Annotated in this window: 127 protein-coding genes, 5 tRNA genes, 2 riboswitches and 2 other annotated features (2 of these 136 cut by a window edge); of the genes, 112 read left to right on the top strand and 20 right to left on the bottom strand. The window is 47.4% G+C overall.

Annotated features, from left to right (window positions below; all coding sequences use genetic code 11):
* From ACFPTP_RS01130 to ACFPTP_RS01140, 3 genes are all read left to right on the top strand, one after another.
* Positions 1–886, top strand: the 3' portion of a protein-coding gene (locus ACFPTP_RS01130; protein WP_381441537.1) for a MutS-related protein. It extends 785 nt beyond the left edge of the window; only the last 886 of its 1,671 coding nucleotides appear in the window; its start codon lies off the left edge, out of view; its stop codon occupies positions 884–886.
* A 126-nt stretch (positions 887–1,012) separates the two neighbouring features.
* The gene (locus ACFPTP_RS01135) at positions 1,013–1,531 is read left to right on the top strand and encodes a sigma-70 family RNA polymerase sigma factor (protein ID WP_381441539.1); all 519 of its coding nucleotides are present in this window, start codon (positions 1,013–1,015) and stop codon (positions 1,529–1,531) included.
* Entirely contained in the window at positions 1,524–2,837 is a 1,314-nt protein-coding gene (locus tag ACFPTP_RS01140) for a DUF4179 domain-containing protein (RefSeq protein ID WP_381441540.1), read from the top strand. Before ACFPTP_RS01135 ends, ACFPTP_RS01140 begins: the two co-directional genes overlap by 8 nt.
* 229 nt (positions 2,838–3,066) lie before the next feature.
* Here ACFPTP_RS01140 and ACFPTP_RS01145 read toward each other — a convergent pair whose 3' ends face one another.
* Both ACFPTP_RS01145 and ACFPTP_RS01150 read right to left on the bottom strand, forming a co-directional pair.
* Complete coding sequence (locus ACFPTP_RS01145) at positions 3,067–3,516, bottom strand: ImmA/IrrE family metallo-endopeptidase (RefSeq protein ID WP_381441541.1); 450 nt, start codon at positions 3,514–3,516, stop codon at positions 3,067–3,069.
* A 9-nt stretch (positions 3,517–3,525) separates the two neighbouring features.
* Positions 3,526–3,861 (bottom strand): helix-turn-helix domain-containing protein, encoded by a 336-nt coding sequence (locus ACFPTP_RS01150; RefSeq protein WP_381441542.1) that lies wholly within the window; start codon positions 3,859–3,861, stop codon positions 3,526–3,528.
* A 139-nt stretch (positions 3,862–4,000) separates the two neighbouring features.
* Here ACFPTP_RS01150 and ACFPTP_RS01155 point away from each other — a divergent pair, with 139 nt between their 5' ends.
* The 3 genes from ACFPTP_RS01155 to ACFPTP_RS01165 all read left to right on the top strand — a co-directional run bounded on the left by ACFPTP_RS01155 (position 4,001) and on the right by ACFPTP_RS01165 (position 5,839).
* Positions 4,001–4,423, top strand: coding sequence for a LuxR C-terminal-related transcriptional regulator (locus ACFPTP_RS01155; RefSeq protein ID WP_381441543.1), 423 nt, complete (start codon positions 4,001–4,003; stop codon positions 4,421–4,423).
* Between the two features lie 139 nt (positions 4,424–4,562).
* Positions 4,563–4,763, top strand: a complete 201-nt coding sequence (locus ACFPTP_RS01160; RefSeq protein WP_381441544.1) for a BhlA/UviB family holin-like peptide — start codon at positions 4,563–4,565, stop codon at positions 4,761–4,763.
* Positions 4,764–5,035: 272 nt separating this feature from the next.
* Positions 5,036–5,839, top strand: a complete 804-nt coding sequence (locus ACFPTP_RS01165) for an N-acetylmuramoyl-L-alanine amidase (RefSeq protein WP_381441545.1) — start codon at positions 5,036–5,038, stop codon at positions 5,837–5,839.
* A 48-nt stretch (positions 5,840–5,887) separates the two neighbouring features.
* On the opposite strand, the gene ACFPTP_RS01170 is transcribed toward ACFPTP_RS01165, so the two are convergent.
* Positions 5,888–6,793: an NAD(P)/FAD-dependent oxidoreductase gene (locus ACFPTP_RS01170; RefSeq protein ID WP_381441546.1), complete on the bottom strand. Its 906-nt coding sequence runs from the start codon at positions 6,791–6,793 to the stop codon at positions 5,888–5,890.
* 119 nt (positions 6,794–6,912) lie between these two features.
* On the opposite strand from ACFPTP_RS01170, the gene ACFPTP_RS01175 reads away from it, so the two are divergent.
* The 5 genes from ACFPTP_RS01175 to ACFPTP_RS01195 all read left to right on the top strand — a co-directional run bounded on the left by ACFPTP_RS01175 (position 6,913) and on the right by ACFPTP_RS01195 (position 9,817).
* Positions 6,913–7,062: a hypothetical protein gene (locus ACFPTP_RS01175; RefSeq protein WP_239430333.1), complete on the top strand. Its 150-nt coding sequence runs from the start codon at positions 6,913–6,915 to the stop codon at positions 7,060–7,062.
* Positions 7,063–7,129: 67 nt separating this feature from the next.
* Positions 7,130–7,285, top strand: coding sequence for a hypothetical protein (locus ACFPTP_RS01180; protein WP_381441547.1), 156 nt, complete (start codon positions 7,130–7,132; stop codon positions 7,283–7,285).
* Positions 7,286–7,587: 302 nt separating this feature from the next.
* A complete protein-coding gene (locus ACFPTP_RS01185; RefSeq protein WP_381441548.1) occupies positions 7,588–8,484 on the top strand; it encodes a carbon-nitrogen hydrolase family protein in 897 nt (298 codons plus the stop codon).
* A gap of 4 nt (positions 8,485–8,488) precedes the next feature.
* The gene (locus ACFPTP_RS01190; protein ID WP_381441918.1) at positions 8,489–9,133 is read left to right on the top strand and encodes a GNAT family N-acetyltransferase; all 645 of its coding nucleotides are present in this window, start codon (positions 8,489–8,491) and stop codon (positions 9,131–9,133) included.
* Between the two features lie 12 nt (positions 9,134–9,145).
* Positions 9,146–9,817: a GNAT family N-acetyltransferase gene (locus ACFPTP_RS01195; RefSeq protein WP_381441549.1), complete on the top strand. Its 672-nt coding sequence runs from the start codon at positions 9,146–9,148 to the stop codon at positions 9,815–9,817.
* A 47-nt stretch (positions 9,818–9,864) separates the two neighbouring features.
* On the opposite strand, the gene ACFPTP_RS01200 is transcribed toward ACFPTP_RS01195, so the two are convergent.
* Positions 9,865–10,953 (bottom strand): CotH kinase family protein, encoded by a 1,089-nt coding sequence (locus tag ACFPTP_RS01200; RefSeq protein ID WP_381441550.1) that lies wholly within the window; start codon positions 10,951–10,953, stop codon positions 9,865–9,867.
* A gap of 1,195 nt (positions 10,954–12,148) precedes the next feature.
* Positions 12,149–12,913 (bottom strand): peptidoglycan editing factor PgeF, encoded by a 765-nt coding sequence (pgeF, locus tag ACFPTP_RS01205; RefSeq protein ID WP_381441551.1) that lies wholly within the window; start codon positions 12,911–12,913, stop codon positions 12,149–12,151.
* A 172-nt stretch (positions 12,914–13,085) separates the two neighbouring features.
* Here pgeF and ACFPTP_RS01210 point away from each other — a divergent pair, with 172 nt between their 5' ends.
* Together ACFPTP_RS01210 and ACFPTP_RS01215 are read left to right on the top strand one after the other, a co-directional pair.
* Positions 13,086–13,235, top strand: coding sequence for a YfhE family protein (locus tag ACFPTP_RS01210; RefSeq protein WP_381441552.1), 150 nt, complete (start codon positions 13,086–13,088; stop codon positions 13,233–13,235).
* A 377-nt stretch (positions 13,236–13,612) separates the two neighbouring features.
* Positions 13,613–14,545, top strand: coding sequence for an alpha/beta hydrolase (locus tag ACFPTP_RS01215; protein WP_381441553.1), 933 nt, complete (start codon positions 13,613–13,615; stop codon positions 14,543–14,545).
* Positions 14,546–14,830: 285 nt separating this feature from the next.
* Here ACFPTP_RS01215 and ACFPTP_RS01220 read toward each other — a convergent pair whose 3' ends face one another.
* Positions 14,831–15,019 carry a gamma-type small acid-soluble spore protein gene (locus ACFPTP_RS01220; protein WP_381441554.1) on the bottom strand — a complete coding sequence of 63 codons (189 nt, stop codon included), beginning with the start codon at positions 15,017–15,019 and terminating at the stop codon, positions 14,831–14,833.
* A gap of 113 nt (positions 15,020–15,132) precedes the next feature.
* Here ACFPTP_RS01220 and ACFPTP_RS01225 point away from each other — a divergent pair, with 113 nt between their 5' ends.
* The 4 genes from ACFPTP_RS01225 to ACFPTP_RS01240 all read left to right on the top strand — a co-directional run bounded on the left by ACFPTP_RS01225 (position 15,133) and on the right by ACFPTP_RS01240 (position 19,871).
* Complete coding sequence (locus ACFPTP_RS01225; protein ID WP_381441555.1) at positions 15,133–15,684, top strand: histidine phosphatase family protein; 552 nt, start codon at positions 15,133–15,135, stop codon at positions 15,682–15,684.
* Positions 15,685–15,991: 307 nt separating this feature from the next.
* Positions 15,992–17,650, top strand: coding sequence for a ribosomal protection-like ABC-F family protein (gene abc-f / locus ACFPTP_RS01230; protein WP_381441557.1), 1,659 nt, complete (start codon positions 15,992–15,994; stop codon positions 17,648–17,650).
* A 325-nt stretch (positions 17,651–17,975) separates the two neighbouring features.
* Positions 17,976–19,172 carry a DUF3238 domain-containing protein gene (locus tag ACFPTP_RS01235; RefSeq protein WP_381441558.1) on the top strand — a complete coding sequence of 399 codons (1,197 nt, stop codon included), beginning with the start codon at positions 17,976–17,978 and terminating at the stop codon, positions 19,170–19,172.
* A gap of 93 nt (positions 19,173–19,265) precedes the next feature.
* The gene (locus ACFPTP_RS01240; RefSeq protein ID WP_381441560.1) at positions 19,266–19,871 is read left to right on the top strand and encodes an alpha/beta hydrolase; all 606 of its coding nucleotides are present in this window, start codon (positions 19,266–19,268) and stop codon (positions 19,869–19,871) included.
* 53 nt (positions 19,872–19,924) lie between these two features.
* On the opposite strand, the gene ACFPTP_RS01245 is transcribed toward ACFPTP_RS01240, so the two are convergent.
* From ACFPTP_RS01245 to ACFPTP_RS01270, 6 genes are all read right to left on the bottom strand, one after another.
* On the bottom strand, positions 19,925–20,467 hold the full coding sequence (locus ACFPTP_RS01245; protein WP_381441561.1) for a hypothetical protein: 543 nt from the start codon (positions 20,465–20,467) through the stop codon (positions 19,925–19,927).
* 185 nt (positions 20,468–20,652) lie between these two features.
* Positions 20,653–22,074: a sensor histidine kinase gene (locus tag ACFPTP_RS01250; RefSeq protein ID WP_381441563.1), complete on the bottom strand. Its 1,422-nt coding sequence runs from the start codon at positions 22,072–22,074 to the stop codon at positions 20,653–20,655.
* A complete protein-coding gene (locus ACFPTP_RS01255) occupies positions 22,071–22,772 on the bottom strand; it encodes a winged helix-turn-helix domain-containing protein (protein ID WP_381441564.1) in 702 nt (233 codons plus the stop codon). The genes ACFPTP_RS01250 and ACFPTP_RS01255 overlap by 4 nt, the downstream gene beginning before the upstream one ends.
* 92 nt (positions 22,773–22,864) lie before the next feature.
* Positions 22,865–24,514, bottom strand: coding sequence for a peptide ABC transporter substrate-binding protein (locus ACFPTP_RS01260; protein WP_381441566.1), 1,650 nt, complete (start codon positions 24,512–24,514; stop codon positions 22,865–22,867).
* A 24-nt stretch (positions 24,515–24,538) separates the two neighbouring features.
* Positions 24,539–25,504, bottom strand: coding sequence for a dipeptidase (locus ACFPTP_RS01265; RefSeq protein ID WP_381441567.1), 966 nt, complete (start codon positions 25,502–25,504; stop codon positions 24,539–24,541).
* A complete protein-coding gene (locus ACFPTP_RS01270; RefSeq protein ID WP_381441568.1) occupies positions 25,491–26,216 on the bottom strand; it encodes a gamma-glutamyl-gamma-aminobutyrate hydrolase family protein in 726 nt (241 codons plus the stop codon). Before ACFPTP_RS01270 ends, ACFPTP_RS01265 begins: the two co-directional genes overlap by 14 nt.
* A gap of 266 nt (positions 26,217–26,482) precedes the next feature.
* On the opposite strand from ACFPTP_RS01270, the gene ACFPTP_RS01275 reads away from it, so the two are divergent.
* The 5 genes from ACFPTP_RS01275 to ACFPTP_RS01295 all read left to right on the top strand — a co-directional run bounded on the left by ACFPTP_RS01275 (position 26,483) and on the right by ACFPTP_RS01295 (position 32,526).
* Positions 26,483–27,493 (top strand): asparaginase, encoded by a 1,011-nt coding sequence (locus ACFPTP_RS01275; RefSeq protein WP_381441570.1) that lies wholly within the window; start codon positions 26,483–26,485, stop codon positions 27,491–27,493.
* A 43-nt stretch (positions 27,494–27,536) separates the two neighbouring features.
* Positions 27,537–28,472: an ABC transporter permease gene (locus tag ACFPTP_RS01280; RefSeq protein ID WP_381441571.1), complete on the top strand. Its 936-nt coding sequence runs from the start codon at positions 27,537–27,539 to the stop codon at positions 28,470–28,472.
* A gap of 56 nt (positions 28,473–28,528) precedes the next feature.
* On the top strand, positions 28,529–29,443 hold the full coding sequence (locus tag ACFPTP_RS01285; RefSeq protein ID WP_381441919.1) for an ABC transporter permease: 915 nt from the start codon (positions 28,529–28,531) through the stop codon (positions 29,441–29,443).
* A gap of 32 nt (positions 29,444–29,475) precedes the next feature.
* Positions 29,476–31,482: an ABC transporter ATP-binding protein gene (locus ACFPTP_RS01290; RefSeq protein WP_381441573.1), complete on the top strand. Its 2,007-nt coding sequence runs from the start codon at positions 29,476–29,478 to the stop codon at positions 31,480–31,482.
* 90 nt (positions 31,483–31,572) lie between these two features.
* Entirely contained in the window at positions 31,573–32,526 is a 954-nt protein-coding gene (locus ACFPTP_RS01295; protein ID WP_381441575.1) for a winged-helix domain-containing protein, read from the top strand.
* A 45-nt stretch (positions 32,527–32,571) separates the two neighbouring features.
* On the opposite strand, the gene ACFPTP_RS01300 is transcribed toward ACFPTP_RS01295, so the two are convergent.
* Positions 32,572–33,735: a S1C family serine protease gene (locus tag ACFPTP_RS01300; protein ID WP_381441576.1), complete on the bottom strand. Its 1,164-nt coding sequence runs from the start codon at positions 33,733–33,735 to the stop codon at positions 32,572–32,574.
* A 275-nt stretch (positions 33,736–34,010) separates the two neighbouring features.
* Between ACFPTP_RS01300 and adh the strand changes: the two genes are divergently transcribed.
* Together adh and ACFPTP_RS01310 are read left to right on the top strand one after the other, a co-directional pair.
* Entirely contained in the window at positions 34,011–35,552 is a 1,542-nt protein-coding gene (gene adh / locus ACFPTP_RS01305; RefSeq protein WP_381441578.1) for an aldehyde dehydrogenase, read from the top strand.
* Between the two features lie 40 nt (positions 35,553–35,592).
* Entirely contained in the window at positions 35,593–35,955 is a 363-nt protein-coding gene (locus ACFPTP_RS01310) for a DUF779 domain-containing protein (RefSeq protein WP_381441579.1), read from the top strand.
* Positions 35,956–36,060: 105 nt separating this feature from the next.
* On the opposite strand, the gene ACFPTP_RS01315 is transcribed toward ACFPTP_RS01310, so the two are convergent.
* Positions 36,061–36,453: a thiol-disulfide oxidoreductase DCC family protein gene (locus ACFPTP_RS01315; RefSeq protein ID WP_381441581.1), complete on the bottom strand. Its 393-nt coding sequence runs from the start codon at positions 36,451–36,453 to the stop codon at positions 36,061–36,063.
* Between the two features lie 202 nt (positions 36,454–36,655).
* On the opposite strand from ACFPTP_RS01315, the gene ACFPTP_RS01320 reads away from it, so the two are divergent.
* The gene (locus ACFPTP_RS01320) at positions 36,656–36,829 is read left to right on the top strand and encodes a hypothetical protein (RefSeq protein WP_381441582.1); all 174 of its coding nucleotides are present in this window, start codon (positions 36,656–36,658) and stop codon (positions 36,827–36,829) included.
* A gap of 166 nt (positions 36,830–36,995) precedes the next feature.
* Entirely contained in the window at positions 36,996–38,249 is a 1,254-nt protein-coding gene (locus ACFPTP_RS01325; protein ID WP_381441584.1) for a dicarboxylate/amino acid:cation symporter, read from the top strand.
* A gap of 105 nt (positions 38,250–38,354) precedes the next feature.
* Here ACFPTP_RS01325 and ACFPTP_RS01330 read toward each other — a convergent pair whose 3' ends face one another.
* Entirely contained in the window at positions 38,355–39,272 is a 918-nt protein-coding gene (locus tag ACFPTP_RS01330) for a MerR family transcriptional regulator (protein WP_381441585.1), read from the bottom strand.
* Between the two features lie 214 nt (positions 39,273–39,486).
* On the opposite strand from ACFPTP_RS01330, the gene ACFPTP_RS01335 reads away from it, so the two are divergent.
* The 4 genes from ACFPTP_RS01335 (at position 39,487) to ACFPTP_RS01350 (ending at position 43,133) form a co-directional block, all read left to right on the top strand.
* On the top strand, positions 39,487–40,551 hold the full coding sequence (locus ACFPTP_RS01335) for an ABC transporter permease (protein ID WP_381441587.1): 1,065 nt from the start codon (positions 39,487–39,489) through the stop codon (positions 40,549–40,551).
* 3 nt (positions 40,552–40,554) lie between these two features.
* Positions 40,555–41,280: an ABC transporter ATP-binding protein gene (locus ACFPTP_RS01340; RefSeq protein WP_381441588.1), complete on the top strand. Its 726-nt coding sequence runs from the start codon at positions 40,555–40,557 to the stop codon at positions 41,278–41,280.
* A complete protein-coding gene (locus ACFPTP_RS01345) occupies positions 41,255–42,688 on the top strand; it encodes a cryptochrome/photolyase family protein (RefSeq protein ID WP_381441589.1) in 1,434 nt (477 codons plus the stop codon). The genes ACFPTP_RS01340 and ACFPTP_RS01345 overlap by 26 nt, the downstream gene beginning before the upstream one ends.
* 118 nt (positions 42,689–42,806) lie before the next feature.
* Positions 42,807–43,133, top strand: a complete 327-nt coding sequence (locus tag ACFPTP_RS01350; RefSeq protein WP_381441591.1) for a hypothetical protein — start codon at positions 42,807–42,809, stop codon at positions 43,131–43,133.
* 117 nt (positions 43,134–43,250) lie between these two features.
* On the opposite strand, the gene metH is transcribed toward ACFPTP_RS01350, so the two are convergent.
* Together metH and ACFPTP_RS01360 are read right to left on the bottom strand one after the other, a co-directional pair.
* Positions 43,251–46,688: a methionine synthase gene (gene metH, locus ACFPTP_RS01355; RefSeq protein WP_381441593.1), complete on the bottom strand. Its 3,438-nt coding sequence runs from the start codon at positions 46,686–46,688 to the stop codon at positions 43,251–43,253.
* Positions 46,681–48,528, bottom strand: coding sequence for a bifunctional homocysteine S-methyltransferase/methylenetetrahydrofolate reductase (locus ACFPTP_RS01360; RefSeq protein ID WP_381441595.1), 1,848 nt, complete (start codon positions 48,526–48,528; stop codon positions 46,681–46,683). The genes metH and ACFPTP_RS01360 overlap by 8 nt, the downstream gene beginning before the upstream one ends.
* 119 nt (positions 48,529–48,647) lie before the next feature.
* Positions 48,648–48,754: riboswitch (SAM riboswitch) on the bottom strand.
* Between the two features lie 114 nt (positions 48,755–48,868).
* Here ACFPTP_RS01360 and ACFPTP_RS01365 point away from each other — a divergent pair.
* Complete coding sequence (locus ACFPTP_RS01365) at positions 48,869–49,048, top strand: histidine kinase (RefSeq protein WP_381441596.1); 180 nt, start codon at positions 48,869–48,871, stop codon at positions 49,046–49,048.
* Positions 49,049–49,188: 140 nt separating this feature from the next.
* Positions 49,189–49,785, top strand: coding sequence for a biotin transporter BioY (locus tag ACFPTP_RS01370; RefSeq protein WP_381441598.1), 597 nt, complete (start codon positions 49,189–49,191; stop codon positions 49,783–49,785).
* A 34-nt stretch (positions 49,786–49,819) separates the two neighbouring features.
* Here ACFPTP_RS01370 and ACFPTP_RS01375 read toward each other — a convergent pair whose 3' ends face one another.
* On the bottom strand, positions 49,820–50,521 hold the full coding sequence (locus ACFPTP_RS01375; protein ID WP_381441600.1) for a hypothetical protein: 702 nt from the start codon (positions 50,519–50,521) through the stop codon (positions 49,820–49,822).
* A gap of 139 nt (positions 50,522–50,660) precedes the next feature.
* Here ACFPTP_RS01375 and ACFPTP_RS01380 point away from each other — a divergent pair, with 139 nt between their 5' ends.
* The 73 genes from ACFPTP_RS01380 (at position 50,661) to ACFPTP_RS01740 (ending at position 109,213) form a co-directional block, all read left to right on the top strand.
* Positions 50,661–52,337 (top strand): hypothetical protein, encoded by a 1,677-nt coding sequence (locus ACFPTP_RS01380; protein WP_381441601.1) that lies wholly within the window; start codon positions 50,661–50,663, stop codon positions 52,335–52,337.
* Complete coding sequence (locus ACFPTP_RS01385) at positions 52,330–52,677, top strand: hypothetical protein (RefSeq protein ID WP_381441603.1); 348 nt, start codon at positions 52,330–52,332, stop codon at positions 52,675–52,677. The genes ACFPTP_RS01380 and ACFPTP_RS01385 overlap by 8 nt, the downstream gene beginning before the upstream one ends.
* Positions 52,678–52,775: 98 nt before the next feature.
* Positions 52,776–53,246 (top strand): CtsR family transcriptional regulator, encoded by a 471-nt coding sequence (locus tag ACFPTP_RS01390; protein ID WP_381441604.1) that lies wholly within the window; start codon positions 52,776–52,778, stop codon positions 53,244–53,246.
* A 26-nt stretch (positions 53,247–53,272) separates the two neighbouring features.
* Entirely contained in the window at positions 53,273–53,839 is a 567-nt protein-coding gene (locus ACFPTP_RS01395) for a nucleotide excision repair protein (RefSeq protein WP_381441606.1), read from the top strand.
* Entirely contained in the window at positions 53,826–54,908 is a 1,083-nt protein-coding gene (locus tag ACFPTP_RS01400) for a protein arginine kinase (protein WP_381441607.1), read from the top strand. The genes ACFPTP_RS01395 and ACFPTP_RS01400 overlap by 14 nt, the downstream gene beginning before the upstream one ends.
* A gap of 178 nt (positions 54,909–55,086) precedes the next feature.
* A complete protein-coding gene (gene clpC, locus ACFPTP_RS01405; RefSeq protein WP_381441921.1) occupies positions 55,087–57,534 on the top strand; it encodes an ATP-dependent protease ATP-binding subunit ClpC in 2,448 nt (815 codons plus the stop codon).
* Positions 57,535–57,603: 69 nt separating this feature from the next.
* Positions 57,604–58,974, top strand: a complete 1,371-nt coding sequence (gene radA, locus ACFPTP_RS01410; RefSeq protein ID WP_381441608.1) for a DNA repair protein RadA — start codon at positions 57,604–57,606, stop codon at positions 58,972–58,974.
* 182 nt (positions 58,975–59,156) lie between these two features.
* The gene (locus ACFPTP_RS01415; RefSeq protein ID WP_381441610.1) at positions 59,157–60,260 is read left to right on the top strand and encodes a PIN/TRAM domain-containing protein; all 1,104 of its coding nucleotides are present in this window, start codon (positions 59,157–59,159) and stop codon (positions 60,258–60,260) included.
* A gap of 19 nt (positions 60,261–60,279) precedes the next feature.
* Positions 60,280–60,978, top strand: coding sequence for a 2-C-methyl-D-erythritol 4-phosphate cytidylyltransferase (gene ispD / locus ACFPTP_RS01420; RefSeq protein ID WP_381441611.1), 699 nt, complete (start codon positions 60,280–60,282; stop codon positions 60,976–60,978).
* Entirely contained in the window at positions 60,975–61,451 is a 477-nt protein-coding gene (gene ispF, locus ACFPTP_RS01425; RefSeq protein WP_381441613.1) for a 2-C-methyl-D-erythritol 2,4-cyclodiphosphate synthase, read from the top strand. Before ispD ends, ispF begins: the two co-directional genes overlap by 4 nt.
* Before the next feature lie 69 nt (positions 61,452–61,520).
* Positions 61,521–62,984 (top strand): glutamate--tRNA ligase, encoded by a 1,464-nt coding sequence (gene gltX / locus ACFPTP_RS01430; protein WP_381441615.1) that lies wholly within the window; start codon positions 61,521–61,523, stop codon positions 62,982–62,984.
* A gap of 62 nt (positions 62,985–63,046) precedes the next feature.
* Positions 63,047–63,267, top strand: a binding site (T-box leader).
* Positions 63,268–63,329: 62 nt separating this feature from the next.
* On the top strand, positions 63,330–63,998 hold the full coding sequence (gene cysE / locus ACFPTP_RS01435) for a serine O-acetyltransferase (protein WP_381441616.1): 669 nt from the start codon (positions 63,330–63,332) through the stop codon (positions 63,996–63,998).
* The gene (cysS, locus tag ACFPTP_RS01440) at positions 63,979–65,376 is read left to right on the top strand and encodes a cysteine--tRNA ligase (RefSeq protein WP_381441618.1); all 1,398 of its coding nucleotides are present in this window, start codon (positions 63,979–63,981) and stop codon (positions 65,374–65,376) included. The genes cysE and cysS overlap by 20 nt, the downstream gene beginning before the upstream one ends.
* A gap of 5 nt (positions 65,377–65,381) precedes the next feature.
* Complete coding sequence (locus ACFPTP_RS01445; RefSeq protein ID WP_408020207.1) at positions 65,382–65,804, top strand: Mini-ribonuclease 3; 423 nt, start codon at positions 65,382–65,384, stop codon at positions 65,802–65,804.
* Positions 65,801–66,559 carry a 23S rRNA (guanosine(2251)-2'-O)-methyltransferase RlmB gene (gene rlmB / locus ACFPTP_RS01450; protein WP_381441620.1) on the top strand — a complete coding sequence of 253 codons (759 nt, stop codon included), beginning with the start codon at positions 65,801–65,803 and terminating at the stop codon, positions 66,557–66,559. The genes ACFPTP_RS01445 and rlmB overlap by 4 nt, the downstream gene beginning before the upstream one ends.
* Positions 66,556–67,071, top strand: coding sequence for an NYN domain-containing protein (locus ACFPTP_RS01455; RefSeq protein ID WP_381441622.1), 516 nt, complete (start codon positions 66,556–66,558; stop codon positions 67,069–67,071). The genes rlmB and ACFPTP_RS01455 overlap by 4 nt, the downstream gene beginning before the upstream one ends.
* A gap of 69 nt (positions 67,072–67,140) precedes the next feature.
* Positions 67,141–67,791: an RNA polymerase sporulation sigma factor SigH gene (gene sigH, locus ACFPTP_RS01460; RefSeq protein ID WP_381441623.1), complete on the top strand. Its 651-nt coding sequence runs from the start codon at positions 67,141–67,143 to the stop codon at positions 67,789–67,791.
* 137 nt (positions 67,792–67,928) lie between these two features.
* Positions 67,929–68,078 carry a 50S ribosomal protein L33 gene (gene rpmG / locus ACFPTP_RS01465; RefSeq protein ID WP_251695529.1) on the top strand — a complete coding sequence of 50 codons (150 nt, stop codon included), beginning with the start codon at positions 67,929–67,931 and terminating at the stop codon, positions 68,076–68,078.
* Between the two features lie 39 nt (positions 68,079–68,117).
* Positions 68,118–68,303 (top strand): preprotein translocase subunit SecE, encoded by a 186-nt coding sequence (gene secE, locus ACFPTP_RS01470; RefSeq protein ID WP_381441624.1) that lies wholly within the window; start codon positions 68,118–68,120, stop codon positions 68,301–68,303.
* A 163-nt stretch (positions 68,304–68,466) separates the two neighbouring features.
* The gene (gene nusG, locus ACFPTP_RS01475) at positions 68,467–69,000 is read left to right on the top strand and encodes a transcription termination/antitermination protein NusG (protein ID WP_381441626.1); all 534 of its coding nucleotides are present in this window, start codon (positions 68,467–68,469) and stop codon (positions 68,998–69,000) included.
* A 173-nt stretch (positions 69,001–69,173) separates the two neighbouring features.
* Positions 69,174–69,599, top strand: a complete 426-nt coding sequence (gene rplK / locus ACFPTP_RS01480; RefSeq protein ID WP_191693394.1) for a 50S ribosomal protein L11 — start codon at positions 69,174–69,176, stop codon at positions 69,597–69,599.
* A 119-nt stretch (positions 69,600–69,718) separates the two neighbouring features.
* Positions 69,719–70,417: a 50S ribosomal protein L1 gene (rplA, locus tag ACFPTP_RS01485; protein WP_381441628.1), complete on the top strand. Its 699-nt coding sequence runs from the start codon at positions 69,719–69,721 to the stop codon at positions 70,415–70,417.
* A 45-nt stretch (positions 70,418–70,462) separates the two neighbouring features.
* Positions 70,463–70,612: a sequence feature (ribosomal protein L10 leader region), on the top strand.
* Between the two features lie 32 nt (positions 70,613–70,644).
* A complete protein-coding gene (gene rplJ, locus ACFPTP_RS01490) occupies positions 70,645–71,145 on the top strand; it encodes a 50S ribosomal protein L10 (RefSeq protein ID WP_381441629.1) in 501 nt (166 codons plus the stop codon).
* A 76-nt stretch (positions 71,146–71,221) separates the two neighbouring features.
* Positions 71,222–71,587, top strand: a complete 366-nt coding sequence (gene rplL, locus ACFPTP_RS01495) for a 50S ribosomal protein L7/L12 (RefSeq protein ID WP_060203392.1) — start codon at positions 71,222–71,224, stop codon at positions 71,585–71,587.
* A gap of 103 nt (positions 71,588–71,690) precedes the next feature.
* Positions 71,691–72,299, top strand: coding sequence for a class I SAM-dependent methyltransferase (locus tag ACFPTP_RS01500; RefSeq protein WP_381441631.1), 609 nt, complete (start codon positions 71,691–71,693; stop codon positions 72,297–72,299).
* A gap of 213 nt (positions 72,300–72,512) precedes the next feature.
* Positions 72,513–76,055 carry a DNA-directed RNA polymerase subunit beta gene (gene rpoB, locus ACFPTP_RS01505; protein ID WP_381441633.1) on the top strand — a complete coding sequence of 1,181 codons (3,543 nt, stop codon included), beginning with the start codon at positions 72,513–72,515 and terminating at the stop codon, positions 76,053–76,055.
* A gap of 106 nt (positions 76,056–76,161) precedes the next feature.
* A complete protein-coding gene (rpoC, locus tag ACFPTP_RS01510; protein WP_381441634.1) occupies positions 76,162–79,755 on the top strand; it encodes a DNA-directed RNA polymerase subunit beta' in 3,594 nt (1,197 codons plus the stop codon).
* 126 nt (positions 79,756–79,881) lie between these two features.
* Positions 79,882–80,130: a 50S ribosomal protein L7ae-like protein gene (locus ACFPTP_RS01515; protein ID WP_381441636.1), complete on the top strand. Its 249-nt coding sequence runs from the start codon at positions 79,882–79,884 to the stop codon at positions 80,128–80,130.
* Positions 80,131–80,234: 104 nt separating this feature from the next.
* Positions 80,235–80,657 (top strand): 30S ribosomal protein S12, encoded by a 423-nt coding sequence (gene rpsL / locus ACFPTP_RS01520; protein ID WP_251627860.1) that lies wholly within the window; start codon positions 80,235–80,237, stop codon positions 80,655–80,657.
* 35 nt (positions 80,658–80,692) lie between these two features.
* Positions 80,693–81,163: a 30S ribosomal protein S7 gene (gene rpsG, locus ACFPTP_RS01525; RefSeq protein WP_060203405.1), complete on the top strand. Its 471-nt coding sequence runs from the start codon at positions 80,693–80,695 to the stop codon at positions 81,161–81,163.
* Positions 81,164–81,207: 44 nt separating this feature from the next.
* A complete protein-coding gene (gene fusA / locus ACFPTP_RS01530) occupies positions 81,208–83,286 on the top strand; it encodes an elongation factor G (RefSeq protein WP_381441637.1) in 2,079 nt (692 codons plus the stop codon).
* Between the two features lie 125 nt (positions 83,287–83,411).
* Positions 83,412–84,599: an elongation factor Tu gene (gene tuf / locus ACFPTP_RS01535; protein WP_252504715.1), complete on the top strand. Its 1,188-nt coding sequence runs from the start codon at positions 83,412–83,414 to the stop codon at positions 84,597–84,599.
* 556 nt (positions 84,600–85,155) lie between these two features.
* A complete protein-coding gene (rpsJ, locus tag ACFPTP_RS01540) occupies positions 85,156–85,464 on the top strand; it encodes a 30S ribosomal protein S10 (RefSeq protein WP_042478628.1) in 309 nt (102 codons plus the stop codon).
* A gap of 41 nt (positions 85,465–85,505) precedes the next feature.
* Entirely contained in the window at positions 85,506–86,135 is a 630-nt protein-coding gene (gene rplC / locus ACFPTP_RS01545; protein WP_381441639.1) for a 50S ribosomal protein L3, read from the top strand.
* Positions 86,136–86,160: 25 nt separating this feature from the next.
* Complete coding sequence (gene rplD / locus ACFPTP_RS01550) at positions 86,161–86,784, top strand: 50S ribosomal protein L4 (RefSeq protein ID WP_060203416.1); 624 nt, start codon at positions 86,161–86,163, stop codon at positions 86,782–86,784.
* Positions 86,784–87,068 carry a 50S ribosomal protein L23 gene (rplW, locus tag ACFPTP_RS01555; protein WP_381441640.1) on the top strand — a complete coding sequence of 95 codons (285 nt, stop codon included), beginning with the start codon at positions 86,784–86,786 and terminating at the stop codon, positions 87,066–87,068. Before rplD ends, rplW begins: the two co-directional genes overlap by 1 nt.
* 33 nt (positions 87,069–87,101) lie before the next feature.
* On the top strand, positions 87,102–87,932 hold the full coding sequence (rplB, locus tag ACFPTP_RS01560) for a 50S ribosomal protein L2 (protein ID WP_381441642.1): 831 nt from the start codon (positions 87,102–87,104) through the stop codon (positions 87,930–87,932).
* A gap of 63 nt (positions 87,933–87,995) precedes the next feature.
* On the top strand, positions 87,996–88,274 hold the full coding sequence (rpsS, locus tag ACFPTP_RS01565) for a 30S ribosomal protein S19 (RefSeq protein WP_060203421.1): 279 nt from the start codon (positions 87,996–87,998) through the stop codon (positions 88,272–88,274).
* A 19-nt stretch (positions 88,275–88,293) separates the two neighbouring features.
* Positions 88,294–88,638: a 50S ribosomal protein L22 gene (gene rplV / locus ACFPTP_RS01570; RefSeq protein WP_060203423.1), complete on the top strand. Its 345-nt coding sequence runs from the start codon at positions 88,294–88,296 to the stop codon at positions 88,636–88,638.
* A 3-nt stretch (positions 88,639–88,641) separates the two neighbouring features.
* Positions 88,642–89,298, top strand: a complete 657-nt coding sequence (gene rpsC / locus ACFPTP_RS01575; protein ID WP_252504710.1) for a 30S ribosomal protein S3 — start codon at positions 88,642–88,644, stop codon at positions 89,296–89,298.
* 2 nt (positions 89,299–89,300) lie between these two features.
* Positions 89,301–89,735, top strand: a complete 435-nt coding sequence (gene rplP, locus ACFPTP_RS01580) for a 50S ribosomal protein L16 (RefSeq protein ID WP_060203427.1) — start codon at positions 89,301–89,303, stop codon at positions 89,733–89,735.
* On the top strand, positions 89,725–89,925 hold the full coding sequence (rpmC, locus tag ACFPTP_RS01585) for a 50S ribosomal protein L29 (protein ID WP_009499049.1): 201 nt from the start codon (positions 89,725–89,727) through the stop codon (positions 89,923–89,925). Before rplP ends, rpmC begins: the two co-directional genes overlap by 11 nt.
* Positions 89,926–89,942: 17 nt before the next feature.
* Positions 89,943–90,206, top strand: coding sequence for a 30S ribosomal protein S17 (gene rpsQ / locus ACFPTP_RS01590; protein WP_147057446.1), 264 nt, complete (start codon positions 89,943–89,945; stop codon positions 90,204–90,206).
* A gap of 39 nt (positions 90,207–90,245) precedes the next feature.
* Positions 90,246–90,614, top strand: coding sequence for a 50S ribosomal protein L14 (gene rplN, locus ACFPTP_RS01595; protein ID WP_251695511.1), 369 nt, complete (start codon positions 90,246–90,248; stop codon positions 90,612–90,614).
* A gap of 35 nt (positions 90,615–90,649) precedes the next feature.
* Complete coding sequence (gene rplX, locus ACFPTP_RS01600; RefSeq protein WP_381441645.1) at positions 90,650–90,961, top strand: 50S ribosomal protein L24; 312 nt, start codon at positions 90,650–90,652, stop codon at positions 90,959–90,961.
* Positions 90,962–90,987: 26 nt separating this feature from the next.
* A complete protein-coding gene (gene rplE, locus ACFPTP_RS01605; protein WP_381441646.1) occupies positions 90,988–91,527 on the top strand; it encodes a 50S ribosomal protein L5 in 540 nt (179 codons plus the stop codon).
* Positions 91,528–91,546: 19 nt separating this feature from the next.
* The gene (gene rpsN, locus ACFPTP_RS01610) at positions 91,547–91,732 is read left to right on the top strand and encodes a 30S ribosomal protein S14 (protein WP_066366377.1); all 186 of its coding nucleotides are present in this window, start codon (positions 91,547–91,549) and stop codon (positions 91,730–91,732) included.
* A 29-nt stretch (positions 91,733–91,761) separates the two neighbouring features.
* A complete protein-coding gene (rpsH, locus tag ACFPTP_RS01615) occupies positions 91,762–92,160 on the top strand; it encodes a 30S ribosomal protein S8 (RefSeq protein ID WP_060203437.1) in 399 nt (132 codons plus the stop codon).
* Positions 92,161–92,190: 30 nt separating this feature from the next.
* Entirely contained in the window at positions 92,191–92,730 is a 540-nt protein-coding gene (rplF, locus tag ACFPTP_RS01620; protein ID WP_381441648.1) for a 50S ribosomal protein L6, read from the top strand.
* Positions 92,731–92,764: 34 nt separating this feature from the next.
* Positions 92,765–93,127 carry a 50S ribosomal protein L18 gene (gene rplR / locus ACFPTP_RS01625; protein ID WP_381441650.1) on the top strand — a complete coding sequence of 121 codons (363 nt, stop codon included), beginning with the start codon at positions 92,765–92,767 and terminating at the stop codon, positions 93,125–93,127.
* A 22-nt stretch (positions 93,128–93,149) separates the two neighbouring features.
* Complete coding sequence (rpsE, locus tag ACFPTP_RS01630) at positions 93,150–93,650, top strand: 30S ribosomal protein S5 (protein ID WP_060203444.1); 501 nt, start codon at positions 93,150–93,152, stop codon at positions 93,648–93,650.
* 13 nt (positions 93,651–93,663) lie between these two features.
* Positions 93,664–93,846, top strand: coding sequence for a 50S ribosomal protein L30 (rpmD, locus tag ACFPTP_RS01635; RefSeq protein WP_224654333.1), 183 nt, complete (start codon positions 93,664–93,666; stop codon positions 93,844–93,846).
* A gap of 33 nt (positions 93,847–93,879) precedes the next feature.
* Entirely contained in the window at positions 93,880–94,320 is a 441-nt protein-coding gene (gene rplO / locus ACFPTP_RS01640) for a 50S ribosomal protein L15 (RefSeq protein ID WP_060203448.1), read from the top strand.
* A complete protein-coding gene (gene secY, locus ACFPTP_RS01645; RefSeq protein ID WP_381441652.1) occupies positions 94,320–95,612 on the top strand; it encodes a preprotein translocase subunit SecY in 1,293 nt (430 codons plus the stop codon). Before rplO ends, secY begins: the two co-directional genes overlap by 1 nt.
* Before the next feature lie 61 nt (positions 95,613–95,673).
* On the top strand, positions 95,674–96,327 hold the full coding sequence (locus ACFPTP_RS01650) for an adenylate kinase (RefSeq protein WP_381441654.1): 654 nt from the start codon (positions 95,674–95,676) through the stop codon (positions 96,325–96,327).
* Complete coding sequence (locus ACFPTP_RS01655) at positions 96,324–96,755, top strand: hypothetical protein (protein ID WP_381441655.1); 432 nt, start codon at positions 96,324–96,326, stop codon at positions 96,753–96,755. Before ACFPTP_RS01650 ends, ACFPTP_RS01655 begins: the two co-directional genes overlap by 4 nt.
* Positions 96,755–96,973 carry a translation initiation factor IF-1 gene (gene infA, locus ACFPTP_RS01660; RefSeq protein ID WP_060203457.1) on the top strand — a complete coding sequence of 73 codons (219 nt, stop codon included), beginning with the start codon at positions 96,755–96,757 and terminating at the stop codon, positions 96,971–96,973. The genes ACFPTP_RS01655 and infA overlap by 1 nt, the downstream gene beginning before the upstream one ends.
* 40 nt (positions 96,974–97,013) lie before the next feature.
* Positions 97,014–97,127 carry a 50S ribosomal protein L36 gene (gene rpmJ / locus ACFPTP_RS01665; RefSeq protein WP_076758849.1) on the top strand — a complete coding sequence of 38 codons (114 nt, stop codon included), beginning with the start codon at positions 97,014–97,016 and terminating at the stop codon, positions 97,125–97,127.
* A gap of 24 nt (positions 97,128–97,151) precedes the next feature.
* Positions 97,152–97,517: a 30S ribosomal protein S13 gene (gene rpsM / locus ACFPTP_RS01670; protein ID WP_381441657.1), complete on the top strand. Its 366-nt coding sequence runs from the start codon at positions 97,152–97,154 to the stop codon at positions 97,515–97,517.
* 25 nt (positions 97,518–97,542) lie between these two features.
* On the top strand, positions 97,543–97,932 hold the full coding sequence (gene rpsK / locus ACFPTP_RS01675) for a 30S ribosomal protein S11 (RefSeq protein ID WP_009499031.1): 390 nt from the start codon (positions 97,543–97,545) through the stop codon (positions 97,930–97,932).
* Positions 97,933–98,068: 136 nt separating this feature from the next.
* The gene (locus ACFPTP_RS01680) at positions 98,069–99,013 is read left to right on the top strand and encodes a DNA-directed RNA polymerase subunit alpha (RefSeq protein ID WP_381441658.1); all 945 of its coding nucleotides are present in this window, start codon (positions 98,069–98,071) and stop codon (positions 99,011–99,013) included.
* 28 nt (positions 99,014–99,041) lie between these two features.
* Complete coding sequence (rplQ, locus tag ACFPTP_RS01685) at positions 99,042–99,422, top strand: 50S ribosomal protein L17 (RefSeq protein ID WP_060203464.1); 381 nt, start codon at positions 99,042–99,044, stop codon at positions 99,420–99,422.
* Positions 99,423–99,707: 285 nt separating this feature from the next.
* Complete coding sequence (locus ACFPTP_RS01690; protein ID WP_381441660.1) at positions 99,708–100,553, top strand: energy-coupling factor ABC transporter ATP-binding protein; 846 nt, start codon at positions 99,708–99,710, stop codon at positions 100,551–100,553.
* Positions 100,529–101,398 carry an energy-coupling factor ABC transporter ATP-binding protein gene (locus ACFPTP_RS01695; RefSeq protein ID WP_381441662.1) on the top strand — a complete coding sequence of 290 codons (870 nt, stop codon included), beginning with the start codon at positions 100,529–100,531 and terminating at the stop codon, positions 101,396–101,398. Before ACFPTP_RS01690 ends, ACFPTP_RS01695 begins: the two co-directional genes overlap by 25 nt.
* On the top strand, positions 101,398–102,201 hold the full coding sequence (locus ACFPTP_RS01700; protein ID WP_381441663.1) for an energy-coupling factor transporter transmembrane component T family protein: 804 nt from the start codon (positions 101,398–101,400) through the stop codon (positions 102,199–102,201). The genes ACFPTP_RS01695 and ACFPTP_RS01700 overlap by 1 nt, the downstream gene beginning before the upstream one ends.
* 1 nt (position 102,202) lies before the next feature.
* Positions 102,203–102,943, top strand: a complete 741-nt coding sequence (gene truA, locus ACFPTP_RS01705; protein ID WP_381441665.1) for a tRNA pseudouridine(38-40) synthase TruA — start codon at positions 102,203–102,205, stop codon at positions 102,941–102,943.
* Between the two features lie 174 nt (positions 102,944–103,117).
* The gene (gene rplM, locus ACFPTP_RS01710) at positions 103,118–103,555 is read left to right on the top strand and encodes a 50S ribosomal protein L13 (RefSeq protein ID WP_381441667.1); all 438 of its coding nucleotides are present in this window, start codon (positions 103,118–103,120) and stop codon (positions 103,553–103,555) included.
* 19 nt (positions 103,556–103,574) lie between these two features.
* Entirely contained in the window at positions 103,575–103,967 is a 393-nt protein-coding gene (gene rpsI / locus ACFPTP_RS01715) for a 30S ribosomal protein S9 (RefSeq protein WP_147057408.1), read from the top strand.
* Between the two features lie 230 nt (positions 103,968–104,197).
* Positions 104,198–104,299: riboswitch (purine riboswitch) on the top strand.
* A 161-nt stretch (positions 104,300–104,460) separates the two neighbouring features.
* The gene (locus tag ACFPTP_RS01720) at positions 104,461–105,420 is read left to right on the top strand and encodes a nucleoside hydrolase (protein ID WP_381441668.1); all 960 of its coding nucleotides are present in this window, start codon (positions 104,461–104,463) and stop codon (positions 105,418–105,420) included.
* Between the two features lie 43 nt (positions 105,421–105,463).
* The gene (locus tag ACFPTP_RS01725; protein ID WP_381441670.1) at positions 105,464–106,678 is read left to right on the top strand and encodes a NupC/NupG family nucleoside CNT transporter; all 1,215 of its coding nucleotides are present in this window, start codon (positions 105,464–105,466) and stop codon (positions 106,676–106,678) included.
* A gap of 81 nt (positions 106,679–106,759) precedes the next feature.
* Positions 106,760–107,056, top strand: a complete 297-nt coding sequence (locus tag ACFPTP_RS01730; RefSeq protein ID WP_381441671.1) for a rhodanese-like domain-containing protein — start codon at positions 106,760–106,762, stop codon at positions 107,054–107,056.
* Positions 107,057–107,362: 306 nt separating this feature from the next.
* Positions 107,363–108,076, top strand: a complete 714-nt coding sequence (locus ACFPTP_RS01735; protein WP_381441672.1) for an N-acetylmuramoyl-L-alanine amidase — start codon at positions 107,363–107,365, stop codon at positions 108,074–108,076.
* A 78-nt stretch (positions 108,077–108,154) separates the two neighbouring features.
* Entirely contained in the window at positions 108,155–109,213 is a 1,059-nt protein-coding gene (locus ACFPTP_RS01740; RefSeq protein ID WP_381441673.1) for an Mrp/NBP35 family ATP-binding protein, read from the top strand.
* Between the two features lie 17 nt (positions 109,214–109,230).
* Here the strand turns inward: ACFPTP_RS01740 and gerD are convergent, their stop codons facing one another.
* On the bottom strand, positions 109,231–109,866 hold the full coding sequence (gerD, locus tag ACFPTP_RS01745) for a spore germination lipoprotein GerD (protein WP_381441675.1): 636 nt from the start codon (positions 109,864–109,866) through the stop codon (positions 109,231–109,233).
* A gap of 142 nt (positions 109,867–110,008) precedes the next feature.
* Between gerD and ACFPTP_RS01750 the strand changes: the two genes are divergently transcribed.
* Positions 110,009–110,686, top strand: a complete 678-nt coding sequence (locus tag ACFPTP_RS01750; protein ID WP_381441676.1) for a KinB-signaling pathway activation protein — start codon at positions 110,009–110,011, stop codon at positions 110,684–110,686.
* Positions 110,687–110,803: 117 nt separating this feature from the next.
* On the opposite strand, the gene ACFPTP_RS01755 is transcribed toward ACFPTP_RS01750, so the two are convergent.
* Entirely contained in the window at positions 110,804–111,469 is a 666-nt protein-coding gene (locus tag ACFPTP_RS01755) for a polysaccharide deacetylase family protein (protein WP_381441677.1), read from the bottom strand.
* A 171-nt stretch (positions 111,470–111,640) separates the two neighbouring features.
* On the opposite strand from ACFPTP_RS01755, the gene ACFPTP_RS01760 reads away from it, so the two are divergent.
* The 6 genes from ACFPTP_RS01760 to ACFPTP_RS01785 form a co-directional block, all read left to right on the top strand.
* Positions 111,641–111,715 (top strand) — tRNA-Asn (locus ACFPTP_RS01760).
* A 7-nt stretch (positions 111,716–111,722) separates the two neighbouring features.
* Positions 111,723–111,798 (top strand) — tRNA-Thr (locus tag ACFPTP_RS01765).
* Positions 111,799–111,951: 153 nt separating this feature from the next.
* A tRNA-Glu gene (locus ACFPTP_RS01770) sits at positions 111,952–112,026 on the top strand.
* A 34-nt stretch (positions 112,027–112,060) separates the two neighbouring features.
* A tRNA-Tyr gene (locus ACFPTP_RS01775) sits at positions 112,061–112,145 on the top strand.
* An 87-nt stretch (positions 112,146–112,232) separates the two neighbouring features.
* Positions 112,233–112,307, top strand: a tRNA-Gln gene (locus ACFPTP_RS01780).
* 380 nt (positions 112,308–112,687) lie between these two features.
* A protein-coding gene (locus tag ACFPTP_RS01785; RefSeq protein WP_381441678.1) for a putative bifunctional diguanylate cyclase/phosphodiesterase crosses the window boundary here: on the top strand, positions 112,688–113,140 show its 5' portion. It continues 1,323 nt past the right edge of the window; 453 of the gene's 1,776 nt are visible here — the first part of the coding sequence; its start codon is at positions 112,688–112,690; its stop codon lies off the right edge, out of view.

The following is a 113,140-nucleotide window of genomic DNA, read 5'->3' on the forward strand; positions in this document are numbered from 1 at the left end:
TAAAGGCGGGGGAGAATTCGACGTCATATTTGAGTATATCCGGATTTTATTCCTCATTGATTTTATCTCTTATAACAAAATCATCGGCACGGTGACAAAGCACGCGGATAATTACCGGGAAGTTTGGCAAGTGATCGGTAAGCTGGATGCTGCCGTGGCGGTCGCCTTTTATCGGCATTCGCTCACTTCCTATTGCAAGCCTGAATTTACCGATTCAGAAGAAATTTCCTTCGTGAACATGGCGCACCCATTGCTTGATAAACCGGTGACTAACAGTTCCCGCCTAGGAAAATGCACGCTTATTACAGGATCGAACGCTTCGGGGAAATCGACGTACAGCAAGGCTGTCGCCATCAACGCCATTTTAGCGCAAACGATTCATACGGCATTGGCCGATCATTGGTCCATGAAACCGAGCTTTGTCGCGACTTCAATGGCTGTGCAGGATAATGTGCTGGATGGGGACAGTTATTTCATTGCTGAAATAAAATCATTAAAGCGCATTATCAAGTTGCTGGAAGAGGGGAAACCGTGTATTTCGGTTATTGACGAGCTTCTGAAGGGCACTAACACTGCGGAGAGAATTGCTGCTTCCGGCGCTATAATGGAATGGCTGTCGAAAGGAAAAGGAATCAATATTACAGCATCCCATGATATTGAATTGACCGAAATGATGAAGCGCTCCTATGAGAATTATCATTTCACGGAAACGTTCATTGATGGAGATATTCATTTTGATTATAAAATCCGTTCTGGTCCGTCCACATCGAGAAACGCGATCAAGCTTCTCGAAGTATTATCCTACCCAGAGGAAATTACTGAGCAGGCAAACCGATTGGCGGAGGATTTCATGAATGAACGAGAGTGGAAAGTGCTGATGAATTAATAGATGATTCATCATAATGCTCGGAGATTTCCCCTGGGCATATTTTTTAATCTTTTTTATATATCTTTTGAACTTTTTCAAGTTCACGCAGTCTAATGTGTAAGAGGGATGAATGAGGTGTTGGAAATGGACCAGAAAGAGATAAGTGAAAAAGCGATACGTGGAGATGATGAAGCCTTTCTAGCACTCATGCAGCTTCATAAAGAGGCGCTCCTTCGAACAGCAATTGCCTTCTTGAAAAACGAGGCGGATGCATTGGAAGCTCTTCAAGAAGTAACGTATCGAGCCTATAAAATGATTCATACGGTTAGAGAACCCGCGTATGTGAAAACATGGATGATCCGTATTATGATGAACTATTGCCAAGATCAGTTGAAGAAAGGTAAACGATTCGTCGTTACTGGTGAAATGGATGAAACAATCGGCAAGGAAGATAAGTACCAATTGGAATTGGATGAAGCACTTGCCACATTGCAACCAGAAGAACAGCAGTTGATTTATTTAAAGTACTTTCAGGACGTGAAAATAAAAGAAATTGCGGAACTTTCGAGTATACCGGAAGGCACGGTTAAATCGAGGCTACATAAGATTTTGCGGTCACTTCGAAGCCACTTAGGGGACAAAGGAGGAATGGATCATGTTTGAGAAGGAAGAAAGAAAACTGCAGGAAATGAAGAATCAGCTGGAGAAGATTCACCTACCTTTGGACGAAGCGGATGAAGCGATCAGTGCAGGATTTGACCGCGCGAAGCGTGAAAAGGTGATAATGAGAAAGAGGCGTAAACGGATTTGGTCTTTGGTAGCGGCAGCACTTATCTTCTTCTCCTTTGTCACTTCAATCCGAGTGTCCCCGGCATTTGCAAATGTTGTCGCGTCCATACCGGGCATGGAAAGATTCGTGGATTTGATTCAGTTTGATAAAGGGTTGGAGGCTATTTTTAAAAATGACTATTACCAAAAAGTCGATGCGGTCCAAACGAAAAATGGGCTGACCTTGACGATAGACGGCGCCATTTTGGATGAAACGGGGATGAATATTTATTACACACTTAATGCGAAGGATAGATTAAAGTCTCTATCCATTCAGTCAGTTGATCTGGAGCATGAAGAGGGAATTCCGCCAAGCGGAATTTCTTATGATGGTATAGATGTTGATGATGATCCCAAGGAAGTAGCCAATCGAGTTACGTACCATTTTGAAAGCCCGATGCAATTTAAAAAACTTTCTTTCGTTTTCGATATGGATGTCACATTCCAAGGGGAACCGATTTCGTTTTCATTGCCATTTGAGTTACAGGAGAACGTACAGCCAGGGAAGACCTTCGTTTTGAATGAAGAGGTCGAGGTTGAATCACAAAAATTAATAATTAAGGAAATCACCATTTATCCTTTGCGTGTAGCCGTAAAAGTTGCTTTTGATGAAGCAAATTCGAAGAAAATCCTTCAATTCGAAGATATGCGATTAGAGGATGAAAATGGCGAAGTGTGGGGATCGATCATGAACGGTGTGTCGGCAATGGGGAGGGAAACCTATTTTCTCCAAAGTAATTACTTTGAGCAACCCGAAAAGCTATACTTGCGCATCAATAAAATGCAGGCGGTAGATAACGATGAATCAACGTTGGTTGTAGACACGGAAAAAGGCGAGATCCTCGACGGTCCGAAAGATGGTATGTTGCAGATTACGAGTACTAAGAAATCTGGTATGCGACTTATCATGCCGAACGCTGGTGGAGATCCATGGAGTTTTTTTGACATAATTTCGACGGGCAAAGATGCAAAAGGAAAGGACATCGATATTTCATCAACAGGAATGGATGTAGATGAAGATGGAACCAGACATTGGGATGTGACGTTCGAAACAACTGATTATACGAATCCGCTTTCCTTTGAACTGACGAGATATCCTAACTACATTACCGGTAATGTAAAAGTAGAACTAAAAAAATAAAGATTTCGACAGGCGCTCATAAATCCGAATAAGTGATCATAAAACCTTGCAGGCGCTCATAAATCAGGATAAGTGCTCATAAATCACTGCAAGCGCTCATAAATCCAAATAAGTGCTCATAAAACCAAATAAGTGATCATAAACTTCAAAGAGAGACCAAATCTTAAATGGATTTGGTCTTTTTTCGCCACTCTTTCGAAACGTATGTTCGGTTTAGGGTTAAAAAAAATTACTGCTTTCGCAAGTAGAGCGGGTCAAAGAATATCTCATACCCTTGATGAATTGTCGAAATGCCAAATCGGGAGTGGTAATGAGCAATGGACGCCATCAAATAATCCTCTGTCACCTCAAGATGCGTACACACTTCCTCGACTGTCTTAAAGCCCGACTCATAGCATTCAATCAATTTATCCAACGAGACGATTTTTTCATATCCCCATCTCCTCGCGGCCAGCTCCAACTTCCAATTCGTCAGTTTCCGAAGATCCGTAATATCGCCATAAGTCGTTTCGTAATGGCCGATTTCCTCCGCCAGAATACAGTGCTTTTCATAATGGCTCCGATTTTTATCAATGAGTACAATATTGTCCATATAAAGGCCCGCAAGCCCGGATGGGAGCGTTTTGACTTCCTTGATGACCAAATGGGGGTATTGGGCAATCAAAGATTCATAGGTCATGGAACCACCTCACTTTCGTTGCGACTTGATGAATTGGATGTATTTTTTTATGTCGGCCAGCTCTTCCTCCGTCAGATCATCATCGATATGCGCAGCAATCGTCTCAACCGTCGATTGTTTTTCCGGAACATTCAAGCCAAGCATCTGATCCAATGAAACATGGAACGTCTCCGCTATCGCCTTGATCATCCTCGTTTTCGGCTCAATGGAATCGGATTCCCACTTCGAAACCATCCCTTTCGTAATCGAGAGACCTAGCTTTTGATTGATCCGATCAGCAAATTCCTCTTGGGACAATTTATGTTCACTCCGGATTTTTTTAATTTCGCGGCCTATAGAATACATCTTGCAACCCCCTGTTCATTATAGTTATTATATACCAATGTTTCTCTCGTGACAACAAAGTAGTTGAAAGTGAAACCAAGCCGTGTTAAAGTCTGGCTACTAGGTTTCATTAGTGAAACCAACACAAGGGGTGATTGTTATGACGAAGGAGGAAATGGAGCAGTTAGTGAAGGATTATCATTGGATGATCAACAGTGTGAAGGTCATCCGAGAGGGGATGAATGAAGTCGAGATAGGAATGACGGCGCGATATGGGCTTGAAGCGGCAATGCCGAAAGCGAGCGGCGGCCGTCCTGGCGACCCGATCCACCGGGAATTCACCAGAAGGGAAAGGCGATTGAAGAAAGTGTACGAGTATGAGCGCAAAATTCAGCTCGTCCAGGAACGAATCCCACTCATCACAGAGGACCGTGAAATGGAAGTGCTGCATTGGCTGCTCGAGGGGAAGAGCTTGCGATGGATCGGGAGGCATATGCAAATATCGGACCGCCAAATCGGCAGAATAAAAGACGCTGTCATGGACAAGATGTCGCAAACGCCGCATGTGCCGCAAATGTCGTAGAAATGACGAGGGAAATTATTTCGGGTTACAATGGGTGCAAGCCAAGGAAATGGGTGAATGCAACACAATAACAGGAAATTCAAAGGAGCGTCCAATTGGGCGTTCTTTTTGTTTTCCTAAAATTAAAAGGAGGATTGGCATGGCTACTAAAGAGCTGCTAGGGTATTTTTTGACACAGGGTCCGTTTGCCGTCCTGTTCGTGTGGCTGTTTTGGTATCAAGTGAAAAGCAGTGAAACAAGAGAGAAACGTTATCAGTTTTTATTGGAAGCACTGACGGACAAATACGACGACATTGTTGAAGAAATACGAGAAGTGAAAGAGCGGTTGCCGAAGGAATAGGCATCGCTTTTTTTATTGGTGAAATGGATGATCCATTAGTCCTGAAATGATCATAACAAGCCGGAATATGCGCAAAACGTCGCCGCAAACGCGCATAAGTCCTACAAATTCGCGCAAAACCCCACAAAACTCGCGCGAAACGAACCACAAAGGAGGTGATGCCTGAAGAAAAACAACAGTGAAAGGAGGTGATTCCCATGTAGACGTTCAAAAACAGCGCAATGTCAGATTGTCACGGAATAAAAAATTAAAAAACGAGAGGAAGATGAAAAATGGTTAAAATTTATATCGATCCGGGGCATGGTGGAACAGATCCGGGAGCTATCGGAAATGGTTTAAGGGAGAAAGATGTGACGCTCGCAATCGCGACGCGCGTCAAAAATATGCTCGTGAATGAATATTCCAATGCGACGGTGCGGATGAGCCGGACAGGTGATCAAACTGTCGATTTGCCGCAGCGCACAAATGACGCAAATGCATGGGGGGCTGATTATTATTTGAGCATCCATATTAACGCTGGCGGGGGAACGGGGTATGAGGACTATATCCATAACCTGCTGTCGGATTCGTCAACGACTGCCCAGTTGCGAAATACGATTCACGCGGAGATTGTGAAATTAATCGACATGCCGAACCGCGGCAAGAAGAAGGAGAATTTCCATGTGCTGCGCGAAAGCCGGATGCCCGCGATGCTCACGGAGAACGGATTCATCGACAATGCAACCGATGCCGCAAAAATGAAAACGTCGGCTTGGCTCGACAAGGCGGCAAGGGGCCACGTAAATGGACTGGCTAAGGCACTCGGATTGCAAAAAGTTAGCAATCCGCCATCAACAGAAAATGTATTGTACCGCGTCGTCACCGGTTCCTTCACAACGAGAGCCAATGCCGACGAGCAAGTCGCCGCACTCAAAGTAAAAGGATTCGACAGCTTCATTGATATCGTCGTCCTGAACGGCGTCACGTATTACCGTGTCATCACGGGCTCCTTTGCGGAAAAGTCGAACGCGGACAAGCAAGTCGCCGACTTGAAAGCTGCAGGGTTTGACGCGTTTATCATCGTGGTCAATCAATAACAGAAAAGCGCCTGTGCAATCAACCCCAGCACAGGCGCTTGTACATAATCAACCATCAAAATATTCATTCGTCAAATCACCATTCACCCCGATCGCGGCAGCACTCCCAGTTCCCGCAGCAATGACAAGTTGTGCAGGAACGATATGGGCGACGTCTCCGGCAGCATAGACATTCCACACATTCGTCCTGCCATATCCATCGGTCTGGATGCCTCCGTATTCATTCAGCTCACAGCCGAGCTCTTCCGCAAACTGATTGCAATGGCTCCAAAGGGGAGTTACAAATCCGCCGGAGCGTTCAATGAGCGTCCCGTCCTCCAAACAGATCCCTTTCAGTTGGCCATTTTCGCCCTCCAGCGAGGCAATATTGTCTTCATAAACTTGGATGCCATTCGCAGTCAACTTATCACATTCATCCGCCTCGAGTCGGCCTTCGCCATTCGTGAATACCGCCAAATCCTTGCTCCACACAAAAACTTCCTTCGCAAGCTTATATACGTTTTTATCCGCAATGACAGCGAGCGGCTTGTCCCGCAGCTCCCATCCGTCACAGTACGGACAGCTGAACATGCTCGTCCCGTAGAACTTTTCGATGTTCGGGATGTTTGGCTGCTCGTCCTTCAAGCCCGTCGCCAAGATGATCTTAATCGTTTGGAAGCTATTGCCTTCCGCCGTTTCCAATTCAAAATGGTTGTTGTCCAGCCCTTTAATGGAAGCAACCTTTTCGCTTTTAATTTCCACAGAAGGATAGTTGCTGATGTCCTGATGGGCAAGTCGCCGGAACTCGTCCGGCAGGATGCCGTCGCGGGTAATGAATCCATGCGCCTCACGCGTCACCCGGTTCCGGGCTTGATTATCATCGAATAGCAGTACGTTTCTTCTCGCTCTTCCAAGCACGAGGGCAGCGTTCAATCCGGCTGGACCCCCGCCAATAATGACACAATCGTATAGCATGAAGCCATTCATCCTTTTTAGTGCAAGTTTACCCGTTGGAAATGAAAATAAGCGTCATGTGCAGTTAACTTTCATGAAAGGAGGCGGCCGTACTTATACTGAATTAAGGGAGGGATGGGTTGGAGAAAAAGATGTTGGAGCGCGGCATCGGTCTTGGCACATGTTTAGCTGTCGTCATTTCCTGGAGCGTGCACAAATCAATCCTTTGGGCAATCTTCCATGGAATCCTAAGCTGGCTGTATGTCCTGTATTACGCGTTGACGAGATGATTTTCAGGTTTATGATGTCCTCTTTTATGGGAATACTACATGTATCAACAGAAGGAGGTACATCATCATGAAAAGCTACGCTGGCGATAAAGACGAAAAGTCAAATGGACTTCCAAAAGACTCTGCGGGAAAGGCGAACGATGCAGCAAGGAAAGCGGAGGCGCAGTTGGAGTCGATCAAAGAAGAGGCGCGGAATGAAATGAAAAGACAGCAAAAGAAATAGAGTTAACGAAGGATGCCCGAGGATTTCGCGGGCATCCTTTTATTTTGTTGCAATCTTTGCCGGTTATGCTCGGGTTTGGGGTGGTTTTGCGCAAGTTTGCCGTTCTTTTGCGCGATTTCACCACAGTTATGACGCAATTACACCAAGTTATGCGCAACTTTTACATAGTTATGATCACTTTGGGACCTTTGACCCGTATTGAGGTGACCTTGCCGTATCTGTCAATTTCTAAAATAATGAATGACTTTACCACTTTCATATATTATGATGTTGCTAATCACATATAATAGGGGGTTTTGTCAATGAAACTTCGTGTTTCCGCTGTGCAATATCACTTGCATGCCATCCGTTCCTTTGACGAGTTCGCGGCGCAATGTGAGCACTATATCCGTAATGCGCAGGAATATGGCGCAGAGTTTGTGTTATTCCCGGAATTCTTCACGACGCAATTGCTTTCCATTGGGGATGAAAACGGCAAGTCGCTGTCGATCGAAGCGCTGCCAGGTTTTACGAGTCAATACATCGAACTGTTCACGTCGCTCGCAAAAGAAACGAACATGCATATTATCGGCGGCACTCATGTCATCCAGCGTGAGGGGCGCCTTTATAATGTCGCTCATCTTTTCTTCCCGGATGGCACAGTGGAGGAGCAAGCGAAGTTGCACATCACCCCATTCGAAATAGAAGGATGGAATATGGCGGCTGGCGACGAGCTGAAAGTGTTCGACACGGAAAAAGGCCGAATCGCCATTTTGACGTGCTATGACATCGAATTCCCGGAAATCGTCCGGATGGTGAAAGCCGCGGGGGCAGATGTCATATTCTGTCCGTCCTGCACAGACGATCGCCATGGGTTTCATCGCGTCAGATACACAAGTCACGCGCGTGCGATTGAAAACCAAGTATATGTCGTGTTGACTGGCACGGTCGGCTCCTTGCAAACGGTCGATTTCATGCGCGCAAACTTTGGGCAAGCCGCAATCATCACACCGAATGACATTCCGTTTCCGCCGAAAGGGTTGGCTGCGGAAGGCGAGCTGAATCACGATATGCTTGTCACGGCCGATCTCGATTTGAGCCTGCTGTATGAAGTGCGTGAGAAAGGTTCGGTGACGACTTGGCGCGATCGCAGAACCGATCTGTATACGGACTTTGGAGCAAAACCGATCGGGAGTGAGAGCAGTGGCATATCGCAGTGAAGTGATGGTCTCCCATAACGGGAGCTTCATTCCTGTTGTCATCCGCAATTATACAAGGGCGGATTTCGATGCCATGATCGCTTTGCAGGCGGATTGCTTTCCGCCGCCATTTCCTGAAGAACTTTGGTGGAGCCGGGAACAGCTGGAGAATCACGTCAGCCTGTTTCCGGAAGGAGCCATTTGTGTTGAAGTTGATGGGAGAATAATAGGTTCGCTTACAGGCTTGCTCGTGGGGTTTAATTCCGGTTCACCAGATCATACGTGGGAAGACATGACCGATGGCGGGTTTATCCGCAATCATACACCCGACGGCGACACACTCTATATCGTCGACATTTGCATCAGCCCTGAGTTCCGGAAGGCGGGGCTCGGCAAATGGATGATGCAGGCGGTCTACCAGCTCGCAGTCAAGCTTGATTTGGAACGGGTCCTCGGCGGCGGGCGAATGCCTGGCTACGGGAAGGTCGCCGAAGAAAAATCGCCACAGCAATATGTAGATGAAGTCGTCCGAGGAACTGTAAAGGATCCGGTCATTACGTTTCTACTCCTTTGCGGACGCATGCCTTTCAAATTGATTGAAAATTATCTAGAGGATGAAGAGTCGCATAACAATGCGTTATTAATGGAATGGAAGAATCCGTTTATATAGGGGGAAATAGAGATGGAATTTATTCGCGTGAACAATATTGAAGATCCGCTTTTTGCGAAAATGCACACATTATTGGGGGAGATTTTTCCGCCGGAAGAGGTTTTGGAGTTCGAGCTATGGAAAGAGCCGCTTGAAGACCCGAGCATCCGTGTCTTTGTTGCGGTGTATGAAGGGGAAGTCGTCGGTGCGACGGAGTACCGCTATTATCCGGACTGGAATATTGCGATGACGGATTTCACGATCATCGGGCAGTCGGGTCTCGGCATCGGCCGTTTCCTCGCGAAACAGCGCGAAGAGGATTTACAGAGGCTTGCGCAGGAAAATGGCAAGACATTGTTCGGCATGTTCGCAGAAATCTATGATCCATATGAGCGAGAAGATTTCGCTTTCGGCGGCGTAATGGCGATGAACCCCTATGTCCGCAGGGAAGTGCTGTCCCATCTTGGCTACAAGCGCCTCGACTTCCCGTACGTCCATCCATCTTGGAAAAACGACGGGGAAGCGGTGGCAGGCCTCGATTTCTGCTTCATGCCGACAGATGAAATCGTAGCTGAAATCCCATCCGGCTTGGTCGTCGATTTCTTGACGGATTACTATTCGGTCTTGCCGAATAAACCGGAGCGATGGCTCGACATGGTGGAAGAGTTGAAGCATAAAGAGACCGTAGCATTGCGTCCGTTATAATTGTAAAATCCACGCTCTCCTTACCAGGGGATGCGTGGATTTTACATCTACAACGTCTCTATCTCTTTCTTAATAAATAATGATCGTGCCTCGATGAAATTAAAGATGTAGTCGGGTTCTCTGTCAAAAAGATCGATGCTGTCCTTTTTATACGGATCCAATAATACATAAGGGCGAAGCAATGCATGCATTGCTTGTATTCTCGGTTTCAAATAGTCCACCGTGAATTGATTGCTTACTATGTCTTCTAACAAACTTTTATAGTGGCTTCGGAATTTTTCACTATCAAGAATCCTTGCCGTCAGTGTGTTGAAGCCTGTAATCCGTAAATAATCACTTTCCATTTCCTCGCCGTTCACGTCACGCCCCCATGTCGCGTCGTAATCCCAAGGGATGATTTCATACAATCCGGTATCCTTGTTCCGATAAAGTGCATAATTGTGGACAAATCCATCAAAATTCTGTGTACAAACGACACCGGCGAGCCAACGTAAATACTTATCCACATGTATATAGTTCACAATTTCCTTTTCAAAGTCTTCCCTTGGAATCGTATTAATGTCGATGATCATTTTTTGTAAATGATCTGCATCTCCCGGCATTCCGCTTTTTTGTTCATATCCAAACGTCAGCGACTTCTTCACGTCTTTATCCAGGTCGCTCATTAAAGAAAAATTGGCATCCCCGTCGACTGCATAGAAAATTGAACCAGCCGGTAACTTTCGATTGGCAAGGAATCGATCATCGACTGATTCCAATTCTAAATACACCCCTTCGTTTTTCCCATTCACTTTCAAAAAGACAAACCGTGCTTGAGGTGCGAGGCAACCGATTTCATTAAAAAAATCGAAAGATAATTTATTTCTAATTAACGATGGATCCTTATATTCTGCATTCAAATGAAATGTGTTGGCATTTCGATAGGTTTTAGGCTGGTATAGGGAAACTTGATATGACTTTTTAGGGAAGTCACGGATATGGGATCCACGGTAGGCGATGTCTACTTCGTATTTCTTTCCTTGAATCGTTAGCTTTGCAGAAACTGGATCGTCAATCCAGATGTCTTTTCGGAGTTCATACATATCCAAAGGGTGAATAAAAAGTCGATATTCAGGCAGCTTCTCGATAGTCCCCATGAAAATCCCACTCCTTCATTCATTATTCTATTTCTATGAATAAAAATGAAGGATGTTTCCATGACAAAATTTGTTGTGAGTTGTGCACTTAACACTGTCCCTGTTTGTTTTACGACGTACTGTAATACGAGGGGAATAGCGATGTAAAGCGAAAAGCTTTGACGTCTTCCTTCACTAACTATTTGGAGGGGAGGTTTGGACATGTCACTCTTTTTTGAAGATGAAATTCGGAAAGCGAGGGAAAAGGTCGGTAGTTTAGGCCTTGATGAATTTATGTTTCAGGATCCTCGAAGCAACAGAAGGACATCGCGGAATAAACGTAGAACGAGCCGATGCACAAGCCGGAAACGGATTACTTCTAGGAACCGCCGACGCACAAGCAGGGTACGGGTAACATCCCGCAACCGTCGACGAACAAACAATGTACGGGTAACATCCCGCATTCGCCGCCGCACAGACGTTTGGGGACGTTTCTGGAACCATAAACGCAGACACACTAGCAGAAAACGAGTAACTTCGCGCAACCGCAGACGCACAAGCCGAGTTCGAGTAACTTCTCGCAATCGCAAACGCACGGGCAGAGTACGGGTAACGTCTCGCAATCGCCGACGCACGAGCAGAGTGCGGGTAACATCCCGCAATCGCCGAAGTAACAATTTTTGGGGAGCATTTTGGAACCACAATCATAGAAATAGAGTTCGGGGAACTATGCAGAATCGTAAACGCACAAGCAATGTACGGAACACATCGGAAAATCGCAGGCGCTCTGGAGTAGTACGGAACACCGTGGAAAATCGTAGGCGAACAAACAACAGGGTACGGAACACCGTGGGAAATCGCAAACGCACAAGCAGAGTGCGAAATACCATGGAAAATCGCAAGCGCACAAGCCGAGTTCGAAATACTTCCCGTAGGCGCCAAAGTAATCGTCGGGTTTTGTCATGTGGGTGTGGCGGAAACAGCAGGATAACTTCCCGCAATCGCCGCAACACGGGCAGAATGCGAGTCACCTCGCGTAACCGAAATAACAATGTATTCGACACCCCTATTAATTTTCGACCTAACTGTCGAAATCGGGCCACGTGCCGTACTCGGTTTTTCTAGATAGCAAGAACTAAGAGTCTAGGCAAATCAAAGTTCAATGAGTGCAAAAGAAATACCCGTCCGCTGCATCACTGGCAGGACGGGTACTATTTTATTTGCCTTTATTCATAATAAAACTCAAATGCCGCCCAGCTTTCTTATCCTGCCGGTACGAAAAGCCGTCCGGGCTCATATAGGTGCATGATCGATCGATAGCGATCCGGTTTTCCGGAACACCCGCCAGCTCAAGTTGCTTCTTCACGGTTTTCTGGTTGTCGATATGGTATTTATTTGTTCCCTCATTGAAATACATGAATTCATCCGCATAGCCGAGCGCCTTGAACTTCACATACACATCCTCGTCCACTTCGAACTTCTCCTGACTTAACGCCATCCCAATTTGCACGTTGAAGTCTTCCGGTTTACACCGTTCGACTTTCTTCAAATGCTCAAATACCTTCAACGTGATCTCCTTGACGGTTCCTTGCCATCCCGAATGGATCACGCCAGTAAGGCCATTCGTTTCATTCCAAAAAATTACCGGAACGCAATCCGCAGTGAAGCTGCAAAGAATTAAATTCGATTCAAGCGTATAGAGCGCATCGGTGTCCGGGATGGCGGTGGCTCCCACTTGAGCGCCACGCCCTTTATCCGCAAGTGTCACTCTATGTACATTCGCACTATGGGTTTGACTCGCGCAGACAAAATCTTCAGGGGTGCATTGCAAGGAAACGGCCAATCTTTTTCGGTTTTCCAGTACAGTTTCCGGATTCACACAAGCATGGAAAGCCATATTATTATGCTCCGGCAAGCTCCCATCCTTCAATGTCGTTCCTGCAACAAATGTGTCATTGTCAATATATATTTTTGTATTCATATCATCACCTGTTCTTACTATACTCGAAATTCTTTCGGACAACCATGATAGCTGTCTTGTTTTAAGTGCATAAAAAAATTTTAAATGGATGGCGACTATACGGCGCAATAATGTTGACCGGTTAAATTTCCGAGGTCGGGAGAAACTGATTATAGAAAGGAGCGTTTTTTCTATGAATCAGAAAAGGGAACCCCATGAAAGGCTGACTGAAAGAAACAACAGCCTGAGTTCGACCCAGGAAGTGCTGTATGCAAAAGAATTCAAAAGTGCCGACAAAGCTGCCAAAGATGCGGAGAATAAAAACCGTAAAAAAGAGCAATAATGAAAAAGCCTCGACTGATTGCATCCCCCCTGCAATCAGTCGAGGCTTTTTTTGTCATGGTCGGCGGAAGTCTATGAATCAATGGTCGTTTAGCCGAATAAGTATGTAGGTATAACGTGAATAGTAGTCAATCGGTGATAAATTCGGTGAAGTCGGTGATAACGGACCGCGAGTCGGTGATAAACTGCCCCAAGTCGGTGATAAACCCGCCTAAGTCGGTGATAACGCAAATTAGCAAACTTTCATAATGGAAAATTTAAGAACTATCATTTTATATATATAAAATCAATTTATTTTCCGATATAATAAGAGCAGGCATATTGATTGCCGAGACTATAAAGGGAATGAGAACAATAAAAATAAATTGGAAGAAATTATTGGTTATTTTGTCAACCGTCTTCCTAGTCATACAGATTGCGGGCAGCTTCTTTTTCTATGAGCTCGCAGTCAAACGCGGACCGAAAGAATACTTGCAAGGAAATGCCGATTTAGAAGTGTCGGACCAGACACTTGAGCTTTATTTGAACGGGGATTGGAAAAAGTGGGTCGCTGCGCAGAAGTTCGAAAACCTCCATTTGACTTCTCGGGATGGGCTGAAGCTATCGGGCTACTATTTACCCGCTGCCAAACCGACGAACAAACTCGTCATTTTGACGCACGGCTATTTAGGCAATGCCAAACAGATGGGGCTTTTCGGACAGTATTACCATAATGATTTAGGCTACAACATCTTCATGCCCGATGCGCGGGGCCATGGTAAAAGTGAAGGCGACTATTACGGATTTGGCTGGCCGGATCGGCTGGATTTGATTGATTGGACGAATCTGCTAGTGCAAAAGCTGGGTCCTAAAACGGAAGTGGCCTACCATGGTTTATCGATGGGGGCGGCAACGGTGTTAATGGCGAGCGGCGAGGAAGGACTTCCCCGTCAAGTGAAGGCCATTATCGCGGATAGCCCGTACCAATCCGTCTACCAACTGTTCACCTACCAAATGAACCGGATGTTCCACTTGCCAGCATTCCCTTTATTGGACAGCACAAGCGCTTTGACGAAAGTCCGCGCCGGTTATTCGTTCAGGGAAGCGAGCGCGTTGAAGCAAGTGAGAAAAACGAGCGTTCCGATCTTTTATATCCATGGAATGAGCGATACATTCGTGCCGACTGAAATGGCTAGTGAATTGGAGCGCAACACGTCGAGCGACAGTGAAATATTCCTCGTCCCGAAAGCAAACCACGGTGAAGCCTTTGCGCTTGCCGGTGAGACATATAAAGTGAAAGTCGGTCATTTCCTTGATCGTTATATGAAATGAAAAGTCGGTTCCCGTCATTACTCACGGGAACCGGTTTTTTCATCTAGACTCCGGGTGGCAAAAACGTGCCTTAATTTCTGCAAAAACCGCAGAAATACGGCAAATCGAACTTTTGCAGTTCGATTCGCTCGGGTCATAAGTCAGCTCAGCTGCACGGCAAAAATCGCCGTTTCGCAGATCGGCCTTATGCCTGTCGCAGTGAAAGCCGTTACGAAGAACGGCTTTTGCGAGTAAAAGCGTAGCGTTAGGAGCACTGGTTCCGCCACCCTCCGCTTTTGTTAGCTTTCACTCGTTCCGTTCAATTTCTTTTCGGACTTGCGCAGGGTCTGTATCGCTATATTGCGCAGTCCCTTTGCCGCCATTGCGAGCAATAAGTTCCTTCACTTCGTTATAACTAAGCCCCGAATTGGCGTTTTGCCGTTTCACCTCTTCGATATCAGTTCCGGCTTCAGTGAGTTTTTTCGAAATCTTCATTTCAACCACCTCCATTGCATTAGGTTTCCTTGCGATAGACATATTATGCTTTTCATATTAATGTTTTCTTTAAAGCGAGCAAGGGAAAAACAGGAATAATGGAGGTGGTTGAAGTGGAGAAGGTACTATATATCGTACGTCATTGCACAGCAGAGGGACAATCGCCGCACGCGGATTTGACTGCAGACGGCATAGTACAGGCCGAGAAGCTGGCGGATTTTTTCAAGGAAATCGATGTGGATCGGGTCATTTCAAGTCCTTTCATCCGTGCACGAAGGACTGCAGAACCGATTGCCGACGGGAAAAAGCTTCACATCGAAGAAGACAGCCGATTGGCGGAACGGACATTGAGCACGTATGCATTTGAGGATTGGTTATTGAAACTGGAAGATTCCTTTCTTGATTTCCATTTAAAATATGAAGGTGGGGAGTCTTCGCACGAAGCGATGGAACGTGTTTGTAAAGTGGCGGATGAGCTGCCTGACGGTTCGAAGACTGTGCTTGTAACGCATGGGAATCTGATGACATTGCTGTTGAGATGTTATGATGAGCGGATCGGGTTCCAGGAATGGCAGGCGTTGACGAATCCGGATGTCTATCGTGTTCAAGTGACAGATGGCGGAGCGCGAGTGGAACGGATTTGGAAGGAAGAAGCTTTGCAATGAAGGTGGAGCTGTCGGAATTTTGAGTTGAAAGACTTTGGATGGCGTAGTATAATGAAAGACATCTAACAAGGAAGGGAATGACGTGTGGACGATGGATAACTAATCTTGGAATTCCGGAAAAAGAACATGGTTTATTCTTACGGAAAACAGGATGGGTCTGTCCACTTTTATGTCATTTCCTCAAACGGTTTTATGTCCCTATTTGCAGGGGCTTTTTGAGGTATCTTAAAATTGGATAATGCGTACCGATCCTTCCGTTATCATTCGGAGGGTTTTTTTGTGCCCTCCATCTAGGGGAGGACTCTAAATGTTACTAGGGAATATTCATCAACTTGACTACTCGATAGGGGACAAAGTCATTTTGGAAAAGGTTTCGGCAGAACTGCCGGAAGGGGCGTGCATTGCGATTGTCGGTCCAAACGGAGCAGGGAAATCGACATTATTATCATTGCTTGCGGGTGAAATGAAACCGACGTCGGGTTCCATTGATTGGATCGGAAAAAAGCCTGTCATCACGTATTTCAAACAGGAGCAGGCGGATGAAGGCAGCATCGACTGGGAGCAATCGGAAACATCGCTATACCGTTCGAAATGGAACGTACCGGAGCATGCGGACTATGCATTTGCCAGTGGCGGGGAGCGGATGAAGATGCGTCTTTCAGCAGCGCTTTCCGCAAAAAGCGACATTGTTTTATTGGATGAACCGACGAATCATTTGGACGGGAAAAGTTTAGATGAATTGGTGAGAATCATAAATGAAGGAAACGCAACTTACCTGATCGTATCGCATGACCGGCATTTCATTGACAGGACCGTGGATTTTGTTTTTGAAATTGAACATGGAAAGTTGACAGTGTATGAGGGTAACTATTCGGCTTACCGCGAGAAGAAAGAGATGGACCGTGCGATTCAAGAGCAACATTACATTCAGCAGCAACGGAAAATTGCGAAGGTGGAAGAGCAGATGGCCCAGCTTGAGAATTGGTCCGACAAAGCGCATCGGGAATCGACGAAAAAGGGCGGTGCGAAAGAATATTGGCGAATGAAAGCGAAGAAGAAGGACGTCCAAATCCGTTCTAAGCGGACGCGTTTGGAGGCGGCGCTTGAGAAGGAACGAATCGAAAAGCCCAAAGAGGAGATTGCCGTCGAATTCGATGTAAAAGGGCGGCAGAAAAAAGGACATCGCGTGATGGAATTGAAGGATGTGCGAAAGACTTTTGTTAGAAATGAACTGTTTAAAGATGTGTCTTTTACCGTGCAGGCGGGCGAACGGATTGCGCTGGTCGGTGCGAATGGAAGCGGGAAGTCGACGCTGTTTCGCATGATGTTAGGGCAGGAGGATTTTGACGGGGACCTTTGGCTGACGAAAGGCATGTCGATCGGCTATATGAGCCAAGCGGTTCTCGACTTGCCGGAAAATGTGACGTTGGCCGACCAATTCCACGCGGATACATTTCAGGAGCAAGGGATGATCCGCACGCAATTGACGAATCTCGGTTTTGGCGAGAAGCATTGGCATTTGCCGTTGGATCAATTGAGCCAAGGTGAAAAGGTGAAAGTGAAGCTGATGCAATTCATCCAGGAAGGGACGGACGTGCTGTTATTGGATGAACCGACGAACCATCTGGATTTGCCGTCGAGGGAGCAGCTTGAAAGGACACTGTCGACATTTCCGGGAACGCTGCTCTTCGCCTCGCATGACCGGTATTTCGTTGATCGGATGGCGGACGGCTTGCTCGTTTTCGAAAACGGAGGCATTCGGAAACTGCCAATGACATTGCGGGAATGGGAGGAGCGGCGAACCGCTCCGCCAAAGAAGCCGTCCAATGAAGAACGATTACGCATGGAAACGGAATTGCAGGCTGTTTTAGGTAAATTAAGTATGCTGAAGCCCGGGGATGGGGAGTATTCGAAACTTGACCAGGAATTTCAGAAGCTAAGCAGGAGATTGAGGGAGTTGAAATGATAGCGACCCGCCTCGGCACGTGCCGGGGCGGTTTTTTAGTATGCGTGTGTGTTATGCGCAACTTCATAAACGGTTTGCGCATATTTAACTCGTAAATGCGCAACTTTGCTCGAGTTTTGATCAACATTTACCGAGTTTTGCGCATATTTTCACGAGTTATGATCACTTCGCGACTAAAGGCCTAGGTTATGTATCTTGTAAATCGTCTCAAACGCCATACAGATATTGTTTCACGACACCTTAACAGGGGCATTGACAACTAAAAAGCCCCTTAATGTTTAGGCAAACAACCATTGCAGCAAAATGAAAGAAGGAGGTGGTATCTATGCTATTTGAAATCAAATCAGTGAAGCATGAGCATGACCTGATTTCATTCACCTGGAATGATGTCGGCGGATTTTACAACGTGTATAAGGATGGCAAGCATTTATATGAAGGGTCCGTTGCTGAATTCCAGGAGAGTGATTTCAAGCATGGCAAGCTTTATCACTATAGGATTGAGCGAGTTGAAAACAATCAAGTCGTCGATGTTATCGCAATGCAGACATCGGCTTTCGCTGAACAGAAAAATGTCGAAAACCCGTTGCAATTGCTTGTCATGACGACGATTGTCGCAAAAACACAAATTGCGCTTTCGTGGGAGAAAATAAAGGATGTCGAAGCATATGAAATTTACCGGAATGGTGAATTCATCGCAACTACCGACACGAACAGGTTCATCGACCGGGACATCGACGTGGAGCAATCGTACGTCTATATGATCCGTTCAAGACGTCCGCTGAATAAATCCGAAGAGCGGTTAAAGTCGGTGAAATCGGCGCTATCCAATCTGTTCGGCTTTTTGAATCCTGCAACGTCCACAACTGAATCGGCAATTGAAACGTTTACGACAATCAAATCGATCGGAAAGCCGAGCGAAATGCTGAAGCCGACAAATGAACGAGTGCAGGAAGCTGCAAACGTCGATCATTGGAAATTTCGCTACACGACGTTCCTTGCGGATGAGTGGGTTCGAAATCCGAATCTGTTCTCGCCGAATCATTTCTTCGAAGGCGACCGAAGGGGGTTTGATCCAAACGGGGAAAGCTTTCGAACGCGTGTGGACATTGAGCTTGCCTATGATGAGAAGGGAGATCCGATGACCTTCACAAAAGTGGTGGGAACGAGCGTCGCGTATGATCACCTAAAACGTTTCAGGGAAACGGCAAGGGCGTCCGCCGACGGCATTACGATGAAAAGGACTGACCATCAAAAAGGGGAAAGCGGTTTTCTGCTGGAACATTCCGTCGGCAATCCGTTGACAACAGCGCCGAAAATCGATTACGAAGTGAATGCCGTTTTCAGAAGGAATGGCACATTCGATATGTCGGGCTATTTCGATCCTGCGCCCCATCATGAAATCTATATGATGAAAGGAAGAGGAGAGGCGTGGCAGCCGATTCTGCAAGTCGAAAGCAGGGGACTCGCCTTCATGTCTGAGACAATCGCCTACCATTATTGGCGTTGTTCGAACTTTGAGTGAAACATCCCTTTTGACAACTGGTTTCGCTTCTGTTATTATTATCTCGAATTCAAGATAATGTTCGTTTGAAATTAACAGTAAGGGGGAGCCACTTTGAAACATATTTTTAAACAAGGAACTGACAACTCGAAACCGACGCTTCTTTTATTGCATGGAACCGGCGGGACGGAACAGGATTTATTGCCGCTCGCGGAATTGATTGACCCGGAAGCTTCTGTGCTGAGTGTGCGGGGGAATGTACTCGAAAACGGGATGCCCCGATTTTTCCGCAGGCTCGCGGAAGGTGTATTCGATGAGGAGGACCTGATTTTCCGTACGGAAGAATTGCATAAGTTCCTCAATGAGGCCGCGGAAGAGCATGGATTTGACAGATCGAATATTGTCGCCGTCGGCTATTCGAACGGCGCAAATATAGCAGCGAGCTTGTTGTTCCATTATGCGGATTCTCTAAAAGGCGCCATTCTGCACCACCCGATGGTGCCGAGACGGGGAATCGACCTTCCCGATTTGGCGGAAGTTCCGGTGTTCATTGCCGCAGGGAAGAATGATCCGATTTGCCCGGCACAAGAGACTGTAGATTTGCAGGAACTGCTGGCGGGAGCAGGTGCTTCGACGGAAGTCCATTGGGAAATGAACGGACATTCACTGACGCGGACGGAAGTGGATGCGGCTGCGGAGTGGTATCGTAAGAACTTTTGAATTGTATAAAATGAAAGAAAGCCGCTCCTATATACGGATCGTCTTTTTTGCGATTATCCAGTTTTTTGCGGTCGTGGCCATATGAAGTAGGAGACAGAGATGAGGAAGTCGATTCCAAGGATGAGCGCCCATACTTTCAACATGCCGGATAAGGCTTCGGTTTTAGATGGGTCATCGATCAGATAAATCATCAGGTAAAGGAAGGCGCCTCCGATGATGAATGCGAGCACATGTTGCAAGGAGCCTTTCATGGAGTGTTTAGCATAGGCGAGTCCATGTTTCCGGACAGGTTTAGGTTCTTGTTTTTTGATGTAATACAGAAATCGTTCGTCCGCCCAGCGGATCATGCTTTTTCCAAATGCGATTGAAACACCGAGATAGATGGCGGCGATTGCATGGACTTGTGTGGCGGTGGCGCCATTATAGAGATCGTTCGCTGTGACGATGAGCAAAAGCAAGTCGATGACAGGAGTTAGGGCCAGAAAAAATAAACCAAGTCGTTTTTTATTGAATATATATCTTGTGATGAGCCCGGCAGCGATGACGACCCAAAATCCGATTTCACACGCAACAATGATCCAAGCGATAAAATTCATAGAGACACCTCTTTTAATGCACTGTTTAATTGTATGGTACCATAGAATGGAAGATTCACGAGTTTTGACTAATGAAAAAGGGTTTGTCGATCGGCCATAACCAATTGACAAACCTTTTATTGTTCCATTGACGCAAAGGGCCCATTCTTTCTGACAAGTGCTCAATTATCACAACAAAGGCTCCTTTACTCCTCTCCGAGAACTTCACCCGGCAATTCAATCCGGAATTTCGTCCCTTCGCCTTTCACGCTTTCTACATCAATCGTCCCGCCGTGCAAGGCTACCAACTGTTTCACAATCGACAGCCCGAGTCCGAATTCGCCGTATGGATTTGTCGTTCGTGAATCGATCGCCTTGTAAAACCGGCTCCAAATTTTCTCGATTTCTCCAGGGTCCATCCCGATGCCGGTATCCTCGATTTCAATGACTGTACGATCATCGTGCGTATAGCCCCGTAACCAAATCATCCCGTTCTCCGTGAATTGGATGCTGTTTTTCGCGATGTTAATCAATACTTGAGTGAGTCGGTCATAATCGGCGAACACAGACACATCCTCTCCGACTTCCACAACTATTTGATTGCCGCGTTCCATCGCGGCATCTTCCAATTGGTCCTCAATGATTTCAAGCAGCTCTCCAAGTTGGATCTCCTGCTTCACAAGTGTCACTTGGTTCGAACGGATTTTTTCATAGTCAAGATTTTCATTCACAAGTCGGATCAGCCGCATCGTTTCGCTGCTTGCGAGTTGCAGGCCGCGCGCCTTTTCAGATTCCGAGATCATGTCATTGCGAAGGCCTTCGATAATTCCGCGGATTGTCGTAAGTGGGGTGCGGAGTTCGTGCGACACGTCCGCCATGAATTGCCGGCGGCGGTTTTCAAGGCTTTCGATCTCCTCCGCCGACGTTTCGAGCTTCTCGACCATTCTATTGAAATCCCCTGCAAGCTCTCCGATTTCATCGACGTCAGCCGTCGGAATGCGCACGGAATAATCGCCTTGCGCCACATTCGCAGTAGCCGACCGCAGCCGGTTGATGCGCCGACCATGGAAAGTCGATAGCAATCCGCTCAATAGCAATGCGATCACCAGCGCAATGAATGTCGTATAGATCAAATAGCTGTTCATTTGCGAGATGACTTCCCGGGAGCCTTTGATCGGGGAGGTTAATAAAACGCCGCCGACAAACTGATTCCGATGGAAATAGGGGAGGAGGACGAAAGTGACCGCCTGTTCGAACCGCCTGAATTCCTGTTTCACGGTAATCGTTTTCCCGTTTTGCAATTCCCGCCATTCTTCCTCGTTCAGTTCAATTAAAGGCGCTTTCAGTCCAGTCGAATAAATGATGACCGACTTTTCGTCGAACAAGCTATATTGGATATCCCTGCTTTCCAGCACGTACCCGTACGATTTCAAGATGGACCGGGAGTTTCTCTGATCCCGCTCGATATCCGTTAAGATCGATTGTCCGTATGTGGCGAGCTCCTCGGTTTTATTGTCATAGACGAATTGCTCGACGAAATGGGAGAACAGCAGGCTCAGAATTAGAAATGCGATAATGATGACGCTGAAATGGCTAGCGAGCTGCTGGTGGAAGTATTTGATTTTCATACCGCATCACCGGCAGTTTCGTCGAACCTGTAGCCGACGCCCCATACTGTATGGAAAAACGGCTGTTCGGCCTTCGACACTTTCGAACGGAGCCTTTTAATATGCACATCGACTGTCCGATCATCGCCGTAGAAGTCATAGCCCCATACCCGGTCCAGCAGCTGTTCGCGCGAAAAGACCTGCTTTGGATGCTGAATGAAAAAATGGAGCAGGTCGAATTCTTTCGGCGTCAAATTCGGCACGGGCTTGCCGTCCAGTAACACTTCACGCGTCGATGAATTGATAAGGAAGTGTTTCGTTTTCAGTATGTCGCCGTCAACACGATCCTCTTTCGCAACACCATATCGGCGCGTAACAGCTTTAATGCGCGCCATGAGCGTAAGCGGACTGAACGGCTTCGTCACATAATCATCCGCGCCCATTTCAAGTCCGAGCACTTGATCGGATTCACTATCTTTCGCCGTCAGCATAATGATCGGCACCGCAACTTCCGCTTGTCGCAGCTTCCGGCAAATCGTCACGCCGTCCATCCCCGGCAGCATCCAGTCGATGACGAGGCAATCCCAATTCTCCGAAATGGCCCGCTCATAACCTTGAAGCCCATCTTTCACAAACTCACCGCGGATCCCTTCCTTTTCAAAAAACAGTTCAATCATGGCAGAGACACTTTCATTGTCTTCGATGACAAGGATCTTCATTTGCTGCCCCCCTATGTAAAGGTTTTTCAATACATTAATTATAACGGAATGAAAAAGAAAAACCCGCTTAGCAACGTAAGCGGGCAAGTCGATCAGTCGACTACTTTAATCATTTTCAATTCGATAGGAGCGCCATACGGGTGGATGACGACGTTTTTGACGTTCGGCTTTTGCAAGAATGCTTTTCCTTCGAAGTATAACGGACCTAATGTGCCGTCATCGACGAGCATTAATTTTTCTGCGTCGATCAACATTTGAAGGCGTTTGTTTTCATCCGCTTCGACAAGTGCGTCATCGATCAGCTGCTTATACTTTTCGTTGTAGTAGTTTCCGCGAAGTCCGCGAAGCGGTTCCCCGATCCATAGACTTAAAATATCCATTGCATCGTTATAGTCCGCGCCCCAACGAGAAATCCCCATTTGGAATTCGTTCGCTCGCATCGCATCCAAGCGGCCGCTGTACGGTTTTGTATCGATTTGTACATCGATGCCGAGATTCTTTTTGAATTCACTTTGGAGGAAGATCGCTGTGTCTTTCGCAATCGTGTCATCCGCAGTCAGAATTTTAAGCGGTGGAAGTTCGCCTACTTCGGCAAGCCCTTTTTCCAAGTACTCTTTCGCTTTGGCAACGTCCATTTTCACATGGTCTCCGCTTAGCTCGCGGAATGTTTTATCGCCATCGCCATAAACGCCTGCTGCGACTAATCCGTACGCTGGGACGGAACCGTTGTTCAGAACCGTTTTTGTCAATGTCTCCGCGTCATATGCAAGCTGGAACGCTTTACGGATATTGACATTGTCAAATGGCTTTTCAAGGAAGTTGAACTGCAAGTACCAGGAAATGAATTCAGTTTCCGTGCCGAATTCTTCGCTGTCCTTGTAGGAGTTGACGTCAGAAGATGCCAAATAGACACGGTCCAATTCGCCTGCTTCATAGAGATTCAATGCAGTGCTTTGTTCTTTGATGACTTTCAACGACACTTTGTCGACGTCTACATTTTCAAAATCCCAATACTCTTTGTTCTTCACTAACGTGACACCTTGGGCTTGATTGTATTCAGTCATGACGTACGGTCCGTTATACAAAATCGCATCCGCCGTCAATGCAAATTTATCTTCTCCGACTTCGTTGATGAATTTCTCGTTCAGAGGGAAATATGTTACGAAAGCCGTTAAACCAAGGAAAAACGGTGTCGGTGTTTTAAGCGTGACGACAAGTGTTTTCTCGTCAGGTGTTTCAATTGCGACTGCTGAAGCATCCGCCTCGCCATCCACAAATTCCTGTCCGCCAACAATATAATTGGCTAGGATATCGGAATATGCGCCGGCCGTATCCGGATGCATAGCCCGCAGCCAAGAGTATTTAAAGTCTTCGGAAGTGACAGGGTCTCCGTTGCTCCATTTGATGCCATCGCGCAAGTGGAACGTGTACGTCAATTTGTCGTCGGACACATCGACGTCTTTCGCCATGGCGGGCTGCGGTTCGTTGTTTTCATCCAAACGGTAAAGCCCCTCCATCACGTTGTTCAACACGGTGAATGAAATACCGTCCGTCGTCAGCACTTGGTTCAAATCGGGAATATCATTGGCAAGGCTCAAGTTGACGACTTTTTCCTTTTTGTCATTCGTCTCGCCGGCCTTTTCGCCGTCATTATCCTTCTTCGAGTCGGTGAAGCCGCAGCCGCTCAAAAAGACGGCCATGACCAAAGAGAGTACGAGTAAAAAATTGAATTTTGTTTTCATTGGAATCCCCCTATTCTACTTTTCTTAAGAAAGCACTTCTTCCTCCGGGAGTTGCGTAGCCTTCTTGCCTGGACGATGGTCAAGGAAGTTTTGATAGGCAAATCCTTTCACTACATCCTCGCTATACCTTTTCAACAGCTCGTTGATGAGGGCGGGTTGCATTGAAGCATCTTCGAGACCGATGATCTTTTCCGAAATGCCGTCAAAATCCGATCCCAATCCAATTTGACCGACACCTCCTAGAGAACAAAAATGATCAATATGAGCAATAAGGTCTGATATGGTTGCTTCGCCTTTTTCGATGACGAAAGGCGGGTTATACACGACATGGATCAGGCCATTCGATTTGAATAAATGAGTGGCTTGCTCATCCGACAAGTTCCGCCGATGGTTGCAAATTGTCTTCGAGTTGGAATGGCTTGCGATCGGAAAATGGGCCAAATCCATGACATCCCAAAAAGCCTTTTCGCTAAGATGGGAAACATCCGAAAGAATCTTGTTTTCATTACAGAATCCGATAATTTCCTTCCCGAATTCAGTTAGACCAGCACCGCGCTCCTCCCCGACGCCATCCGCCGCCAGGTTTGCGTTATTCCATGTCAGCCCGACCGACAGGACGCCGAGTTCACGGAGAATCGACAGCTTTTGCATGTCATTCCCGATGCAATCGACTCCTTCGAGCGTCAGAAATGCGCCGATCTGGCCATCTTGGAGCCCGTCAAAATCGTCCCATGTCTTCAATGCTTTCATATGCGGGTTTTTTCCGATCACTTCGGTGTAGAAATAATGGATCTGATCGAGAGCCGCTTGGAATTTCTGGTCCGACTTCATGGATGGTGAGATGAAAATGGCGAATGCCTGGATGTGGGCGCCGCCTTGCTTCAGCTTTTCGTATGTGACATCGAGATCATTGGAATCTTTGAATGAGAGATTCCCTTTTACTTTATGCATTTGAGCCAATACATCGCAATGCAGGTCAATGATATTCAACGGCAGCCATCCTCTCTGTACAAGCTTTCATGTAAGCCTCGAATAAACGCATGGAAACCTGATCTTCATTTTGCATCAGAGCCTCTGGATGCCATTGGACTCCGACGACGAAATGGTGATCTGTACTTTCAACCGCCTCCACTATTCCATCACTAGCTTTGCCCGAGACGATGAGCGGGGCGGGGATATCCTTCAACGCTTGATGGTGGAATGAATTCACCAATATCTTCTCGGAATTTGCGATGGACGCAAGGCGAGTGCCTTTTTCAACATGGACTGCATGGGATGGATGATCCCTTTTCGCTTTTTGATCATGCTGCAAAAGCGGACTGGCGCTTTGCGAGATGATGTCCTGGTAAAGCGTTCCGCCAAAAGCGACATTCAGCACTTGGTGACCTCTGCATATGCCGAGGATCGGCTTATCCGCCGCCAGCATATGTCTGACGAGCTCCAATTCGGCTGAGTCCCTTTCGGGGGTGACGTTTCCGAGCTGCGGCAAAGGCTCTTCATTGAAGAGGATAGGGTTCAAATCGCCTCCGCCTGAAATGACCAAACCGTCAAGGAGCGCAGCAATTTGCTGTGCGTCGTTTTCCACACCTGTAGGTACGATGAAAGGTATCCCGCCCCCGGAAATGACCGCTTGGATATACGTGTTTTGAAGCATATGTGCAGTTGAGTCTAAGTTGGAAGTAATGCCGATAACCGGTTTCAAATCTCAAACCCCCTTTTTGACAGTGAATGAAAGTCTCCTCGCAAACACACCTCCATGACCCATCAGAATAATCTGACGAATAGGTTGTTATAACCTTATCAAACCTGAAAGAACCTTTCAAGGTGTTTTTCAACTATTTTATTTATTTTGTATAGATAAAATAGGCTGTTTGACGGAAAATATTAATAAATATGATTATATGGTTGAAATAAGGTGTTTCAAGCTTTATACTTATTTGAAAATAAAGAGAATGGGAGTGTTGCAGAATGTCCGAGGTGCTTGTGACGGTCGAGAGAGGCCAATTAGTTGAAAGTTTACATAGAGGTGACATTGCAATTGTCAGCGCAAACGGGGACGTGGTCTCCTCAGTCGGTGATATTGAAAAGGTTGTATTTGCACGCTCTTCCATGAAACCTTTGCAAACGATTCCGATTATCGAGACAGGCGCAGCCGATCATTATCATTTTGATGATGGTGATTTGGCGTTGGCATGTGCTTCACATAACGGTGAAAAGCAGCATACGGAAAGAGCCGCGTCAATTTTAAGCCGATTGGATTTGGAAGTGGCCAATTTACAATGCGGTACACATCCCCCAAGACGGCAGGAGGCGTATGAAGAACTGATCAAAAGTGGCGGCGACGTAACGCCGATCCATAATAACTGTTCCGGAAAGCATAGCGGAATGTTAGCAACGGCGAAACATATGAATGAAACTGTAGACGATTATTATAAAATCGAACATCCCGTGCAACAGAGAATCCTGTCCGTTATTAGCGAATTGACGGATGTACCAGTGGATGATATCCAAATCGGCATCGATGGGTGCGGCGTCCCGGTCCATGGGGTCCCCTTGCGGAACTTGGCGCTCGGGTTTGCAAGAATGGCTGATCCAAGCGGGTTGAAGGAATCAAGGCAACAATCGATCCGCCGGGTGACAGACGCAATGATGAACGCGCCCGAAATGGTTGGCGGGACCTCCCGTTTCTGCACGGATTTCATGAAGCATATGAATGGGAAGATGTTCGGCAAAGTCGGCGCGGAAGGGGTTTACTGTGTAGGGGTGCCGAAAGCGGGCATCGGCATCGCCGTTAAGATCGAGGATGGCAACGCTCGAGCGACAAACGCTGTCATTATGGAAATCCTCAGCCAGATGGATTTGATCAATGAACAGGAAGCGGAGGCGCTTGAATCTTATCACCGCCCGACACTGTTGAATGCAAGGAAAGAGAAGGTAGGCATGCTGAAACCCGTGTTCTCCATTTACCAAAAAGCATAAGACGAACCTATGAATAGGATATTCATGTGAAGGGGTGAAAGGGATGAAGAAATTCATTGTCGTCAGGGTCGTCAATATCATCTTGACGTTAGTTGTCATTGCGACTGCCACATTTTTCTTGATGAAATTATTGCCGGGATCGCCTTTTGACGAAGAGAAGCTGGCGGGTCTGTCAGAAGAGGCGAGGATTGAGTTCTACGCCAAATATGGATTGGATAAGCCACTGATCATGCAATACGGAATCTATATGGAAAACTTGGTGAAAGGCGACTTAGGGACGTCTTTTTACTTCAAAGGGCAAAAAGTTGAATCGCTAATCAAAGACAGGATTGGGCCATCTGCGTTGCTTGGCTTGCAGGCGGTCATTTTAGGAATGTCCATCGGCCTCATTTTAGGGATGATTGCGGCATTTAGGCATAATACCGCTTGGGATTACTTCACGATGTTCATTGCCGTGATCGGTGTTTCCATACCGAACTTTGTCTTTGCGGCGTTGCTGCAATACTATATCGGATTGAAGTGGGGCATTCTTCCCGTCGCTTTCTGGGAGAGCTACAGCAGTTCGGTATTGCCGACAATCGCCCTAGCGATGATGGTTATCGCACTCATCGCTAGGTTTACTCGGAATGAAATGCTTGAAGTGCTGCAACAAGATTATATTTTGACTGCAAAATCAAAAGGGCTGTCAAAGTGGAGCGTCATCTTCAACCATACGCTCAGAAATTCACTTATACCGATCATTACGATATTAGGGCCGATCACTGTCAGCTTGCTCACTGGCTCTCTCGTCATCGAAAATATTTTCGGCATACCTGGCATCGGAAGCCTGTTCGTTGACTCGATCAAAGTGAATGATTACACGACCATCATGGGATTGACACTGTTTTACAGCGCGTTTTATATCCTTACCATTTTAGTCGTCGATTTATTATATGGAATCATTGATCCGCGAATACGTTTGACAGAGTCGAAGGGGTGAGGATGATGGCAAACAACGTTAAAGAATACGAGGGCGGACTGGACGAATTGGCCGGTATGGAGTTTGATGACAAGGACTTTGAAGTCGTCGGCAATCAATCAGAATCACAGGAAGTCATCACCCGGCCGCAAATGAGCATGTTCAAGGAAAGCTGGATCCGCCTCAAGAAAAATAAAGGCGCGATGATCAGCTTAGTCGTCCTTTCCATCCTGATCGTCATGGCGATCATCGGACCGCATTTGAATGAGTATTCCTATGAACAAACCGACTACGACAAAGTGTTCCAAAAACCGAGCGGCGAGCATTGGCTCGGGACGGACCGGTTTGGCCGCGACCAATGGACGCGGATTTGGGAAGGGACGCGGATTTCGCTATACATCGCATTTTTGGCTGCCACGCTCGACTTGATCATCGGGGTTATGTATGGAGCGGTTTCTGCTCTGTTAGGCGGCCGGGTGGATAATGTGATGCAACGGATCATTGAAGTGTTGGTCGGCATTCCAAATCTCATTCTGATCATCCTGCTCATCATGTTAATGAAACCGGGGATTGTGACGATCACTATTGCGATGGTCATTACAGGATGGGTGAATATGGCGAGGCTTGTCCGTTCACAAGTGTTCAAGCTGAAGGGTCAGGAATTCATTCTCGCATCGAGGGCATTGGGCGCTTCGAACGGCAGGCTCATCAAGGAGCATTTCATTCCGAATACGCTTGGTCTCATCATCGTCAATATGATGTTCACGATTCCTGCCGCAATTTTCACGGAAGCGTTTCTAAGCTTCATCGGCCTTGGTCTGCAAGAGCCGCTCGCATCTTTGGGCGTATTGATAAACGACGGATTCCAGGCGATGAGAAATCATTTCTATCTCTTGCTGTTCCCGGCTTTGGTCATTGTCGGACTGATGGTCTGCTTTAACCTGTTGGCGGACGGCCTGCGGGATGCGCTCGATCCGAAAATGAAAAAATGATGTGTTGGATGTATTGAACAGGGGGGATTTCAATGAAGCCATTGCTGGAAGTGAGAGACTTACGAGTATCTTTCCACACCCAGGCGGGCGTTGTTAAAGCCGTCAGGGGAGTTGATTTTACAATAAATGAAGGAGAGACATTGGCCATCGTTGGTGAATCGGGATCAGGCAAGTCGGTCACATCCAAAGCGATCATGAAACTGCTGCCCGATAAAATCGCTACATATGATGGCGGACAGGTCCTGTTCGATGGTCAAGATCTGCTGGAAGCCCCGGAACGGCGAATGGAAGTCGTCCGCGGCTCGGAGATCGCCATGGTGTTCCAAGACCCGATGACTGCGCTGAATCCTACGATGACAATAGGAAAACAGGTCGCGGAAAGTGTCATGAAGCACCAAGGTTTATCAAAAAAAGAGGCAAAGAAACGCGCCATCGAAATATTGGAACTGGTCGGCATCCCGGAGCCTGCCACTCGCGTGAATCAATACCCCCATCAGTTTTCGGGAGGGATGAGGCAGCGTGTCGTCATCGCCATTGCGATTGCGTGCAATCCGAGGCTTCTCATTGCGGATGAACCGACGACGGCATTGGACGTGACGATCCAAGCACAGATCCTGGATTTATTGAAAGACATTCAAAAAAGGTTGGGCACGGCGATCATCCTCATTACCCATGACTTGGGCGTCGTAGCGAATATGGCGGATAAAGTCGCGGTCATGTATGCAGGTAAAATTGTTGAAGAGGGAACGGTCAATGAAGTCTTCTATGAATCACAGCACCCTTATACATGGGGGTTGTTGAAATCGATCCCTGATTTGGATGCGGAAGAGGAGCTATACTCCATCCCCGGTTCGCCTCCGGATCTATTGCACCCGCCGGTCGGGGACGCATTTGCCGTGCGGAACGAATTTGCGTTGGCGATCGATTACAAAACCCAGCCGCCGATGTTCAAAGTGTCCGACAGCCATTCCGCAGCAACTTGGCTGCTGCATCCGAAGGCTCCCGATCTTTCGACAGTCATTCAAGTGAAAGAAAGGGAAAGGGTGGCGGTAGCGAAAAAGAGGAGGAGTAGAATTGCGGATCCATCCCCGATCATCCAGGTAAAAGATTTGCAGAAGCATTTTCAACTATCGGGGAATAAGCATCTGCGCGCTGTCGACGGTGTTTCTTTCGATATTCATAAAGGCGAGACGCTCGGCCTGGTAGGGGAGTCGGGATGTGGGAAGTCGACGACCGGCAGAACGATCATCCGTCTGTATGAACCGACTGGCGGAGAAGTGTATTTCGACGGGGATCCCATTCACGGTCAACTGAAAAAGGGGCAGGAAAATCGGATGAAGCAAAAGATCCAGATGATTTTCCAGGATCCGTATGCCTCACTGGATCCCCGCAAAAAAGTGCTCGATTCTGTTGCGGAAGGCATCGATATCCATGGCCTCGCTGCCAGTCCGAAAGATCGGAAGGATATTGTACAAAACTTGCTCGAGATCGTCGGGCTGAACAAGGAATTCATGAACCGGTATCCGCACGAATTTTCAGGGGGACAGCGGCAAAGGGTTGGCATTGCGCGTGCCTTGGCAGTGAACCCTGACGTGATCATTGCGGATGAACCGATCTCTGCGCTCGATGTGTCGATCCAGGCGCAAGTCGTGAATTTGCTGAAGGATTTGCAGTATGAGAAGGATTTGACGTATTTATTTATCGCGCATGATATTTCGATGGTGAAATATATAAGCGATCGCATTGGTGTCATGTATTTAGGGAATCTCGTCGAGCTCGCCCCTACGAAGGCAATCAGCGAAAAACCGCTTCATCCTTACACGCAAGCGTTAATGTCGGCTGTGCCGGTGCCAGATCCTGTCGAGGAACGGGGAAGGGAACGAATCGTTTTGACAGGGGATCTTCCGAATCCGATGAACCCGCCGGCCGGATGCCGTTTCCGGACGCGCTGTCCATATGCGATGGAGAAATGTAAAGAGACTCCGATATGGAAAGAGGCGGAAAAGGACCACTGGGTTGCCTGTCATCTAATCGATTGATGGAAGCTCATCCGCCTGGTCTATATATCCAGTAAATGGTATGATAGTTACTAAATTTGTGGGGTGGATAACGGAAGATGAGGAGAAAGCATGAAAACCAAAATTCATATCATCTCGATACAAGAAGGTTATTTAACGATAATCTCAGAACAGCTGGAACTTATTTTTGGTGATAAAGCAATCATCTCGAAATTGGTCGTCAAAGATTTGGATGGGGATAGCATTGCAGAAGAGGACATTGTCGTTTTATCAAGATCGATTTTGATGGGGGTCATCCGGCCATTCATTCCGAAAGATTGCAAGACGATCATTGCGCATCGGGAAGTTAACATCGCGAACACGAAGCGACTGATTGATTTGCCGGCCGGACAGAAATTATTGGTCGTCAATGACACGCTTGAAAACGCCCAGGAAACGTTGGACTCTCTAATGAATATTTTCTTTACCCATACGTATTATTTGGACGACGAAAACAATCCCGATCAAGCTACACTTGCGGATATCGACTATATCGTCACGCCGGGAGAAATGGAGTTTGTGCCGAGCAGATTTTCAAATGTCATCGATATCGGCGATCGGCTTCTATCCTACGGGACGGTGTGGGCGATTGCGGAAGCATTGGAAGCCGGGTTTACCCATGAACAACTGGTGAATCGTTATGTGAAATCCCAAGTGTCCCTGGCATCACCTAGTGCAGGGGGGGGTGCTTCCGAGCGGGAATCCTTCGCGGATGCTGAGAACCTTTCACAAAACGAAATCCTGTCCATTAACAAAAAAATTGAAGAGCATGGATTTTTGAAGGAAAGCATTCAAATATTAAGCCTTTACGCTGAAGGGAAAGCGCAGCTGAAAACGTTCGGGCGGCTCAAGCTGAAGAAGCTTTTGGAAGAGCATGATATTTACTTGTCCGAACAGCAAATACGCCTTCGCCTCGAAGTTCTGCAAGAACTGGGACTGTTGAACGCCCGTCAAGGAAGAAGCGGGACGACAATCACGAATTTTGGGGAAAGCTATTTGCGGGCAAAAGACATGATCAAATCATAAATAAACACCTCCGCCGATTTGAAATGGCAGAGGTGTTTATTTCGTTTATTCAACAGGTGAATTGCTTGTTAACGTCAATTCGACCGTCCGTTTTTGGGAACCTGTGTAAACGGTGAGCGTCGCTTTATCTCCGATCTTAAGCTCGGAATAAAGGAATTTCCGCAGCTCCATGGAGTTGTTAATGTCGGTTCCGTTAATCGCAGTGATGACGTCCTGCTCTTTCAATCCCGCTTTGCCTGCTGCAGATGTTGGGTCGACGCTTGCGACCATCACGCCGCCTTTCACTTCCTCAGGAAGGTTTTGTACATACATATACGGAACTTCGGCCAAATCCGCGAGGCCGACGCCGATATAAGGCCGCTCGATCTTCCCGTTTTTCGTAATTTGGTCAAGCAATGGAACGACATCATTGCTCGGAATTGCGAAGCCAAGGCCTTCTACGCCGTTTTCCGCGATTTTCAGGCTGTTGATGCCGATTACTTTGCCGTCAGTCGTCAGAAGCCCGCCGCCGCTATTGCCGGGGTTGATTGCCGCGTCCGTTTGGATAACGTTCATCTCCCAGTTTCCTGCCGTCGTTTTCACGTCGATGGAACGCGAAGGTGCACTAATGATGCCTTGTGTGACGGTGCCGGAAAAGTCCAAGCTGAGCGGATTTCCGATTGCGACGACCGAATCGCCGGCCCGCAATTTGTCGGAATCCCCGAATTCAAGGGCTGTGTCGACCTGTTTGCTGCTGATCTTCAATACGGCTAAATCTGTCAACGCATCGCTTCCGATCAATTCAGCCGTCTCTTTCTCCCCGCCTTGCAATGTCACTTCAATTTTGCCTGCGCCTTCGATGACGTGGTTATTCGTCACGATATACGCGTCATTGCCATCGATTTTATAAATGACGCCTGAGCCCGTCCCGTATTCCGAAAGCTCCGAGTTGCCTGCAAAGCGGTTGCCTGTATTTTTGAAGTTCGATACACCGACAATCCCTTTCGATGCATGCTCCACCATATCGGACAGGGACGTTGGAGCATTCGCCGAAGTATGAATGAAATTCGGGCTAGAGGAGGAATTCTCCGACACAGCCGCTGCCGTTTCCGCCTTCTCTGTTTTTGCCTGTAAGATGTCCGTATTCGCCACGACGCCGAGCGTCAGCGCAGACCCTAGAATGCCAGCCCCGACTGTCGATACGAAACGTTTGCCAAATGAATTTGCCATAGTAAAAACTCCTCTCATGTACTCGTTGGTTTCATTGTAAGAGGAAAATATGAACAAATTATTACGGAGGAATTAACAAATGTTAAACAATGGCGTAAAACTATGTAACTTGCAATAATTTATATAGTCAGATAGAATGGAATTCACAGACTCTTCATTCATTAAATGTAAGCGCATTCAAATCGAATAGCGCTGCAGACCTGCGCATATGGTGGCTTTGTGTGCAATTTTTGCACTTACTATAGCAATCTATAAAGAATAGGGAGGAATGGAACATGGTACAAGCTGTTGAGAATCAAGTTTACGCATTTCCGAACACGGAAGGGGCAAAGGTAAATTTTAAGGAACGCTATGATAATTTTATCGGCGGCAAGTGGGTTGCCCCGGTGAATGGGCAATACTTCGACAATCCGACGCCTGTCACGGGGAAAGTGTTTACACAAGTCGCGCGTTCAACTGCGGAAGACATTGAACTTGCGTTGGATGCAGCCCATGCTGCGAAAGACGCTTGGGGGAAAACGTCCGTTACGGAACGCGCAAATATCCTATTGAAAATCGCTGATCGCATGGAAGCGAATCTTGAAATGCTTGCCGTTGCGGAAACGTGGGAAAACGGGAAAGCGGTCCGCGAAACATTGAATGCCGATCTGCCGCTCGCAATCGACCATTTCAGATATTTCGCTTCGGCAATCCGTTCTCAAGAAGGCGGCGTCAGCCAAATCGACAACAATACAGTGGCGTACCATTTCCATGAGCCGATCGGGGTCGTCGGCCAGATCATCCCTTGGAACTTCCCGCTTTTGATGGCGGTTTGGAAGCTTGCGCCTGCACTCGCTGCGGGGAACTGTGTCGTGCTGAAGCCGGCGGAGCAAACACCAGCATCCATTTTGGTTCTTATGGAATTGATTGAGGACCTATTGCCTGCAGGCGTCGTCAATATCGTCAATGGCTTTGGCCTTGAAGCGGGTAAGCCGCTTGCGTCGAATCCTCGAATCGGCAAAATCGCATTCACGGGCGAGACGACGACAGGCCGACTCATCATGCAATATGCATCACAGAACTTGATTCCGATGACGCTTGAGTTAGGCGGGAAATCGCCGAATATATTCTTCGAAGACGTCATGGCGGAAGACGATGAATTCTTGGATAAAGCGATTGAAGGCTTCGTCATGTTTGCCTTGAACCAAGGGGAAGTGTGCACATGCCCTTCGCGTGCATTGATCCAGGAGTCCATTTATGACAAGTTCATCGAGCGTGCAATCGAGCGCGTCAAAGCGATCAAGACCGGGAACCCGCTCGATCCGACAGTCATGATGGGCGCGCAAGCATCAACGGAGCAATTGGAGAAAATCCTTTCGTACCTTGATATCGGGAAACAGGAAGGGGCAGAGTGCCTCGCTGGTGGAGAGCAGAACAAACTCGGAGGAGAGCTGGCGGAAGGCTATTACGTCAAACCGACCGTCTTCAAAGGGAATAACAAGATGCGCATCTTCCAAGAGGAAATCTTCGGACCGGTCGTTTCCGTCACGACATTCAAAACGAAGGAAGAAGCGTTAGAAATTGCGAACGACACATTATACGGTTTAGGAGCGGGCGTCTGGACACGCGACATGAACACGGCATATCGCTTCGGGCGTGGCATTGAAGCGGGACGCGTCTGGACGAACTGCTACCATGCGTACCCAGCACACGCCGCATTCGGAGGCTACAAAGCATCCGGAATCGGCCGTGAAAACCATCTGCAAATGCTGTCGCATTATCAACAGACGAAAAATATGCTCGTCAGCTACAGCGAAGACAAATTAGGTTTCTTTTAATAGATAGATTCTTGATTTTTGAATGAAAGGAGGAATGCCAATGCCCGAACGCGTTCTTGCAACGGACGCCGCTCTGGAGTTGATTGAATTATTGAAGGGGAAGCATGGCCCATTGATGTTCCACCAATCGGGAGGCTGCTGCGACGGCTCCTCCCCGATGTGCTACCCGGACGGCGACCTGATCATCGGAGATCAGGACGTCCTTCTCGGACATATTGGCGGGACACCGTTCTACATGCATAAAAATCAATTTGACTATTGGAAGCATACCCAGCTGATCATTGACGTTGTGGAAGGCAGGGGAGGCATGTTCTCCTTGGAAGGGGTGGAAGGGAAGCGATTCCTGACACGGTCCCGCGCCTTCACGTCGGAGGAGAACGAAAAACTTCAGCAACAAGCATAAAAAGGTTCCGGGCATCCGGAACCTTTTTATATTCATTAGTCCACTTCTGAAAGATTAAAATAAAAAATAGGCGCCTTTCATAATCGAAGAAGCGCCCGAATAATGTTATATAAATCGTTTTCTTACATCCGGAGAAGGAAGCATGCACGCATCCTCATTTTTGCCGAACCAGCGATAGCGGTTGCGTGCGAAATAGTCGTAAAAGCCGTCACGGATTTTACGTGGGACGAGTATAAATAGAAACAAGAGGTGCCACAGGCCATCCAGCTTTTTTGCGATATGAAGGGCTGCTGAAGATTTCGTGTACGCCTTTCCATTTTCAATCAACACGATGCTGTCAATGTCATCCGGAATGTTAAATTGCTTCACGTACTTTTCCCCGGTCTCGCTTTGCAATGAAGAAAATAGGAAGTGCGCTGCAGGGTCCCGTTTTATAATGAACTGCACACTTGAGTTGCAAAAATTGCATTCACCATCGAATAATACAATCCGCTTCATCATGGTATCTCCTTCCATCGTGCTTAGATTCATTATATCCTTATCGGACAAAATGAAACACAATCTACAATTCTTTACTTAATACAGAAAATTCGGTATACTAATAGTAGCGTAAGATAATCCCGCGATTTTTCCAATCATGGACATTATCTTCTTTTCCTGTCACATTTGCCTTGGGTAACATATGAAGGAGAGTGATTGAATGGAACGCGTATTCATTGATCCGCAAGAAATGGAATTGAGGCAGGATCTGGATTTCATCGCTTCACTTGAGATGATTGACGAAGGTTCTCCTGTCCATTATCCGCAGTACACAAAGAATATGAAAGAAGCTGCCGGATTTAATCCAAATGAATTACCACTGACATATCAATAAGAAGGTGTAACAGGGCTGTCTCGAATCAAAGGGGGCAGCTCTTTTTTATTGCGAATTCTACAAGGTTCGAAGTTTCAAAATTTAAAAAACAAGGGATAGATAGATAGCATAAATGAGAGCATTTTTACTTTATTGCTTCCGAAAAATAGATGGAGGAGGAATCGCCATGAAGTTAGCACGCAATATTATTATCGCACTCATTGCGGGTGTCGTTGTCGGACTGGTTCTGAACTTATTTGCCCCTGACACTTTTGGATTCACGGACAAGTACCTGTTCAAGCCGTTAGGAACCATCTTCCTTAACCTCATGAAGATGCTTGTCATCCCGGTCGTCTTCGTCTCCATCGCGCTTGGAACGGTTGGCATAGGGGATCCTAAGAAGCTGGGGAGGATTGGCGGGAAGACGTTAGGGTATTTCCTTGCAACCACGGCTATCGCCATCATCATTGCACTTGCTTTGGCCCTTTTGCTGAAGCCGGGTGCAGGAGGAAACTTTGACACATCAGGAGCAAATTATGAAGCTGCGGAAGCACCACCTGTCACGGAAACGTTGTTGGGGATCATCCCGACAAACCCGATTTCTGCAATGGCGGAAGGAAATATGCTGCAGATCATCTTCTTTGCAGCCTTGGTCGGATTCGGGATCGCAATGCTCGGCAAGCGGGTGGAGCGAGTGACCGAATTGCTGGAGCAGACGAATGAACTCATCATGTATCTCATCACCTTCGTCATGAAGTTTGCGCCATACGGAGCGTTCGGATTGATTGCATCAGCAGTCGGCAGTCAAGGATTCGACGCGCTGCGGGCGATGGGGATGTATATGGTTGTTGTCCTAGGGGCACTTCTCATTCACTCGGTCGTCGTCTATGGCGGCACGGTGTCCTTGCTCGGCAAGCGGAATCCGATCTGGTTCTTCAAGAACTTCTTTCCGGCGCAGGTCGTCGCCTTCAGTACGGCGAGCTCCGCGGCGACGCTTCCGATTTCCATGAAAACCGCACAAGAGAGGCTGAAAGTGCCTGAGTCGATCAGCTCCTTCACACAATCCTTAGGGGCGACGATCAACATGGACGGAACGGCAATCATGCAAGGGGCGGCAGTTGTTTTCATAGCTCAAGCCTTTGGCATCGAACTGTCAATGGGGCAGTTGCTCACCGTCGTCCTCACCGCGGTCCTTGCCAGCATCGGGACGGCTGCCGTGCCGGGTGCAGGGCTGATCATGCTGGCGATGGTTTTGACATCTGTCGGCCTGCCTATCGAAGGAATTGCACTCGTCTTAGGAGTGGACCGACTGCTCGATATGGTGCGCACGGCAGTCAACATCACAGGTGATGCGGCTTGCGCAGTTGTCGTTGCGCAGACGGAGGGCGTCCTCGGTGATCCGAATGATGACCGGGTGACGGTTGGTACGAAAACCGTCTGATTCAACGGCAAACTAGTCAAAAGCTTTAATTCGAGCTGTCCAGAAAGTCAGTTAAGGCTGATTTACTGTGACAGCTTTTTGCTTGATACCAAATAAGCCGTATAGTTACTTTCCAATTTCAATACGCTCCCACACATCTTCTAGATCATCCGTCAGGTGGATTGCATGCAGCTCTTTTGCAGCTTTTTGTGCGATCGCTCCTTTGCCGCCGATGAAAAACTGGCAATTGGGCTGCTTTGCCGCAAATGCATCAAGTTTCTCCAATAGGTCAGGATCCTCTTCAAAAGGGATGGAAGAGGACGCTGAGAGAATGACGATGTCAGGCCGAATCTTTTGGATCACTGCCTCGATGGAACCCGGGGCGGGGGAAGCGCCGACTAGAAAGGTGCGCCATCCTTTCAGCATGAATTGTAACAGGACGATATGAAGCGGAATTTCATGCCGTTCATATGGGAGGCATGCGGCGAGAGCCACTGGGGCTTCCGGATGATGCTGATTGTTTCTGCGGAGCTGCACGAGATAATCACGGACGGCGAGGCTAGACACCGATTCCTGGTATTCATCCCATTCTCCTCTTTCCCATCGATCACCGACTTCTTGTAAAAAAGGTGTGATTACTTGATCCAACAAAGCGGAGAGCCCGACTTCATAATTGGCCTGTTGAAGGGTGATCATCAATTCGAGTTCATCGCATCGATTTCCTTTTTCCAATAATTGAAGGACGAACTCATTCAACCTGCTCATTTGGAGCGATGGTTCCTTGGGGGAGATAACTGTCTCTCCTCCCATTTTATCGGCCAGTTGAACCGCTTGCCGGATTGGCATGCCTTCTTCAGAAAGTGTTTTGACATGCAAGAGGAGATTGATGTCTTTCTCGCTATAGATACGGTAGCCGTTTGGAAGTCGCTCGGGGCGGATAAGATTGTACCGCTCTTCCCATTTGCGGATGACCTGCTTGGAAAGCCCCGTCATGTCTGCAACCTGTTGGATATAATAACGATTATTTGTATTGACTCTTACCAAACCTGCCCCTCCTAACGAATGTTCTTTGCGTAAAGTATAGCGGAAATAACAGGGTTGTACAATGTTGGATGAGTAACCTTATACATGACTGTTGGATATGGTGTACAATGCTTTTATTTTAACACTATACAAACCTTTGACAACTAGTTCTCATCTCTTCATAATGAACATACAATCATTGAATAAATAAAAGAAGCCGCAAGGAGTGTGGAAAATGTTTCTCGCGTGGAATGAAATCCAAAAGAATAAGCTGAGGTTTGTACTGATCACGGGTGTCCTCATGCTTGTCGCTTATCTCGTCTTCTTCCTATCGGGCCTAGCAACAGGCTTGAAGGATTTGAATCGGGAATCGGTCGATAAATGGAAAGCGTCTTCCATTATCTTAACGGAGGAATCGGATAAGAGTCTCTATCAATCCTCTATGTTCATCGAACAAGCCGAAGCGGTAAAGGCTGAAGAAATTGCAGTCATAGGCCAACTGAGCGCGATTGCCGGGAATGGTGATCATAAGACGAATGTATCACTTTTTGGAATTCGACAAGACGAATTCATCATGCCGGAAGTGACGGAAGGTAAGCCATTTGTGGGAATGAACGAAGTGATTGCGGCCAATTCATTAAAAGAAGAAGGGTTTAGCATTGGGGATGAACTTCATTTATCATCCTCTACAGAAAAATTAACGATTGTCGGCTTTACCGATAAAGCCTGGTTCAATGCGGCGCCGGTTCTTTACGCCGACCTTGACACTTTCCACAAAGCTAAGTATGGAGAAGGTGCGGAAGCAAACAATGATCGCATCAATGGAATCGTCATCCGGAATGGAGGGGACAATGTCATTCAAGACGATGCTTTGCAAGTCATTGAAATAGAAGAATTCATTCAAAACTTGCCCGGCTACACCGAACAAAATCTGACCTTGACGTTCATGATCTATTTCCTATTTGCCATATCAGCAGTCATTGTAGCCATTTTCCTATACGTGTTAACTGTCCAGAAAATAAGTATGTTCGGTGTGATGAAAGCGCAAGGGATTTCCAATTATTATCTATCGAAATCGGTTGTTGCGCAGACCTTCCTATTAGCGGCAATCGGCGTCATGATCGGATTGGCGTTAACGTTGACGACGGGTGCCTTCCTGCCAGCCGCTGTTCCCGTGTCCTTCGACTTGCCGACGATGCTCATATACGGGGCAGTTCTTGTCGTCGTAGCTATTGCAGGAGCCGTTTTTTCAGTATGGACGATTGTCCGGGTGGATCCATTGAAAGCGATTGGAGGGTAAATGATGACTGTTCTGGAGTTAAATCATGTAACGAAAACATTTGGCAGCGGCCATAAAAAGGTGGATGCGTTAAAGAACACGGAATTCCAGGCAAGCCGGGGGGAATTAATTGCGATTATCGGACCTTCGGGTTCCGGGAAAAGTACATTTCTAAGCATCGTCGGGGGTTTGCTTACCCCGACTTCCGGGGAAGTCGTCTTGAATGGACAGAATGTCACGAAGATGACTGAAAAAGAACGCGCACAAATCCGATTGAATGAAATCGGGTTCATCCTTCAAGCTTCGAATTTAATACCTTTCTTGACAGTGGCAAAGCAAATGAAGCTATTAAACCAAGTGAAAAAGGGAAATATGAATGTTGACGAGATGGAACGGCTTTATAAAGACTTAGGCATTGGCGACTTGCGAGGCAAGTACCCATCCGACTTGTCAGGTGGTGAGCGGCAACGTGTCGCCATTGCAAAGGCATTATATAGCAACCCGTCTATTATCCTGGCTGATGAACCGACAGCATCTTTAGACTCTGACCGGGCGTACGAAGTAATGGAGTTGTTAAAGAGGGAAACGAAAAACAAGAAAACGACGAGCATCGTCGTAACGCATGATACACGCCTCATTAGTTATTGTGACAAAGTATATACAATGACAGACGGTGTTCTCCTACAGCAAGAAGAATTGACGCCTGCCAAGAAGGATGAAAATGATGCAAAAAACAGTTGTATGGTTTAGAAAAGATCTTCGACTACATGATAACCCCGCATTATCGGAGGCGGCGAAAGAAGGATTGGTCATCCCTGTCTTTATCTGGTCAGAAGAAGATAAGCGCGAATATGCGGAAAGTGAAGCGTCTTCATGGTGGCTCTACCATTCAGTCGCAACACTTGAAAAAGGGCTTCAGGCACATGGCTTGAAGCTTTTTATTAAAGCTGGAGATGAGTTTGAGGCGTTTGTTGAGGTGATGGATGAGGCTGAAGCAGATGCCGTTTATTTCAATGGACGTTATGAGCCCGCTGAACGGAGCAAGGAAAGCAGGATTACAGCTCAACTCGAATCGATTGGGAAAAAGGTGCAAGCATTTCACGGACACCTTTTATTCAACCCCAATCTTGTGAATAAACAAGGCGAGCCTTATAAAGTGTTCACTTCTTTTTGGAAAAGGTGCATGCAAGAAGTTGTCGCCCGTCCGCTGCCCTTTCCATCGGAAATAAAAGGAATCGAACAAGGGATTCAAACACTTACGTTGGATCAATTACGGATCATCGACACGAACAAGTGGCATCAGAAGTTTCACGCGTATTGGAAGCCGGGGGAGCGAGTAGGGGTTGAAAAATGGCAACGATACTTGGAGGACGGAATGTCTAATTATCATGCGAAGAGGGACTTTATTTCAAGTGGCTCCTCCTCCGAACTATCGCCGTATCTTGCTGCAGGGAACATTAGCGTGAAGGCGATGTGGCATTCCGCAAAATCGTTAAGCGAAGAAACACATGAAGCCGCGGTCCATCAATCCATCCACACATTTCTTAAACAGCTTATATGGCGTGACTTTGCTTATCACCAGCTCATCCACAATCCGGACATCATCCGATACCCGTTGCGAAAGCAATTTCTAGATTTCCCTTGGCAAGGAACAGATGAGCAACTTATGAAATGGAAATTGGGGCAGACAGGCTATCCATTGGTCGATGCAGGCATGCGAGAACTATGGGAGACGGGGATGATGCATAACCGAGTTCGAATGGTAACCGCCTCGTTTTTAGTCAAACATCTATTAATTCCGTGGCAAGAAGGCTATAACTGGTTCAAGCATACGCTCCTCGACTTCGACGCCGCAAACAACGCCACGGGCTGGCAGTGGGTAACAGGATGCGGCATTGACGCCGCCCCTTACTTTAGAATCTTCAATCCGATCCTGCAAAGCGAAAAGTTTAACCCGAATGGCCACTATATACGGAAATGGGTGCCGGAGCTTTCCCGTCTGCAAGCCCCATATATTCACAAGCCTTGGGTAGCGCCTGCATCTGTTTTAGAGGAGGCCGGCATACAAATTGGCGTGACATATCCTTCACCAATTGTAGATCACGCCGCGGCGAGAGATCGAGCGCTGCAGGCATTTCAAGATATGAAAGGGAAATAACACATCATGCAAGGACAAGTGCACAGTATAAATAACCATTGAATTTCTGGCGTCCATAGTTGCTCGCCCGTATGCCCCGTCCATTTTCACATGTAATAGATAGAGGGGGTGAGTGAAGATGATGATGCACCATGGACTCTGTGGACATTGTGGAGGGCGCTGTGGAGGAACTTGTGGAATACCGCGGCTCCAACCGACTATTTGCCCGCCGCAGTATCGTTGCACGGACAGTTTCTTCCCGGTTGAAAAACCATTTATTCATCCGATTGTAGATGTGAATAGGCAGCATCCAGTTATTGTGCCGCGACACTATTTCACCGAAACAGCGGAAAACGTAATGGGCGCACCGATATTCCCTGGGCAGGGACCTGGCTTTGGGCCTGGCTTCGGGCCTGGTTTCGGGCCTGGTTTCGGGAGAGGGCGCAGAGGCTTCTTCGGCTTCTAAAGAAGACCATTTCAACGGTAAAATGCGCTGTCCCTGGCGTCGAGCATATCGACACAAAGGGACAGCTTTTTGTATTAGAACAAAAAAAGCCGCCCCCGAACAGGAGGCGACTCAATTTCAATCTACATTAAAATACCGTGCATCCGGATGCGCAAATACGATGGCCGACACCGATGCTTCCGGCTCCATCATGAATTCCTCCGTCAAATGGACGCCGATGTCCTCCGGTTTCAGCAAACCGAACAGCTTTGCCTGATCCTCAAGGTTCGGACAAGCCGGATAGCCGAACGAGAAGCGCTGTCCCTGGTATTTGGCTGCGAACCGGTCACGCATCGTGAAGTCGGTAGCGTCCGGGAAGCCCCATTGGTCGCGGATTTCCTGATGGACACGCTCCGCAAATCCTTCCGCGAGTTCAAGCGCTGTAGCTTGAAACGCATGGCTTTCGAGGAATTTCCCTTCCGCTTTCAACTGATTCGCAAACTCTCGAACGCCGTGGCCTGCTGTCACTTGCATAAGCGCGACAAAGTCCATTTCGCCGCTATCCACCGTCTTCAAATAGTCGGCGAGGCAGAGGAACGGCTCCTTGCTTTGGCGAGGGAACGTGAAACGCTCGATTTCCGTCTTCGCATCTTCCGGATCATAAATGATCACATCGTCTCCGTCCGCCTGTGCGGGGAAGAATTGATACATGCCAGACGCCGACAGATTGCCCGATTCCAAGAATCCTGTCACCATCTCGTGGAGCTGCACTGCGCGCTCTTCACCATTTGCAAGCATCTTGTCGACATTGCCGCGCAACCCTAAATGATGTCCGATCAACGTCCGCATATTGACATACGGATACAAATGCGAAACGGAATAATCCCTTAGCACGCGTCTGCGTAAATCGGACGGGACGAACACCGGCGCGTCTTCCCGAACTGTCTTCACAGGTCTCGGCAATACGGCAACGGCAGTATCCCTTGAAGCACGGATCGCCTCCGTCTCAAAACGCTTCTCCTGCTTCTCGACAAGTTCATTCAGCAGCGCCTCTTTGTCGCCGCCTTGCAAACGGTTGGCGAGATCAAGCCCTTGCATCGCATCTTTCGCGTAAATGACAGGGCCGTCGTATTCCGGTGCGATTTTCGTCTCCGTGAATCTGCGCGTCAATGCAGCGCCGCCGACCATGACAGGCGTATCGATGCCTGCCGCCTTGAAGTCCTGCGCCGTGAGCACCATTTGCTGTGCCGACTTCACGAGCAATCCGGACAGCCCGATAATATCCGGCTTCTCCTTGCGAATCACGTCAATCAACGTCGCAGGCGTCACTTTAATGCCGATATCGATGACGCGGTACCCGTTATTGCTCAAAATGATGTCGACTAGGTTTTTCCCGATGTCATGGACATCCCCTTTGACCGTCGCCAACACGATTTTCCCTTTGCCGGAATCATCCTCTTTCTTCTCCATGAACTGCTCGAGGAATGAAACCGACGCCTTCATCACTTCCGCACTTTGCAAAACTTCCGCGACGATCAGCTGGTTATCATTGAATAGGCGGCCGACTTCCGACATCCCTTCCATCAACGGTCCGTTAATGACCTCGAGCGGTGTATCGTACATCTTGAGCGCGGCTTCCAAATCAGGGATCAGCCCTTCCTTCGTCCCTTCGACGACATAATAAGCCAACCGTTCAGGAACCGTCTTCGGAATATCGTCCTCGGTCTTCTCCTTCTTCTTATCCCGATAGAAATTAGTGAAATCCGCAAGCGTCTCATCCGTCGTATGGAAGAGGAGGTCGTTCGCCAGATTGATTTCCTTTTCCGGAATGGAAGCATACCGTTCCAACTTCTCTGTATTGACAATCGCGTAATCGAGTCCGGCCTGGGTGCAATGATACAAGTACACCGCGTTCAGCACTTCCCGGCCGACAGGGGGCAGCCCGAACGACACGTTGCTCACGCCGAGCGTTGTCAAGCATCTCGGCATTTTCTCTTTGATCAGCCGGATGCCCTCGATCGTTTCAACTGCGGACCCGATGTATTGTGCATCACCCGTTCCAACAGGGAACACGAGCGGATCGAAAATGATATCTTCAGGGGCGATTCCCCATTTATTCACTAAAAGATCATAGGAACGTTCCGCGATTTCGAGCTTCCGTTCCCGCGTCACTGCCATCCCGATTTCGTCGATTGTTCCGACTACGACGGCTGCACCGAATTTCTTCACGAGAGGGAGCACCGCATCGAATCGTTCCTCGCCGTCCTCCAAGTTGATGGAGTTGATGATCGCTTTCCCTTGCGAGAATTTCAATGCCTCTTCGATGACTTTTTCATCGGTCGAATCGATGACGAGCGGCACTTTCACCTTTTTGACGACTTCCTGCATGAAGTTCTTCATGTCTTCGAGCTCATCCCGGTCAGGATTCGCGAGGCAGATATCGAGGACATGGGCGCCGCCGCGCACTTGAGCACGCGCGATCTCGGACGCTTCCTCGAATTTCTCCTCGACGATCAGCCGCTTGAACTTCCTGGACCCGATGACGTTCGTCCGCTCGCCGATCAATAGCGGACGCATTGAAGGATCATACAATAACGGTTCAATGCCCGAAACGGCGTGCTCATGCCCGTCCTCAGGCTGCTGCCGCGGTGCGAGGCCGTCAACCGCCTCTCGGATCGCACGGATATGGTCAGGAGTCGTTCCGCAACAGCCGCCGACCATGTTCAGCCATCCTTTTTCCGCAAACCCTTTCAGCTTCTGGGATAAGGATGCCGGCGATTCATGATAATGGCCCTCTTCGTCGGGCAGTCCGGCGTTCGGATAACAAGTGACGAAGCTTGTCGCAAGATCGGAAAGTGAGCGCAGGTGATCGGTCATGAATTCCGGTCCCGTCGCACAGTTCAATCCGACGGAAAGCGGCTTAATATGCTCGATGGAAATATAGAATGCCTCGATGCTTTGCCCGGCCAATGTCGTTCCCATCGGCTCGATTGTCCCCGAAATCATGACAGGTAGCTCGGTGCCCGTTTCGTCAAAAGCCCGCTTGATTCCGATGGTTCCTGCTTTCACATTGAGCATATCCTGGCTCGTTTCCATCAATAAAAGATCGGCGCCGCCCTTGATCAAAGCTTTCGCTTGGACGTAGAAGTCTTCGGAAAGCTTATCGAATGTAATGCCTCCTGTGACGGAAAGCGTCTTCGTTGTCGGGCCGATCGCTCCGGCGACGAAACGCGGCCAATCGGGTGTCGAATAATCGGTTGCGCACTGTTTCGCGATTTCCACAGCTCTTTTATTAATTTCAGAGGTGCGGTGGCCGAGGCTGAATTCGTCCAGTACAAGGGGAGTGCCCCCGAATGTGTTCGTGCAGATAATATCCGCCCCCGCCTCCAAATAGGCACGGTGGATTTTATCAAGGATATCGGGTCGAAGAATGTTCAAGTATTCGTTGCAGCCTTCGTATTCCTCTCCGCCGAAATCGTCTGCCGAGAGGTCTTCCGCTTGCAGCATCGTGCCCATCGCTCCGTCTATGATGAGGATTCTATCTTTCAATTGTTGTTCAATTGGATGTTTAGGCATGGACAATACTCCTCTCCTTCTCCGCGTCTAGCTTTCTAATATGGCTGATCAGTTCCAACGACATGTCGTAGCGGAGGAACGGTGTAATGATATAGATGCCGTTGAAGTATTCTGCGGCTGTGTCAATCAATTCCTTCGCGATATCGATGCCTTCACGTGTCGCTTTTGCACGGTCATCCCCGCATGCGGCCATCCTTTCGAGCACTTCTTCGGATAGCTTGATGCCCGGCACTTCATGATGCAGGAATTCCGCGTTCCGGATATTCGTCAGCGGCATGATACCGATGAAGATCGGTGTATCCAAATGCTTCGTCGCCTCGTAAATATCGACGATCTTCTCTTTCGTGTAAACGGGCTGGGTGATGAAATAATCCGCCCCGCATTCAATTTTCTTTTCAAGCCGCTGCACGGCGCGGTCAAGGACGCGGACATTCGGATTGAACGCCGCGGCGACCGAGAATTTCGCTTTTTTGCGAAGCGGCTTGCCTGTGAATGAAATTCCTTCGTTCAATTGTTTGATGAGCTGCAAGAGCTCCATGCTGGAGACGTCATAGACGCTCGTTGCGCCAGGGAAATCGCCAACTTTCGTCGGATCGCCCGTGACGGCAAGGATGTCATGGATGCCAAGCGCGTCGAGCCCCATGAGATGGGATTGCAGTCCGATCAAGTTATGGTCACGGCACGTCAAGTGGACGAGCGGACGTATATTATGTTCATGCTTCAACATCGATCCCATCGCCATATTGCTGATGCGAGGGGAGGCGAGTGAGTTATCCGCCAACGTGACGGCGTCGACTCCGGCTGCTTGCAATTGTTTCGCGCCTTCAAAGTATTGCTCCGTTTCCAAATGGCGCGGTGTATCAAGCTCTACGATGACCGTCCGCTCCGTCTTCGCTTTTATGTGAAGTGGGACCTGTTTTGCAGGCTCCGCTTCACGGATGATGATCGGCTTCTGCGGGGAAACGGTTTTCTCTATCACTGGCGGCAGCCCAGCCAACTGCTTTTTCGCAGCCGTGATATGCTTCGGCGTCGTTCCGCAGCATCCGCCGATCAGACGGACGCCCTCTTCGCGAAGGAATGTTGCCGCCCGTCCGAAATAATCGGCTTCGGAAGCATAGACAATCCTGCCGTCCTCGACATCAAGCAAGCTTGCATTCGGGGCTGCGGACAAGAACGCCTTCTCCGGAATCGTCACGTTTTCAAATGCCTGTATCGTATGGAAAGGGCCTAACCGGCAATTGACGCCGACAATATCCGCACCAAGCGATTCGAGCTGATGAAGGGCGTCATTGAGATGCATTCCATTTTGCAGCACACCGGGCTCATCCATCGCGACTTGCGCAATGAGCGGAACATCTGTGAGTTTCCGCAGTTCGGTGACGACCGTCGACAATTCTTCAAAATCATAATACGTTTCAAGCAACAGTCCATCAGGGTCACCTGACAGCAAAGCATCCGCCTGTTCACTCACGATTGTAAGCACTTCGGCAAGCGACGCATCGCTTTTCCGGATGCCCCTCAACCCGCCGATCGTGCCGAGCACGTACTGATTGCCTGGCGCGGCTGCGCGCTTCGCAATCCGGATCGCCGCCTCGTTGAATTCCTTCACGCGGTTCTCCAATCCGTAACGAGCAAGCTTCAGCGAGTTGGCGCCATATGTATTCGTCTGGATGACATCCGCCCCTGCATCGATATATTCGCGGTGGATCTTCTCAATGATTTCAGGCTTCTCCACGTTCAATTCCTCATAACTGAAGTCGATGCCATATGAATAAAGCAGCGTCCCCATCGCGCCATCCGCCACTAGTACATTATCTTTCAACCGATCAAGCAATCTCATAAGAAATCATCCTTTCTTCATCTCTGCAATTTCCCATACAAAAAATTTCGACAGAATTGAAAAATAAAAAAGCCTTCGCTGAAAAAAGAAGGCTTTGAATATGCGATGTAGCTCGCTCCTTCTCATCTGCCAAGCCGATAGCGACCTGCTGGAATTAGCACCTGACCGAATACGGCTGGTTGCTGAAGCTTCGACGGGCCAGTCCCTCAGCTTCTCTTGATAAGAAATGGTTATGCAGTTGTTTGAATAATTTAAAACATCATATCGTTAATTGTTTGATACGTCAATAGCCGAATTGTGATAGAATTGGCATATGAACAAAAAGTAGAAGGTGAATACGTTGAGGATTTTCAAATTTGCCGTTCCGATCGCACTCCTTGTCGCCGGTATTTCATGGTGGATGCTCTCCAAAAACTTTCAAGAAGTACCTGGGACATCCAGAGTGTGGATAACAATAGGCGCCGCCATCCTAAGCGGGATTATTGCCCATTTTTTATTTCCGAAAAGCGAAGACAACTGACGTTGATACACGAACCGATAGCCAATTTAGCTGTCGGTTTTTTTACTCCGTAATGATGGTTAACTCAAAATAAAAACAGGTTGACACAATTTAAGTTAACTTTTATTCTATTAAAGATAACTCAAATCACGAGGTGGATTATGACAACAGTTACAGTGAAAACAAAAAGCGGAATGAGCCCGCTTAGTCTCGTCTATTGTGGAATGTTTGCGGCATTGATGATGATCGGAGCGAATATTACAACGTTTGTGCCGTTCCTTATGATTGGCGGGGTGCCGATTACGTTGCAAACCTTTTTCGCCGTCTTGGCAGGATTAATTCTTGGAAGCCGTCTTGGCGCAATTTCGATGACGGTTTATGCGGTCGTGGGATTGGCAGGGGCACCTGTTTTTGCGAAGTTCTATGGGGGCTTCGGCGCTATACTACTTCCAACATTTGGTTTCATCGTCTCTTTCATATTGGTCGCATATGTTGCGGGGAAAATTGTCGAAAAGAATGGAAGTTTACGAAGTTACATTGTCGCAGGACTTGTAGGTCTCGTCGTGAATTATCTGTTTGGGACGAACTGGATGTATTTTGCATACAAGCTTTGGGCTGCAGCGCCTGACGCGTTCACATATAAGGTGGCGTGGATGTGGATGGTGCCGCCGCTGCCGAAAGACATTCTGTTATCGATCCTTGCCGGATACTTTGGACACAGGATGTATAAGGTGCTAAAGGTGAGACGCGCAATATAAAAATGAAAAAGGCGATCCTTCAAGTTGATGAATTTCAACTGAGCGGATCGCCTTTTTCCATTGATGGCGGCTGCCAAAGGGAAAAGTCCTCTTGCAGCATGAAATAGTCTTTGAGGGAGATGGATCCGTCAAATGGTTCCGCCTCAATCGTCTCAAGCATTTCATCAAACTGGTTTTCCTTGACGGCAGATATGTTCCGGTTCGTTATCCGCGCAGGAATCCGGTGCTTCCGGATCGTTTCGATCCATTCATCCAGAGACGGCTCACTGATGATGACCGTCTCGAAATACTTCATCTCCCCATCCTCCACATACCGATACAGGAGACGCGCTCCGACATAATCATTTTTCCTTCCCTTGAATTTGGGATTTGTCCAAAGGCCGATGAGCAGATCTGTGATTTGGTCATAGCGGAAAGAGACGGATTCTGTTTCGCCGGTCCACTCGTTTATGAAATAAGTCGTGTAGCCAGTCTCATTTTGCACTTTTTTGAACGTTGTCGATCCCTTTTGGCGTGGCAACAGAAGAATTTTGACGAACACCCAGCCAAGGAAAAGAGCAATGCCGCCGATCAGCAAGTTCAAAAGCCACACCCCTTCGGGAAGCATGACGAAAAATAAATACAAAGCGCCTATGCCAAGCAAACCGATCAGTGTAAGGACAAAATAATAATAAAACCATTTTGCCTTTGACATTTCACTAGGCGGTTTTTCGGATTGTGAAAAGTTCTTTTGCATCGATTCGACTCCTCCCTTCCATGTTCTGTACGTTAGGGGAAGGGAGAAGGATTCAAATTCATCATCAAAAGTATGAATCGTTTAGTAGCTTCATCCGTATAGTAGGAGAGGTTTAATTTTAATAGAAAAGAGTGTTTAAATGATAAATTTACTTCTATTTTCGATCGTTGTCGGCATCGTTGCCGCAATGATTATCGTGCCGTTCACGTCGGTTTCCAAAGAGGGACAGCCCGCATTCAATAGAATCGGGGCGCTGTCGGCGACAGTTGTGCTTATGGCGATTCTCACATTCGGCCTTTATTACGTCACAAATCTGGACAGGAATTGGACCTCCTTATGGGCGTTGTTCCTTCTTGTAGCCATTGCCGGCGTCGTGTACTCAACCGGTAAAGAGCGCAGCTTCAAAGTCATCCTTGCGCTAATGGCATTGGCAGGAACTGCATTCATCCTAAGTGCGCCGCTCTTTAATGCAAATCAAAAATATAAAGCGGTCGAAATGGACCAACAGGTGGAAATCAAGGCGTTTGATGAAACGAAGACACCTGCAAGCGTTCCGCCCCAATTCGCTCGGAATAAAATGAAAAAAGCATTCGGCCAAGTGCCGAATACGAGCTATTACGAGCTCGGCCATCTGCAGATCCAAAAGGTGGATGGGAAGTTTGTCTATATCGCACCTGTCGAATTTTCGGGCTTCTTCAAATGGCTGAACGGGAAGACGACGCCTGGCTATTTCACAATGAGCGCAACCGATTCGGCGGACAACCCGAAGTTCGTGAAAACGGAAATGTCGTACACGCCTTCCTCCTACTTCCACAAACAAGTGGAGCGGCATATGCGGATGGCGGCGCCGGAACTCATTTTTTACGGCGACGTACAGCTTGAAATTGATGATGAAGGGAAGCCGCACTACATCCGTTCGTACGGAAACTTCATTACGGCAAGGAATGGGTTCGATGTCCAAGGGATTGTCATGGTGGATCCGGGCACCGGAGAAGTGAATCAATATCCACTTTCGCAGGTCCCAGAATTCATCGACGGGGCCGTTTCACCTGAAGCGGTGAGCCTCCAAAATAGCTATTTCGGAAAATACGTTCACGGATTCTGGAATTCAATCGTCGGGAAGAAAGATGTGAAGCTTCCTTCAGACGAAGGGACGGAGGCGAATGTCAGCCCGGTATTTGACGAAAACGGCCATATGTTTTATTTCACCGACTTTACGAGTCCGAAAGAAGAGGTCGACTCGATGCTCGGCTATGCGTTGACAGACGGACGCACGGGCGAGGCGACTTATTATACTGGTAATCTTGAAGAATCGTATATGGATTCACAAGGGGCCCTTCAAATTATCGAGAAGAAATTCATTGAGAAGAAATGGTCCGGGGAAATGCCGGTGCTCTACAACTTTTATGGCGAAGCGAGCTGGTTGACGCCGGTTCTCGACTCGAACGGCTTCCTGCAAAACTACTTCATCGTCTCAGCGGCGAACCCGGAAATCTCCGTGTATGCCACTTCACCGAATGAAGCACTGAGACTTTATAAAACAGCCTTGCAGCGCGGCGGAAGCACAGTCGACGGCAGCTCCAACGCTGAGGAAGGTAAGGCGGCAGTCAACGTCGTCCGGGTCTATAAAGAACGCGCCGGCGACTTCACAATCGTTTCCATCCTTGCCGACGATGGGCGAAACTATATCGTCTCAACCGAAGCCGTCCCGCTGGCGATCTACATCCAAGAAGGCGACCACCTCGTCCTCACCTATTACGAAACCGGTGAACTCTTCCTGCCGGTCAAGGAACTGAAGAACGCTACAATTGAATAAAATAAAGGCAGCCCCCGGAATTTCAGGGGATGCCTTTTATGCGTTTTTGGAAGCAAATCATTTTCCTGAAATTTTACCCACTGTCCCAGTTGATTGGAGTGCAGAGCGGCGACTCCAGCGGGAACGGCTTTTGCGAGTAAAAGCGCAGCGTTACGAGCAGGAAGTAGTAGTAGCTGCCTTAATTTCTGCAAAGTGCGCAGAAATACGGCAAATCGAACCCTACGCTGTTCGATTGGAAAGCGTCCGCTCGGAACAGAAATCAACATTTACAAGCAATTTTAATTATAAGAGTTTATTCAAAAGCACAGACTGCCCGAAGGCGAAGAAAGGTGACTGTTAATCTGCATATAAATTGCACGCTAGATGTATTTTCATGTACAATTAAGTCAAAGATAGTCAAAGTCAATGGCTTAACACCCGAAGAAAAGAGGTGACATCATGCGAAACATTTCCGACATTATTGAAGGGTATTTAAAGGCGATTATCGAAAAAGAAGATAGCGGGACCGTGGAAATTAAACGAAGCGAAGTGGCCGAGAAATTTCAATGCGTCCCTTCGCAAATCAACTATGTCATCAACACACGCTTCACCGTCGAACGAGGCTATGCAGTCGAATCGAAACGAGGAGGCGGAGGATACATCCGGATTTATCGCGTCCAGACAAATTCGCATAAAGAATTGATCGAACATATTTTAGAAGGAATCCAACAAGGCGCAACCTATACGATGGCCGAGGGGATCATTTACAGGCTGTTAAAAGAAGAAGTCGTTTCGGAAAGGGAGGGGAGGATCATCCTCGCAGCAGTGGACCGGACGACATTGCATTATCCATTGCCGGAACGCGACATGATCCGGGCACGGATTTTGCAGGCGATGCTTCAGACGCTTATTTACAAGCAGCTTGACTAGAATTTGACGAATACGAGGTGCACACTATGCTATGCGACAATTGCAAAGAACGGCCGGCTTCCGTGATTTTCACCCAGGAAGGCATGGGCGGATCTACGGAACGCCATCTATGTGAGAAATGCGCGTTCCAAACACAAATGTTTCATTTCGATCCAAACCAGGAACCGTTGTCGATCCAACAATTCCTTTCCCATTGGTTCGGCGGAAGCGAATCGGTACAGCCTTTTCAGCAGTCAAGGGACAGCATGCCGGAAGGACCGACTTGCCCGGACTGCCAATTGACGTTCAGGAAATTCCTGGACATTGGTAAATTCGGATGCCCGACATGCTATGACACGTTCAGAGAGCAACTGCCGCGCGTTTTCAGCAAGCTTCATAACGGACATACGACGCATGTCGGAAAAATACCTGAATCCTTTAATGAGCGGTTCGCTTTGAAGAAGAAAATCGAGGAAATCCGGTTGAGCATGCAAGATGCGATCATGGCGGAGCGTTTTGAAGATGCCGCCACATTGAGGGATGAAGCGAAGGCGCTGAAAGAGCGTTTGGCAGAGTGCGGCAATGGAGGTGATGGCAGCGATGTCGATCAATAAATTCATGAAAGGCGCCGTCACAGGTTGGATGACGTCGCATGGGGAGCATTCGGATATCGTCATGTCGACAAGGATCCGCTTGGCCCGGAATCTAAGGGGGTACCGATTCCCGATCGCGTTCACGACAGAAGAGGCACAAAAGGTTGACGCGCAAGTTTCGGCCGCCTTGCTTACTTCCGGCGAAAAAGGGTATGCCTATATGAAGATGTCGGAGCTCCCGGCGCTTGAAAGGCATGTGCTCGTTGAGAAGCATTTGGTCAGTCCGCAATTGACGGACGTGAAGCGCCATGGGGCGGTCATTCTTTCGGAAGATGAGACGCTGAGCATCATGGTGAACGAAGAGGACCATATCCGCATTCAATGCATCTATCCAGGTTTCCAGCTGGAAAATGCATATGAGCATGCGGACTCTGTTGATAACTTTTTGGAGAATGAACTTCCTTATGCCTTCGATGAGGATTTCGGCTACTTAACGAGCTGTCCGTCAAATACAGGCACGGGCATGCGGGCATCGGTCATGATGCATTTGCCGGCATTGACAATCACGAAGCAGATCGAGCGCATCATTCCGGCGATTGCGAGGCTTGGAATGATCGTCAGAGGCAGCTACGGAGAAGGAAGCGAAGCGCCGGGCAACATTTATCAGGTTTCAAATCAGACGACATTGGGCAAACCGGAGAAAGAGATCCTTTCCGATTTGAAAAATGTAGCTCTTCGGCTTATCGCCCACGAGAGGCGCTCCCGCGAAATCCTCCTTTCTAAATCGCGCGTCGCATTGGAAAATAAGCTCTTCCGTTCGCTCGGCACTATCACATATGCAAGGTTGCTGCCTTCAGGCGAAGCGGCTCGTTGCCTATCGGACGTCCGTCTAGGCATCGACCTCGGCATCATCGAGGATGTGGACATGTCCATATTGAATGAATTGATGATTTTCATGCAGCCCGGTTTTCTCCAACAATATGCCGGTGCAGAATTGACGGCGGAGGAAAGGGATATTTTCAGAGCCGATCTATTCCGTGAGCGACTGCGTTCCGAGCAGCAAATCGAAGGAAATAATAAAGAAGACTGAGCGATAGTTTTGCTTAGTACTTTTCTTTTTATTATACTAAAGTAAGAGATGGTCAAGAATAGTCAAAGTCAATTTGTTGGAATTGGATTGCTTCATGATCCATTCGAATAAAGTAAAAGGAATCCGCACATTTCAAGTGGGGACAGGATGGACGTTACTAGAGAAGGAGTGGAAGAATATGATGTTCAATCGTTTTACACAGCGGGCGCAGAAAGTCTTGCAGCTTGCACAAGAAGAAGCGATCAGACTGAAACACGAATCCATCGGTACTGAGCATATTTTATTGGGTCTCATTCGGGAAGGCGGCGGCATCGCTGCAAAAGCATTGGAAGCGATCGACGTCAGTTTCGATACGATTGAAAAAGGGGTGGAAGGACTCGTTGGATCCGGATCGAAGGAAGTCGGACCCATCGTCCATTACACACCAAGAGCGAAAAAGGTCATTGAGCTATCTGTCGATGAATCCCGTAAGCTCGGCCATTCCTATATCGGGACGGAGCATATTCTGTTGGCGCTCATCCGTGAAGGGGAAGGGGTTGCTGCCCGCGTATTGAATAATGCGGGAGTGAGCTTGAACCGTGCAAGGCAGCAAGTGCTCCAATTGCTCGGAAGCAATGACAGTTCCGTCGGCAATCAAGGCACTTCATCATCCGCCTCCACACCGACGCTCGACAGCCTTGCCCGTGACTTGACGGAAGTGGCGCGTGAAGGGACGCTTGACCCGGTCATTGGCCGCAGCAAGGAAATTACACGTGTCATCGAGGTGTTGGCTCGCCGTACGAAGAACAACCCTGTATTGATCGGGGAGCCGGGTGTCGGTAAAACGGCAATCGCGGAAGGGCTTGCACTTCAGATCGTCAATAATGAAGTGCCCGAAATCCTGCGTGATAAACGTGTCATGACACTGGATATGGGAACGGTCGTCGCGGGTACGAAATACCGAGGAGAGTTCGAGGACCGCATGAAGAAAGTGATGGAGGAAATCCGTCAAGCGGGCAATATCATTCTATTCATTGATGAGTTGCATACACTGATCGGGGCTGGCGGAGCCGAAGGGGCGATCGATGCTTCCAACATTCTGAAACCGTCACTCGCCCGTGGGGAATTGCAATGCATCGGTGCCACGACGCTTGATGAATACCGTAAATATATTGAAAAAGACGCTGCGCTTGAAAGACGTTTCCAACCGATCCAGGTCGATGAACCGACTGTCGAAGAGACGATCTTGATTATCAAAGGATTGCGCGATCGCTATGAAGCACACCACCGAGTGAAAATAACGGATGAAGCGATCGAGGCAGCTGCGAAAATGTCAGATCGGTATATCTCAGACCGCTTCCTGCCGGATAAGGCGATCGACTTGATCGATGAAGCGGGATCGAAAGTACGTCTCCGTTCGTATACGACGCCTCCGAATTTGAAGGAGCTTGAAGCGAAGCTGGAAGCGATCCGCCATGAAAAGAATGCCGCGGTGCAAAGCCAGGAATTCGAAAAGGCGGCATCATTCCGCGATAAAGAGCAGAAAATGAAGGAAGAGCTCGAAACGACGAAGACGGAATGGAAAGAGAAGCAAGGGAAAAAAGAATCGGAAGTGACAGTGAACGATATTGCGGAAGTTGTGGCAATGTGGACGGGAGTTCCGGTCGCGAAAATTGCCGAGACGGAAACCGCAAAGCTGTTGAATATGGAAGGCCTTCTGCATGAACGCGTCATCGGGCAGAAAGAAGCTGTAACAGCCATTTCAAGGGCGATCCGGAGAGCCCGTGCAGGATTGAAGGATCCGAAGCGCCCAATCGGGTCATTCATCTTCCTCGGACCTACTGGCGTCGGGAAGACCGAGCTGGCTAGAGCTCTTGCGGAAGCAATGTTCGGGGATGAGGATGCGATGATCCGCATCGATATGTCCGAGTATATGGAGAAGCATGCGACGTCAAGGCTTGTCGGTTCGCCTCCGGGATACGTCGGATACGACGAAGGTGGTCAACTGACTGAGAAAGTCCGTAGAAAGCCTTACTCGGTCGTCTTGCTCGATGAAATCGAAAAGGCGCATCCAGATGTCTTCAATATTCTTCTACAAGTTCTTGAGGATGGAAGATTGACGGATTCGAAAGGCCGCACAGTCGATTTCCGCAATACGGTCGTCATCATGACGTCAAACGTCGGAGCGGAAACGTTAAAATCGAACCGTTACGTCGGCTTCAATTTGCAAGACGGCGAACGTGACTATGAGGATATGAAATCCACGATGCTAGAAGCGTTGAAAAAGGCGTTCCGTCCGGAGTTCCTGAACCGCGTCGACGAAATGATCGTCTTCCACTCGCTTGAGAAGGAGCACTTGCGTGAAATCGTAACGCTCATGTCGAATGAGCTGACGAAGCGTCTTGCGGAGCAGGATATTACGCTTGAGTTGACGGATGATGCTAAATTGAAAATCTCTGAAGAGGGATATGACCCGGATTACGGTGCACGGCCGTTGCGCCGGGCATTGCAGAAACATGTCGAAGACCGCTTGTCAGAGGAGCTGTTGAGCGGAACAGTCCTGACGGGCGGAACAGTCATCGTCGATGTAGAGGATGGCGAGTTCGTCGTCAAGACGGACCGCGTTGCAGTGACGGAAAAACAATAATAGGATGGCCCTCCCGTAGAGTTCGCTATCTACGGGAAAGGGCTGTCCTTTTCGTATATGGAGGGTAATATGGCAAAACGGAAAACAAAATTCATGTGCAGGGACTGCGGCTACGAATCCCCGAAGTGGATGGGGAGATGCCCCGGCTGCGGCGAATGGAATACGATGGACGAGGAAGTCGAAATTGTAAGCAAAGGTCCGCGCGGTGCGTTTCAACATACTGCGAGCATCCAGCAGAAAGCGATGCCGATCAGTGCAATTGAAACGATGGAGGAGCCAAGGGTCAAAACAGAACTCGGGGAACTGAACCGGGTGCTTGGCGGGGGGATCGTGCCGGGCTCGCTTGTTTTGATCGGCGGAGATCCGGGCATAGGAAAATCAACATTGCTGTTGCAAGTGTCTTCACTTCTCGCGAATCAAAAGCAACGCGTCCTTTACATATCAGGTGAGGAATCAATCAGGCAGACAAAGCTGCGCGCCGAACGTCTCGGTGTTGCGTCGGATGAGCTGTTCATCTACGCAGAGACGGATCTTGCGAAAATACACGAGACGATCAATGATGTGAAACCGAAATTTGTCATTGCCGACTCGATCCAGACGATCCACCATCCCGAAGTGACGTCCGCGCCGGGCAGTATTTCACAAGTGCGGGAATGTACGGCTGAATTGATGCGCATCGCGAAGACGCAAAACATCGCCATTTTCATCGTTGGCCATGTGACGAAAGACGGACAAATTGCAGGTCCGCGCCTTCTCGAGCATATGGTGGATACTGTCCTTTATTTTGAAGGGGAGCGTCATCATACGTATCGGATTTTGCGTAGTGTGAAGAACCGCTTCGGCTCGACGAATGAAATCGCGATCTTTGAAATGCTGCAATCCGGTTTGAAGGAAGTGTTGAATCCTTCCGAGCTGTTCCTGCGGGAAAGGTCTCAGGGTGGAGCGGGATCGACTGTCGTCGCGTCGATGGAGGGGACCCGTCCCATCCTCGTCGAAATCCAGGCGCTTGTGACGCCATCGAGCTTCAACTATCCGAAGCGGATGGCGACTGGTATCGATCAAAACCGTGTCTCCCTGCTGATGGCCGTCCTGGAAAAGCGGATGGGAATGCTCTTGCAAGCACAGGATGCCTATATTAAAGTCGCTGGGGGCGTGAAGCTTGACGAGCCTGCAATCGACTTGGCCGTCCTTGTGAGCATCGTTTCAAGCTACAGGGATGCGGCTGCCGGAGCAACGGACTGCTTCATCGGCGAGGTGGGCTTGACGGGCGAAGTTCGCCGCGTCTCCCGTATCGAACAGCGCGTGACGGAAGCGGCGAAGCTCGGCTTTGAGAAGGTCATCATCCCTTCATCCAATATCGGCGGCTGGGACTTTCCGGAAGGGATTCAAGTTGTCGGTGTCGAAACGATAAGTGAAGCATTGAACATCGCATTTTCATGACATAAGGCAAGGGTATGGGACTTTGATAGGAAGTCCCATATCCCTGATTTTGCGATGCAAGGAACTTCCGGGGCTTTTCCATTGTCCTATACTTGTTGGGAAAACATTGAGTTTGATGGCTCAAAACGGCGAAGGATATGGAAAACGTGTATAGTTATCAGTAAGGAATGGAGGTGTTGTACATGTTGAAAAGAGTGGTTCAGATCGGACTGCTGCTAATCGGGGGAACGCTCGGCGTATTATTTTTACCGTATTTATTCACTTTATCTTCCTTTACTTCAAAGCCGATGGTTGACAATCCTTACGTAGCTGCTGTCCTAGGTGCACTTATTTTATATTTGCTGAGCCTTTTCATCGCAGACCCGATCGTGAATTTCATCAAATGGATGGAAGATCGTCTGTTGAAGGCTCCTATTTTCGATTTGCTGTTCGGGACGATTGGTCTGATGGTCGGATTGAGTGTCGCTTTTCTTGTCAGCTTCGGGCTGAGCAGTCTTGAAATCCCTTTTATCACTTCAGTTCTGCCAGTAGTGCTTTCCATTCTTCTTGGATACCTCGGTTTCCAGGTCGGCTTCAAAAAACGTGAGGAGTTTTCCCACGCTATTTTTACCGCAAGGAACAGCAGTCCGAAAAAGAGGGATGGCGGAGAGGCCGCGGGTCAGCCGGATGCCAAGCATCATAAGATTTTGGATACGAGCGTTATTATCGACGGAAGAATCGCGGATATCGCGTCGACTGGATTTCTGGAAGGGCTTCTCGTCGTGCCGCAATTCGTATTGACGGAGCTTCAGCATATCGCGGATTCGTCCGATTCATTGAAGCGTACTAAAGGTCGGCGCGGCCTTGACGTCCTGAAACGGTTGCAAACGGATGACGGGCCGAGCATTTTGATTACCGATGAAGATTTTGCGGATGTTGCGGAAGTCGACCTGAAGCTTGTTCGTCTCGCGAAGAGCATGAATGGCCAGGTCGTTACAAATGATTTCAATTTGAATAAAGTGGCGGACTTGCATGGTGTGGCGGTATTGAACATCAATGATCTGGCGAATGCGGTGAAGCCTGTCGTCATCCCTGGTGAAGAGATGCATGTTGCTGTCATCAAGGATGGGAAGGAGCATAACCAAGGCGTCGCCTATTTGGATGATGGCACGATGATCGTCATTGAAGATGGAAGGGTGCATATCGGCAATGCGATCGACGTCATCGTTACAAGCGTCTTGCAGACTTCTGCGGGCAGGATGATTTTCGCGAAGCCGAAGAACGGCAAGACCGCAAAGGCGCATTGAAGAAAGATGAGGAACGAAGATGGAGACATATACAGTACTGCTCCCCGCAGCGGGAAGCGGCCGGCGGATGGGTGCCGGGTTCAACAAGCTGTTTTTGGAGATGGCCGGCAAGCCGATCCTCATCCACACATTGGATGTGTTCGAACAGGATCCGGATTGTTCAGGAATGATCCTTTCCGTAAAAGACGAGGAAAAGCCGAAAATCGAAGAGATGCTTGAACGTTTCGGCATTACGAAAGTGGCTGCGCTCGTCGAAGGCGGAGCGGAGCGGCAGCAAAGCGTGGCGGCTTGCATCGATGCGCATCGATCGGGAGGGATCGTCCTCGTGCATGACGCGGCGAGACCTTTCATCAAGAGGGATGTCATCCGTAAGCTTGTCGAAGTTGCCCGAGAGGATGGTGCCGCAATAGCGGGTGTCCAGGTGAAGGACACGATGAAAGTTGCGCCGGACGGCATCGTCGAAGAGACGGTGGACCGTTCGAAGCTTTGGGCGATCCAGACGCCGCAAGCATTCCGCTATGAACTTTTGAAGGAAGCATCTGATAAAGCCGAAGCCGAGGGGTTCCTCGGAACGGATGAATCGATGATTGTCGAGCGGCTGGGACACCCGGTAAAAGTTGTGGAAAGTACTTATGATAATGTAAAAATGACGACGAAAGAGGACCTCCTGTTTGGAGAGGTCCTCTTGAAACAGAGACGGCAGGAGGATTTTCAATGATTCGGATAGGACAAGGGTTTGACGTGCACCAGTTTGAGGAAGGGCGGCCACTGATCATCGGCGGCATTACGATTCCTTACGAAAAAGGATTGACGGGGCATTCCGACGCGGATGTCTTATTGCATACGGTGACGGACGCTGCGCTCGGAGCAATCGGGGAAGGGGATATCGGCAGGCATTTCCCGGACACCGACGAAGCATTCAAAGATGCGGATTCAGCGATCCTTCTTCAAAAAGTGTGGGAAATTGTAGAGTCGAAAGGCTACCGGTTGGGCAATATCGATTGCACGATCATGGCACAAAGGCCGAAAATGGCGCCGCATATAGAAACGATCCGTGCCCGTATTGCAGAGTTGCTGAATGCGGATGTAACGCAAGTGAACGTCAAAGCAACGACGACCGAAAAACTTGGATTCGTCGGCAGGGAAGAAGGGATCGCCTCGATGGCGACAATCCTTCTCTTGAAAGACTGAGCCCTTTCAAATTGGATGAAGCAGTGATAAAATGACACTTGAATTAATCAAGAACGGAGATGCACTCAAATGACAACAGAAGTACGTGTACGTTATGCGCCGAGCCCGACCGGCCATTTACATATCGGCGGAGCCCGGACAGCATTGTTCAACTACCTATTCGCAAAACACCATGGCGGGAAATTCATCATCCGCATCGAAGATACTGACACGGAGCGGAATATCGAAGCGGGAGAACTGTCCCAACTTGATAATTTGAAGTGGCTTGGAATCCATCATGACGAGTCTGTTGATGTCGGCGGGGAGTATGGTCCCTACCGCCAAATGGAGCGTCTTGACCTGTATACGAAATATGCGCAGGACATGCTTGACGGGGGGCATGCCTATAAGTGTTTCTGTACGCCGGAGGAGCTTGAAGCTGAGCGCGAAAAACAGAAGGCTTCCGGAATCGCCGCGCCGATGTACGCGGGCACTTGTCGCAATCTGACTGCAGAGGAAGTCGCTGAAAAGGAAGCAGCGGGCATGCCTTACACAATCCGCATGCGTGTACCTGAAAACGTCACATACACGGTGGATGATCTCGTGCGTGGGGAAGTGGCGTTCGAATCGAAGGATGTCGGCGACTGGGTGCTTGTGAAAGCGAATGGCATCCCGACATACAATTTTGCGGTCGTCATCGATGACCACTTAATGAAAATCTCCCACGTCTTCCGCGGTGAAGAGCATTTGACGAATACGCCAAAACAATTGATGGTATACGATGTGTTCGGCTGGGAGTATCCGCGTTTTGGACATATGACGTTAATTGTCAATGAAGAGCGCAAAAAGCTTTCGAAGCGGGATGAGTCGATCATCCAGTTCATTTCCCAGTACAAGGATCTTGGCTACTTGCCGGAAGCGATGTTCAACTTCTTTGCATTGCTTGGCTGGTCGCCGGGCGGGGAAGAAGAGATTTTCACACATGATGAATTGATCAAGCTTTTTGACGAAAGCCGCTTGTCCAAATCGCCGTCCATGTTCGATAAGACGAAGCTCACGTGGATGAATAACCAATACGTGAAGAAGCTTAGCCTGGACGAAGTGATCGAATTGACGTTGCCGCATCTTCAGGCTGCGGGACGTGTGAGCAAAGAGATGACGGAAGAGGAGCGCAACTGGGTCCATGACCTGATTGCCCTTTACCAGGCGCAATTGAGCTTTGGGGCTGAAATCGTCGAATTGACCGCCCAATTCTTCAATGACCATATTGAATATGATGAACAATCCAAGGAAGTTCTTGCAGGCGAACAAGTTCCGGAAGTGATGGCATCGTTCCAACGTCAATTGGCTGCGCTTGAATCATTCGATCCCGCTTCGATCAAAGCGGCGATCAAAGAAGTGCAGAAGGAAACTGGCCATAAAGGGAAGAATCTATTCATGCCGATCCGCGTTGTCACAACTGGACAGACGCACGGTCCTGAATTGCCAGATTCCATCGCGTTGATCGGCAAAGAAAAGGCGATTGAACGCGTTTCAAAATACGCCCAGGCATAAAATCATTTAGTTGACTTTAGGCATTATCGATGTACAATTGACGTACATTCAATAAAAAAGACTCGAAAGCTTTGATAAGGAGAAGTACACATCGCATGCTCTCCAGAGAGGGTCATCACCGGCTGTAAGTGACCTGTGCCTCTGCAATGTGGAAATGCCCCTTTGAGCGCCGTGCCGAACGAACAAGTAGGCCGGACGCATCGCCAGCGTTACAGGCGTCAAGCGGGAAGGGGAGAAACTCCTTCCAAGCGGAGTGGAACCGCGCATACAATGCGTCTCTGTCTAGTCATGGACAGGGACGCTTTTTGTGTTGTGCGGAAATTAGAAACGGAGGTCGAAAAAACAGTGTTTCGGAGGATGAAGGAAGACATCCACTGCATATTTGAACAAGATCCTGCTGCACGCAGCACATTTGAGGTGGTGCTGACGTATTCCGGCCTCCATGCAGTGTGGGCGCACCGGATTGCGCATGCATTCTATAAAAAGAATCTGTTGTTTCTGGCAAGACTCATTTCACAGATCAGCCGCTTTTTCACAGGCATCGAAATCCATCCCGGCGCGACGATTGGCAGGCGCTTATTCATTGACCATGGCATGGGGATTGTCATTGGGGAAACTTGTGAAATCGGTGATGACGTTACGCTGTACCAAGGCGTGACATTGGGCGGAACGGGCAAAGAAAAAGGAAAACGCCACCCGACTCTTGGCAATAATGTACTTGTCGCTTCGGGAGCGAAAGTGCTTGGTTCCATTACAATTGGTGAAAACAGCAAGATCGGGGCAGGATCGGTCGTTTTGATCGATGTACCTGCCGATTCGACAGTCGTCGGCATACCGGGCAAAGTTGTCGTGACAAACGGTGTACGGGTAAGGGATAAACATGACCACCGGAATTTGCCGGACCCTGTTGAGGATACGTGCAACCGGTTGGAAGACGAGATTGCATTTTTGAAGAGACGAATTGAAGAACTTGAAAAGAAAGAAGGGAAAACCGATGAGTATTCAAATTTATAATACATTGACACGGAAGAAGGAGCCTTTCATTCCGTTGGAAGAAGGGAAAGTGAAAATGTATGTATGCGGACCGACCGTCTACAACTACATTCATATCGGCAATGCGAGACCGGTCATCGTATTTGATACAGTCCGCCGCTATTTGCAGTATCGCGGCTATGACGTCAATTATGTGTCCAACTTCACAGATGTCGATGACAAAATCATCAATACGGCGAATGAGCTTGGCGAAGAGGTCGGGGAATTGACTGAACGCTTCATCAACGCCTACTTCGAGGACGTCGGGGCTCTCGGCTGCAGTAAAGCGGACGCCCACCCGCGTGTGACGGAGCATATCGATGACATCATCGCATTCATTCAAGTGCTCGTGGATAAAGGATTCGCTTATGAAGCGCAAGGAGATGTCTATTACCGCACGCGCAAGTTCGACGGCTATGGCAAGCTATCCCATCAGTCGGTCGATGAACTGAAAGTCGGTGCGCGCATCGAAGAAAGCGGTATTAAAGAGAACTCTCTCGACTTCGCGCTATGGAAATCGGCGAAGGAAGGGGAAATCGCCTGGGATAGCCCATGGGGCCCTGGCAGACCGGGTTGGCATATCGAGTGCTCCGTCATGGCAAGGGAGCATTTGGGCGATACGATTGACATCCACGCAGGCGGGCAGGACTTGACATTCCCGCATCATGAAAATGAAATTGCGCAGTCTGAAGCGATGACAGGAAAACAGTTCGCCCGGTACTGGATGCATAACGGCTATATTAATATCGATAATGAAAAGATGTCGAAGTCGCTCGGGAACTTCATTCTCGTAAATGATATCCGTAAGCAGATCGATCCGAGAGTGCTTCGATTCTTCATGCTATCCGTCCATTATCGTCATCCGGTGAACTTCTCCCAGGATCTCGTTGAGAGCGCCGCGAATGGACTGGACCGCATCCAAACGGCCTACAACAACTTGAAGCACCGGTTAGGCACATCCGCTGATCTTGGAGATCACCAGGACATATGGACACATAAGGTGGACGGCGCGGTCCGGCAATTTGAAGTCGCGATGGACGACGATTTCAATACGGCGAACGCCATTGCAGCCATTTTCGAGCTCGTGAAAACAGCCAACGTTTATCTGTTGGAGAAAAACACGCAAACAGCTGTCCTCGAATATTTCATTTCCGCATTCGACAAGCTCATGGAAGTGCTCGGCTTGCCGTTCAGTGGGGAAGAGCTCTTGGACGATGAAATCGAAGGGTTGATAGAAGAACGCTTGACTGCACGCCGTGAACGGAATTTCAGCCGTGCGGACGAAATCAGGGATCTTCTGAAGGAAAAGGGAATCGTCCTTGAGGATACCGCCCAAGGCACACGGTGGAAAAGGGGATGAGCGGCGTGTACACATTACGCGACATGGACGTGAAGCAGCTGAACGCCCTTGCACTCGCCTATATGGGAGATGCGGTTTACGAGCAGGCGGTACGTGAGCATTTGCTGCGCTCTGGCCGAGTGAAGCCGAACATCCTGCATAAGGAGGCAACGCGGTATGTATCCGCCAAAGCACAGGCATCTGCCGTCAAGATGATGCAGGAAACCGGCTTCTTGACCGAAGAGGAGGAGGCGGTCCTGCGCCGCGGGCGGAATGCGAAATCAGGGTCGGTCCCGAAGAACACCGACGTCGTGACCTACAACCATAGCTCCGGATTCGAGGCGGTCCTAGGCTATTTATATTTGCTCGGCAGGAATGATCGGGTAGGGGAAATCATCGGCAAGACAATGCAGTTCATCGAAAATCCGAATGAGGAGGGTGCATCATGACAAACCAGGAAACGGAATTGATCGGCGGCAAAAACCCTGTTGTAGAAGCGCTCCGTTCCGGCAGGGAACTGAATAAGATCTGGATTGCCGAAGGGTTGAATAAAAAAAGCATCGGCGAAATCCTGTCATTGGCTAAAAAAACGGGAATCATCGTCCAGGCGGTGCCGAAACAGAAGCTGGACGGCATGCTTGACGTGAACCACCAAGGCATTATCGCCTCGGTCGCCGCCTATTCCTACGCGGAACTGGATGATTTATTCGCTATCGCGAAAAACCGCGGCGAGGATCCTTTCTTCCTCATCCTTGATGAACTGGAGGATCCGCATAATCTCGGCTCCATCCTTAGGACAGCGGACGCTACGGGCGTGCATGGCATCATCATCCCGAAGCGGCGTTCGGTCGGTTTGACGGGAGTCGTTGCAAAAGCGTCCACAGGGGCGATCGAGCATGTCCCTGTCGTCCGCGTGAACAATCTGTCGCAGACGGTGGAGGAATTGAAGAAAGCAGGCGTCTGGATTGCAGGGACAGATGCACAAGGCTCACAAGATTACCGTTCGATGGACGCGACGTTGCCCTTAGCCATCATCATCGGCAGCGAAGGAAAAGGGATGTCCCGCATTCTGAAGGAGAAATGCGACTTCCTCTATCACTTGCCGATGGTCGGTCATGTGACGTCCTTGAATGCTTCTGTTGCGGCGTCTTTGCTTATGTATGAAGTGTTGCGCAAACGCAAGCCCCAAACGCCGGGGTCATGAAAAAAGACATACTGCTCGTCGATGGATACAACATCATCGGAGCATGGCCGGAATTGAGAAAGTTGAAGGTTGAAAGCCTCGCTGCAGCCCGCGACCGGCTCATCGAACGGATGGCGGAATATAAGGCGCATACAGGCTGGCGTGTCATTGTCCTGTTCGATGCGCATTTGAGCCGGGGAATCGAAAAGAAGGATTGGAAGCATAAAGTCGAAGTCGTTTTCACCCGTGAAAATGAAACAGCGGATGAACGGATCGAAAAGATGGTATCCGAGTTGAGCGGCCGCCGGGTGCAAATTCACGTCGCCACATCCGATTTAACGGAGCAATGGGTCATTTTTGCACAAGGCGCCCTCCGTAAATCTGCTCGCGAGCTAGAAATTGAAATGAATGAAATCGATAAATTGATCACGAAAAAAGTAAAGGAAATCCAAGAGGAACGACCGTTTTCAAAGATTCAACTGTCCGACGAGGTGGCAGAAATATTTGAAAAATGGCGTCGAGGAACGAAATGAACGGTTGACGCAAAAATTTTCCATACGGTATACTGATTGAAATGGCAATAACGAATCGGGGTGTGGTGATTGGCGGGAAATGTATACGTTCAAGGGGGTATTACTGATTTCACCGGTTTATCCGATGAAGAGCTTTTAGTTCGTATTCATGAAGGCAGCACGGACGCGCTGGATTTTCTTATTACCAAATATCAATCTTTCGTCAAAATGAAAGCGCGCTCATATTTCATGATGGGCGGCGATCGGGAAGATATCATTCAGGAAGGGATGATCGGCCTCTATAAAGCAATCCGCGATTTCAGGACTGATCGGCTTGCTTCATTCCGGGCATTTGCGGAGCTGTGCATTACAAGGCAGATCATCACAGCCATCAAGACGGCGACAAGGCAGAAGCACATTCCGCTGAATACTTCAGTATCGTTGGACAAGCCCGTGTTCGACGAGGAATCCGACCGCACTTTGCTGGACGTCATCTCTGGTTCCGAACTAGATGATCCGGAAGATTTGATGATTCATAAAGAAGACTTCATCCATATGGAGGGGGAAATCAACAAAGTGCTGAGCGGGCTTGAAAAGCAGGTCCTATCACTCTATTTGGAAGGGCAATCCTATCAGGAAATCTCGGACGAGTTGAATCGGCAAGTCAAATCCGTGGACAATGCATTGCAGCGCATCAAGCGGAAATTGGAACGGCATATGCAGGTGGATGCCGTACATTGAAGCGGGTCCGGAACGAGTTGCCAACCAATTTCCATCATGTTGACAGCATGAATATTAGGTGGTACTCTTTAGCAAGGCAATGACTATATACTTAGACTGTCGACAATCGTTGCACGATGGAAGTTCAAGGTGAAAAAATGTCTAAAAAGCTGATTCTATGCTGTGATCGTTGCGGGTCAAGAAACTATGTAATCCCCGCGGGGAATAAACAGACAACGGTCCGGTTCACGGTGAAAAAGTTTTGCAATCAATGCAATGAACATACAGAACATAAACAAACAATCTAGTTGCAGTAATATACTTAGTGTTCGGAGGTCTACGATTGAATGGGTAAGGTAACCGGCTTTTTAAAAGATGTCGTCTCTGAAATGCGGAAGGTCAGCTGGCCGAAGCGGAAAGAATTGACACGCTATACGATTGTTGTTATCGTAACAGTCGTTTTCATGGCAGTCTATTTCGGTCTTGTCGATTTGGGCATTTCAGAAGTAATGGAATGGTATCTTGCGTTATAATAGGACAGCATGAATAATCCTTGTTGAAAAATATCCCGTCTTCTTACATGAACGGGTTTTTTCATTTCTCTGAAATATATTGTGTAATCGGCTTATATACGGGGAATTTATTACTAAGATCTTAAAAGGAGGGACGGACACACAGTCCTACGTCATTATGGAAATGGAGAAAAATTGGTACGTCGTCCACACATATTCAGGCTACGAAAATAAAGTGAAAGCCAACCTTGAAAAACGTGTTGAGACGATGGGAATGCAAGATAAAATATTCCGCGTCGTCATCCCTGAAGAACAAGAAACAGACTTCAAAGATGGCAAAAAACGCACAGTCATGAAAAAAACATTCCCGGGGTACGTCCTCGTCGAACTTATCATGACAGACGACTCTTGGTACGTCGTCCGGAACACACCTGGCGTCACGGGCTTCATCGGATCATCCGGCGGAGGCGCAAAACCGACGCCGCTTCTACCGGAAGAAGTCGATTTCATCCTGAAACAGATGGGCATGAAAGAACGGAAAGCTGAAGCTGACTTCGTAGTAGGCGAAGTGATCGAAGTACTCGACGGTCCGTTCGCGCACTTCCAAGGAAAAGTGGAAGAAATCGATCAGGACAAAGGGAAAGTCCGTGTTTCCGTCGACATGTTCGGCAGAGAGACAATCATGGAACTTGACTTTGAACAAGTTGAAAAAATATAAGAGATTACCACTTGCAAGACGAGCATAATAGTGGTATCATTTCAAAGGTCAGACTGTAAACGAAAAACAGACTGGACGGATTAACCAAATTCTACCGGATGAAACCGGCAGGCACATATTGAGTGGGAGGGGCAACCCAATTACCACATCACGGACTTAAGGAGGTGTGTCTCGTGGCTAAAAAAGTAACCAAAATCGTAAAATTGCAAATCCCTGCAGGTAAAGCTAACCCAGCTCCACCGGTTGGACCGGCACTTGGTCAAGCGGGTGTCAACATCATGGGATTCTGTAAAGATTTCAACGCACGTACAGCGGATCAAGCAGGTCTAATCATTCCTGTTGAAATAACTGTATTTGAGGACCGTTCATTCACTTTTATTACAAAAACTCCACCAGCAGCAGTATTGCTGAAAGTTGCAGCTAATCTTCAAAAAGGTTCAGGCGAACCGAACAAAAAGAAGGTAGCTACTGTAAAACGTGATAAAGTTCGCGAAATTGCAGAACAAAAGATGGAGGACCTTAACGCAGCATCGGTTGAAGCGGCGATGGCAATGGTTGAAGGTACTGCACGCAGTATGGGAATCACGATCGAAGACTGATCGCGATAGTTCCATATCGTGTTTCTTTGTAGTGGGGGTTGCGCTTGTTCCTTGGAACACGCAACCCTTATTCGTGGGAGGTATAATCCGTTAAAACCACAAACGAGGAGGAAATTTTAATGGCTAAAAGAGGTAAAAAATTCACTGAGGCGGCGAAGCTAGTAGATCGCACACAAGCATATGACTTGAAAGAAGCGATCGAGCTTGCAAAGAAAACAAGCACAGTCAACTTTGACGCAACTGTTGAAGTCGCATTCCGTCTTGGGATCGACACTCGTAAAAACGACCAGCAAATCCGTGGAGCAGTCGTGCTTCCAAACGGAACTGGTAAAACTCAACGCGTTCTAGTTTTCGCTAAAGGCGAAAAATTGAAAGAAGCGGAAGCTGCTGGCGCAGACTATGCAGGCGATGCAGAGTACATCACTAAAATCCAACAAGGCTGGTTCGATTTCGACGTTATCGTCGCAACTCCGGACATGATGGGCGAAGTTGGTAAAATCGGTCGCGTATTGGGACCAAAAGGCTTGATGCCAAACCCTAAAACAGGCACAGTGACATTCGATGTCGCGAAAGCTGTTGCGGAAATCAAAGCAGGTAAAGTTGAATACCGTGCGGACAAAGCGGGTATCATCCACGCTCCAATCGGAAAAGCTTCTTTCGATAACGAAAAGCTTGAAGAAAACTTCAAAACTGTTTTTGAAACAATCCAAAAAGCTAAACCGGCTGCAGCTAAAGGAACTTACATGAAGTCAGTGAACATCACGACTACAATGGGTCCTGCGGTTAAAATTGATCCGTCAACTGTAGTTGTAAAATAAAATTATTGACAAGCTTGAAATCTTATAGTAAGATTTCGTTTGTTGTTAACTAAATCATTTGTACCGTAGACAGCAGGGGCGAACTTTCGCTTAATCATCCTGCCGAGGACAAGACGCTCTTTTCTTTTTAAAGATGACGACTTTTCTGCCCTCGTGGTCTACTTTGTGGATCGCGAGGGCTTTTCATATCGGTATGAATGACCCGAATTCTTACAGGAGGTGTCAAGATGAGCAAAGTATTAGAAGCTAAACAAGCGATAGTTGAAGAGATCTCAGGCAAATTGCAATCTGCAGTTTCCGTTGTCGTAGTTGACTATCGTGGTCTTAACGTGAGCCAAGTTACGGAACTTCGTAAACAGCTTCGTGAAGCAGGCATCGACTTCAAAGTTTACAAAAACTCAATGTCTCGCCGTGCTGCTGAAACAGCTGGACTTGAAGGGTTGAATGAGCATTTGGTAGGTCCAAACGCAATCGCATTCTCTACTGAAGATGTTGTTGCTCCTGCTAAAATCCTTAACGACTTCGCTAAGAAGAACGACAAGCTTGAAATCAAAGCAGGTGTGATTGAAGGAAACGTCGCTTCTGTTGAAGATATTAAAGCATTGGCAGATCTTCCATCCCGCGAAGGACTTCTTTCCATGCTACTCAGCGTTCTACAAGCTCCAATGCGCAACTTCGCGCTTGCAACAAAAGCAGTTGCAGAGCAAAAAGAGGAACAAGGCGCTTAAGTTTACTCAAGCGGCCTGAACAAAAATCTGCGGGATGATTCCCGACAAAACAAAACCTATTTAGGAGGAAAACATAATGACTAAAGAACAAATCCTTGACGCGATTAAAGAAATGACAGTTCTTGAATTGAACGACCTTGTAAAAGCAATCGAAGAAGAATTCGGCGTAACTGCTGCAGCTCCAGTTGCAATGGTTGGCGGAGCAGGTGCTGGTGAAGCTGCTGCTGAGCAAACTGAATTCGACGTAGTTCTTGCATCTGCAGGAGATCAAAAAATCAAAGTTATCAAAGTCGTTCGCGAACTTACTGGCCTAGGCTTGAAAGAAGCGAAAGAAGTAGTTGATAACGCTCCAAAAGCAATCAAAGAAGGCGTTTCTAAAGAAGAAGCTGAAGAAATGAAAGCGAAACTTGAAGAAGTTGGCGCTGGCGTAGAAGTTAAGTAATTTTTGAATAATGAAGAAAGGCTCGTCATGTTGGACGGGCTTTTCTTCGTTTTTTTATCTTCAAAGAAAAATGGGCAACCTTTCGGGAGGAAGGAGGATCAGTATGTCTGAACATTACTATTCTAAAAATCCAGCAGTTAAAAGTGATCCGAAGGAATGGCAAGCGACATTGCGCGACAAGCGTCTGCGTTTCAAGACGGATGCAGGTGTATTCAGCAAAGGGGAAGTGGATTTTGGTTCCCGCCTGTTAGCGGAAACGTTCACTATGCCTGATGTGGAAGGCGACGTGCTGGATGTCGGCTGCGGATATGGACCTATCGGATTATCGATCGCCGCATCTTTTCCGGATCGGAACATCCAAATGGTCGATGTCAACGAAAGGGCGATGGCGCTCGCGAAAGAAAATGCTGATTTGAACAGCATACGGAATGTGTCGGTTTATCCGAGCGATGCATTGTCGGCTGTAGAGGCGGAAGGCTTCGCCGCAATATTGACGAACCCGCCAATCCGGGCAGGAAAAGAGACGGTATTCAAAATCTATGATGGCGCTTTTTCGAAATTGGCTGCCGGAGGAGAACTATGGGTCGTCATTCAGAAGAAGCAAGGGGCCCCTTCCACAATGGCGCATTTGACGGAGACTTTCGGAAATGTGGAAACCGTGGAGAAGAAAAAAGGATATTTCATACTTAAAGCCCAAAAAACCTTGACCTGAGTGTTTTCTTGTGCTAGTATTGTAAAATGCATAAATAATATAATGCGGTCGTGTGCCCTTTTGCATAAGTTTTGGAAATCTAAGGCATACTGGCAATGGATAAAAGATTGTTAAACCGAAAATGAGCTCTTGCCAGAACTCGTTTTCTTTTTGTTTTTTCGATATCATACACTATTTTTATGATTTCGCAAAGGACTAATATTGTTTTGAGGGGTGAAAGAGTTGACAGGTCATTTAGTTCAGTATGGTCAACACCGTCAGCGCAGAAGTTTCGCGCGGATCAATGAAGTTCTCGAGCTGCCGAATTTGATTGAAATCCAGACGGCATCTTATGAGTGGTTCTTGGAAGAAGGATTGCGGGAAATGTTCCGTGATATTTCTCCGATCCAGGATTTCACAGGTAATCTTTCGTTGGAATTCATTGATTATCAACTTGGTGAACCGAAATACCCTGTTGATGAATCGAAAGAGCGTGACGTAACGTATGCAGCGCCGCTCCGCGTAAAAGTGCGATTGCATAACAAGGAAACTGAAGAAGTGAAGGAACAGGACGTTTTCATGGGTGACTTCCCGCTTATGACTGAAAACGGAACGTTCATCATCAACGGTGCGGAAAGGGTTATCGTATCCCAGCTCGTCCGATCCCCGAGTGTCTACTTCAATGATAAGACGGACAAGAATGGTAAGCGTGGATTTGCGGCGACTGTCATTCCGAACCGCGGTGCATGGCTTGAGTATGAGACTGACGCGAAAGACGTAGTTCATGTCCGAATCGACCGTACCCGTAAATTGCCGATTACCGTCCTTCTCCGTGCGCTTGGTTTTTCAACGGATCAAGAGATCATCGATTTGATCGGAGACAACGAGTATTTGCGCAATACGCTTGAAAAGGACAACACGGAAACGTCAGAAAAGGCGTTGCTTGAAATTTATGAGCGTCTCCGTCCCGGCGAACCGCCGACATTGGACAGCGCCAAAAGCCTGCTGTACTCCCGCTTCTTCGACCCGAAAAGGTATGATTTGGCGAACGTAGGCCGTTATAAAATGAACAAGAAGCTTCATCTGCAAAACCGTCTGTTCAACCAAACAGTTGCGGAAACACTTGCAGACCCGGAAACAGGTGAAATTCTAGTTGAGAAGGATCAGTTGCTAGACCGACGGACGTTGGATCGCCTATTGCCTCATCTTGAAAAAGGTGTCGGCATCCAGGAAGTATCGCATGTCGGCGGAGTGCTGGAAGATGACATCACAATCCAGACGATCAAGATCTATGCTCCGAAGAGCGAAGAGAAGCAAGTGATCAATGTCATTTCGAATGCGGGCATCGATGAGTCGGTGAAACATGTTACACCTGCGGACATCGTCGCTTCCATCAGCTATTTCTTCAACTTGTTGCATGGAGTAGGAAATACGGATGATATCGACCATCTCGGAAACCGTCGTCTACGTTCGGTTGGTGAATTGCTGCAAAACCAATTCCGAATCGGATTATCCCGTATGGAACGTGTCGTTAAAGAACGTATGTCCATCAATGACACACAATCGATCGTGCCTCAGCAATTGATCAATATCAGACCGGTCATTGCTTCCATCAAGGAATTCTTCGGTAGCTCCCAGCTATCTCAATTCATGGATCAGACGAACCCGCTTGCCGAATTGACGCATAAACGACGTCTGTCTGCATTGGGACCTGGTGGTTTGACGAGGGAGCGCGCGGGCATGGAAGTCCGTGACGTCCACTATTCCCACTATGGCCGTATGTGTCCGATTGAAACGCCGGAAGGCCCGAACATTGGATTGATCAACTCCCTTTCAACATTTGCGAGAGTGAATAAATTCGGTTTCATTGAAACGCCTTATCGGAAGGTTGACCCTGAAACTGGACGCGTCACTCACCAAATCGATTATTTGACTGCGGATATCGAGGATAACTATGTCGTTGCGCAGGCGAATGCGCCGCTCAACGAAGACGGTTCTTACGTAAATGAAGAAGTTGTCGGACGTTTCCAAGGGGATAACACAGTGTTCAAGCGCGAGCAGATCGACTATATGGACGTATCTCCTAAACAAGTTGTCTCTGCAGCGACTGCTTGTATCCCATTCCTTGAGAACGATGACTCGAACCGTGCCCTGATGGGTGCGAACATGCAACGTCAAGCTGTACCTTTGTTGAACCCGGAAGCCCCATTTGTCGGTACGGGTATGGAGCACGTGTCAGCGCGTGACTCAGGGGCTGCCGTTATTGCGAAATACCACGGAATCGTCGAGCATGTCGAAGCGAAGGAAATTCGCATTCGTCGCATCGAGGCAGTGGATGGCAAAGAAGTGAAGGGCGACTTGACGATTTACAGGCTCGATAACTTCATCCGTTCCAACCAAGGGACTTGCTATAACCAACGTCCGATCGTCAGTGTCGGAGATCGTGTGAAACCGCGCGACATCCTTGCAGACGGACCGTCCATGGATAAAGGGGAGCTTGCGTTAGGCCGCAACGTTCTCACGGCATTCATGACATGGGACGGATATAACTATGAAGATGCCATCATCATGAGCGAACGTCTTGTGAAAGATGATGTCTTTACTTCGATCCATATCGAAGAGTACGAATCGGAAGCCCGGGACACGAAGCTCGGACCTGAAGAGATCACTAGGGATATCCCGAACGTTGGGGAAGAAGCCCTTCGCAACTTGGATGACCGCGGTATTATCCGTATCGGTGCAGAAGTTCGCGACGGTGACATTCTCGTCGGAAAAGTGACACCTAAAGGGGTGACCGAACTGACAGCTGAAGAAAGGCTGCTACATGCCATCTTCGGTGAAAAAGCGCGTGAAGTACGTGATACTTCATTACGTGTTCCTCACGGTGCAGGCGGAATCGTCCTTGACGTGAAAGTGTTCAATCGTGAAGATGGAGACGAATTGCCACCGGGCGTAAATCAGCTCGTCCGTGCGTATATCGTACAGAAGCGTAAAATATCCGTAGGGGATAAGATGGCTGGACGCCATGGTAACAAAGGGGTCATTTCCCGTATCCTGCCTGAATCGGATATGCCATACCTTCCGGACGGAACGCCGATCGATGTCATGTTGAACCCGCTTGGGGTGCCATCCCGTATGAACATCGGACAGGTATTGGAGATGCACCTTGGAATGGCTGCCCGGAATCTGGGCATTCATATGGCTTCGCCGGTATTTGACGGTGCGAACGAAGAGGATGTCTGGACGACGATGGAAGAAGCGGGCATGAACCGCGACGGAAAGACGATCCTTTACGATGGCCGTTCAGGTGAACCATTCGATAGCCGCGTATCTGTCGGCGTCATGTATTTGATCAAGCTTGCGCATATGGTCGACGATAAGCTGCATGCTCGTTCGACTGGACCATACTCGCTCGTTACACAACAGCCGCTCGGAGGGAAAGCCCAATTCGGCGGACAGCGTTTCGGAGAGATGGAAGTGTGGGCGCTTGAAGCATACGGTGCCGCGTATACATTGCAAGAAATTCTTACCGTCAAGTCGGATGACGTCGTCGGCCGTGTGAAAACGTACGAAGCGATTGTCAAAGGCCAAAGCGTTCCGCAGCCAGGCGTTCCTGAATCATTCAAAGTATTGATCAAAGAACTGCAAAGCCTTGGGTTGGACGTGAAGATGCTGACGGAAGAATTCGAAGAAATCGAAATGCGAGATCTCGATGATGATGACGATATGCAACCAACAGATGCATTGAATCTCATGGCTGAAGATCAAACGGTTTGATGAATTAATTTACACAATTGGATAGGGGAGCTATGAACGCTCCTCTATTTTAAACGATACTGATGAGAGTCCATCGCGGAGATAAGATAAGAGGGAGGTAGGCTCCTTGATAGATGTAAACAATTTTGAGTATATGAAAATCGGCCTTGCTTCACCGGATAAAATTCGTTCTTGGTCTTATGGTGAAGTAAAAAAACCCGAAACGATCAACTATCGTACGTTGAAGCCCGAGAAAGACGGTCTGTTCTGTGAACGGATCTTCGGACCTACAAAAGACTGGGAATGTCATTGTGGAAAATATAAGCGCGTCCGTTACAAAGGCGTAGTCTGTGATCGATGCGGCGTCGAAGTGACCCGTCAAAAAGTGCGCCGTGAGCGTATGGGACATATCGAGCTTGCGGCACCGGTCACGCATATTTGGTATTTCAAAGGCATCCCGAGCAGAATGGGTCTTATTCTCGATATGACGCCGCGTGCGTTGGAAGAAATCATTTATTTCGCATCATACGTTGTCGTCGATCCTGCAGATACGCCGCTTGAGCGGAAACAATTGCTTTCCGAGAAGGAATTCAGACTGTACCGTGAAAAGTACGGCTCGAAATTCCAGGCGCTCATGGGCGCAGAAGCGATTGAGCAGCTTCTGATGGCAATTGATTTGGATAAAGAAACGGAAATGCTGAAAGAAGAATTGAAGACAGTACAAGGTCAACGCCGTACACGTGCAATCAGACGCTTGGAAGTCGTCGAATCTTTCCGTAACTCCGGAAACCGTCCGGAATGGATGGTTCTCGAAGTTTTGCCGGTCATTCCTCCTGAGCTGCGCCCAATGGTACAGTTGGACGGCGGCCGTTTCGCAACATCCGACTTGAACGATCTTTACCGGAGGGTCATTAACCGTAACAACCGGTTGAAGCGTCTTCTTGATCTCGGAGCACCTGGCATCATCGTTCAGAACGAAAAGCGTATGCTTCAGGAAGCCGTCGACGCGCTCGTTGATAATGGACGACGCGGACGTCCGGTTACTGGACCAGGAAATCGTCCGTTGAAATCCCTCTCCCATATGTTGAAAGGGAAGCAAGGTCGCTTCCGTCAAAACCTATTGGGTAAACGGGTCGATTATTCTGGCCGTTCGGTTATTGTTGTCGGTCCTAACTTGAAGATGTACCAATGTGGTCTTCCGAAAGAGATGGCTATTGAATTGTTCAAGCCATTCGTCATGAAGGAATTGGTCGAACGCGGACTTGCTCACAACATCAAGAGTGCAAAACGTAAGATCGAACGTTTGCATTCCGAAGTTTGGGATGTCCTCGAAGACGTCATTAAAGAGCATCCGGTCCTACTGAACCGTGCCCCTACCCTTCATAGACTTGGAATCCAGGCGTTCGAGCCGATGTTGGTGGAAGGCCGTGCCATCCAGCTTCATCCACTCGTATGTACAGCATACAACGCCGACTTTGACGGTGACCAAATGGCTGTCCACGTTCCGCTTTCAGCAGAGGCTCAAGCTGAAGCGCGATTGCTCATGCTTGCCGCACAAAACATCTTGAACCCGAAAGACGGAAAACCGGTCGTTACTCCATCCCAGGATATGGTATTGGGTAACTACTACCTTACGTTGGAAAGGGAAAGGTCCATAGGTGAAGGATCGATCTTCAGCAATATGAATGAAGCTTTGATTGCATATCAAACAGGTCATGTCCATTTGCACACGAGAATCGCAATCCAAGCTGGTTCCTTGAACAACCCGACATTTACAGAAGAACAGAACCGCAAGCTTTTATTGACGACGATCGGGAAGCTTATTTTCAATGAAATCCTTCCTGAAACGTTCCCATACATCAATGAGCCGACGAACCACAATCTACAGATTGAAACGCCGGATAAATACTTCATTGATGGAACGGTCGATGTCAAAGAGCATATTCAAAATGCGGAGATCGTCCTTCCGTTCCGTAAGAAAATTCTGGGTAACATCATCGCGGAAATCTTCAAGAAGTTCCATATTACGGAAACTTCAAGAATGCTTGACCGGATGAAAAACCTTGGTTTCAAATATTCAACTCGCGCAGGCATCACGGTCGGTATTTCTGACATCGTCGTATTGCCGAACAAAGATGAAATCCTGCAAGAGGCGCAAGATAAAGTAGATAAAGTGACGCAGCAATTCCGCCGCGGTCTCATTACTGAGGAAGAGCGTTATGACCGAGTCATTTCCTACTGGAGCAATGCGAAGGACGTCATCCAGGATAAACTGATGGACTCTCTTGAAAATACAAACCCTATTTACATGATGAGTGACTCAGGTGCCCGTGGTAACGCGTCCAACTTCACACAGCTCGCGGGAATGCGGGGACTGATGGCCAACCCGGCTGGCCGTATCATCGAGTTGCCGATCAAGTCATCGTTCCGTGAAGGATTGACAGTACTCGAGTACTTCATTTCCACGCACGGTGCTCGTAAAGGTCTTGCGGATACAGCGTTGAAAACTGCCGACTCCGGTTACTTGACACGTCGTCTTGTAGACGTTGCGCAAGATGTCATCGTACGCGAAGACGACTGCGGAACGGACAGAGGACTGCAAATCAGTGCACTTACTGAAGGAACAGAAGTCATCGAAACATTAGAAGAGCGTATTGAAGGCCGTCATACGAAGAAGACGATCCGCCATCCGGAAACGGGCGAAGTGATTGTTCCGAAAGATGGTCTTATCACTGCAGATCTTTCAAATGAAATCATCGGCGCGGGCATCGAAACAGTTACAATCCGCTCCGCGTTCACTTGTAATACAAAACACGGTATTTGTAAAAAATGTTACGGCATCAACCTTGCGACCGGTGAAGCAGTCGAAGTCGGGGAAGCGGTCGGTATCATCGCTGCGCAATCGATCGGTGAGCCTGGTACACAGCTTACGATGCGTACATTCCATACAGGTGGAGTTGCAGGGGATGATATCACATCTGGTCTTCCACGTATCCAAGAGATTTTCGAAGCCCGGAATCCGAAAGGTCAGGCAGTCATTTCGGAAATCAAAGGTGAAATCACCGAGATTGACGAAATCCGTGAAGGACAGAAGGAAATTACAATTCAAGGGGAAGTCGAGACGCGCAAATATCTCGCGCCGTACAATGCCCGCTTGAAAGTGCAAGTCGGCGATTCGATCGATCGCGGGGACATCATTACGGAAGGTTCCATCGATCCGAAAGAATTGATCGTCGTCAAAGACGTCGCGACTGTACAAGAATATCTTCTTAAAGAAGTTCAGAAAGTATACCGTATGCAAGGTGTTGAGATCGGTGATAAGCACGTTGAAGTGATGGTTCGCCAAATGCTTCGTAAAGTACGTGTCATCGAAGCAGGAGACACGGATCTACTTCCGGGCTCATTGCTCGATATCCACCAATTCGCCGAAGCGAATGCATCCGTATTGAAGAGCGGGAAAGCGCCGGCTACATCACGACCGGTTATTCTCGGTATTACCAAAGCGTCGCTTGAGACGGAATCCTTCTTATCGGCAGCATCCTTCCAAGAAACGACCCGCGTCCTAACAGATGCGGCGATCAAAGGAAAAACGGATGAATTGCTTGGTCTGAAAGAGAACGTCATCATCGGTAAGCTTGTTCCGGCTGGAACGGGCATGCAGCGCTATCGTCAGATCCAAATGGAACAAGACGAAGAGGCGACTGCAGCAGTTGTCGAATAAACAATGATTGAATGGGGAGAGAAAAAATCCTCTCCCCATTTTTTATTAATTGTTGACATGCTTCTTCGCAGATGATAATATACAAAAGGTTGATAGTTGAATGTCTGTACTTTGGAGGATGTACGAATGTCTTATGAAAAAGTCGAGCAGGCAAAGAAGACAATCATCGGTACAAAGCAAACAGTGAAAGCGATAAAGTCTGGCGTAGTGAAGGAAGTCGTCATTGCGAAAGATGCCGAAGAAAAGCTGATTGACCCGGTAATAGGGGAAGCAGCCCAGCACGGTGTTCAAGTAAGTTATGTCGATTCGAGGGAAAAGCTCGGTCAGGCATGCGGCATTCAAGTCGGTGCGTCCGTCGTCGCCATTACTGTATGATGGTTTTTGTGTGATGAAACACACAAAGACTTTGTTTTTACCCCAAAAATGAACCACCTGGATGTGTGGTCTTACAAAAAAGCACAGTGAAAGGAGGAAATCCGATGCCTACAATTAACCAATTGGTCCGTAAACCACGTAAATCGAAATCGGACAGTTCCAAGGCACCAGCACTCGGAAAAAGCTATAACAGCTTCAAAAAGTCGATGACAAATGTCAACTCGCCACAAAAAAGAGGTGTTTGTACTCGTGTGGGTACAATGACTCCGAAGAAACCGAACTCGGCTCTTCGTAAATATGCGCGTGTTCGTTTGACAAACACTTTGGAAGTGAACGCATATATCCCTGGTGAAGGTCACAACCTTCAAGAGCACAGCGTTGTTCTTATCCGCGGAGGACGTGTAAAAGACTTACCGGGTGTTCGTTACCACATCGTACGTGGAGCGCTTGATACTGCTGGAGTTACTGGCCGTATGCAAAGCCGTTCACAATACGGTGCGAAAAGACCAAAAGAAAAGAAAAACTAATAACGGAATGATTATTTCGAAAGGAGGAAAACAATATGCCTCGTAAAGGTCCTGTTGCAAAACGTGACGTATTACCGGATCCGATTTACAATTCGAAGCTTGTCACTCGTCTTATCAACAAAATGATGGTGGACGGTAAAAAAGGTACATCTCAAAATATCCTCTATGGTGCGTTTGAACTTGTGAAAGAACGCTCAGGTAAAGACGCTTTAGAAGTATTTGAAGCAGCATTGAACAATGTTATGCCAGTGCTTGAAGTACGTGCTCGCCGTGTCGGTGGTGCGAACTACCAAGTTCCGGTCGAAGTTCGTCCTGAACGCCGTACAACTCTCGGATTGCGTTACCTAGTGAACTACTCCCGCTCACGCGGTGAGAAAACAATGGAAGAGCGTCTTGCGAATGAAATCCTTGATGCTTCCAACAACACAGGTGCATCCGTGAAACGCCGTGAAGAAATGCACAAGATGGCAGAAGCGAACAAAGCATTCGCTCACTATCGCTGGTAAGATCGGACTTACACCTTAATCCGAAACGGAAGGAGATATACAAAATGGCTAGAGAGTTCTCCTTAGAGAATACTCGTAACATTGGTATCATGGCTCATATCGACGCCGGTAAGACGACGACAACTGAGCGGATCCTTTTTTACACAGGTAAGATCCATAAGATTGGTGAAACGCACGAAGGGGCTTCCCAAATGGACTGGATGGAGCAGGAGCAAGAGCGTGGAATCACGATCACGTCTGCTGCGACAACAGCTGCATGGAAAGGCCATCGTGTAAACATCATCGATACTCCAGGACACGTAGACTTCACAGTTGAAGTTGAACGTTCACTTCGCGTATTGGATGGTGCTGTAACAGTTCTTGACGCTCAATCTGGCGTTGAACCACAAACGGAAACAGTTTGGCGCCAAGCGACAAACTATAAAGTTCCACGTCTTGTTTTCGTTAACAAGATGGACAAAACAGGTGCGGACTTCCTTTACTCTGTAGGCACTCTTCATGATCGTCTACAAGCGAATGCGGTTCCTATCCAACTACCGATCGGTGCTGAAGATAATTTCAGCGGCATCATCGACCTCGTTGAAATGAAAGCTACTATGTACGGTAACGACCTCGGAACGGATACGACAGTTGAAGATATTCCGGAAGAATACCGTGAGCAAGCTGAAGAGTACCGTGAGAAATTGGTCGAAGCGATTGTAGACTTCGATGAAGATCTAATGGAAAAATACCTCGGCGGCGAAGAGCTGACAGTAGAGGAAATTAAAACTGCAATCCGTAAAGCGACACTTGCTGTAGAATTCTACCCTGTTGTTTGCGGTACGGCTTTCAAAAACAAAGGTGTTCAATTAGTCCTCGACGCAGTTGTAGACTACTTGCCATCACCAATCGACATCCCTCCAATGATGGGTGTCAACCCGGAGACAGAACAAGAAGAAGAGCGTCATTCCAGCGACGAAGAGCCATTCTCTGCTCTAGCGTTCAAAGTTATGACAGACCCTTATGTCGGTAAGCTTACATTCTTCCGTGTGTATTCCGGAGTTCTTCAATCAGGGTCATATGTCATGAACTCTACAAAAGGAAAACGTGAGCGTGTAGGACGTATCCTACAAATGCACGCGAACTCCCGTGAAGAGATTTCTGAAGTGCATTCTGGTGAAATCGCAGCGGCAGTCGGTTTGAAAGATACTGGAACAGGTGACACGCTTTGTGACGACAAAGCACCAATCATCCTTGAGTCCATGGAATTCCCAGAACCGGTTATCTCTGTAGCAATCGAACCGAAGACAAAAGGTGACCAGGACAAGATGGGTACGGCTCTTGCGAAACTTCAAGAGGAAGACCCGACTTTCCGCGCACACACTGACCAAGAAACAGGCGAAGTCATCATCGCTGGTATGGGTGAACTTCACCTTGATATCATCGTTGACCGTCTACGTCGTGAATTCAAAGTCGAAGCGAACGTCGGAGCACCACAAGTTTCTTACCGTGAAACATTCCGCACTGCTGCGGAAGTTGAAGGGAAATTCGTCCGCCAATCAGGTGGTCGTGGTCAATATGGTCACGTTTGGATCGAGTTCTCGCCGAACGAAGAAGGAAAAGGTTTCGAATTCGTAAACGCTGTCGTCGGTGGAGTTGTTCCTCGTGAGTATATCGGATCCGTTGAAGCGGGTGTTCGTGACTCCTTGAATAATGGTGTTCTTGCAGGTTATCCGTTGATCGATGTTAAGGCCCGTCTATTTGATGGTTCTTACCATGACGTCGACTCCAACGAGATGGCGTTTAAGATCGCTGCTTCCATGGCACTAAAAAATGCGGCTGCAAAATGTAATCCTGTTCTTCTTGAGCCAATGATGAAAGTTGAAGTCATCATCCCTGAAGAGTACATGGGCGACATCATGGGTGATATCACTTCACGCCGTGGTCGCGTGGAAGGTATGGACGCTCGCGGCAACGCACAAGTTGTCCGTGCAATGGTTCCACTTGCAGAAATGTTCGGTTACGCAACTTCACTTCGTTCGAATACACAAGGCCGTGGAGTATTCTCCATGACATTCGATCACTATGAAGATGTTCCGAAATCAATTGCAGAAGAAGTCATCAAGAAAAATAAAGGTGAATAATTAAATTTCATCCTTGTTTCCATCATTGATTACTTGTAAGATATGGATAGTTGGAGGGAGTTCTTTCTCCAGCATCCATGCTTATAAAAAATAAAACATTCATATTTTTAAGGAGGAATTCCACAATGGGTAAAGAGAAATTCGATCGCTCCAAGGAGCATGCTAACGTTGGTACAATCGGTCACGTTGACCATGGTAAAACAACTTTGACTGCTGCAATCGCAACAGTTCTTTCGAAAAAAATGGGTGGAGAAGCGAAATCTTACGCTGACGTAGATAACGCTCCAGAAGAAAAAGAGCGTGGAATCACGATCAATACTTCACACATCGAGTATGAAACTGACAAGCGTCACTATGCACACGTTGACTGCCCAGGTCACGCTGACTACGTTAAAAACATGATCACTGGTGCAGCTCAAATGGACGGCGGAATCCTAGTTGTTTCTGCAGCTGACGGCCCAATGCCACAAACTCGTGAGCACATCCTTCTTTCCCGTCAAGTAGGTGTTCCTTACCTAGTTGTATTCATGAACAAATGTGACATGGTTGACGACGAAGAGCTTCTTGAGCTAGTCGAAATGGAAATCCGTGACCTTCTTTCTGAGTATGAGTTCCCTGGCGACGACATTCCTGTCATCAAAGGTTCTGCTCTTAAAGCTCTTGAAGGTGAAGCTGAGTGGGAAGAGAAAATCGTTGAACTTATGAACGCTGTTGACGAGTATATCCCAACACCACCACGTGACACTGACAAGCCATTCATGATGCCAGTTGAGGACGTATTCTCAATCACTGGCCGTGGTACAGTTGCTACAGGACGTGTTGAGCGTGGACAAGTTAAAGTCGGTGACGTTGTTGACATCATCGGTTTGACTGACGAGCCAAAATCAACTACTGTAACAGGTGTTGAAATGTTCCGTAAGCTTCTTGACTATGCAGAAGCTGGCGACAACATTGGTGCACTTCTTCGTGGTGTATCCCGTGAAGACATCGAGCGTGGTCAAGTACTTGCTAAACCAGGTACAATCACACCACACACTAAATTCAAATCAGAAGTTTACGTTCTTTCAAAAGAAGAGGGTGGACGTCACACTCCATTCTTCTCTAACTACCGCCCACAGTTCTACTTCCGTACAACTGACGTAACTGGAATTATCCATCTTCCAGAAGGCGTAGAAATGGTTATGCCTGGCGACAACGTTGAAATGACAGTTGAACTTATCGCTCCAATCGCGATTGAAGAAGGTACTAAATTCTCAATCCGTGAAGGTGGACGTACAGTAGGCGCTGGCGTTGTAGCTAGCATCGAAAAGTAATAAACTTTTAAATCCCGCACTCGTGCGGGATTTTTTTAATGCTTTTCGATTGTTAAAAGGCATTTGGCGCGAATAAATACGACTGGATCTAAGGATTGCTGCCGCGGTAATGGGGAACAATCATTTAGAGCCCATTCTTTCCCGTTTAGGGTCCATTCTTTTAATCAAGGGCTCATTCTTTCCCGTTTAGGGTCCATTCTTCTAAACAAGGGCTCCATTATTCCATCCAGAACTCAATTAATCTCTCGCAGTTCAATCGCTTCTTCTACCACACGCCAAAAAGGGATGCGGTTCGCGAAAAACCTCACTATTTTTCACGTAAAATCCCACAAAACAGTTGAATTATAAGCAGCATCCTATTATAATAAAAAAGCTGAGAAAAGAATTTCGCCAAAAGGCTTGCGGGATTCTTTTTCTTTATGTATAATGTTGAATGTTGGTCTTTGACTGCGATGAAGCGGGAGGTTGCCGACACACCCGGCCGCTTTGCCATGGCATGTGTGTGGGAAATTTCCGTGGAGAATGTCTAGAAAATAGGCGAGAAGGAGGGAAAGTAATGGCAAAACAGAAGATTCGTATCCGTTTAAAAGCATATGATCACAGAATTCTTGATCAGTCAGCTGAAAAAATCGTAGAAACAGCAAAACGTTCAGGTGCAAGCGTATCAGGTCCGATACCTCTTCCAACTGAAAGATCTGTTTATACAATTCTTCGTGCGGTACATAAGTACAAAGATTCGCGCGAGCAGTTCGAAATGCGTACGCATAAACGTCTTATCGATATCGTCAACCCGACACCACAAACTGTCGATGCATTGATGAAACTCGATCTACCGTCTGGCGTTGACATTGAAATCAAACTTTAATCGCTAAAAATAAAAATTATTAATTTCAGGAGGTGTGACAAATGACCAAAGGAATCTTAGGGAAAAAAGTCGGCATGACGCAAATCTTTGCTGAAAACGGCGATCTCATTCCAGTGACTGTGATTGAAGCTGCTCCAAACGTTGTTCTTCAAAAGAAGACAGTTGAAACAGACGGCTACGAAGCAATCCAGCTTGGATTCGACGACAAACGTGAGAAGCTTGCAAACAAACCTGAAAAAGGACACGTTGCAAAAGCTGAAACGGCACCTAAGCGCTTCATTCGCGAATTCCGCGGAGTAGATGCAGCTGGGTATGAAGTTGGTCAGGAAGTCAAAGTCGATACATTCGCAGAAGGCGATATCGTCGATATTACAGGAGTATCAAAAGGTAAAGGGTTCCAAGGTGTTATTAAACGCCACGGATTCTCACGCGGACCAATGAGTCACGGTTCCCGTTTCCACCGTGCGCCAGGTTCACTAGGTGCGGTTGACGGACAACGCGTGTTCAAAGGTAAAAAATTGCCTGGACGTACTGGTGGAGACACTGTTACGATCCAAAACCTTGAAATTGTACGAGTTGACGCTGAGCGTAACTTGTTGCTAGTTAAAGGTAATGTTCCAGGAGCACGCAAATCACTTATCCAAGTGAAAAGCGCAATCAAAGGGAACTAAATCTTAAAGGAAGGAGGAAACAAAAATGCCTAAAGTATCCGTACTAAGTCAGACAGGTTCTTCAGTTGGCGACATCGAATTGAACGAAGCGATTTTCGGTATCGAACCAAATGAAGCTGTCCTATTCGAAGCATTGGTTCAACAACGCGCATCTTTGCGCCAAGGTAACCATAAAGTAAAAACTCGCGCGGAAGTTGCTGGCGGTGGCCGTAAACCATGGCGCCAAAAAGGGACTGGACGTGCTCGTCAAGGGTCGATCCGTTCACCACAATGGCGTGGAGGCGGTATCGTATTCGGTCCGACTCAAAGAAGCTACAGCTACAAGCTTCCTAAGAAAGTTCGTCGTTTGGCACTCCTTTCAGCACTTTCAACAAAAGTGCGCGATGAAGAAATCATCGTATTGGACGCTCTTACATTCGACGCGCCAAAAACAAAAGAATTCACGAAGGTCCTTACAGATCTTTCAATCGATAAAAAAGCATTGTTCGTAACAGCTGACCTTGATGAAGCAGTGGCATTGTCCGCTCGTAACATCCCTGGAATCAGCGTCGTTACAGCAAACGGCATCAACGTTCTTGACCTTGTCGCTCATGACAAGCTTGTCATCACAAAAGATGCAGTTCAAAAAATTGAGGAGGTGCTTGGTTAATGGAAGCACGTGATGTACTAAAACGTCCGGTCATTACCGAGCGTTCTTCAGAACAAATGGAATACAAAAAGTACACTTTTGAAGTAGACGTGCGCGCTAACAAAACACTTGTGAAGCAAGCTGTCGAAGAAATCTTCGGAGTGGAAGTAGAAAAAGTCAACGTACAGAACTACAAAGGCAAGTTCAAGCGTATGGGCAAACATGCCGGTTACACGAACAAGCGCCGCAAAGCGATTGTAACTTTGACTGCTGACTCAAAAGACATCGAACTATTCGAAATGTAATTGATTCGTAAATAAACGAAGGAGGGAACACCAATGGCGATTAAGAAATACAAACCTACCTCCAACGGACGTCGTAACATGACTAGCTCTGACTTCTCTGCAATCACTACAGACAAGCCGGAAAAATCATTGCTTGAACCAATCAAGCGTAAAGGCGGACGTAACAACCAAGGTAGGACGACTGTTCGTCACCAAGGTGGAGGCCACAAGCGCCAATACCGTGTCATCGACTTCCAACGTCGGAAAGATGGCATTCCAGGACGCGTTGCTACAATCGAATACGATCCAAACCGTTCTGCTAACATCGCCCTTATCAACTATGCTGATGGGGAAAAACGCTATATCCTAGCTCCAAAAGGATTGGAAGTAGGAATGACAGTAATGTCAGGTCCAGAAGCGGATATCAGAGTAGGAAACTCACTTCCACTTGAAAACATCCCGATGGGTTCTACTATCCACAACATCGAATTGAAACCTGGCAAAGGCGGCCAATTAGTACGTTCTGCAGGTACATCTGCACAACTACTTGGACGTGAAGGCAAATATGTCATCATCCGTCTACAATCCGGTGAAGTTCGCATGATCCTATCAACTTGCCGTGCTACAATAGGTCAAGTAGGAAACGAACAACACGAATTGATCAACATCGGTAAAGCAGGTCGTTCACGCTGGATGGGCAAACGTCCAACTGTACGTGGATCTGTCATGAACCCTAACGATCACCCGCACGGTGGTGGTGAAGGACGTACACCAATCGGCCGTCCGAGCCCAGTTACACCTTGGGGTAAACCAGCTCTTGGCTACAAAACTCGTAAGAAAAACAACAAATCCGACAAACTTATCGTTCGTCGCCGCAAAAAATAATGTGATGACACTGCGGTTCGGTAAGAGGACCGTAGTACAATCATCACGGGAGGAGGTTTTTCCATGGGCCGCAGCTTGAAAAAAGGACCTTTTGCAGATGATCATCTAATGAAAAAGGTCGACGCTCAAAAAGATGCACAAAAGAAACAGGTCATTAAAACTTGGTCTCGCCGTTCCACAATCTTCCCATCCTTCATCGGATTGACGATTGCAGTATATGACGGACGCAAGCACGTACCTGTCTACGTGACTGAAGATATGGTTGGTCACAAACTCGGTGAATTCGTACCTACGCGCACATACAAAGGTCATGGCGCAGACGATAAGAAAACAAGACGTTAATTGAGAGGAGGTTAATCTGATGCAACAAGCAAAGGCTACTGCCCGTACAGTCCGTATTGCTCCTCGCAAAGTCCGTTTGGTCGTTGATCTTATCCGGGGCAAGAAAATCGGTGAAGCTGTCGCAATTCTACGCCTGACGCCGAAAGCGGCATCTCCGGTTGTAGAAAAAGTTTTGAAATCAGCAATCGCTAACGCTGAACACAACTATGAAATGGATGTTGAGAACATGATCGTCAGCGAAGTATTCGTTGATGAAGGTCCAACAATGAAACGTTTCCGTCCACGCGCACAAGGTCGTGCAAGTGCGATCAACAAACGTACTAGCCACATTACAGTAGTGGTATCCGAAAAGAAGGAGGGGTAATTCGTGGGTCAAAAAGTACATCCTAATGGTTTACGGGTTGGCATCATTCGTGATTGGGATTCGAAATGGTATGCAGAAAAAGACTATGCGAATCTTCTACATGAAGACTTGAAAATCCGTGAGTACATCGAAAAACGCCTTGTCGATGCAGCAGTTTCCAAAGTGGAAATTGAACGTGCGGCAAAGCGTGTCAATATTACAATCCACACTGCGAAGCCGGGCATGGTGATCGGTAAAGGCGGTTCTGAAGTCGAAGCACTTCGTAAATCGTTGAACGATATCACTGGCAAGCGTGTACACATCAACATCGTAGAAATCAAACGTGCTGATCTTGACGCGAAATTGGTTGCAGAATCAATCGCACGTCAATTGGAAGGCCGTGTATCATTCCGTCGTGCTCAAAAACAAGCAATCCAACGCACAATCCGCGCTGGTGCAAAAGGAATCAAAACACAAGTTTCCGGACGTCTTGGCGGTGCTGATATCGCTCGTGCGGAACACTACAGTGAAGGTACTGTTCCTCTTCATACATTACGTGCAGACATTGACTATGCACACGCAGAAGCTGACACTACATATGGTAAGCTTGGCGTAAAAGTATGGATCTACCGGGGAGAAGTCCTTCCAGTGAAGAAGAACTCTGAGGAAGGAGGCAACTAATTATGTTAATGCCTAAACGCGTTAAATATCGTCGTGTATTCCGTGGTAAAATGCGCGGAACTACAAAAGGCGGAGCATCTGTACAATTCGGTGAGTTCGGCCTGCAAGCGACTGAATCAGGTTGGATCACAAACCGTCAGATCGAATCTGCCCGTATCGCAATGACACGTTACATGAAACGTGGCGGTAAAGTTTGGATCAACATCTTCCCACACAAGCCATATACGAAAAAGCCTCTTGAAGTCCGGATGGGTTCCGGTAAAGGTGCTGTAGAAGGCTGGGTAGCAGTAGTAAAACCAGGTCGTGTAATGTTTGAAATCGCAGGTGTGTCAGAAGAGGTTGCCCGTGAAGCACTTCGTCTCGCATCTCACAAACTGCCCGTGAAGAGCAAGTTTGTAAAACGTGAAGAAATTGGTGGTGAATCTAATGAAAGCTAAAGAAATCCGTGACTTAACAACTGCAGAAATCGAGCAAAAAGTGAAATCACTGAAAGAAGAGCTTTTCAACCTTCGCTTCCAATTAGCGACAGGACAATTAGAAAACACTGCACGCATCCGTGAAGTTCGCAAATCGATTGCGCGCATGAAAACTGTAATACGTCAAAGAGAGATCAGTGCAAATAACTGATGAAGGAGGTTGCAGCCATGACTGAGCGTAACCAGCGCAAGGTATATACAGGCCGTGTAGTATCCGACAAAATGGATAAAACGGTTACCGTAATGGTAGAGACACACAAAAAGCACTCTTTATACGGCAAACGTGTAAAGTATTCGAAGAAATTCAAGGCCCATGACGAATTGAATGAAGCGAAAATCGGCGATGTAGTTCGCATTATGGAAACTCGTCCACTTTCAGCTACAAAGCGTTTCCGCCTCATCGAAGTAGTCGAAAAAGCGGTCATCATCTAATATCGTTCGGAAAGTAAATTCCGAGAGGAGGTAGCCTCAATGATTCAACAAGAAAGCCGTATGAAAGTTGCCGATAACTCAGGAGCACGTGAAGTTCTAACAATTAAAGTGCTTGGCGGAACAGGCCGTAAAACTGCAAATATCGGTGACGTCGTTGTTGTAACAGTGAAAAAAGCAACACCAGGTGGCGTTGTCAAGAAAGGCGACGTTGTCAAAGCTGTTATCGTCCGCACGAAAAGCGGAGTTCGTCGTAAAGATGGCTCCTACATTACGTTCGACGAAAACGCATGTGTTATCATCCGTGATGACAAGAGCCCACGTGGAACACGTATTTTCGGACCAGTTGCACGCGAATTGCGCGACAGCAACTTCATGAAGATCATTTCACTAGCTCCAGAAGTTCTTTAATCACATGACAGTGCCAATCAAGGAGGTGCGATGAAATGCACGTTAAAAAAGGCGATAAAGTTATGGTCATCACCGGAAAAGACAAAGGTAAGACCGGAGTAATCTTAGCCGCTTTCCCTAAAAAGGATCGCGTGCTTGTGGAAGGCGTCAACATTGTTAAGAAACATACAAAGCCGAATCAAGCAAATCCTCAAGGCGGAATCGTCAGCCAAGAGGCAGCTATCCATGTATCCAACGTCATGCCAATCGATCCTAAAACAGGTGAGCCTACTCGCGTAGGATACAAATTCGAAAATGGCAAAAAGATTCGTATTGCGAAAAAATCCGGTGAAGCACTGGACAAATGAGTAATGGATGAAAGGAGGTCCAACTGATGAGCCGATTAAAAGATAAATTTTCGAAAGAAATCACACCTGCTCTCATGAGCAAGTTTGAATATACTTCAGTAATGCAAGTACCAAAAGTAGAGAAAATCGTCATCAATATGGGTGTTGGTGATGCTGTTCAAAACTCTAAAGCGCTTGACGCGGCAGTGGAAGATCTAACAATCATTTCCGGTCAAAAGCCAGTTGTAACAAAAGCGAAAAAATCAATCGCTGGATTCCGTCTTCGTGAAGGAATGCCGATTGGAGCTAAAGTTACATTGCGCGGAGAACGCATGTATGAGTTCCTGGACAAGTTGATCTCAGTTTCACTTCCACGTGTTCGTGACTTCCGAGGTGTATCGAAGAAAGCATTCGACGGTCGCGGAAACTACACACTTGGTGTGAAAGAACAGCTGATTTTCCCTGAAATTGACTACGATAAAGTATCTAAAGTACGAGGAATGGATATCGTCATCGTTACGACTGCTAACTCCGATGAAGAAGCACGCGAGTTGCTAACGCAGTTCGGCATGCCGTTCCAAAAGTAAACTAAAGGGAGGCGAAAACGTGGCTAAGAAATCAATGATTGTTAAACAGAAACGTACGCCAAAGTTCAAGGTTCAAGAATATACACGTTGCGAGCGCTGTGGTCGTCCGCACTCCGTATATCGTAAATTTAAACTTTGCCGTATTTGTTTCCGAGAACTCGCATATAAGGGACAAATTCCTGGCGTTAAAAAAGCTAGTTGGTAATCCCCTAACTTGGGAAGGAGGTTAATGGAATGACAATGAGTGATCCGATCGCAGATATGCTTACACGCATCCGTAACGCGAACATGGTTCGCCACGAGAAGCTTGAGGTACCTGCTTCAAACATGAAAAGAGAAATCGCTGAAATCTTGAAACGTGAAGGTTTCGTCCGCGATGTTGAATATGTGGAAGATAGCAAACAAGGCATTATCCGCATTTTCCTTAAATATGGTCAAAACAACGAGCGTGTTATCACTGGTCTTAAACGTATCTCAAAACCTGGTCTTCGTGTTTACGCAAAAACAAATGAAGTGCCTAAAGTTTTGAATGGCCTTGGTATCGCCCTTGTATCCACGTCAAACGGTCTCCTTACTGATAAGGAAGCACGTGCAAAACAAGTAGGCGGAGAAGTCGTAGCTTACGTTTGGTAATCTGTAACAATTGAATGGAGGTGCAATAGAATGTCCCGAATTGGTAAACGTCCGATCGAGGTTCCTGAAAACGTGACAGTTACTATCGCTGATAATAACGTTGTCACTGTTAAAGGCCCGAAAGGCGAACTTACAAATACATTTAACGCTGATATTAAAATCGAGCAGGAAGGCAATGTCATCACTTTGACTCGCCCGACTGACTCTAAAGAACACCGTTCCATCCACGGAACAACTCGTTCCCTTCTGGACAACATGGTAACTGGTGTATCTAAAGGTTTTGAACGTACACTTGAACTTGTTGGGGTTGGGTACCGTGCTCAGCTTCAAGGCAAGAAACTCGTATTGAACGTAGGGTACTCCCACCCGGTTGAATTCACGCCGGAAGAAGGAGTCGAAGTAGAAGTTCCTGCAAATACGAAAATCATCGTTCGCGGTATCAACAAAGAGCGCGTCGGTGCATTGGCGTCGAACATTCGTCAAGTACGCCCGCCTGAGCCGTATAAAGGTAAAGGTATCAAGTATGAAGGCGAGCAAATCCGTCGTAAAGAAGGTAAAACAGGTAAATAATGCCGCTTAAAGGCATTCGGAAGGAGTGACCACGATGATCACGAAACAAGATAAGAACGCTACCCGCAAAAAACGTCACGCACGTGTGCGTACGAAAATCAGCGGAACTCCAGCGCGTCCACGCTTGAACGTTTTCCGTTCAAACAAACATATCTATGCACAACTAATCGACGATATGAATGGCGTTACGATTGCTAGTGCTTCCACTATGGATAAAGGGTTCGATTTGGACTCTAAGGCGAATGCCGAAGCAGCAGCTAAAGTCGGCGAGATGATCGCGAAGAAAGCCGTTGAAAAGGATGTCAAATCGGTTGTTTTCGACCGTGGCGGATACCTATTCCACGGCCGTGTGAAAGCTCTTGCAGACGCAGCACGCGAAAATGGACTGGAATTTTAATTAAGAAGGAGGGACATATTTCATGCGTCGTAATGATCAGAATAGAAGTGAATTCGAAGAACGCGTAGTAACGATCAACCGCGTAGCGAAAGTGGTAAAGGGTGGACGTCGTTTCCGCTTCACAGCACTTGTCGTTGTCGGAGATAAAAACGGCCGCGTCGGTTTTGGAACAGGGAAAGCGCAAGAGGTTCCTGATGCAATCCGTAAAGCAATCGAAGATGCGAAGAAAAACTTGATCGAAGTGCCAATGGTTAAAGGAACGACTCCACACGAAATTATTGGACGTTTCGGTGCAGGCCAAATCCTTATCAAACCGGCAGCACCTGGTACAGGAGTAATCGCCGGAGGACCTGTCCGTGCGGTACTTGAACTTGCAGGAATCACGGATATCCTTTCAAAATCCTTAGGATCAAGCACACCGATCAACATGGTACGTGCAACAATTGAAGGATTGAAGAATTTGAAACGCGCTGAAGAGGTTGCTAAGTTGCGCGGCAAATCCGTTGAAGAACTGTTAGGTTAAGGGGGGAAACACAATGGCAAACAAACTTGAAATCACCCTTACGAAAAGTGTAATCGGCGCTAAGCCGGCACAACGTAAAACAGTTGAAGCTCTCGGTCTGCGTAAGTTGAATCAGACGGTTGAACATCAAGACAACGTAGCAATTCGTGGCATGATCAGCAAGGTTAGCCACTTGGTCACTGTTAAAGAACAATAATGCACATTTTCGAAATAAGGAGGTGCCGATAAGATGAAATTACACGATATGAAGCCAGCTGAAGGCGCACGTAAAGCACGTAAACGTATTGGTCGTGGAATCGGTTCCGGTACAGGTAAAACTTCCGGTAAAGGTCATAAAGGTCAAAACGCTCGTTCCGGCGGCGGTGTTCGTCTTGGATTCGAGGGTGGTCAAATTCCACTTTTCCAACGACTTCCGAAGCGTGGATTTACGAACATCAATCGTAAAGAATACGCAATCGTGAATTTGGACGTACTGAACCGTTTTGACGAAGGTACCGAAGTTACGCCTGAATTGCTAATTGAAACTGGAATCGTGAGCAATGAAAAATCAGGAATTAAGATTCTTGGAAATGGGACTCTTGAGAAAAAGATTACTGTCAAAGCTCATAAATTCTCAGCTTCTGCTAAAGAGGCTATCGAGAAAGCGGGCGGGCAAGCAGAGGTGATTTAATGTTTCAGACAATCTCCAACTTTATGCGCGTTAGAGATATCAGGTCTAAAATCATTTTCACACTATTAGTGCTCATCGTATTCAGACTCGGTGCGTTTATCCCGGTCCCGAACGTTGATGCAACAGCTTTGCAACAATCAAACAACCAATTCATCGGATTTCTGAACATCTTCGGTGGTGGTGCGTTATCGAAATTCTCCATTTTTGCAATGGGTATCATGCCGTACATCACTGCTTCCATCATTGTGCAATTATTGCAGATGGATGTTGTTCCGAAATTCACTGAATGGGCGAAGCAAGGGGACGTCGGAAGACGGAAGCTTGCTCAATTCACAAGATATTTCACAGTCGTACTTGCCTTTATCCAAGCGATCGCCATGTCATTCGGCTTCAACCAAATGTTTGGTGGCACACTAATCCTTGGAGAAGGGGTTTCCACATATGTGGTGATTGCGATTGTCTTGACTGCCGGTACATCATTCCTGCTTTGGCTTGGTGAGCAGATCACCGCAAAAGGAGTCGGTAATGGTATTTCCATTATCATCTTCGCGGGTATCGTTGCTGCTATTCCGAACGCAGTGAACCAACTGTATGCAACTCAAATTCAAGATGCAGGGGACGCTTTGTTCATTCGTCTAGCTACGATGGCATTATTGTTGATCGTCATCATTGCGATCATCGTCGGAGTCGTTTACGTACAGGAAGCACTCCGTAAAATTCCAATTCAGTATGCAAAACGTATGACAGGCCGCGGACAGACTACGGCCGGACAACAAACGCACTTGCCATTGAAATTGAATGCTGCAGGGGTTATCCCGGTAATCTTCGCTGTGGCGTTTTTCATCACACCTCAGCAATTAGCAGCATTTTTCGGGGAAAATAGTGTAACAAAATTCATTACACGGACGTTTGACTACCATCAACCGGTCGGGATGATCATTTATGTAGCACTTATTCTCGCTTTCACATATTTCTACGCATTCATCCAGGTGAATCCGGAAAATATGGCTGATAACCTGAAAAAGCAAGGCGCGTATATCCCGGGCATCCGTCCAGGACAAAACACGCAAAACTATTTAACGAGCACTTTGTACAGACTGACTTTCGTAGGCTCGATCTTCCTTGCCCTCGTGGCAGTCATGCCGATTTTCTTCATCACTTTGGCGAATCTTCCACAGTCGCTTCAAATTGGAGGAACGAGTTTGCTCATCGTCGTCGGGGTTGCACTTGAAACGATGAAACAACTTGAATCACAACTTGTGAAAAGGCATTACAAAGGGTTCATGAAATAAATTTCCTAATAGGCGTGACCGCAGGGTTAGCCGTTACGAATTATGATGGAGGGCAAGACGTATGAATATCGTATTAATGGGTCTGCCGGGTGCCGGAAAAGGTACGCAAGCAGATAAAATTGTCGAAAAGTACGAAATCCCTCATATTTCTACAGGCGATATGTTCCGTGCTGCTATACAGGAAGGCACGGAACTTGGAGTCAAAGCAAAATCGTTCATGGACCAAGGTGCTCTTGTTCCTGATGAAGTGACAATTGGCATCGTTCGTGAACGACTAAGCAAATCGGATTGTGATAACGGATTCCTACTAGATGGTTTTCCGCGCACTGTTCCTCAAGCAGAGGCATTGGATGCACTGCTTTCGGATATGAGCCGGAAGATTGAGCATGTCCTCAACATCAAAGTGGAAAAAGATGAACTTATCGCAAGATTGACCGGTCGCAGAATTTGTAAAGTATGCGGCACATCCTACCATTTGCAATTCAATCCTCCAAAGGTCGAAGGCAAATGTGATAAGGATGGCGGAGAACTTTATCAGCGAGCGGATGATAATCCGGAAACCGTCACGAACCGTCTGGAAGTAAATATGAATCAAACGGCACCGCTGCTCTCGTATTACGACGACAAAGGCGTGCTGACGAACATAGATGGACAAAAAGACATCAATGATGTTTTCAAAGATCTGGACGCTATCTTACAAGAGAGTGGCCAGTGATCCTTTCCGGACGCAATTCATGCACGCCATATTGCGGGCAGCATCACACTGTTGCACGGAAAGAGCGTATGATTAACGAGCTGCAAAAGCATATGGTGCCCGGTATAGGAACTGGTGATAATCCATTGGCGGCACTGTTTTGGGACGTCTTAAATGCAAATATCCGCCGAGGCGGGTATACTATTAAGGATGTCCGGAACTGTGTAGCGAGGATGGAATGCACCAACGGCAATCCTGTCGTTTGTGTCTTTTCCGATGCGATTTTCCACAACAAAAGTCGGGGACTGACTTACGGGAAACGAAGTGTGACAGACGTCTTTCGAACATCACTCATGCAATCCGGACATATGTTGAAGGAAGCTTTGAAGGCGACTGCTGCCGCTCGATGGTTAAGACCTTTATTGGATATAGAAGGGAGACAGGATTGATGGCGAAGGACGACGTAATTGAAGTTGAAGGTACCGTAGTCGAAACGTTGCCGAACGCGATGTTCAAGGTGGAATTGGAAAATGGTCATACGATTCTTGCACATGTTTCAGGCAAGATCCGCATGCACTTTATCCGTATCCTGCCTGGCGACAAAGTGACGATGGAACTCTCACCTTATGATTTGACACGCGGTCGTATCACATACCGTTTCAAATAAAACTTTTGCAACTCCGGAATATTGAAGGAGGTTGGGTAAGATGAAAGTAAGGCCATCTGTAAAACCGATCTGCGAAAAATGTAAAGTTATTCGCAGACGCGGCCGAGTAATGGTAATCTGTGAAAATCCAAAACATAAACAAAGACAAGGCTAATACAAAGGGAGGTGCACTATCTATATGGCACGTATTGCTGGTGTAGACGTACCGCGCGATAAGCGCGTAGTCATTTCATTGACATACATTTTCGGAATTGGTAAAACAACTGCACAGAAAGTTCTTGCTAACGCTGGTGTTTCTGAAGAAACTCGTGTTCGTGATCTTACTGATGCTGAGCTTGATAAAATCCGTGAGCAAATCGACAGCTTGAAAGTTGAAGGGGACCTTCGTCGTGAAACTTCCCTCAACATCAAACGTCTGATGGAAATCGGAAGCTTCCGTGGAATCCGTCACCGTCGTGGATTACCTGTTCGTGGACAAAACACGAAAAACAACGCACGTACACGTAAAGGTCCTAAACGGACAGTCGCTAACAAGAAGAAATAATAGGTAAAGGAGGTTTTTCGTAGACATGGCACGTAAACAACAAACTCGTAAACGTCGTGTGAAAAAGAATATTGAAACCGGTATTGCACATATCCGTTCGACGTTCAACAATACAATCGTAACGATCACTGATTCTCATGGGAATGCCCTTTCTTGGTCCAGTGCTGGTGCACTAGGATTCAGAGGATCACGTAAATCAACTCCGTTTGCTGCACAAATGGCTGCTGAAACAGCTGCCAAAACTGCTATGGAGCACGGCTTGAAGTCTTTGGAGGTTACTGTTAAAGGACCGGGTGCTGGTCGTGAAGCTGCAATCCGTTCACTACAAGCTGCTGGTCTGGAAGTAACTGCAATCAGAGACGTAACTCCGGTTCCACATAACGGATGCCGCCCGCCGAAACGTCGTCGTGTATAATGGTTTGTTCTCCAATTGATTGAAAAGCACAATTTTTGGTAAAACTGAATTGTGTGATTGCATTTTGATTTCTATTGATAATCGATTTCAATATGGAACGGCCTATATACTAGACGTTTTGAAGGAGGGTAAATGAATGATCGAGATTGAAAAACCGAAGATTGAAACAGTTATGATCAGCGAAGATTCCAAGTTCGGTAAATTTATTATTGAACCATTGGAGCGTGGATACGGAAACACTTTAGGGAATTCCTTGCGCCGCGTGCTTCTTTCCTCATTGCCAGGAGCTGCCGTGACATCTATCCAGATCGACGGAGTTCTTCATGAATTCTCTACAATTGAAGGTGTCGTTGAAGACGTTGCAACAATTATTTTGAATGTGAAGCAACTTGCTCTCAAAATCTATTCTGATGATGAGAAAGTGATTGAAATAGATGTAAAAGGCGAAGGAACGGTCACTGCAGCGGATATCACCCATGACAGTGATGTCGAAGTGCTGAATCCGGATCTTCAAATCGCTACACTAGGCAAGAACGGTCATTTGCGTATGCGCATGTATGCTGTTCGCGGCCGTGGGTATGCACCTTCCGATCAAAACAAACGTGAGGATCTTGCGATTGGTGTAATTCCGATCGACTCTATTTACACTCCAGTTTCACGCGTCAATTTCCAAGTCGAGAATACTCGTGTAGGTCAAAGCACTAACTTTGATAAGTTGACGTTTGACATTTGGACAGATGGAAGCATCGGTCCGAAAGAAGCTGTTTCGCTCGGAGCAAAAATCCTAACGGAGCATCTGAATATTTTCGTTGGCATGACTGACGAAGCACAAACTGCTGAAATCATGGTGGAAAAAGAGGAAGATCAGAAAGAAAAAGTTCTTGAGATGACTATCGAAGAGCTTGATCTATCTGTGCGTTCTTATAACTGCCTGAAACGCGCAGGCATCAATACTGTACTTGAACTTGCTAACAAGTCTGAGGAAGAAATGATGAAAGTGCGCAACCTTGGCCGTAAATCACTTGAAGAAGTGAAGGCGAAATTGGACGAGTTGAACCTCGGGTTACGCTCGGAAGATTAATCAACTAGATTGAAGGAGGGAAACTTCTATGGGTTACAGAAAACTTGGACGTACAAGTTCACAACGTAAAGCAATGCTTCGCGACTTGGCGACAGACCTAATCGTGCATGAGCGCATCCAAACGACAGAAGCGCGTGCGAAAGAATTACGTTCAGTCGTTGAAAAGATGATTACTCTTGGTAAACGCGGTGACTTGCATGCACGTCGTCAAGCGGCACAATTCATTCGTCGTGAGCTAGTGACAACTGCTGACGAAGAAGGCAACGAAAAAGAGATTTTTGCACTTCAAAAATTGTTCGATAACGTGGCACCACGCTACGCAGATCGCCAAGGCGGCTACACTCGCATCATGAAAATGGGACCTCGTCGCGGAGACGGAGCACCTGTGGTAGTAATCGAGTTAGTCTAATAACACAAACTATCGAGGGTGTGTCTGGCATACGCACAGCCACGCCCTTTTCTTATCTAAACGATTTATACGACAATATTAAAAGCTGAGTGTTACGATCGACGGTTCGGCCGATCGGTCTAGCTCTACGCATCTCATCCGCTGATCCGGATTGAGCACCCGGTATCAGAATAGAATGGAGCGCATTTCTTCGGATGAGGTGCGCGCTTTTTTTATTTATGCCGATAAAAAATTGTAGAATTCAATCGTTTCATACATAATCAGAAAAATCCGGAGGTGAAAGATGTGAAGGAAATTTTGTCATTGGACCACGTGTCCTATACATATGAGTCTGAAGATGGCGAATCGCGCAGAGCGGTTGACGATGTAAGTTTCACTGTCAATGACGGTGAGTGGATTGCCATCGTCGGTCATAACGGATCAGGCAAATCGACGTTAGCGAAGCTGATGATCGGTCTTTTATTCCCGGAAGAGGGAAAGGTGAAGATCTTTCTCGAGGAACTGAATGCGGATAATCTTTGGGAGATCCGTTCGGCTATCGGAATCGTCTTTCAAAATCCGGATAATCAGTTCGTCGGCTCAACTGTTCAGGACGATGTCGCATTTGCTTTGGAGAACAACGGCATTCCTTTCGAGGAGATGGTACCGCGTGTCCATGAATCACTTGCACAAGTGAAAATGGAAGGATTTCTGGATCATGAGCCTCACCATCTATCCGGCGGACAAAAACAGCGTGTAGCCATTGCAGGAGCGCTTGCCATGCGCCCGAGACTGCTAATTTTAGACGAGGCTACGTCGATGCTTGACCCCCAAGGGCGCGATGAAGTCATCCAAGTTGTCGATGAACTGAAGCGGACAACAGGGCTAACGGTCATTTCCATTACACACGACTTGGAAGAAGTGCTGTTAGCGGATAAAGTCATCGTCATGAATGATGGAAAGATGATGCTGACCGGTAAACCGGGGGAAATTTTTGCACATGGGGAAGAGCTGGAGGCGATCGGATTGGATTTGCCTTTCGCGGCTAGATTGTCGCGTTCCCTTCGCCAAGCGGGTGTCGCGATACAGGGAGAACATATGACGGAAGAAGAGTTGGTGAATGAATTATGGACATCTCACTTCAGCAAGTAGGTTATTCGTACGCTAAAGGTACTCCTTTTGAAAAAAAGGCTCTTTATGTGGTGAATGCTTCAATCAAATCGGGATCATATACAGCGGTCATTGGACATACAGGTTCCGGCAAATCGACGCTGCTTCTTCATTTGAACGGTCTTCTGAAGCCGACTGAAGGCGTGGTGCGCATCGGTGATGTTAGCATCACTTCCGACACGAAGGCGAAAGAGCTGAAAATGATTCGCAGGCATGTCGGCATTGTGTTCCAATTTCCCGAGCATCAGCTTTTCGAGGAAACCGTTGAGAAGGATATTATGTTCGGTCCGCTGAATTTCGGCATTCCCGAAGAAGAGGCAAGGCAGCGGGCACATGAATTGATCCGGCTGCTCGGATTACCGGAGGACGTCGCACAGAAGTCGCCGTTCGATTTATCCGGAGGGCAGATGCGACGGGTGGCGATTGCAGGGGTCCTTGCATTCAAGCCGTCAGTCCTCATATTGGACGAACCGACGGCGGGCCTCGATCCGCGTGGGCGGAAAGAAATTATGGAGCTTTTCAACAAATTGCATAATGAGGAAGGCTTGACGACCATTCTTGTCACGCACAGCATGGAGGATGCGGCGAGGTATGCCGATCAAATCCTCGTCATGCATGAGGGGCGTTCTGTCATGGCCGGTACGCCTGAGGAAGTGTTCGGGAATGCTGAGCAGCTAAAATCATTCAGGCTCGGCCTGCCGCGTTCTGTTGCGTTTCAACGGGATGTGGAGAAGCTGTTCGGCAAGCAATTTGGAACGCTGGCACTGACGGAAGAGCAGCTTGCAAGAGCGATTGCAGAAGCTCTGAAGGAAGAAGGTGAGCGATAATGCTGGAAAAAATGATCTTCGGCCGATATGTGCCGGGAGACTCGTTCGTCCATCGGCTGGATCCGAGATCGAAGCTGCTGTTCGTCTTCATGTTCATCGTCGCAGTGTTTTTAGCGAATAATACAGTGACCTACGCTTTGTTATTGGCGTTCACTTTGTTCGTCATCTTCATTGCGCGCATCCGGCTCTATTTCCTGTTCAATGGATTGAAGCCGATCCTATTCCTCATCATTTTCACATTGCTCATGCACTTCATATTCACGAAGGAAGGCGCGTTGCTCGTAGATTGGAAGTTCATTAAGATATACGAAGAAGGTGTCAGGCAAGGAATTTACATTTCCATCCGCTTCCTCGTCCTCGTTCTTATGACGACCATATTGACGTTGACGACATCCCCTATTTCCATCACGGACGGAATGGAGACGCTGTTGAATCCTTTGAAGCGCATTAAATTGCCTGTTCACGAGCTTGCCTTGATGATGTCGATTTCACTTCGGTTCATTCCGACGTTGATGGATGAAACCGATAAGATATTAAAAGCGCAGCTCGCCCGTGGCTCGGATTTGACGAGCGGAACGGTCAAAGAAAGGATTCGAGCAGTCGTGCCGCTTCTTGTCCCTCTTTTCGTCAGTGCATTTAAACGGGCGGAGGATCTCGCCATCGCAATGGAAGTGAGAGGGTACCGCGGCGGAGAAGGCAGAACGAGGTACCGTCAATTGAATTGGCAATGGCGTGATACGTTAGTTATTATCGTATTCGTTCTTTTAGTCGCCGCCCTCGTTTGGCTGCGGGGAGGGAACTGATATGAGACGGGTTAAAGCTACGGTCGCCTACGACGGCACTGGCTATGCAGGCTACCAGTTTCAGCCGAATATGCGGACGGTGCAATCCGTTATCGATAAGGCGCTTGTAAAGCTTCATAAGGACAGTTCCATTTACTCGGTCGCGAGCGGCAGGACGGATGCCGGTGTGCATGCATGGGGCCAGGTAATCCATTTTGACACGCCTTTGGAGCTTCCGCTCGATCGCTGGCAAATGGCGTTGAATGTTTTATTGCCGAAAGATGTACGGATCGTCAAAACGGAACTTGTGGATGATGATTTTCATGCGCGGTATTCCGCGACGGGGAAAACGTATATGTTCAAATGGACATCTAGCGAAGTGCAAAGCCCGTTTGAACGGAACTATTCCGTCCATTTGGGGAAGTGGCGTCCGGACATTGACAGGATGCGCGAGGCAGCCAAGTATATTATCGGCACGCATGATTTTACAAGTTTCTGCTCGTCCAAGACCGCGACAGAGAATAAAGTGCGGACGGTCCGAGAATTGACGATAGAACGGCACGGTGAAGAGCTGATCATGACAGTAGAAGGCGACGGTTTTTTGTACAATATGGTCCGGACGATTGCGGGCATGCTTTTCGCTGTCGGGATCGGCTGGAACGAGCCGTGCGACATGAAGGAAATTCTGGAGGCGAAGGACCGTAAAAAGGCCGGCAAAACCGCGCCAGCACACGGTTTGTACTTGATGAATGTCACGTACTAAACCCGTGTCAACTTTTCCTGGCGTTTTCTAACAAAACGCTTGACGGATGATCGCTTTTACTATAAGATGATAAATGGTATTTCAATAACCCCACAATAAGCCCCGGAAAGTTTATTTGTGTTTAGGGATAGAGAAAACAACGGAACAGATTGAAATTTTAGGAGGAAACAATACATGCGTACAACATTCATGGCTAAAGGTCACGAAGTAGAGCGTAAATGGCTCGTTGTCGACGCTGAAGGACAGACGCTTGGTCGTCTAGCTTCTGAAGTTGCAGCAATTTTGCGCGGCAAAAACAAACCTACGTTCACACCACACGTTGACACTGGCGATCACGTCATCATCATCAACGCTGAGAAAATCCAATTGTCTGGGAATAAATTAAAAGATAAAATCTACTATCGCCACACTGGCTATACAGGTAATCTTAAACAACGTACTGCTCTTGAAATGCGTACAAACTATCCAACAAAAATGTTGGAACTTGCGATTAAAGGGATGCTTCCAAAAGGTCCTCTAGGTCGTCAAACAATCAAAAAACTTCATGTCTATGCTGGACCGGAACATCCACATACGGCACAAAAACCAGAAGCATACGAGCTTCGCGGATAATTAAGAGGAGGAAACACTTTTGGCACAAGTACAATATATCGGCACTGGCCGTCGTAAAAGCTCAGTAGCTCGTGTACGTCTCGTACCTGGCGAAGGTAAAATTGTCGTCAACAACCGTGACGTAGAAGACTACGTACCATTCGAAACACTTCGTGAAGTGATCAAGCAACCACTTGTAGCTACTCAAACACTTGGCAGCTATGACATCCATGTAAACGTCCACGGCGGCGGTTACACTGGTCAAGCAGGCGCAATCCGCCACGGCGTAGCTCGTGCTCTACTTACTGTAGACCCTGACTTCCGCGGCACATTGAAAGCTGCAGGATTGCTTACTCGTGACTCCCGCATGAAAGAACGTAAAAAATACGGTCTTAAAGGCGCGCGTCGTGCACCTCAGTTCTCAAAACGTTAATCTACGAATATGTACAGCCCTTTCCCGAGTTTATCGGGAAGGGGTTTTTTATTTATAAAAATAGAAATTAAGTAGTATTAATTTTGTTTTATAGAATTTTCTTTACCTTGAAAGCGGAAACACGAAAGATGAGTTATCGAAATTAAATAACATTCGTATCTTTATTGACTATGCTAAAGTTTCTATGCTATAAATGTAAAGTAAAAAAACAGCTTCGCAAAACCGCGCAGTTCTAACAATTGAATAGTAAATGTATATGCTTGTGAATATGGCACAAGCGTTTCTACCTGGTAACCGTAAACTACCGGACTACATGAATGAATGGAAATATACTATTTCCGTTATTTTTTGTAGATCTGTAAACCGGGTGGATGTTATCCCCCGGTTTTTTTGTATTCATTTGGAAGATGAAATGACGGACGGAGCATATGAATATCTTCTCTCTAATAACGGGAGACTAGCCATATCAATTCAAAGCAAAGGATGGATTAGCATGACGAAAAAACCTATTTATTTCAACCACGACGGCGGTGTAGATGATCTCATATCATTATTCTTATTGCTTCGAATGGATAATGTTGAATTGACAGGCGTATCGGTCATTCCTGCCGATTGCTATTTAGAGCCAGCCGTATATGCAAGCCGGAAAATCATAGATCGCTTTGGAAATGGTGTAAAACTCGATGTAGCCGAATCGAACTCTCGTGGAAAGAATCCTTTTCCTAAAGACTGGAGAATGCATGCATTTCTTGTCGATGCACTTCCGATTCTAAATGAATCCGGAAAAATTGATACGCCAGTTGCGGAAAAGCCGGCACATCTCCATATGATCGATGCAATCCGCAACACTTCAGAAAAGACGACATTATTGTTCACAGGTCCACTTACTGATCTTGCCCGCGCATTGGACGAAGCGCCGGATATTGAAGAGAAAATTGAAAGACTTGTTTGGATGGGCGGGACTTTCCGTGAAGATGGCAATGTTCATGAGCCCGAGCATGATGGAACTGCTGAGTGGAATGCGTTTTGGGATCCGGAAGCAGCGGCACGGGTTTGGGAAACAAGCATCGAAATTGATTTGGTCGCGCTAGAAAGTACAAATCAAGTGCCTTTGACGTTGGACGTACGTGAACGCTGGGCGAAAGAGCGTAACTATATCGGTGTTGACTTTCTTGGTCAATGTTATGCAATGGTGCCACCGCTCGTCCACTTTAAAACAAATTCCACGTACTATTTATGGGACGTGTTAACAACTGCGTTTATCGGGAATACAACTCTTGTTGACGTAAAGACGGTGAACAGTATTGTCATTCCGGATGGACCGAGTCAGGGACGTACAGTAGAAACCCCTGACGGACGCCCTGTAAATGTCGTTTATGATGTGGATCGGGACGCTTTCTTCGACTACATTACAGAATTGGCGAAGCAAGTGAGCGGAGAAAACTCCAAGTAATAACGAATGATCAACTCAATTTTAATATGACAGGAGCGATACTATGCAATACATCTGGGGGATTGGCGGCATCATTGGGATATTAGCGATTGCATGGTGCCTATCAACAGCTCGAAAATCAATCAATCCAAGAACTGTTTTTGGCGCTTTGGCCATCCAGATTATTTTTGGCTTTGCGGTGCTAAAATGGAGTTTCGGAAGAAAAATCTTAGAATACATTTCAGGAATTGTTCAGAAAGTGATCGACTCATCCAATGAAGGAATTCAATTTTTGTTTGGAGGAGTACTAGGGGCAGAGGGTGCAGGCTTCACCTTCGCATTTCAAGTGCTGCCCATTATCATCTTCTTTGCTTCCTTAGTATCGGTACTTTATTATTTAGGGATTATGCAATTTTTGACGAAAATCCTTGGCGGGCTCTTGGCGAAGGCACTCAAGACGAGTGAGACCGAATCGATGTCGGCTGCTGCCAATATCTTTCTTGGTCCGACGGAAGCCCCATTAGTCGTCAAACCTTATATTGAAAAAATGACTAGGTCAGAGTTGTTTGCAGTAATGGTTGGGGGCTTAGCGTGCGTATCAGGTGCGGTATTAGGCGGTTACGCCATGTTAGGCGTCCCTATCGAATATTTGTTAGCGGCAGCTTTCATGGGGGCCCCGGCAGGATTGTTATTTGCAAAAATCATCGTCCCCCAGACTGTGACGTTAAACACAACCGAAGATGTTCGAATGGTAAAAGACACGGAATCCAGAAACGTCATCGATGCGGCATCACGAGGAGCGATGGATGGATTGAAAATTGCGGTTGGTGTAGGTGCCATGCTAATCGCGTTCATCTCTATCATTTATCTAATCAACCTGATCACTGGAGCGATAGGCGGTATTTTTGGATTTGAATCGTTGACGCTCGAAAAAATATTAGGGTATCTTTTCTTCCCAATTGCCTTCCTCATTGGTGTTCCTTGGGATGAAGCATTACAAGCTGCTTCATTCATTGGGCAAAAATTTATTCTCAACGAATTTGTTGCCTACACTTCCTTTGCATCTGAAATAGCCAATCTGTCACCTAAGAGCGTCGCCATGATCAGCTTTGCGCTATGTGGCTTCGCCAATCTATCAGCGCTAGCCATGCTCATTGGCGGTTTAGGGGGAATGGCACCTTCGCGAAGACAAGACATTGCGGAGATGGGATTCCGAGCAATCATTGCGGCGACACTTGCCAATCTGACGAGTGCGGCCATTGCCGGGATGTTGATTTAATTTCCACTTAAGTTCAAAAGATTGGACTGAAGATCCAGCACCTCTATAATATGAAGGGAATGAACAAGAGGAGGAATCGGCATGAAGGAAATTACAACAACTGAACTCCAGCAACAGTTGGAGAATGGCGCAACATTGCATATGATCGATGTCCGCGAAGATGAAGAAGTTGAGCAAGGCATGATTCCAGGCGCAATCCATATTCCGTTAGGAGAAGTTCCGGACCGCCTTAGTGAACTTGATAAAGCAACACCGTATGTGATCATTTGCCGATCAGGCGGTCGCAGTGGACGTGCAGCAGAGTTCCTAGAGGCGCAAGGCTATGACGCGACGAATATGGTCGGCGGCATGTTGGACTGGCAAGGGAATGTTGAATAAGTAATGCGAAAAAAGAGCCGAATTGGCTCTTTTTTTGTTTCCGTGTAACACCCTCCGCTTTTGTTGGCGTCCAGACTCCGGGTGGCAACTGCTCGGGTCATAAGTCAGCTCCGCTGCACGGCAAAAAGCGCCGTTTCGCAGATCCGCCTTATGCCTGTCGCAGTGAAAGCCGTCACGAAGAACGGCTTTTGCGAGTAAAAGCGAAGCGTTAGGAGCACCGGTCTCGCCACCCTTCGCTTTTGTTAATACAAGCATTCATATCTTGGCCAAGGTGTGCGTATAGTGGAGGAAAAAGGCGGTGTGAGATTGAAACGATGGCTTATCATCGGGTTGTTATTTGCGAGCTCTCTTCTTGTTGTGCTCTACGGTGTGAATGCCTCGGATAGAGGGTTTTTCATGCCAGAACAGCTTGGGGGCGTGAAAATAGTCATTGACCCCGGGCATGGCGGATTGGACGGAGGAGCCTCTTCTGGCGATGTAGTGGAAAGGGATATTACGCTAAGTATTTCCCATGAGTTGAAAAAGAGGCTTGAGAAAAAGGGCGCGGTGGTTGTTATGACGCGTGAGAAAGACGGTGACGCGATTGCGGAGCATGCACCGAGTGACAAGTTTGGAACGAACCGTGAGCGCAAATTTGCTGATCTAAAGCTGCGGGAAAGCATTACAATCGAAGAGAATCCGGATTTATTCATCAGCGTCCACGTCAATGCAATTCCTGAGTCAAGATGGAGAGGGGCTCAAGTATTTTACCATGCAGAAGGCGCTGAGGGCGGTGAAATGTTAGCGAAGTCAATCCAAAATTCATTCAAGGAAAGGTTGAAGAATACGGATCGCGAAGCATTGTCCATCAAGGGCGTTTATTTGCTGAAAAAGGTTCCGATGCCTGCCGTTCTCGTCGAAACGGGTTTCATTTCCAATCCTGACGAACGGGCATTGTTGACGGACCCTGCCTATCATGGCAAAGTGGCGGATGCTATCGTGGATGGAATCGTCCAATATCATTTGTCCGATAAACAATGAAGCTGAATCCTAACTTTGCTAACTAAGCAATATGGTATACTTAGAGGAGAATGAATAAACCTCTAAGGAGTGGCCAAAATGATAAACGAACAAATTGTCCGTGATGTTGTAGGCGAGTTGAAGGATCCGTTTTTACATAAAACTTTGGCGGAAACCGATGGGATTGTTAGTGTATCGGTCAAGCCCGAGAAGAAGCATGTCAGTGTAAAATTGGCCATCGCTAAAGTCAACACGGCGGAACAAATGAATTTGCAGATGAAAGTGGTCGAAGTGATAAAAGCGGCGGGTGCGGATTCAGTCGGTATCCGATTTGAAGAGCTTCCAGCCGAAACGCTTGAAAAATTCCGCGGAACGGCAACGGAGGCGGAAGCACAGGATTTATTGTCTCCGCTGAATGATATTGAATTCATTTCGATTGCATCCGGAAAAGGCGGAGTCGGGAAGTCGACCGTTTCTGTGAACTTGGCGGTTGCACTCGCACGCCTTGGGAAAAAGGTAGGCTTGATTGACGCGGATATTTACGGATTCAGCGTGCCGGATATGATGGGTATTACAGAGTTGCCTGTCATTAAAGAAAACCGGATCATTCCGGTAGAGCGCTTTGGTGTGAAAGTGATTTCAATGGGGTTCTTTGTAGAGGACAACGCACCGGTCGTATGGCGCGGACCGATGCTTGGAAAAGTGCTGGATCAGTTCTTCCGCGATGTGGATTGGGGCCCGCTGGACTACCTCATCCTGGACTTGCCGCCTGGAACAGGGGACGTCGCGCTAGATGTTCACCAAATGATCCCATCCTCGAAGGAGATTGTCGTGACGACTCCTCATCCAACAGCCGCATTTGTTGCAGCGCGTGCTGGGGCGATGGCTCTCCAAACGGATCATGCACTGTTAGGCGTTATTGAAAACATGGCGTGGTTCGAGTCGAAGCTGACAAACGAAAAGGAATACGTATTCGGACAAGGGGGAGGCACTCGGTTGGCGGAAGAATTACGTACCGAGCTGCTCGGCCAAATTCCACTCGGACAGCCTGACTGGAATGAAACCGATTTTGCACCGTCCGTCTATGCGGAGCATCATCCAATCGGTGAAACGTACGCGAAAATTGCACAGGCAGTTATCGATAAAACACAAAACTAAAAAGCAGGCGGTGGAGGTCATTTGCCTCCGCCGCCGCTTTTTTGGTTTCCACCACCAGATTGTCCGCCGCCACCACCGCCACCACCGCCGCCGCCGGATTGTCCGCCACCGCCTTTTTCGGTTGGTGTCACTTCACCAGCTTTGAGGATCAGTTCCTGCCATTTCGCCTTAAGCAACGGGCTATTAATCGTCTCTTCAATGGATTTCTCCATTTGTTTTTTCATATTTGCCGACTGCAAAATAGTTTCCAGCTGTTTTTGCATATCGGCTTGGCCGAAAAACTCCACCATTTCTTTTTGGAATGAAGAATCGTTTATTAAATGTTTCATGATGTCCTGCTGTTGATCTTTCATGCTTTTCGCGATTGTCTCGCTGAATTTCGGGTCTTCGAATGCATGCTTCCAAAACTCCTCGCCCTTCTTCGACAATAATGTATCTTCGATGGACTTTTTCACTTCCGGTTGCTCCAACACCATCAATTCTCTGAACTCGGGATCGGAAAGCATTTTTCTGACAGCCTTTTTCCCTTCATCCGTTTGAAGGGCATCCGTCATCATCTTCTTCATTTCATCATAATTCGGTCCTTGCTGTTGCATGCTGCAGCCCGATAAGATTATGGCAAGTACAAGTAAATGAACCCATTTTTTCATCATGAGATCAATTTCCCTTCCGATTGCGTTTTCAATTATTGTTCACAATATGAAGAGGAATATGCATTGCGCATCCAAGGAAATAGATTTTTTGGCAAAACGTTGATACACTATTAGAAGTAATTAAAAACGGGGGAACAGCATCGTGACCATACGAAATTGGGTTAAATTCTTTTTTACTGCATTGATAATCGGAGGAGTTGTCACGGGGATCCTAGGGTTGATCGTCCGTTGGGAATTCTTTTCACAATATTTAGCGGCCGGAGAATATTTGGAGTTCCTCGGCGCACTTCTATGGATGATTTTTCTTGGATTCACGATGAGCGTCGTCGCGCAGATGGGTTTTTTCGCCTACTTGACGGTGCATCAATTCGGCGTGAATTTATTCAAGACATTGACGTTATGGAATTGGGTGCAGCTGCTGATCATCGCTGTTGTCATCTTTGACTTGGTGTTTTTCAGATTCAAGCTCACAGCAGGGGAAACAGGACGGACTATCCTGTATCTGACGTTATTGTTTTCATTATTGGCAGTGTCAGTCGTCACGGCTTATTTGAAGGCGAAATGGACGAAAAAGCACACACTCATCTCCGCTTTGTTTTTTATGATTGTCATTACGACGCTCGAATGGCTGCCGGCATTGATGGTGCGGTCGGGCAATATCGATTCATGGGTGACCATTTTATTATTCCCGCTTCTCGCGGTAAATGCATACCAGCTTCTCATGCTGCCGAAGTACAACCGCCAATCCGATGAGGACAAGGCTAGGCTTGATGCACGCAAACAGGCACGTAAATCGGCAAGTACAGCAAAAGCGAAATGATGAAAAGCGCAGTTCCTCAAATGAATGGGGAACTGCGCTTTTGTCACGTCTAGACTCCGGAAATTGGAAAACAGGATAACAGCCTCAAAATGCTAGCTCCCAACGCTGCGCTTTTGGTTATTCAGGTATTTTTTTCGTTTTGATCGACATGTTGAAAAGGACATCTTCCAATGATTTGTTTTGCCGCGTTTCAGTCAGCTTTTTGAAATTAGTTAGCGTGATCCGCTCTTCGCGGTGATGTGGCAATGAAATGATTTCCCCTTCAATGACAGGCGGCGGCTCTCCTGTATGCCAGCGGACAGACGAACCGAGGGCGTTCACCTCTGAATCCCACAGCGCGCCTCGCAAAGAGTAGGGGAATTGTTCATCGGAAGTTCTGAACCATAACGGCTTCGCGCCGAATAGAGCCTCATATTTTTCTAGCTGCTCAATCAGAAGAGGCATGTTCTGTTCATAATCCATCCCGGCATGTCCCAATAAGCCGGTCGGGATGTTGCGTTTCTTGATCAATTGTACGATTTCCGGAAAGCGTTCGGCCCAATCCATATCTAGAAGAAGCAATGGATAAGGTGCCTGTAACTCACGGACCAGCTGCTCCACTTCCTTGTCCCCGAATGAAATATTAATCGTCAAAGCGGATCCCGACATTCCTTTGACGATGACTTCACTCGGCTCGTCCGTCAAGCGGAAAACAGACTTCAATGAATCCGATCCGGGCATGCTTGGAAAAAATAGTGCGGCAATGCAGCAAACGAAAATGAGAAGTAATAGTTTTGCTCTCAAGTCACATCCCCTTTGAAACGAAATCTATAGGGTACTTTATGATATAGGCTTGACCAATATGATTCGAACATGCTAATATAAGAAAGTCGTTACGGGGTAATGAAATTAAGGTTGATTTTTACCCGGCTTTCGGCTAAACTAAATAATGTCGTTGGAACAATTAATTACGATTCCGCAGTAGCTCAGTGGTAGAGCAATCGGCTGTTAACCGATCGGTCGTAGGTTCGAGTCCTACCTGCGGAGCCATTTTTATGCTTCCATAGCTCAGTAGGTAGAGTGCTTCCATGGTAAGGAAGAGGTCACCGGTTCGAATCCGGTTGGAAGCTCCAGATGAAACTTGCGATTCAGTTTCATAGGGAAGACGCTTTTTTTATGTCCACTCCTACTGGAACGCAAGAAGTGAAAAATAGACTTGCATTATGAAACTAAATTTGTTACTATAACATTTGTGCGATTCATAAGGCATAATTAAATTAGTATATGGCCCCTTGGTCAAGCGGTTAAGACACCGCCCTTTCACGGCGGTAACACGGGTTCGAATCCCGTAGGGGTCACCATGTTTGTTTTCCTTTTTATAATATTTTTAAATCCGGTGGGGTAGCGAAGTGGCTAAACGCGGCGGACTGTAAATCCGCTCCCTCAGGGTTCGGCGGTTCGAATCCGTCCCCCACCACCATTTATACATATTGCATTAATAGGTTACGCGGCTGACTGAACGAGTGAAGCTGACGCAGTATTGCGAAGCTTATCTCAATTTTAACGTTGGGGTATAGCCAAGCGGTAAGGCAACGGACTTTGACTCCGTCATTCGTTGGTTCGAATCCAGCTACCCCAGCCAATCATTTTTTTCGAGAAGCGAAAAAAATGATTTGCGAGTAATTCCGCAAGGGATTAGGAGCAAAAGGTTTTAATACCAAGGCATTCCATAACCAGGGATTGCGAGCAAAATGCTTTTAAACACAGCAAGCACTCCATAAAAATTCCACATACCACCACCAACAAATCCATCCCAAAGATAGGATTTTTTTTATTGCCAAAAATCCTTCCCTCAATACTTTCGAAAAACGTTCATACAGCAAGCCCATCCAATACAGATTTTACGAGTATCATTATTAAGGTAGAGACAACTGAGGAAACGAGAACTCTTTGGCCATGAACGAGAACTCCGCTAAAATGAATCTCACTCAGGCATCGTTTCAGTAGAAAGGATATGTACCCATGCACAACTATTACAACAGAATGCGGAAAATGACGGGCGAAGACAATCAACAAGACATCGAGTCGATGCTTGTCGATATCGCATATGCTCTAGACCAATCAGCCATTGTCGCGATCACCGACCGCACTGGGAAAATCACCTACGTCAATGAATTATTTATAAAAATGTCCCAATACGAAGCGGATGAGCTAATCGGCTCGACACACTCCATCGTTAATTCCGGCTATCACCCAAAAGAGTTCTTCAAAAACATGTGGGCCACAATCGGGCGCGGGGAGCTCTGGCATGGGGAAATTCGCAACCGTGCAAAGGATGGCAGCTTCTACTGGGTCGATACGAAGATTGTCCCATTCTTGAATGAAAAGGGGATTCCGAACCGTTATATTTCCATCCGCTATGACATTACGGAACGGAAGCTCATGGAGGAGAAAATACGCAAGGACGCGGAAGTT

Origin of the sequence: Sporosarcina koreensis (assembly GCF_042655825.1) — a bacterium.
In the GTDB taxonomy this organism is placed as follows: domain Bacteria; phylum Bacillota; class Bacilli; order Bacillales_A; family Planococcaceae; genus Sporosarcina; species Sporosarcina koreensis.

Bases quoted from the DNA above. Each gene is read 5' to 3' on its own strand.
- ACFPTP_RS01310 (WP_381441579.1), top strand. From the start codon at position 35,593: ATGCCCGAACGCGTTCTTGCAACGGACGCCGCTCTGGAGTTGATTGAA.
- ACFPTP_RS01285 (WP_381441919.1), top strand. From the start codon at position 28,529: ATGGAGTTTGATGACAAGGACTTTGAAGTCGTCGGCAATCAATCAGAA.
- ACFPTP_RS01315 (WP_381441581.1), bottom strand. From the start codon at position 36,453: ATGAAGCGGATTGTATTATTCGATGGTGAATGCAATTTTTGCAACTCA.
- ACFPTP_RS01150 (WP_381441542.1), bottom strand. From the start codon at position 3,861: ATGTATTCTATAGGCCGCGAAATTAAAAAAATCCGGAGTGAACATAAA.
- gltX (WP_381441615.1), top strand. From the start codon at position 61,521: ATGACAACAGAAGTACGTGTACGTTATGCGCCGAGCCCGACCGGCCAT.
- ACFPTP_RS01340 (WP_381441588.1), top strand. From the start codon at position 40,555: ATGACTGTTCTGGAGTTAAATCATGTAACGAAAACATTTGGCAGCGGC.
- rpsM (WP_381441657.1), top strand. From the start codon at position 97,152: ATGGCACGTATTGCTGGTGTAGACGTACCGCGCGATAAGCGCGTAGTC.
- adh (WP_381441578.1), top strand. From the start codon at position 34,011: ATGGTACAAGCTGTTGAGAATCAAGTTTACGCATTTCCGAACACGGAA.
- ACFPTP_RS01195 (WP_381441549.1), top strand. From the start codon at position 9,146: ATGGAATTTATTCGCGTGAACAATATTGAAGATCCGCTTTTTGCGAAA.
- ACFPTP_RS01165 (WP_381441545.1), top strand. From the start codon at position 5,036: ATGGTTAAAATTTATATCGATCCGGGGCATGGTGGAACAGATCCGGGA.
- rplN (WP_251695511.1), top strand. From the start codon at position 90,246: ATGATTCAACAAGAAAGCCGTATGAAAGTTGCCGATAACTCAGGAGCA.
- ACFPTP_RS01235 (WP_381441558.1), top strand. From the start codon at position 17,976: ATGCTATTTGAAATCAAATCAGTGAAGCATGAGCATGACCTGATTTCA.
- rlmB (WP_381441620.1), top strand. From the start codon at position 65,801: ATGACAAACCAGGAAACGGAATTGATCGGCGGCAAAAACCCTGTTGTA.
- ACFPTP_RS01700 (WP_381441663.1), top strand. From the start codon at position 101,398: ATGCTGGAAAAAATGATCTTCGGCCGATATGTGCCGGGAGACTCGTTC.
- ACFPTP_RS01390 (WP_381441604.1), top strand. From the start codon at position 52,776: ATGCGAAACATTTCCGACATTATTGAAGGGTATTTAAAGGCGATTATC.
- abc-f (WP_381441557.1), top strand. From the start codon at position 15,992: ATGTTACTAGGGAATATTCATCAACTTGACTACTCGATAGGGGACAAA.
- ACFPTP_RS01160 (WP_381441544.1), top strand. From the start codon at position 4,563: ATGGCTACTAAAGAGCTGCTAGGGTATTTTTTGACACAGGGTCCGTTT.
- ispF (WP_381441613.1), top strand. From the start codon at position 60,975: ATGATTCGGATAGGACAAGGGTTTGACGTGCACCAGTTTGAGGAAGGG.
- rpsK (WP_009499031.1), top strand. From the start codon at position 97,543: ATGGCACGTAAACAACAAACTCGTAAACGTCGTGTGAAAAAGAATATT.
- ACFPTP_RS01345 (WP_381441589.1), top strand. From the start codon at position 41,255: ATGCAAAAAACAGTTGTATGGTTTAGAAAAGATCTTCGACTACATGAT.
- cysS (WP_381441618.1), top strand. From the start codon at position 63,979: ATGAGTATTCAAATTTATAATACATTGACACGGAAGAAGGAGCCTTTC.
- ACFPTP_RS01245 (WP_381441561.1), bottom strand. From the start codon at position 20,467: ATGAATTTTATCGCTTGGATCATTGTTGCGTGTGAAATCGGATTTTGG.
- ACFPTP_RS01375 (WP_381441600.1), bottom strand. From the start codon at position 50,521: ATGCAAAAGAACTTTTCACAATCCGAAAAACCGCCTAGTGAAATGTCA.
- ACFPTP_RS01170 (WP_381441546.1), bottom strand. From the start codon at position 6,793: ATGCTATACGATTGTGTCATTATTGGCGGGGGTCCAGCCGGATTGAAC.
- ACFPTP_RS01135 (WP_381441539.1), top strand. From the start codon at position 1,013: ATGGACCAGAAAGAGATAAGTGAAAAAGCGATACGTGGAGATGATGAA.
- ACFPTP_RS01295 (WP_381441575.1), top strand. From the start codon at position 31,573: ATGAAAACCAAAATTCATATCATCTCGATACAAGAAGGTTATTTAACG.
- secE (WP_381441624.1), top strand. From the start codon at position 68,118: ATGGGTAAGGTAACCGGCTTTTTAAAAGATGTCGTCTCTGAAATGCGG.
- ACFPTP_RS01695 (WP_381441662.1), top strand. From the start codon at position 100,529: ATGGACATCTCACTTCAGCAAGTAGGTTATTCGTACGCTAAAGGTACT.
- rplR (WP_381441650.1), top strand. From the start codon at position 92,765: ATGATCACGAAACAAGATAAGAACGCTACCCGCAAAAAACGTCACGCA.
- ACFPTP_RS01360 (WP_381441595.1), bottom strand. From the start codon at position 48,528: ATGAGATTGCTTGATCGGTTGAAAGATAATGTACTAGTGGCGGATGGC.
- rplD (WP_060203416.1), top strand. From the start codon at position 86,161: ATGCCTAAAGTATCCGTACTAAGTCAGACAGGTTCTTCAGTTGGCGAC.
- ACFPTP_RS01680 (WP_381441658.1), top strand. From the start codon at position 98,069: ATGATCGAGATTGAAAAACCGAAGATTGAAACAGTTATGATCAGCGAA.
- rplL (WP_060203392.1), top strand. From the start codon at position 71,222: ATGACTAAAGAACAAATCCTTGACGCGATTAAAGAAATGACAGTTCTT.
- ACFPTP_RS01325 (WP_381441584.1), top strand. From the start codon at position 36,996: ATGAAGTTAGCACGCAATATTATTATCGCACTCATTGCGGGTGTCGTT.
- rplJ (WP_381441629.1), top strand. From the start codon at position 70,645: ATGAGCAAAGTATTAGAAGCTAAACAAGCGATAGTTGAAGAGATCTCA.
- fusA (WP_381441637.1), top strand. From the start codon at position 81,208: ATGGCTAGAGAGTTCTCCTTAGAGAATACTCGTAACATTGGTATCATG.
- rplC (WP_381441639.1), top strand. From the start codon at position 85,506: ATGACCAAAGGAATCTTAGGGAAAAAAGTCGGCATGACGCAAATCTTT.
- ACFPTP_RS01210 (WP_381441552.1), top strand. From the start codon at position 13,086: ATGAATCAGAAAAGGGAACCCCATGAAAGGCTGACTGAAAGAAACAAC.
- rplP (WP_060203427.1), top strand. From the start codon at position 89,301: ATGTTAATGCCTAAACGCGTTAAATATCGTCGTGTATTCCGTGGTAAA.
- truA (WP_381441665.1), top strand. From the start codon at position 102,203: ATGAGACGGGTTAAAGCTACGGTCGCCTACGACGGCACTGGCTATGCA.
- rplF (WP_381441648.1), top strand. From the start codon at position 92,191: ATGTCCCGAATTGGTAAACGTCCGATCGAGGTTCCTGAAAACGTGACA.
- rpsE (WP_060203444.1), top strand. From the start codon at position 93,150: ATGCGTCGTAATGATCAGAATAGAAGTGAATTCGAAGAACGCGTAGTA.
- ACFPTP_RS01650 (WP_381441654.1), top strand. From the start codon at position 95,674: ATGAATATCGTATTAATGGGTCTGCCGGGTGCCGGAAAAGGTACGCAA.
- rplO (WP_060203448.1), top strand. From the start codon at position 93,880: ATGAAATTACACGATATGAAGCCAGCTGAAGGCGCACGTAAAGCACGT.
- rpsH (WP_060203437.1), top strand. From the start codon at position 91,762: ATGACAATGAGTGATCCGATCGCAGATATGCTTACACGCATCCGTAAC.
- ACFPTP_RS01140 (WP_381441540.1), top strand. From the start codon at position 1,524: ATGTTTGAGAAGGAAGAAAGAAAACTGCAGGAAATGAAGAATCAGCTG.
- tuf (WP_252504715.1), top strand. From the start codon at position 83,412: ATGGGTAAAGAGAAATTCGATCGCTCCAAGGAGCATGCTAACGTTGGT.
- gerD (WP_381441675.1), bottom strand. From the start codon at position 109,866: ATGATGAAAAAATGGGTTCATTTACTTGTACTTGCCATAATCTTATCG.
- ACFPTP_RS01180 (WP_381441547.1), top strand. From the start codon at position 7,130: ATGAAAAGCTACGCTGGCGATAAAGACGAAAAGTCAAATGGACTTCCA.
- nusG (WP_381441626.1), top strand. From the start codon at position 68,467: ATGGAGAAAAATTGGTACGTCGTCCACACATATTCAGGCTACGAAAAT.
- pgeF (WP_381441551.1), bottom strand. From the start codon at position 12,913: ATGAATACAAAAATATATATTGACAATGACACATTTGTTGCAGGAACG.
- ACFPTP_RS01740 (WP_381441673.1), top strand. From the start codon at position 108,155: ATGATAAACGAACAAATTGTCCGTGATGTTGTAGGCGAGTTGAAGGAT.
- rplB (WP_381441642.1), top strand. From the start codon at position 87,102: ATGGCGATTAAGAAATACAAACCTACCTCCAACGGACGTCGTAACATG.
- rpsG (WP_060203405.1), top strand. From the start codon at position 80,693: ATGCCTCGTAAAGGTCCTGTTGCAAAACGTGACGTATTACCGGATCCG.
- ACFPTP_RS01145 (WP_381441541.1), bottom strand. From the start codon at position 3,516: ATGACCTATGAATCTTTGATTGCCCAATACCCCCATTTGGTCATCAAG.
- rpsJ (WP_042478628.1), top strand. From the start codon at position 85,156: ATGGCAAAACAGAAGATTCGTATCCGTTTAAAAGCATATGATCACAGA.
- ACFPTP_RS01275 (WP_381441570.1), top strand. From the start codon at position 26,483: ATGTCCGAGGTGCTTGTGACGGTCGAGAGAGGCCAATTAGTTGAAAGT.
- ACFPTP_RS01335 (WP_381441587.1), top strand. From the start codon at position 39,487: ATGTTTCTCGCGTGGAATGAAATCCAAAAGAATAAGCTGAGGTTTGTA.
- ACFPTP_RS01725 (WP_381441670.1), top strand. From the start codon at position 105,464: ATGCAATACATCTGGGGGATTGGCGGCATCATTGGGATATTAGCGATT.
- ACFPTP_RS01720 (WP_381441668.1), top strand. From the start codon at position 104,461: ATGACGAAAAAACCTATTTATTTCAACCACGACGGCGGTGTAGATGAT.
- radA (WP_381441608.1), top strand. From the start codon at position 57,604: ATGGCAAAACGGAAAACAAAATTCATGTGCAGGGACTGCGGCTACGAA.
- rpmJ (WP_076758849.1), top strand. From the start codon at position 97,014: ATGAAAGTAAGGCCATCTGTAAAACCGATCTGCGAAAAATGTAAAGTT.
- ispD (WP_381441611.1), top strand. From the start codon at position 60,280: ATGGAGACATATACAGTACTGCTCCCCGCAGCGGGAAGCGGCCGGCGG.
- ACFPTP_RS01190 (WP_381441918.1), top strand. From the start codon at position 8,489: ATGGTCTCCCATAACGGGAGCTTCATTCCTGTTGTCATCCGCAATTAT.
- ACFPTP_RS01730 (WP_381441671.1), top strand. From the start codon at position 106,760: ATGAAGGAAATTACAACAACTGAACTCCAGCAACAGTTGGAGAATGGC.
- rplE (WP_381441646.1), top strand. From the start codon at position 90,988: ATGAGCCGATTAAAAGATAAATTTTCGAAAGAAATCACACCTGCTCTC.
- ACFPTP_RS01350 (WP_381441591.1), top strand. From the start codon at position 42,807: ATGATGATGCACCATGGACTCTGTGGACATTGTGGAGGGCGCTGTGGA.
- rpmG (WP_251695529.1), top strand. From the start codon at position 67,929: ATGTCTAAAAAGCTGATTCTATGCTGTGATCGTTGCGGGTCAAGAAAC.
- rplV (WP_060203423.1), top strand. From the start codon at position 88,294: ATGCAACAAGCAAAGGCTACTGCCCGTACAGTCCGTATTGCTCCTCGC.
- ACFPTP_RS01300 (WP_381441576.1), bottom strand. From the start codon at position 33,735: ATGGCAAATTCATTTGGCAAACGTTTCGTATCGACAGTCGGGGCTGGC.
- ACFPTP_RS01185 (WP_381441548.1), top strand. From the start codon at position 7,588: ATGAAACTTCGTGTTTCCGCTGTGCAATATCACTTGCATGCCATCCGT.
- ACFPTP_RS01290 (WP_381441573.1), top strand. From the start codon at position 29,476: ATGAAGCCATTGCTGGAAGTGAGAGACTTACGAGTATCTTTCCACACC.
- rpsS (WP_060203421.1), top strand. From the start codon at position 87,996: ATGGGCCGCAGCTTGAAAAAAGGACCTTTTGCAGATGATCATCTAATG.
- ACFPTP_RS01400 (WP_381441607.1), top strand. From the start codon at position 53,826: ATGTCGATCAATAAATTCATGAAAGGCGCCGTCACAGGTTGGATGACG.
- ACFPTP_RS01500 (WP_381441631.1), top strand. From the start codon at position 71,691: ATGTCTGAACATTACTATTCTAAAAATCCAGCAGTTAAAAGTGATCCG.
- ACFPTP_RS01380 (WP_381441601.1), top strand. From the start codon at position 50,661: ATGATAAATTTACTTCTATTTTCGATCGTTGTCGGCATCGTTGCCGCA.
- ACFPTP_RS01220 (WP_381441554.1), bottom strand. From the start codon at position 15,019: ATGAAGATTTCGAAAAAACTCACTGAAGCCGGAACTGATATCGAAGAG.
- rplW (WP_381441640.1), top strand. From the start codon at position 86,784: ATGGAAGCACGTGATGTACTAAAACGTCCGGTCATTACCGAGCGTTCT.
- ACFPTP_RS01515 (WP_381441636.1), top strand. From the start codon at position 79,882: ATGTCTTATGAAAAAGTCGAGCAGGCAAAGAAGACAATCATCGGTACA.
- ACFPTP_RS01155 (WP_381441543.1), top strand. From the start codon at position 4,001: ATGACGAAGGAGGAAATGGAGCAGTTAGTGAAGGATTATCATTGGATG.
- rplA (WP_381441628.1), top strand. From the start codon at position 69,719: ATGGCTAAAAGAGGTAAAAAATTCACTGAGGCGGCGAAGCTAGTAGAT.
- metH (WP_381441593.1), bottom strand. From the start codon at position 46,688: ATGCCTAAACATCCAATTGAACAACAATTGAAAGATAGAATCCTCATC.
- secY (WP_381441652.1), top strand. From the start codon at position 94,320: ATGTTTCAGACAATCTCCAACTTTATGCGCGTTAGAGATATCAGGTCT.
- rpsQ (WP_147057446.1), top strand. From the start codon at position 89,943: ATGACTGAGCGTAACCAGCGCAAGGTATATACAGGCCGTGTAGTATCC.
- rplQ (WP_060203464.1), top strand. From the start codon at position 99,042: ATGGGTTACAGAAAACTTGGACGTACAAGTTCACAACGTAAAGCAATG.
- ACFPTP_RS01200 (WP_381441550.1), bottom strand. From the start codon at position 10,953: ATGGGGACTATCGAGAAGCTGCCTGAATATCGACTTTTTATTCACCCT.
- ACFPTP_RS01250 (WP_381441563.1), bottom strand. From the start codon at position 22,074: ATGAAAATCAAATACTTCCACCAGCAGCTCGCTAGCCATTTCAGCGTC.
- clpC (WP_381441921.1), top strand. From the start codon at position 55,087: ATGATGTTCAATCGTTTTACACAGCGGGCGCAGAAAGTCTTGCAGCTT.
- ACFPTP_RS01415 (WP_381441610.1), top strand. From the start codon at position 59,157: ATGTTGAAAAGAGTGGTTCAGATCGGACTGCTGCTAATCGGGGGAACG.
- ACFPTP_RS01255 (WP_381441564.1), bottom strand. From the start codon at position 22,772: ATGAAGATCCTTGTCATCGAAGACAATGAAAGTGTCTCTGCCATGATT.
- rpmD (WP_224654333.1), top strand. From the start codon at position 93,664: ATGGCAAACAAACTTGAAATCACCCTTACGAAAAGTGTAATCGGCGCT.
- rplM (WP_381441667.1), top strand. From the start codon at position 103,118: ATGCGTACAACATTCATGGCTAAAGGTCACGAAGTAGAGCGTAAATGG.
- ACFPTP_RS01370 (WP_381441598.1), top strand. From the start codon at position 49,189: ATGACAACAGTTACAGTGAAAACAAAAAGCGGAATGAGCCCGCTTAGT.
- ACFPTP_RS01260 (WP_381441566.1), bottom strand. From the start codon at position 24,514: ATGAAAACAAAATTCAATTTTTTACTCGTACTCTCTTTGGTCATGGCC.
- rpmC (WP_009499049.1), top strand. From the start codon at position 89,725: ATGAAAGCTAAAGAAATCCGTGACTTAACAACTGCAGAAATCGAGCAA.
- rpsL (WP_251627860.1), top strand. From the start codon at position 80,235: ATGCCTACAATTAACCAATTGGTCCGTAAACCACGTAAATCGAAATCG.
- ACFPTP_RS01395 (WP_381441606.1), top strand. From the start codon at position 53,273: ATGCTATGCGACAATTGCAAAGAACGGCCGGCTTCCGTGATTTTCACC.
- ACFPTP_RS01455 (WP_381441622.1), top strand. From the start codon at position 66,556: ATGAAAAAAGACATACTGCTCGTCGATGGATACAACATCATCGGAGCA.
- infA (WP_060203457.1), top strand. From the start codon at position 96,755: ATGGCGAAGGACGACGTAATTGAAGTTGAAGGTACCGTAGTCGAAACG.
- ACFPTP_RS01280 (WP_381441571.1), top strand. From the start codon at position 27,537: ATGAAGAAATTCATTGTCGTCAGGGTCGTCAATATCATCTTGACGTTA.
- rplX (WP_381441645.1), top strand. From the start codon at position 90,650: ATGCACGTTAAAAAAGGCGATAAAGTTATGGTCATCACCGGAAAAGAC.
- ACFPTP_RS01320 (WP_381441582.1), top strand. From the start codon at position 36,656: ATGGAACGCGTATTCATTGATCCGCAAGAAATGGAATTGAGGCAGGAT.